Annotated in this window: 101 protein-coding genes and 2 pseudogenes (2 of these 103 cut by a window edge); 49 read left to right on the top strand and 54 right to left on the bottom strand. The window is 67.1% G+C overall.

Annotated elements, in window-relative coordinates; genetic code table 11:
• Together coaBC and dut are read left to right on the top strand one after the other, a co-directional pair.
• Positions 1-693 carry the 3' portion of a bifunctional phosphopantothenoylcysteine decarboxylase/phosphopantothenate--cysteine ligase CoaBC gene (gene coaBC, locus HWX36_RS03875; RefSeq protein WP_175950955.1) on the top strand. The gene continues 519 nt to the left of window position 1, outside the view, so only the last 693 of its 1,212 coding nucleotides appear in the window; its start codon lies off the left edge, out of view; it ends in the stop codon at positions 691-693.
• 54 nt (positions 694-747) lie between these two features.
• Positions 748-1,194: a dUTP diphosphatase gene (gene dut, locus HWX36_RS03870; RefSeq protein ID WP_175950954.1), complete on the top strand. Its 447-nt coding sequence runs from the start codon at positions 748-750 to the stop codon at positions 1,192-1,194.
• A gap of 46 nt (positions 1,195-1,240) precedes the next feature.
• Here the strand turns inward: dut and HWX36_RS03865 are convergent.
• From HWX36_RS03865 to clpS, 4 genes and pseudogenes are all read right to left on the bottom strand, one after another.
• Positions 1,241-1,420 (bottom strand): annotated as a pseudogene (locus tag HWX36_RS03865) (hypothetical protein); the annotation flags it as partial.
• Positions 1,421-1,511: 91 nt separating this feature from the next.
• Positions 1,512-2,891, bottom strand: a complete 1,380-nt coding sequence (locus HWX36_RS03860; protein WP_175950953.1) for an amino acid permease — start codon at positions 2,889-2,891, stop codon at positions 1,512-1,514.
• 104 nt (positions 2,892-2,995) lie between these two features.
• Positions 2,996-5,296, bottom strand: coding sequence for an ATP-dependent Clp protease ATP-binding subunit ClpA (gene clpA, locus HWX36_RS03855; RefSeq protein WP_175950952.1), 2,301 nt, complete (start codon positions 5,294-5,296; stop codon positions 2,996-2,998).
• The gene (gene clpS, locus HWX36_RS03850) at positions 5,293-5,607 is read right to left on the bottom strand and encodes an ATP-dependent Clp protease adapter ClpS (protein WP_006398529.1); all 315 of its coding nucleotides are present in this window, start codon (positions 5,605-5,607) and stop codon (positions 5,293-5,295) included. The genes clpA and clpS overlap by 4 nt, the downstream gene beginning before the upstream one ends.
• 545 nt (positions 5,608-6,152) lie before the next feature.
• On the opposite strand from clpS, the gene HWX36_RS03845 reads away from it, so the two are divergent.
• Positions 6,153-6,356 (top strand): cold-shock protein, encoded by a 204-nt coding sequence (locus HWX36_RS03845; RefSeq protein WP_006488945.1) that lies wholly within the window; start codon positions 6,153-6,155, stop codon positions 6,354-6,356.
• 182 nt (positions 6,357-6,538) lie between these two features.
• Here the strand turns inward: HWX36_RS03845 and HWX36_RS03840 are convergent, their stop codons facing one another.
• The gene (locus HWX36_RS03840; RefSeq protein WP_175950951.1) at positions 6,539-8,128 is read right to left on the bottom strand and encodes a multicopper oxidase family protein; all 1,590 of its coding nucleotides are present in this window, start codon (positions 8,126-8,128) and stop codon (positions 6,539-6,541) included.
• A 670-nt stretch (positions 8,129-8,798) separates the two neighbouring features.
• On the opposite strand from HWX36_RS03840, the gene HWX36_RS03835 reads away from it, so the two are divergent.
• Positions 8,799-9,023, top strand: coding sequence for a hypothetical protein (locus HWX36_RS03835; RefSeq protein ID WP_006490888.1), 225 nt, complete (start codon positions 8,799-8,801; stop codon positions 9,021-9,023).
• 123 nt (positions 9,024-9,146) lie between these two features.
• On the opposite strand, the gene HWX36_RS03830 is transcribed toward HWX36_RS03835, so the two are convergent.
• Positions 9,147-11,375: an NADP-dependent isocitrate dehydrogenase gene (locus tag HWX36_RS03830; protein ID WP_175950950.1), complete on the bottom strand. Its 2,229-nt coding sequence runs from the start codon at positions 11,373-11,375 to the stop codon at positions 9,147-9,149.
• Between the two features lie 281 nt (positions 11,376-11,656).
• Positions 11,657-12,913 carry an NADP-dependent isocitrate dehydrogenase gene (gene icd, locus HWX36_RS03825; protein WP_006754594.1) on the bottom strand — a complete coding sequence of 419 codons (1,257 nt, stop codon included), beginning with the start codon at positions 12,911-12,913 and terminating at the stop codon, positions 11,657-11,659.
• A gap of 277 nt (positions 12,914-13,190) precedes the next feature.
• Here icd and HWX36_RS03815 point away from each other — a divergent pair, with 277 nt between their 5' ends.
• The 6 genes from HWX36_RS03815 to HWX36_RS03790 all read left to right on the top strand — a co-directional run bounded on the left by HWX36_RS03815 (position 13,191) and on the right by HWX36_RS03790 (position 19,069).
• Positions 13,191-13,769 (top strand): pseudouridine synthase, encoded by a 579-nt coding sequence (locus HWX36_RS03815; RefSeq protein ID WP_175950948.1) that lies wholly within the window; start codon positions 13,191-13,193, stop codon positions 13,767-13,769.
• 280 nt (positions 13,770-14,049) lie between these two features.
• A complete protein-coding gene (locus HWX36_RS03810; RefSeq protein WP_175950947.1) occupies positions 14,050-14,265 on the top strand; it encodes a hypothetical protein in 216 nt (71 codons plus the stop codon).
• A gap of 159 nt (positions 14,266-14,424) precedes the next feature.
• Positions 14,425-14,925, top strand: coding sequence for a DUF192 domain-containing protein (locus HWX36_RS03805; protein WP_175950946.1), 501 nt, complete (start codon positions 14,425-14,427; stop codon positions 14,923-14,925).
• Positions 14,926-15,143: 218 nt separating this feature from the next.
• Positions 15,144-17,255: an elongation factor G gene (fusA, locus tag HWX36_RS03800; RefSeq protein WP_175950945.1), complete on the top strand. Its 2,112-nt coding sequence runs from the start codon at positions 15,144-15,146 to the stop codon at positions 17,253-17,255.
• A gap of 163 nt (positions 17,256-17,418) precedes the next feature.
• Positions 17,419-18,441, top strand: a complete 1,023-nt coding sequence (locus tag HWX36_RS03795) for a HoxN/HupN/NixA family nickel/cobalt transporter (RefSeq protein ID WP_175950944.1) — start codon at positions 17,419-17,421, stop codon at positions 18,439-18,441.
• Positions 18,442-18,721: 280 nt separating this feature from the next.
• The gene (locus HWX36_RS03790; protein WP_244136320.1) at positions 18,722-19,069 is read left to right on the top strand and encodes a hypothetical protein; all 348 of its coding nucleotides are present in this window, start codon (positions 18,722-18,724) and stop codon (positions 19,067-19,069) included.
• A 27-nt stretch (positions 19,070-19,096) separates the two neighbouring features.
• On the opposite strand, the gene HWX36_RS03785 is transcribed toward HWX36_RS03790, so the two are convergent.
• Complete coding sequence (locus HWX36_RS03785) at positions 19,097-19,942, bottom strand: aldo/keto reductase (protein WP_175950943.1); 846 nt, start codon at positions 19,940-19,942, stop codon at positions 19,097-19,099.
• 166 nt (positions 19,943-20,108) lie between these two features.
• On the opposite strand from HWX36_RS03785, the gene HWX36_RS03780 reads away from it, so the two are divergent.
• Positions 20,109-20,855, top strand: coding sequence for a GntR family transcriptional regulator (locus tag HWX36_RS03780; protein WP_175950942.1), 747 nt, complete (start codon positions 20,109-20,111; stop codon positions 20,853-20,855).
• 21 nt (positions 20,856-20,876) lie between these two features.
• On the opposite strand, the gene HWX36_RS03775 is transcribed toward HWX36_RS03780, so the two are convergent.
• Together HWX36_RS03775 and HWX36_RS03770 are read right to left on the bottom strand one after the other, a co-directional pair.
• Positions 20,877-22,268, bottom strand: a complete 1,392-nt coding sequence (locus tag HWX36_RS03775) for a CoA transferase (RefSeq protein ID WP_175950941.1) — start codon at positions 22,266-22,268, stop codon at positions 20,877-20,879.
• Between the two features lie 440 nt (positions 22,269-22,708).
• Positions 22,709-23,032, bottom strand: a complete 324-nt coding sequence (locus HWX36_RS03770; RefSeq protein ID WP_175950940.1) for a DUF2917 domain-containing protein — start codon at positions 23,030-23,032, stop codon at positions 22,709-22,711.
• Positions 23,033-23,239: 207 nt separating this feature from the next.
• Here HWX36_RS03770 and mdtD point away from each other — a divergent pair, with 207 nt between their 5' ends.
• On the top strand, positions 23,240-24,676 hold the full coding sequence (gene mdtD / locus HWX36_RS03765; protein WP_175951173.1) for a multidrug transporter subunit MdtD: 1,437 nt from the start codon (positions 23,240-23,242) through the stop codon (positions 24,674-24,676).
• 190 nt (positions 24,677-24,866) lie between these two features.
• Positions 24,867-26,141 carry an EAL domain-containing protein gene (locus tag HWX36_RS03760; RefSeq protein ID WP_175950939.1) on the top strand — a complete coding sequence of 425 codons (1,275 nt, stop codon included), beginning with the start codon at positions 24,867-24,869 and terminating at the stop codon, positions 26,139-26,141.
• A gap of 22 nt (positions 26,142-26,163) precedes the next feature.
• On the opposite strand, the gene HWX36_RS03755 is transcribed toward HWX36_RS03760, so the two are convergent.
• The 3 genes from HWX36_RS03755 to HWX36_RS03745 form a co-directional block, all read right to left on the bottom strand.
• The gene (locus HWX36_RS03755; protein ID WP_175950938.1) at positions 26,164-26,766 is read right to left on the bottom strand and encodes a methyltransferase domain-containing protein; all 603 of its coding nucleotides are present in this window, start codon (positions 26,764-26,766) and stop codon (positions 26,164-26,166) included.
• A gap of 93 nt (positions 26,767-26,859) precedes the next feature.
• Positions 26,860-27,906 carry a 2-dehydropantoate 2-reductase gene (locus HWX36_RS03750; protein WP_175950937.1) on the bottom strand — a complete coding sequence of 349 codons (1,047 nt, stop codon included), beginning with the start codon at positions 27,904-27,906 and terminating at the stop codon, positions 26,860-26,862.
• Positions 27,899-28,423 carry an Mpo1-like protein gene (locus tag HWX36_RS03745; protein ID WP_175950936.1) on the bottom strand — a complete coding sequence of 175 codons (525 nt, stop codon included), beginning with the start codon at positions 28,421-28,423 and terminating at the stop codon, positions 27,899-27,901. Before HWX36_RS03745 ends, HWX36_RS03750 begins: the two co-directional genes overlap by 8 nt.
• Before the next feature lie 81 nt (positions 28,424-28,504).
• On the opposite strand from HWX36_RS03745, the gene HWX36_RS03740 reads away from it, so the two are divergent.
• Together HWX36_RS03740 and chrA are read left to right on the top strand one after the other, a co-directional pair.
• A complete protein-coding gene (locus HWX36_RS03740) occupies positions 28,505-29,212 on the top strand; it encodes a Crp/Fnr family transcriptional regulator (RefSeq protein WP_027789289.1) in 708 nt (235 codons plus the stop codon).
• An 86-nt stretch (positions 29,213-29,298) separates the two neighbouring features.
• Positions 29,299-30,510 carry a chromate efflux transporter gene (gene chrA / locus HWX36_RS03735; RefSeq protein WP_175950935.1) on the top strand — a complete coding sequence of 404 codons (1,212 nt, stop codon included), beginning with the start codon at positions 29,299-29,301 and terminating at the stop codon, positions 30,508-30,510.
• A gap of 104 nt (positions 30,511-30,614) precedes the next feature.
• On the opposite strand, the gene sodB is transcribed toward chrA, so the two are convergent.
• Both sodB and xseA read right to left on the bottom strand, forming a co-directional pair.
• Positions 30,615-31,193, bottom strand: a complete 579-nt coding sequence (gene sodB, locus HWX36_RS03730; RefSeq protein WP_011352986.1) for a superoxide dismutase [Fe] — start codon at positions 31,191-31,193, stop codon at positions 30,615-30,617.
• A 216-nt stretch (positions 31,194-31,409) separates the two neighbouring features.
• The gene (xseA, locus tag HWX36_RS03725; protein WP_175950934.1) at positions 31,410-32,792 is read right to left on the bottom strand and encodes an exodeoxyribonuclease VII large subunit; all 1,383 of its coding nucleotides are present in this window, start codon (positions 32,790-32,792) and stop codon (positions 31,410-31,412) included.
• A 450-nt stretch (positions 32,793-33,242) separates the two neighbouring features.
• Between xseA and lpxK the strand changes: the two genes are divergently transcribed.
• From lpxK to HWX36_RS03700, 5 genes are all read left to right on the top strand, one after another.
• A complete protein-coding gene (gene lpxK / locus HWX36_RS03720; protein ID WP_175950933.1) occupies positions 33,243-34,271 on the top strand; it encodes a tetraacyldisaccharide 4'-kinase in 1,029 nt (342 codons plus the stop codon).
• Complete coding sequence (locus tag HWX36_RS03715; protein ID WP_010090898.1) at positions 34,252-34,446, top strand: Trm112 family protein; 195 nt, start codon at positions 34,252-34,254, stop codon at positions 34,444-34,446. The genes lpxK and HWX36_RS03715 overlap by 20 nt, the downstream gene beginning before the upstream one ends.
• 111 nt (positions 34,447-34,557) lie before the next feature.
• Positions 34,558-35,343, top strand: coding sequence for a 3-deoxy-manno-octulosonate cytidylyltransferase (gene kdsB / locus HWX36_RS03710; RefSeq protein ID WP_175950932.1), 786 nt, complete (start codon positions 34,558-34,560; stop codon positions 35,341-35,343).
• Between the two features lie 208 nt (positions 35,344-35,551).
• Positions 35,552-36,214, top strand: coding sequence for an adenylate kinase (adk, locus tag HWX36_RS03705; protein WP_175950931.1), 663 nt, complete (start codon positions 35,552-35,554; stop codon positions 36,212-36,214).
• A 285-nt stretch (positions 36,215-36,499) separates the two neighbouring features.
• Positions 36,500-37,258, top strand: a complete 759-nt coding sequence (locus HWX36_RS03700; RefSeq protein ID WP_175950930.1) for a 3-hydroxyacyl-CoA dehydrogenase — start codon at positions 36,500-36,502, stop codon at positions 37,256-37,258.
• 67 nt (positions 37,259-37,325) lie between these two features.
• On the opposite strand, the gene HWX36_RS03695 is transcribed toward HWX36_RS03700, so the two are convergent.
• Entirely contained in the window at positions 37,326-38,168 is an 843-nt protein-coding gene (locus HWX36_RS03695) for a SirB1 family protein (protein WP_175950929.1), read from the bottom strand.
• An 8-nt stretch (positions 38,169-38,176) separates the two neighbouring features.
• A complete protein-coding gene (gene murJ / locus HWX36_RS03690) occupies positions 38,177-39,727 on the bottom strand; it encodes a murein biosynthesis integral membrane protein MurJ (RefSeq protein WP_175950928.1) in 1,551 nt (516 codons plus the stop codon).
• A gap of 304 nt (positions 39,728-40,031) precedes the next feature.
• Between murJ and rpsT the strand changes: the two genes are divergently transcribed.
• A complete protein-coding gene (gene rpsT, locus HWX36_RS03685; protein WP_006482211.1) occupies positions 40,032-40,304 on the top strand; it encodes a 30S ribosomal protein S20 in 273 nt (90 codons plus the stop codon).
• A 156-nt stretch (positions 40,305-40,460) separates the two neighbouring features.
• Here rpsT and HWX36_RS03680 read toward each other — a convergent pair whose 3' ends face one another.
• Positions 40,461-40,781, bottom strand: a complete 321-nt coding sequence (locus tag HWX36_RS03680) for a DUF3579 domain-containing protein (protein ID WP_021162567.1) — start codon at positions 40,779-40,781, stop codon at positions 40,461-40,463.
• A gap of 413 nt (positions 40,782-41,194) precedes the next feature.
• Between HWX36_RS03680 and argF the strand changes: the two genes are divergently transcribed.
• The gene (gene argF, locus HWX36_RS03675; RefSeq protein WP_175950927.1) at positions 41,195-42,124 is read left to right on the top strand and encodes an ornithine carbamoyltransferase; all 930 of its coding nucleotides are present in this window, start codon (positions 41,195-41,197) and stop codon (positions 42,122-42,124) included.
• A gap of 105 nt (positions 42,125-42,229) precedes the next feature.
• On the opposite strand, the pseudogene HWX36_RS03670 reads toward argF, so the two are convergent.
• Positions 42,230-42,832, bottom strand: a pseudogene (locus tag HWX36_RS03670) (glutathione S-transferase family protein); the annotation flags it as partial.
• 15 nt (positions 42,833-42,847) lie between these two features.
• The gene (gene murB / locus HWX36_RS03665) at positions 42,848-43,897 is read right to left on the bottom strand and encodes a UDP-N-acetylmuramate dehydrogenase (RefSeq protein WP_175950926.1); all 1,050 of its coding nucleotides are present in this window, start codon (positions 43,895-43,897) and stop codon (positions 42,848-42,850) included.
• 137 nt (positions 43,898-44,034) lie between these two features.
• Between murB and HWX36_RS03660 the strand changes: the two genes are divergently transcribed.
• Complete coding sequence (locus tag HWX36_RS03660; protein ID WP_175950925.1) at positions 44,035-44,520, top strand: YajQ family cyclic di-GMP-binding protein; 486 nt, start codon at positions 44,035-44,037, stop codon at positions 44,518-44,520.
• Between the two features lie 79 nt (positions 44,521-44,599).
• On the opposite strand, the gene plsY is transcribed toward HWX36_RS03660, so the two are convergent.
• Together plsY and ybaK are read right to left on the bottom strand one after the other, a co-directional pair.
• Positions 44,600-45,238, bottom strand: a complete 639-nt coding sequence (gene plsY / locus HWX36_RS03655) for a glycerol-3-phosphate 1-O-acyltransferase PlsY (RefSeq protein WP_175950924.1) — start codon at positions 45,236-45,238, stop codon at positions 44,600-44,602.
• Between the two features lie 108 nt (positions 45,239-45,346).
• Positions 45,347-45,838 carry a Cys-tRNA(Pro) deacylase gene (ybaK, locus tag HWX36_RS03650; protein ID WP_175950923.1) on the bottom strand — a complete coding sequence of 164 codons (492 nt, stop codon included), beginning with the start codon at positions 45,836-45,838 and terminating at the stop codon, positions 45,347-45,349.
• Between the two features lie 251 nt (positions 45,839-46,089).
• On the opposite strand from ybaK, the gene HWX36_RS03645 reads away from it, so the two are divergent.
• Positions 46,090-47,652 carry an AMP-binding protein gene (locus HWX36_RS03645; RefSeq protein ID WP_175950922.1) on the top strand — a complete coding sequence of 521 codons (1,563 nt, stop codon included), beginning with the start codon at positions 46,090-46,092 and terminating at the stop codon, positions 47,650-47,652.
• Between the two features lie 48 nt (positions 47,653-47,700).
• On the opposite strand, the gene xerD is transcribed toward HWX36_RS03645, so the two are convergent.
• From xerD to queG, 3 genes are all read right to left on the bottom strand, one after another.
• Positions 47,701-48,651 (bottom strand): site-specific tyrosine recombinase XerD, encoded by a 951-nt coding sequence (gene xerD, locus HWX36_RS03640; protein ID WP_175950921.1) that lies wholly within the window; start codon positions 48,649-48,651, stop codon positions 47,701-47,703.
• Positions 48,651-49,118: a methylated-DNA--[protein]-cysteine S-methyltransferase gene (locus tag HWX36_RS03635; RefSeq protein WP_175950920.1), complete on the bottom strand. Its 468-nt coding sequence runs from the start codon at positions 49,116-49,118 to the stop codon at positions 48,651-48,653. The genes xerD and HWX36_RS03635 overlap by 1 nt, the downstream gene beginning before the upstream one ends.
• Before the next feature lie 64 nt (positions 49,119-49,182).
• A complete protein-coding gene (gene queG / locus HWX36_RS03630) occupies positions 49,183-50,418 on the bottom strand; it encodes a tRNA epoxyqueuosine(34) reductase QueG (RefSeq protein WP_175950919.1) in 1,236 nt (411 codons plus the stop codon).
• 17 nt (positions 50,419-50,435) lie between these two features.
• Between queG and tsaE the strand changes: the two genes are divergently transcribed.
• Positions 50,436-50,990 carry a tRNA (adenosine(37)-N6)-threonylcarbamoyltransferase complex ATPase subunit type 1 TsaE gene (tsaE, locus tag HWX36_RS03625; RefSeq protein WP_174951540.1) on the top strand — a complete coding sequence of 185 codons (555 nt, stop codon included), beginning with the start codon at positions 50,436-50,438 and terminating at the stop codon, positions 50,988-50,990.
• A complete protein-coding gene (locus HWX36_RS03620; protein ID WP_175950918.1) occupies positions 50,972-52,498 on the top strand; it encodes an N-acetylmuramoyl-L-alanine amidase in 1,527 nt (508 codons plus the stop codon). The genes tsaE and HWX36_RS03620 overlap by 19 nt, the downstream gene beginning before the upstream one ends.
• Before the next feature lie 45 nt (positions 52,499-52,543).
• Here HWX36_RS03620 and HWX36_RS03615 read toward each other — a convergent pair whose 3' ends face one another.
• Complete coding sequence (locus tag HWX36_RS03615; protein ID WP_175951172.1) at positions 52,544-53,422, bottom strand: EamA family transporter; 879 nt, start codon at positions 53,420-53,422, stop codon at positions 52,544-52,546.
• A gap of 262 nt (positions 53,423-53,684) precedes the next feature.
• Here HWX36_RS03615 and HWX36_RS03610 point away from each other — a divergent pair, with 262 nt between their 5' ends.
• Positions 53,685-54,566 (top strand): pirin family protein, encoded by an 882-nt coding sequence (locus HWX36_RS03610; RefSeq protein ID WP_175950917.1) that lies wholly within the window; start codon positions 53,685-53,687, stop codon positions 54,564-54,566.
• A gap of 52 nt (positions 54,567-54,618) precedes the next feature.
• Entirely contained in the window at positions 54,619-55,467 is an 849-nt protein-coding gene (gene trxA, locus HWX36_RS03605; RefSeq protein WP_175950916.1) for a thioredoxin, read from the top strand.
• A gap of 115 nt (positions 55,468-55,582) precedes the next feature.
• Here trxA and HWX36_RS03600 read toward each other — a convergent pair whose 3' ends face one another.
• Entirely contained in the window at positions 55,583-56,440 is an 858-nt protein-coding gene (locus HWX36_RS03600; RefSeq protein ID WP_175950915.1) for a tRNA threonylcarbamoyladenosine dehydratase, read from the bottom strand.
• Between the two features lie 128 nt (positions 56,441-56,568).
• Here HWX36_RS03600 and pdxH point away from each other — a divergent pair, with 128 nt between their 5' ends.
• The 3 genes from pdxH (at position 56,569) to HWX36_RS03585 (ending at position 59,874) form a co-directional block, all read left to right on the top strand.
• Positions 56,569-57,213 (top strand): pyridoxamine 5'-phosphate oxidase, encoded by a 645-nt coding sequence (pdxH, locus tag HWX36_RS03595; protein ID WP_175950914.1) that lies wholly within the window; start codon positions 56,569-56,571, stop codon positions 57,211-57,213.
• A gap of 121 nt (positions 57,214-57,334) precedes the next feature.
• The gene (locus HWX36_RS03590) at positions 57,335-58,555 is read left to right on the top strand and encodes a cyclopropane-fatty-acyl-phospholipid synthase family protein (protein WP_175950913.1); all 1,221 of its coding nucleotides are present in this window, start codon (positions 57,335-57,337) and stop codon (positions 58,553-58,555) included.
• Positions 58,556-58,578: 23 nt separating this feature from the next.
• The gene (locus HWX36_RS03585) at positions 58,579-59,874 is read left to right on the top strand and encodes a DUF72 domain-containing protein (protein WP_175950912.1); all 1,296 of its coding nucleotides are present in this window, start codon (positions 58,579-58,581) and stop codon (positions 59,872-59,874) included.
• A 33-nt stretch (positions 59,875-59,907) separates the two neighbouring features.
• On the opposite strand, the gene msrA is transcribed toward HWX36_RS03585, so the two are convergent.
• Positions 59,908-60,468: a peptide-methionine (S)-S-oxide reductase MsrA gene (gene msrA / locus HWX36_RS03580; RefSeq protein ID WP_175950911.1), complete on the bottom strand. Its 561-nt coding sequence runs from the start codon at positions 60,466-60,468 to the stop codon at positions 59,908-59,910.
• Between the two features lie 580 nt (positions 60,469-61,048).
• Between msrA and HWX36_RS03575 the strand changes: the two genes are divergently transcribed.
• The 3 genes from HWX36_RS03575 (at position 61,049) to HWX36_RS03565 (ending at position 63,923) form a co-directional block, all read left to right on the top strand.
• Complete coding sequence (locus HWX36_RS03575; RefSeq protein WP_175950910.1) at positions 61,049-62,455, top strand: selenium-binding family protein; 1,407 nt, start codon at positions 61,049-61,051, stop codon at positions 62,453-62,455.
• Positions 62,452-63,117, top strand: coding sequence for a hypothetical protein (locus tag HWX36_RS03570; protein WP_175950909.1), 666 nt, complete (start codon positions 62,452-62,454; stop codon positions 63,115-63,117). The genes HWX36_RS03575 and HWX36_RS03570 overlap by 4 nt, the downstream gene beginning before the upstream one ends.
• Before the next feature lie 296 nt (positions 63,118-63,413).
• Positions 63,414-63,923 carry a flavin reductase family protein gene (locus HWX36_RS03565; RefSeq protein WP_011353017.1) on the top strand — a complete coding sequence of 170 codons (510 nt, stop codon included), beginning with the start codon at positions 63,414-63,416 and terminating at the stop codon, positions 63,921-63,923.
• Here the strand turns inward: HWX36_RS03565 and HWX36_RS03560 are convergent.
• Complete coding sequence (locus HWX36_RS03560; RefSeq protein WP_006477992.1) at positions 63,910-64,410, bottom strand: Lrp/AsnC family transcriptional regulator; 501 nt, start codon at positions 64,408-64,410, stop codon at positions 63,910-63,912. The genes HWX36_RS03565 and HWX36_RS03560 overlap by 14 nt on opposite strands.
• Positions 64,411-64,540: 130 nt before the next feature.
• Between HWX36_RS03560 and kynB the strand changes: the two genes are divergently transcribed.
• The 3 genes from kynB (at position 64,541) to kynA (ending at position 67,473) form a co-directional block, all read left to right on the top strand.
• Positions 64,541-65,182 (top strand): arylformamidase, encoded by a 642-nt coding sequence (gene kynB, locus HWX36_RS03555; protein WP_175950908.1) that lies wholly within the window; start codon positions 64,541-64,543, stop codon positions 65,180-65,182.
• Between the two features lie 28 nt (positions 65,183-65,210).
• Positions 65,211-66,461 (top strand): kynureninase, encoded by a 1,251-nt coding sequence (gene kynU / locus HWX36_RS03550; RefSeq protein ID WP_175951171.1) that lies wholly within the window; start codon positions 65,211-65,213, stop codon positions 66,459-66,461.
• Between the two features lie 79 nt (positions 66,462-66,540).
• Positions 66,541-67,473 carry a tryptophan 2,3-dioxygenase gene (gene kynA / locus HWX36_RS03545; RefSeq protein WP_175951170.1) on the top strand — a complete coding sequence of 311 codons (933 nt, stop codon included), beginning with the start codon at positions 66,541-66,543 and terminating at the stop codon, positions 67,471-67,473.
• A 30-nt stretch (positions 67,474-67,503) separates the two neighbouring features.
• Here kynA and HWX36_RS03540 read toward each other — a convergent pair whose 3' ends face one another.
• The 4 genes from HWX36_RS03540 to mdlC form a co-directional block, all read right to left on the bottom strand.
• Positions 67,504-68,901: an MFS transporter gene (locus tag HWX36_RS03540; RefSeq protein ID WP_175950907.1), complete on the bottom strand. Its 1,398-nt coding sequence runs from the start codon at positions 68,899-68,901 to the stop codon at positions 67,504-67,506.
• A gap of 266 nt (positions 68,902-69,167) precedes the next feature.
• Positions 69,168-70,112: a 2-dehydropantoate 2-reductase gene (locus tag HWX36_RS03535; protein ID WP_175950906.1), complete on the bottom strand. Its 945-nt coding sequence runs from the start codon at positions 70,110-70,112 to the stop codon at positions 69,168-69,170.
• Between the two features lie 14 nt (positions 70,113-70,126).
• Positions 70,127-71,578, bottom strand: a complete 1,452-nt coding sequence (locus HWX36_RS03530; protein WP_175950905.1) for an aldehyde dehydrogenase — start codon at positions 71,576-71,578, stop codon at positions 70,127-70,129.
• Positions 71,579-71,616: 38 nt separating this feature from the next.
• Positions 71,617-73,224: a benzoylformate decarboxylase gene (gene mdlC / locus HWX36_RS03525; RefSeq protein WP_175950904.1), complete on the bottom strand. Its 1,608-nt coding sequence runs from the start codon at positions 73,222-73,224 to the stop codon at positions 71,617-71,619.
• A 97-nt stretch (positions 73,225-73,321) separates the two neighbouring features.
• Between mdlC and HWX36_RS03520 the strand changes: the two genes are divergently transcribed.
• The 4 genes from HWX36_RS03520 (at position 73,322) to HWX36_RS03505 (ending at position 78,471) form a co-directional block, all read left to right on the top strand.
• Positions 73,322-74,233, top strand: a complete 912-nt coding sequence (locus tag HWX36_RS03520) for a LysR family transcriptional regulator (RefSeq protein WP_175950903.1) — start codon at positions 73,322-73,324, stop codon at positions 74,231-74,233.
• A 198-nt stretch (positions 74,234-74,431) separates the two neighbouring features.
• Complete coding sequence (gene dalD / locus HWX36_RS03515) at positions 74,432-75,826, top strand: D-arabinitol 4-dehydrogenase (RefSeq protein ID WP_175950902.1); 1,395 nt, start codon at positions 74,432-74,434, stop codon at positions 75,824-75,826.
• An 83-nt stretch (positions 75,827-75,909) separates the two neighbouring features.
• A complete protein-coding gene (xylB, locus tag HWX36_RS03510) occupies positions 75,910-77,391 on the top strand; it encodes a xylulokinase (protein WP_175950901.1) in 1,482 nt (493 codons plus the stop codon).
• Positions 77,392-77,457: 66 nt separating this feature from the next.
• Complete coding sequence (locus HWX36_RS03505) at positions 77,458-78,471, top strand: sugar-binding transcriptional regulator (protein WP_175950900.1); 1,014 nt, start codon at positions 77,458-77,460, stop codon at positions 78,469-78,471.
• Between the two features lie 66 nt (positions 78,472-78,537).
• Here the strand turns inward: HWX36_RS03505 and ugpC are convergent, their stop codons facing one another.
• The 8 genes from ugpC to HWX36_RS03465 all read right to left on the bottom strand — a co-directional run bounded on the left by ugpC (position 78,538) and on the right by HWX36_RS03465 (position 86,850).
• The gene (gene ugpC / locus HWX36_RS03500) at positions 78,538-79,647 is read right to left on the bottom strand and encodes a sn-glycerol-3-phosphate ABC transporter ATP-binding protein UgpC (RefSeq protein WP_175950899.1); all 1,110 of its coding nucleotides are present in this window, start codon (positions 79,645-79,647) and stop codon (positions 78,538-78,540) included.
• 62 nt (positions 79,648-79,709) lie between these two features.
• Complete coding sequence (locus HWX36_RS03495) at positions 79,710-80,393, bottom strand: HAD family phosphatase (RefSeq protein ID WP_175950898.1); 684 nt, start codon at positions 80,391-80,393, stop codon at positions 79,710-79,712.
• Positions 80,390-81,241 (bottom strand): carbohydrate ABC transporter permease, encoded by an 852-nt coding sequence (locus tag HWX36_RS03490; protein WP_175950897.1) that lies wholly within the window; start codon positions 81,239-81,241, stop codon positions 80,390-80,392. The genes HWX36_RS03495 and HWX36_RS03490 overlap by 4 nt, the downstream gene beginning before the upstream one ends.
• Entirely contained in the window at positions 81,238-82,191 is a 954-nt protein-coding gene (locus tag HWX36_RS03485) for a sugar ABC transporter permease (protein ID WP_175950896.1), read from the bottom strand. The genes HWX36_RS03490 and HWX36_RS03485 overlap by 4 nt, the downstream gene beginning before the upstream one ends.
• A gap of 99 nt (positions 82,192-82,290) precedes the next feature.
• On the bottom strand, positions 82,291-83,616 hold the full coding sequence (locus tag HWX36_RS03480) for a sugar ABC transporter substrate-binding protein (RefSeq protein ID WP_175950895.1): 1,326 nt from the start codon (positions 83,614-83,616) through the stop codon (positions 82,291-82,293).
• A 58-nt stretch (positions 83,617-83,674) separates the two neighbouring features.
• A complete protein-coding gene (locus HWX36_RS03475) occupies positions 83,675-85,033 on the bottom strand; it encodes a D-tagatose-bisphosphate aldolase, class II, non-catalytic subunit (protein WP_175950894.1) in 1,359 nt (452 codons plus the stop codon).
• Positions 85,021-85,977: a sugar kinase gene (locus HWX36_RS03470; RefSeq protein ID WP_175950893.1), complete on the bottom strand. Its 957-nt coding sequence runs from the start codon at positions 85,975-85,977 to the stop codon at positions 85,021-85,023. Before HWX36_RS03470 ends, HWX36_RS03475 begins: the two co-directional genes overlap by 13 nt.
• Positions 85,978-86,073: 96 nt before the next feature.
• A complete protein-coding gene (locus HWX36_RS03465) occupies positions 86,074-86,850 on the bottom strand; it encodes an L-iditol 2-dehydrogenase (protein ID WP_175950892.1) in 777 nt (258 codons plus the stop codon).
• Between the two features lie 318 nt (positions 86,851-87,168).
• Between HWX36_RS03465 and HWX36_RS03460 the strand changes: the two genes are divergently transcribed.
• From HWX36_RS03460 to HWX36_RS03445, 4 genes are read left to right on the top strand one after another with little or no spacing between them, the layout of a single operon-like run.
• Entirely contained in the window at positions 87,169-87,630 is a 462-nt protein-coding gene (locus HWX36_RS03460; protein WP_175950891.1) for a Fur family transcriptional regulator, read from the top strand.
• Positions 87,631-87,676: 46 nt separating this feature from the next.
• Complete coding sequence (locus HWX36_RS03455) at positions 87,677-88,591, top strand: zinc ABC transporter substrate-binding protein (RefSeq protein WP_175950890.1); 915 nt, start codon at positions 87,677-87,679, stop codon at positions 88,589-88,591.
• A gap of 14 nt (positions 88,592-88,605) precedes the next feature.
• Positions 88,606-89,496 (top strand): ABC transporter ATP-binding protein, encoded by an 891-nt coding sequence (locus HWX36_RS03450; protein ID WP_175950889.1) that lies wholly within the window; start codon positions 88,606-88,608, stop codon positions 89,494-89,496.
• Entirely contained in the window at positions 89,489-90,271 is a 783-nt protein-coding gene (locus tag HWX36_RS03445; protein WP_175951169.1) for a metal ABC transporter permease, read from the top strand. Before HWX36_RS03450 ends, HWX36_RS03445 begins: the two co-directional genes overlap by 8 nt.
• 126 nt (positions 90,272-90,397) lie before the next feature.
• Here HWX36_RS03445 and fghA read toward each other — a convergent pair whose 3' ends face one another.
• Together fghA and HWX36_RS03435 are read right to left on the bottom strand one after the other, a co-directional pair.
• Positions 90,398-91,246 carry an S-formylglutathione hydrolase gene (gene fghA, locus HWX36_RS03440; RefSeq protein WP_175950888.1) on the bottom strand — a complete coding sequence of 283 codons (849 nt, stop codon included), beginning with the start codon at positions 91,244-91,246 and terminating at the stop codon, positions 90,398-90,400.
• Positions 91,247-91,262: 16 nt separating this feature from the next.
• Complete coding sequence (locus HWX36_RS03435; protein WP_006483756.1) at positions 91,263-92,369, bottom strand: S-(hydroxymethyl)glutathione dehydrogenase/class III alcohol dehydrogenase; 1,107 nt, start codon at positions 92,367-92,369, stop codon at positions 91,263-91,265.
• A gap of 118 nt (positions 92,370-92,487) precedes the next feature.
• Here HWX36_RS03435 and HWX36_RS03430 point away from each other — a divergent pair, with 118 nt between their 5' ends.
• The gene (locus HWX36_RS03430; protein ID WP_175950831.1) at positions 92,488-92,661 is read left to right on the top strand and encodes a hypothetical protein; all 174 of its coding nucleotides are present in this window, start codon (positions 92,488-92,490) and stop codon (positions 92,659-92,661) included.
• Here HWX36_RS03430 and HWX36_RS03425 read toward each other — a convergent pair.
• Complete coding sequence (locus HWX36_RS03425; protein ID WP_175950887.1) at positions 92,645-94,081, bottom strand: FGGY family carbohydrate kinase; 1,437 nt, start codon at positions 94,079-94,081, stop codon at positions 92,645-92,647. The two genes, HWX36_RS03430 and HWX36_RS03425, sit on opposite strands and share 17 nt — an antisense overlap.
• A 439-nt stretch (positions 94,082-94,520) precedes the next feature.
• Here HWX36_RS03425 and HWX36_RS03420 point away from each other — a divergent pair, with 439 nt between their 5' ends.
• Complete coding sequence (locus tag HWX36_RS03420) at positions 94,521-95,897, top strand: nucleobase:cation symporter-2 family protein (RefSeq protein WP_175950886.1); 1,377 nt, start codon at positions 94,521-94,523, stop codon at positions 95,895-95,897.
• A gap of 375 nt (positions 95,898-96,272) precedes the next feature.
• Here HWX36_RS03420 and HWX36_RS03415 read toward each other — a convergent pair whose 3' ends face one another.
• From HWX36_RS03415 to HWX36_RS03405, 3 genes are read right to left on the bottom strand one after another with little or no spacing between them, the layout of a single operon-like run.
• Entirely contained in the window at positions 96,273-97,796 is a 1,524-nt protein-coding gene (locus tag HWX36_RS03415; RefSeq protein WP_175950885.1) for an efflux transporter outer membrane subunit, read from the bottom strand.
• The gene (locus HWX36_RS03410; RefSeq protein WP_175950884.1) at positions 97,796-100,996 is read right to left on the bottom strand and encodes an efflux RND transporter permease subunit; all 3,201 of its coding nucleotides are present in this window, start codon (positions 100,994-100,996) and stop codon (positions 97,796-97,798) included. The genes HWX36_RS03415 and HWX36_RS03410 overlap by 1 nt, the downstream gene beginning before the upstream one ends.
• 15 nt (positions 100,997-101,011) lie before the next feature.
• Positions 101,012-102,211 (bottom strand): efflux RND transporter periplasmic adaptor subunit, encoded by a 1,200-nt coding sequence (locus HWX36_RS03405; protein WP_175950883.1) that lies wholly within the window; start codon positions 102,209-102,211, stop codon positions 101,012-101,014.
• A 347-nt stretch (positions 102,212-102,558) separates the two neighbouring features.
• Between HWX36_RS03405 and HWX36_RS03400 the strand changes: the two genes are divergently transcribed.
• Entirely contained in the window at positions 102,559-103,200 is a 642-nt protein-coding gene (locus HWX36_RS03400; RefSeq protein WP_175950882.1) for a TetR family transcriptional regulator, read from the top strand.
• Between the two features lie 95 nt (positions 103,201-103,295).
• Here the strand turns inward: HWX36_RS03400 and HWX36_RS03395 are convergent, their stop codons facing one another.
• From HWX36_RS03395 to HWX36_RS03370, 6 genes are all read right to left on the bottom strand, one after another.
• A complete protein-coding gene (locus tag HWX36_RS03395) occupies positions 103,296-104,588 on the bottom strand; it encodes a cytochrome c (RefSeq protein ID WP_175950881.1) in 1,293 nt (430 codons plus the stop codon).
• A 13-nt stretch (positions 104,589-104,601) separates the two neighbouring features.
• Entirely contained in the window at positions 104,602-106,860 is a 2,259-nt protein-coding gene (locus tag HWX36_RS03390; RefSeq protein ID WP_175950880.1) for a molybdopterin cofactor-binding domain-containing protein, read from the bottom strand.
• Position 106,861: 1 nt separating this feature from the next.
• Positions 106,862-107,317 (bottom strand): (2Fe-2S)-binding protein, encoded by a 456-nt coding sequence (locus HWX36_RS03385; RefSeq protein ID WP_175950879.1) that lies wholly within the window; start codon positions 107,315-107,317, stop codon positions 106,862-106,864.
• Between the two features lie 264 nt (positions 107,318-107,581).
• On the bottom strand, positions 107,582-108,472 hold the full coding sequence (locus HWX36_RS03380) for a pirin family protein (protein ID WP_175950878.1): 891 nt from the start codon (positions 108,470-108,472) through the stop codon (positions 107,582-107,584).
• Between the two features lie 512 nt (positions 108,473-108,984).
• Positions 108,985-109,896 carry an NmrA/HSCARG family protein gene (locus HWX36_RS03375; RefSeq protein ID WP_175950877.1) on the bottom strand — a complete coding sequence of 304 codons (912 nt, stop codon included), beginning with the start codon at positions 109,894-109,896 and terminating at the stop codon, positions 108,985-108,987.
• 150 nt (positions 109,897-110,046) lie between these two features.
• Positions 110,047-110,952, bottom strand: coding sequence for an alpha/beta hydrolase (locus HWX36_RS03370; RefSeq protein WP_175950876.1), 906 nt, complete (start codon positions 110,950-110,952; stop codon positions 110,047-110,049).
• A 104-nt stretch (positions 110,953-111,056) separates the two neighbouring features.
• Between HWX36_RS03370 and HWX36_RS03365 the strand changes: the two genes are divergently transcribed.
• Complete coding sequence (locus tag HWX36_RS03365; RefSeq protein WP_175950875.1) at positions 111,057-111,953, top strand: LysR family transcriptional regulator; 897 nt, start codon at positions 111,057-111,059, stop codon at positions 111,951-111,953.
• A gap of 64 nt (positions 111,954-112,017) precedes the next feature.
• Here the strand turns inward: HWX36_RS03365 and HWX36_RS03360 are convergent, their stop codons facing one another.
• A protein-coding gene (locus HWX36_RS03360) for an NADH:flavin oxidoreductase (protein WP_175950874.1) crosses the window boundary here: on the bottom strand, positions 112,018-113,021 show its 3' portion. Its footprint extends 115 nt past the window's final position; the window shows 1,004 of its 1,119 coding nt (coding positions 116-1,119); its start codon lies beyond the right edge, outside the window; the stop codon is at positions 112,018-112,020.

Here is a 113,021-nt window from a genome sequence, read left to right as displayed (position 1 = left end):
GCGATCTATGAAGCGATCGTCGCGCACTTCGCGCCGAAGGTGCTCGCGCACCGGCGCGTGCTGATCACGGCCGGCCCGACGTTCGAACCGCTCGACCCGGTGCGCGGCCTCACGAACCGCTCGAGCGGCAAGATGGGCTTCGCGCTCGCGCGGGCCGCACAGCAGGCCGGCGCCGACGTGCATCTCGTCGCGGGGCCGGTGGCGCTCGACACGCCGTGGGGCGTCTACCGCCAGGACGTGCAGACGGCCCAGCAGATGCATGACGCGGTCATGCATGCCGTCGCCGATGCCGACATCTTCATCGCGGTGGCCGCCGTGGCCGACTGGCGCGTCGCCCAGCCGGCCGAGCACAAGATGAAGAAGACGGCCGACCACAAGGTGCCCACGCTCGCGTTCGTCGAGAATCCCGACATCCTCGCGTCGGTCGCGGCACTGCCCGATCCGCCGTTCTGCGTCGGGTTCGCGGCCGAAAGCGGCGATCTCGACGTGCATGGCGACGAGAAGCGCAAACGCAAGAACGTGCCGCTGCTCGTCGGCAACCTCGGCCCGCTGACGTTCGGTCGCGACGACAACGAAGTCGTGCTGTTCGAGGCCGCCGGCCTCACGCGCCTGCCGCGTGCACCGAAGGACGAACTCGCGCACACGCTCGTCGCGGAAATCGCGAAGCGCCTGCCCGACAACCGCCTGATCTGATCTCCCGCGCGGCGGCGTTGCTGCCGCGCCCTTCCCGCCCCATCCGACGACCGCATGAAACTCGACCTGAAGATTCTCGACGCGCGCATGCGCGACTACCTGCCCGCCTACGCGACGACCGGCAGCGCGGGCCTCGACCTGCGTGCGTGCCTCGATGCGCCGCTGACGCTGAAGCCGGGCGAAACGACGCTCGTGCCGACCGGCCTCGCGATCCACCTCGCCGATCCCGGCTACGCGGCGCTGATCCTGCCGCGCTCGGGCCTCGGCCACAAGCACGGCATCGTGCTCGGCAACCTCGTCGGCCTGATCGATTCCGACTACCAGGGCCAGCTGATGATCTCGACGTGGAACCGCGGCCAGACCGAGTTCGTGCTGAATCCGTTCGAGCGGCTCGCCCAGCTCGTGATCGTGCCGGTCGTGCAGGCGCAGTTCAACATCGTCGACGATTTCGCGGAAAGCGATCGTGGCGAGGGTGGGTTCGGCAGCACTGGCCGCCACTGAACGACACAACGAAAAAAGGGCCTCGCGGCCCTTTTTTCTTCGCCCATCATTCCTCGACGGGTTGCGCGATCCGTGCGGGCGTCAGGTCGCGCTGCCGCGATTGAGTCGCGATCGCGTAGATCACCATCGCGACCAGCAGCACGGCCGACGAACCGATCGTGTCGAGCGCGAGGCCACCCTTCGCAACCAGCTTCGTCAGCAGGTCGCCGACCGTCGCACCGGGCCTGCCTTGCAGACAGGATCGAATGTAGTCGCCGCGGGGCTTAACAGCACCTTAGCGAGCGGGAAAACGCAGTGGGCAGCCGCCGCCGCGACCATCAACGCGCATGTTGGTGCCGGTAATGCAGTGCGTATGCGAGCGTCAGCAGCACGACGAACACGACGCCGACCACCATCGTCATCCGGAATTCGCGCGTGAACGCGGTCGTGAACAGGATCGCCGCGACGAGCCCCGCACCGAGCAGGCTGCCGAACGGGTGCCCCCACATCCGGAACGCAAGCGCGGGGCCGCGATACTGCGCACGAAAGCGCAGGTGCGTGACGAAGATCATCAGCCACGTGAACAGCGCGCCGAACATCGCGATCGCCATCATCACGGTGAACGCCGTGTCGGGCGCCAGCGCGACCAGCACGGCCGCGACGGCGACGCCGCTCGTCGAGATCCACAGCGCCGCGCGCGGCACGCCGTTCGACCCGAGCCGGCCGAACACCGCGGGCGCGAGCCGCGCGCGCGACAGGCTGAACATCATCCGCGTCGTCACGTAAAGCTGGCTGTTCATCGCCGATAGCGCCGCGATCAGCAGCACGAAGTTGATCACGCCCGCCGCGTACGGCACGTGGGTCGCGGCCATCACCTTCACGAACGGGCTTTCGTCGGTGCCGGCCTGCGTCCACGGCACGATCGCGAGCATCAGCGACAGCGTCAACAGATAGAACAGCACGAGCCGGAACACGGTCGAGCGGAACGCGCGCGTGACCGCGTGCTGCGGATCGCGCGCCTCGCCGGCCGCGATCGCGACGGCTTCGATGCTCATGTAGCTGAAGATCGCGACGATCACCGCGACCCACGTGCCCCACGGCCCCTTCGGCATGAAGCCGCCGTGCGCGGTGTAGTTCGCGAAACCGATACCCGATGCGGCCGGCGCCGACCACACGAGATATGCGCCGAGCACGATGAACACGACGATTGCCGCGATCTTCAGCAGCGAGAACGCGTATTCGACCGTGCCGTACAGCGTGACGCTCGCGAGGTTCACGGCGATCAGCAGCGCGGAGAAGCCGATCACCCAGTACCAGCCGGGCACGGCCGGGAACCAGTACTTCATGAACACGGCGATCGCGCTGATCTCGGTGCCGATCGCGAACACGACCGCGAACCAGTACGCATAGCGCACCAGGAAGCCCGCCAACGGGCCGACATAGTGCTCGGCATAGGCGCCGAACGAGCCGGCCGTCGGATGCGCGACCGTCATTTCCGCGAGCGCGCCCATCAGCAGCAGCGCGATCAGCGCGCCGATCGCATACGAGACCAGCACGCTCGGGCCGGCCAGCCCGATCGCGAACCCGCTGCCGAGGAACAGCCCCGTGCCGATCGCGCCGCCGATCGCGATCATCGCCATCTGCCCTGACGTCAGCGCATGGCGCAAACCCTGTTCGCGCGCGACGATGTCGTCGAACGTCCGTTGTTGTTGTGTCACTGCGTTGCCACTCCCCTGCACCACCATCGCGCCGCCGGCGCCAGATAAAACGAAACGGCGCGGAAAACATCCCGCGCCGTTCGCATGAACTACCCGATTATCGCTTACTCGACTTCGACAGCCTCTTCGTTCGGCTTGTGCGGCGGATTTGCCAGCTTGTCGAACGACAACTGCACCTTGTCGTTTTCGTCGACATCGACCGTCACGTGGCCGCCGTTGACGAGCTTGCCGAACAGCAGCTCGTCAGCCAGCGCGCGCCGGATCGTGTCCTGGATCAGCCGCTGCATCGGCCGCGCGCCCATCAGCGGGTCGAAGCCGTGCTTCGCGAGATGCTTGCGCAACGCGTCGGTGAAGAGCGCGTCGACCTTCTTCTCGTGCAGCTGTTCCTCGAGCTGGATCAGGAACTTGTCGACCACGCGCATGATGATTTCCTCATCGAGCGAGCGGAAGCTGATGATCGAATCCAGGCGGTTGCGGAACTCCGGCGTGAACAGGCGCTTGATGTCGGTCATCTCGTCGCCCGTCTCGCGGCGCGTCGTGAAGCCGATCGTCGCCTTCTGCATCGACTCGGCGCCCGCGTTCGTCGTCATGATGATGATGACGTTGCGGAAATCCGCCTTGCGGCCGTTATTGTCCGTCAGCGTGCCGTGGTCCATCACCTGCAGCAGCACGTTGAAGATGTCCGGATGCGCCTTCTCGATTTCGTCGAGCAGCAGCACGCAGTGCGGCTTCTTCGTGACGGCTTCGGTCAGCAGCCCGCCCTGGTCGAACCCGACGTAGCCCGGCGGCGCGCCGATCAGGCGGCTCACCGCGTGACGCTCCATGTATTCCGACATGTCGAAGCGGATCAGCTCGATGCCGAGCGTGAACGCGAGCTGGCGCGCCACTTCGGTCTTGCCGACGCCCGTCGGGCCCGAGAACAGGAACGCGCCGATCGGCTTGTCCATCTTGCCGAGGCCCGCACGCGCCATCTTGATCGAGGCGGCCAGCGCGTCGATCGCCGGATCCTGGCCGAACACGACGCTCTTCAGGTCGCGGTCGAGCGTCTGCAGCTTGCTGCGATCGTCCTGCGACACGCTCTGGGCCGGCACACGCGCGATCTTCGAGATGATTTCCTCGATCTCGCTCTTGCCGATCGTCTTCTTCTGCTTCGACTTCGGCAGGATGCGCTGGGCGGCGCCCGCTTCGTCGATCACGTCGATCGCCTTGTCCGGCAGGTGACGGTCGGTGATGAAACGCGCCGACAGTTCGGCCGCGGCCGACAGCGCACCCGACGAATACTTGACGCCGTGATGCTCCTCGAAGCGCGACTTCAGCCCGCGCAGGATCGCGACCGTCTGCTCGACGGTCGGCTCCGTCACGTCGACCTTCTGGAAGCGCCGCGACAGCGCCGCGTCCTTCTCGAAGATGCCGCGATACTCGGTGAACGTGGTCGCGCCGATGCACTTGAGCGTGCCCGACGACAACGCCGGCTTCAGCAGGTTCGATGCATCGAGCGTGCCGCCCGACGCGGCGCCCGCGCCGATCAGCGTGTGGATTTCGTCGATGAACAGGATCGCGTGCGGACGCTCCTTCAGCTCCTTCAGCACCGTCTTCAGACGTTGCTCGAAATCGCCGCGGTACTTGGTGCCCGCAAGCAGTGCGCCCATGTCGAGCGAGTAGACCTGCGCGTTCGCGAGGATGTCCGGCACTTCGCCACGCGTGATGCGATAGGCGAGCCCTTCCGCGATCGCGGTCTTGCCGACGCCGGCCTCGCCGACGAGCAGCGGATTGTTCTTGCGGCGACGGCACAGCACCTGGACCACGCGCTCGACCTCGGGCTCGCGACCGATCAGCGGATCGATGCGGCCGTCCTTCGCCATCTGGTTCAGGTTCTGCGTGAATTGCGCGAGCGGCGTTTCCTTCTGCGCATTCGCGTCTTCGCTTTCCGCGTTCGCGTCGGCCGACTTCGCGGCTTCGCCGTTGTTCGTCTTCGCGATGCCGTGCGAAATGAAGTTCACGACGTCGAGGCGCGTGACGCCCTGCTGCTGCAGGTAGTACACGGCATGCGAATCCTTCTCGCCGAAGATCGCGACCAGCACGTTCGCGCCGGTGACTTCCTTCTTGCCGTTCGACGTCGACTGGACGTGCATGATCGCGCGCTGGATCACGCGCTGGAAACCGAGCGTCGGCTGGGTATCGACATCGTCGGTACCCGGGACGGTAGGTGTGTTGTCGTGGATGAAATTGCGCAGGTTCTGACGCAAGTCCTCGATGTTCGCCGCGCACGCGCGCAACACCTCGGCTGCCGTCGGATTATCCAGCAGGGCCAGCAGCAAATGCTCGACCGTAATGAACTCATGGCGCGCCTGGCGTGCTTCCATGAACGCCATGTGCAGGCTGACTTCCAATTCCTGGGCAATCATGCTTCCTCCATCACGCACTGCAGCGGATGCCCGGCCTGCCGCGCATGGGTAACGACTTGCTCAACCTTGGTCGACGCGATGTCCCGCGTATAGACCCCACAAACTCCTCGCCCTTCGCGATGAACCTTCAGCATGATCTGCGTGGCCGTCTCGCGATCCTTCTTGAAATACTCCTGGACCACCATCACGACGAATTCCATCGGCGTGAAGTCGTCGTTCAGCAGCACCACCTTGTACATCGAAGGCGGCTTGAGCTTCTGCTGCTTGCGTTCCAGGACGGTGCTGTCCTGCTTGTCCGGGATAATCGCCATACACCCATTCTAAACAACTCGGACAGGCCCGCAATCCTGCCATTACCCGACCGACCGGCCGGCGCCCTCCCCGGAATCCCGGAACACGCGATCTTCTTCGCGCCATACGAAAGCCGGCTGCGGTGCCGGCTTTCACGCGTGGCGCGGAACACGAACCGTCTGGGGGAACAGCACCGGAACGTCGTGTCCGCATCCAGTATCCCACAAGCCGGGACGGCTCGAACGCGCGTCACTCGAGCCTGGTATATGAGCCGATTATGCGGCTTTTCAAGACCTCGCGCTTGGCCGCCTGCTGCTAAGCAAAGCCGGAAAAACCCTGAAAATGGGTTCTTTACAACGTCCCTCTAAACGTCTAAAAATTCCACTTGACACTCCAATAAAGAGCGCCAACAATCAAGCTGGCACTTTTTTCAATTTGCCGGTTGGCAAAATGAAAGAGGCCGAGGTGAGCTTGTGAGGGGGGAACGGCTGCATTTTCCGGTCGTTTAGCTTTTCGAGCGTGCTCGTGGTAAGTAGCAGCGACTGTGTGACAGGGGAAGTAGGAAATGGCAACTGGTATCGTTAAGTGGTTCAACGACGCGAAGGGCTTCGGTTTCATCACTCCCGACGAGGGCGGTGAGGATCTGTTTGCGCACTTCTCGGCTATCACCATGAATGGCTTCAAGACGCTGAAGGAAGGCCAGAAGGTGAGCTTTGACGTCGTCCAAGGGCCGAAGGGCAAGCAAGCGTCGAACATCCAGGCCGTATAAGGCACCGGATATCAGACGAAGAAACCCGGCGCATCGCGCCGGGTTTCTTTTTATTCGAGGCTGGCCAATCGATTATCGATTGGCCAGCCTTTTCGTTCAATCCCGATAATTGAACACACATTGTCTTGTCTCGCGTGCAAATCGGATACTCGTCCGGCACGTGAAACATAATCGCCACTTCGTTACACGACCTTCAGCGTGCCCATCATGCCGAGATCCTCGTGTTCGAGAATGTGGCAATGAAACATGCGCTCGCCGGACATGTCTTGCGTGACGAGAATCGTCACGGTTTCGCCGCTGCGCACGTTCACGGTATCGCGCCATGCGCGGAACGGTTCGCTTGTACGCGAGCCGCCCGACGCGCGCTCGATTACCTGGAACTGCGTGCCGTGCAGGTGGAACGGGTGATCCATGTCGGTGCCGTTGCGGATCGTCCAGCGTTCGACGTCGCCGCGACGGCTCGTCAGCGTCGCGCGATGCGGCGCGTAGGTGTCGCCGTTGATCGTGAAGCGCATGCCCGCCGGGCGGCCGTGCGCCGCGCCCTTCATCATCGCGTCCATGTCCATCTCTTCGCCGAACGCGACCTCCTTGTGCGCGACCGGCTCGCCCAGCGGCGGCACCGCGCGCAGGGTCTCCGGCAGCGCACGTGCGGCGGCCGGCGCGAATACGACGTCAGCCAGGGCCAGCGCCGGATCGGGCGGCAGGCTGCCATGTCCGTCATCGTGCGACATCGACATCTTGCGGCGGTCGTATTCGGCCGCCTGCAGCACTGCGCGCGACGCACGATCACCGGCGCGCACCAGCAGTTCCGCACGCTCGCCCGGCGCGATCAGCAGCGACGTGACGCGGCGCGGCGCATCGAACAGCCCGCCGTCGGTGCCCGCGTGCTCGAACGCGCGGCCGTCGTCGAACGCGACGCGCAGGTAGCGCGCGCTGCACGCGTTCCACACGCGCCAGCGCTCGTCGCCCGCGACGTCGATCCGCGGCCGGCGTGCGCCGTTGACCAGCACGAACTGGCCCTCGCGGCCGTTCATCCAGTCCATCATGTCGTTCGGTGCAATCGTGCCGTCGCGCGCAAGCTTCAGGTCCGACACGAACAGGTTGCGCTCGGGCCAGCCCGCCAGCGGATCGTCCGCGGCGCGCACGACGAACGGGCCGGCCAGCCCGCGGAAGACCTGCTCGGCCGTCATCATGTGCGGATGCGGGTGGTACCAGTAGGTGCCGGCACTCCCCTTCGGCAACGTGAAGCGGTACGTGCGCGACGCGCCGGGCGCGACGGGATCGGAAGGGTTGCCGTCCTGGTCAGGCGGCACGGGCAGGCCGTGCCAGTGGATCGTCGACGGCTGCGGCAGCTTGTTCACGAACCTGATCTCGACCGTGTCGCCCTCGCGCACGTCGATCAGCGGACCGACGACGGGGCCCTGCGTGCCCGCACCGAACTGCCAGAACGTGGTCGGCCGTGCGCCGTGCAGCATCGGGCGCGCCACCGGCTGCGCCACCAGCGTGGCCCGGAACGTGCCGGGCTCGCGGCTTTCGTTCGCAAGCGTGCGCAGCGCCACGAGCGGCGCGCCGGCCGGCAGCGCATCGGCGGCCGCGAGCCCGGCCGGTGCGGATTTGCCGTGCTGGCCGTGATCCGCCATCCCTGACATGCCAGGCATGTCGTCCATCGAATCCATGCCAGCGTGACCTGCATGCTGCGCCCACGCGGCGCGCGCGAACAGCGACGCGGCCACGCCACCGATGGCGCGCGACAGGAAGGTTCTCCGTATCATCAATCGTTCCTCGTTATCCATGCTGGGTCGCGCGGCCGCCACGACGCCCGTGCCAGCCCGCTGAAGCGCCGATGCGCGACGCAAATCCTGATGCCCGCGTCATCATAACCGTAGGCCCCAATCGAGAAATGCCGCGGCCGGCCGGGCGGCGATACGCCGCAGGACCCGACGACACCGCACCAGATTTGGCACGCACCGACCCGCATCGCCGATCGACGACGAGCGGCCCTCCACTCGCGGCCGAAGCGCCACTCAATCCTGCCCCAGGCAGTTCCGAAGCGGTCGCCTCGCGCCTGCGGTCCGGCCCCGCCACGGCGCCCGGCGCTTCACCGATCCGCAAACCCGTCAATATTTCACGATGCGGAACAAGTCTCTGCGTTGTAAAAATTCGTGGTGCAGGGCACAAAATCCCCGTTTCGCGATGCCAAAAAACGTTCCGCAATACAAAACAGAGAAAATAATTATTTGTTTTTAAAAGGAAATTTTTGTTTAGTGAAGCCGTTCTACATGCACCATCCGAGCGGGTCGCGGACGTAGACTTTGTCCCATGCACTGACGCTTCGCCACGACGTTCGATACGCAAGCCGGCGCAAGCAGCCAGTCGGGCCACAGCCGGCCGAACCGGCAGGGGCACAACAGAATCGCGTGTGATCAGAAAGGGAGAACGGAAATGAAGGGATTTCGCTTTGGTTCAGCGCTCGGGTCGTTCTACATCCTGCCGGGTAACGGCGGCTGGGAAGCGACGTTCGGCAACGCCCTGCTCGGCGCATTCTCGTGCCCCGAAGTGGCTGCCGACCACATCTCCCGCGGCGACTGCGAACAACTGTCCGAACTGGACACGGCAACGCTCGAAGTGCCACACGAAATCGCCGAATGGGAAATCGTTCACGTCTGAATGGCAAGCCCGCAACGAACAACGCCCCGGGCGTCCGGGGCGTTGTTCTTTTGTGGCCGGCGGCAGGTAGCATTGCCCGCCACGCCGGCACACGCATCGACCCGCGCGATCGCGCGGCCTGCGTCAGGCAACCGCGTCGACGATGGCGTTCAGCGTCGCGCTCGGGCGCATTGCCTGGCTCGTCAGCTCGACGTTCGGACGGTAGTAGCCGCCGATGGCTTGCGCCTTGCCCTGCGCAGCCGCCAGCTCTTCCAGAATGCGCGCTTCGCTGTCGGACAGCGCCTTCGCCACGCCTTCGAACTGCGCCTTCAGCGCCGCGTCGTCGGTCTGCTCGGCCAGCGCCTGCGCCCAGTACAGGCACAGGTAGAAATGGCTGCCGCGGTTGTCGAGGCCGCCGACCTTGCGCGCCGGCGACTTGTTCTCGTCCAGGAACTTGCCGGTCGCCTGATCGAGCGTCTTCGCAAGCACGATCGCCTTCGGGTTCTGGTATGCGTTGCCGAGGTGTTCGAGCGACGCAGCCAGCGCAAGGAATTCGCCGAGCGAATCCCAGCGCAGGAAACCTTCCTCGACGAACTGCTGCACGTGCTTCGGCGCGGAACCGCCCGCCCCCGTTTCGAACATCCCGCCGCCGGCCATCAACGGCACGATCGACAGCATCTTCGCGCTGGTGCCGAGCTCCATGATCGGGAACAGGTCGGTCAGGTAGTCGCGCAGCACGTTGCCGGTGACCGAGATCGTGTCCTTGCCTGCGCGGATGCGTTCGAGCGAGAAACGCGTCGCTTCGACCGGCGTCATGATGCGGATGTCGAGGCCGTTCGTGTCGTGATCCTTCAGGTAGCGTTCGACCTTCGCGATGATCTGCGCGTCGTGCGCGCGCGCCGGGTCGAGCCAGAACACGGCCGGCGCGCCGGTCGCGCGGGCGCGGTTCACCGCGAGCTTGACCCAATCCTGCACCGGCGCGTCCTTGGTCTGGCACATGCGCCAGATGTCGCCCGACTCGACCGCGTGCTCGAGCAGCACGTTGCCCGCTTCGTCGATCACGCGCACGACGCCGTCCGCCGGGATCTGGAACGTCTTGTCGTGCGAACCGTATTCTTCAGCCGCCTGCGCCATCAGGCCGACGTTCGGCACGCTGCCCATCGTGACCGGGTCGAACGCACCGTGCTGCTTGCAATCCTCGATCACGGCCTGGTAGACGCCCGCGTAGCAGCGGTCCGGAATCACGGCCTTCGCGTCGTACAGCTCACCGTCCGGGCCCCACATGCAGCCCGACTCGCGGATCATCGCCGGCATCGACGCGTCGACGATCACGTCGCTCGGCACGTGCAGGTTCGTGATGCCCTTGTCCGAGTTGACCATTGCAAGGCGCGGGCGCACCGCGTATTCGGCCTTGACGTCGGCTTCGATCGCTTCGCGCGTGTCGGCCGGCAGGTCCTTCAGGCGCGCGTACAGGTCGCCGATCCCGTTGTTCGGGTTGAAGCCGACCTGCGCCAGCACGTCCGCGTGCTTCGCGAGCGCGTCGCGGTAGAACACCGATACGAAATGGCCGAACAGGATCGGATCGGAGACCTTCATCATGGTCGCCTTCAGGTGCACCGAGAACAGCACGCCCTGCGCCTTCGCGTCGGCGATCTGCGCGTCGATGAAGCTGCGCAGCGCGTTGCGGCTCATCACCGATGCGTCGATCACTTCACCGGCCTTCACGGCCGTCTTTTCCTTCAGCACCTTCTTCGCGCCGTCGGTTGTCGTGAGCTCGATCTTCACGCTGCCGGCCTCGGCGATCAGCGCCGATTTCTCGCTGCCGTAGAAGTCGCCTTCGCTCATGTGCGCGACGTGCGCCTTCGACGTGGCCTGCCACGCGCCCATCTTGTGCGGATGCTTGCGTGCGTAATTCTTGACCGACAGCGGCGCGCGGCGGTCGGAGTTGCCTTCGCGCAGCACCGGGTTCACCGCGCTGCCCTTGATCTTGTCGTAGCGGGCCTTGACCGCCTTCTCTTCGTCCGTCGACGGATCTTCCGGGTAGGCCGGCAGCGTGTAGCCCTGCGCCTGCAGTTCGGCGATCGCGGCCTTCAGCTGCGGCACCGATGCGCTGATGTTCGGCAGCTTGATGATGTTCGCTTCCGGCTTCAGCGTGAGCTGGCCCAGTTCGGCCAGATCGTCGGAACCCTTCTGCTCGGGCGGCAGGGCGTCTGCGAATGCCGCGATGATGCGGCCGGCGAGCGAGATGTCGCGCGTCTCGACGGCGACGCCGGACGAGCGCGTGAAGGCCTTGACGATCGGCAGCAGCGAATAGGTCGCGAGCGCGGGCGCTTCGTCAGTGAGGGTGTAGATGATCTTGGGCGAAGTGGACATGGTGGTCAAAGCATTGCTACGTGATTGTTGGACTGGGAGCGCCGGCGGTAACCGGCGGGGAGCGACCGGGTCGGTCGCGAAAGGGGCGCGCCGGCTCAGCCGGGCGGTGGTGTTGCGAGGGCCGTCATGTTCTACCTTGCAGGGGCTCCGGGCCGCATCGCGGCGCCGCGGCCCGCATGCCGGACCGCCCTGCCAACAAACCTGCCATCCACGAAACGCTCCGGCGCCGGCAGTAGGCGCCGGGGCGGCCGGACACGCGCCGGCCCACCCCGGAAGGGGACTTACATGTTCTCGATCAGCACTTCACCGAAGCCCGAGCACGACACCTGCGTCGCACCTTCCATCAGGCGCGCGAAGTCGTACGTGACGCGCTTCTGCAGGATCGACTTCTCCATCGCGGCGATGATCGTGTCGGCGGCTTCCGTCCAGCCGAGGTGGCGCAGCATCATTTCCGCCGACAGGATCTCGGAACCGGGGTTCACGTAATCCTTGCCCGCGTACTTCGGCGCGGTGCCGTGCGTCGCTTCGAACATCGCGACCGAATCCGACAGGTTCGCACCCGGCGCGATCCCGATGCCGCCGACCTGCGCGGCCAGCGCGTCGGAGATGTAGTCGCCGTTCAGGTTCAGCGTGGCGATCACGTCGTATTCGGCCGGGCGCAGCAGGATCTGCTGCAGGAACGCATCGGCGATCGAATCCTTGATCACGATCTCGTTGCCCGTCTTCGGGTTCTTCACGCGCATCCACGGGCCGCCGTCGATCAGCTCGCCGCCGAATTCCTTCTGTGCAAGCGCGTAACCGGCATCACGGAACAGGCCTTCCGTGAACTTCATGATGTTGCCCTTGTGCACCAGCGTGACCGACTTGCGATCGTTGTCGATCGCGTACTGGATCGCCTTGCGCACGAGACGCTCGGTGCCTTCGGTCGACACGGGCTTCACGCCGATCCCCGAGGTTTCCGGGAAGCGGATCTTCTTCACGCCCATCTCGTCCTGCAGGAACTTGATCACCTTCTTCGCCTGCTCGGAGCCCGCGGCCCATTCGATGCCCGCGTAGATGTCTTCCGAGTTCTCGCGGAAGATCACCATGTCGATCTTTTGCGGCTCGCGCACCGGCGACGGCACGCCCTTGAAGTACTGCACCGGGCGCAGGCACACGTACAGGTCGAGTTCCTGGCGCAGCGCGACGTTCAGCGAACGGATGCCGCCGCCGACCGGGGTCGTGAGCGGCCCCTTGATCGACACCACGTATTCCTTGAGCACCTGCAGCGTTTCGTCCGGGAGCCACACGTCCGGACCGTACACCTTCGTCGCCTTCTCGCCCGCGAAAATCTCCATCCAGTGGATCTTGCGCTTGCCCTTGTAGGCATGCGCGACCGCCGCGTCGACGACCTTGATCATGACCGGGGTGATATCGAAGCCCGTACCGTCGCCTTCGATATAGGGAATGATCGGCTGATCGGAAACGTTGAGCGAGTAGTCCTTGTTGACGGTGATCTTGTCACCGCCTTCCGGAACCTTGATGTGCTGATACGGCATGATCGACTCCAGTGACGTGGCTGAGCAGGTGATGCTGGTCGAAGCTGCGCGCGCGGCGGGGGCGCGGCATGGCCACCCCGTGACGGCAACAGCGAGCCGCTATTCTAGCGCCCCAACCGGGCACTTCGGCACGAAGCGCGGCACCGCGTATCAAGACCCCACTTATATCTTATATAAGACAGAGGACTTGCCGTTCCGTATTATGCATTAAGATTCCGCCATTTGCCATAGACCGCCCGCCGCCGCTTCCCGCGGCGCGCCGGGCGGACGCCCCGCCATGAACCTGATCGCCCTCAACAAGCCGTTCGGCACGATTTGCCAGTTTTCCGCGCACGAGACGCGCCCATCGCTCGGCGACTGGGTAAAAACGCCCGGCGTCTACGCGGCCGGCCGGCTGGACGCGGACAGCGAGGGGCTGCTGCTGCTCACCGACGACGGCGCGCTGCAGGCGCGTATCGCCGAGCCCCGCCACAAGCTCGTCAAGCGCTACTGGGCGCAGGTCGAGGGCGCGCCCGGGCCGGCGGACCTGAAGGCGCTCGCGCGCGGCGTCGACCTCGGCGACTATGTGACGCGCCCGTGCCGCGCCGAATTCATCGAGCCGCCCGACACGCTGTGGCCGCGCAATCCGCCGATCCGCTACCGCGCCGCGATCCCGACGACGTGGATCGAGCTTGCGATCACCGAGGGCAAGAACCGGCAGGTGCGCAGAATGACGGCGGCCGTCGGCTTCCCGACGTTGCGCCTGGTGCGCGTCGGCGTCGGCGCACTGGATATATTCGCGCTCGGCATTGCACCGGGAGAAACAATCGCGCTGCCGCCGCGCGCGCCGTGGGACGGTTTCGCAACCGCCGGGTGACGAATTCGGGACGCGCGAATTTTCGTCATCTTTTTCGTCAACCGCCTGCGAAGATCGCGCGTTAAACCTCGCAGATGCCAACCTTAGCTATCCGGCATTGGCAGCCGAAGCCGTGTTTGCGTCACGAAAGCGACGTTTTTATCGAATACGATTCGGCGCCCGCAGCGCAATGAGAAATTTCTCGAAGCGTCTGTCAACCGAAAGGTGGATGGCACCGTTAGACGACATGACTCCTATTGCCGGGTCATTTGGTTAATTAACTAAAGCTGAGGAACACAACATGAACAAACTGATCGCCGCTCTGGTCGCTGGCCTCTTCGCAACGGCTGCTTTCGCACAAGCATCGGCTCCGGAAGCTGCTCCGGCTGCTGCTGAAGCTGCTTCGGCACCGGCTAAGCACGCTGCCAAGAAGCACCACGCAGCTAAGAAGCACCACAAGGCATCGAAGAAGGCTGCAGCAAGCGAAGCAGCAGCACCGGCAGCTGCTTCGAACTAAGCAAGCTTGCTGTAATAACGCAGTCAAGAACACGCAGTCTTGCCGTTCTTACGGCGTTGAAAGGCAGATCACCGCAAGGCGATCTGCCTTTTTCTTTTTGTGCCCGCCGGCGCGCATCGCGTACCATGCGGGTCTTGTTTTCCAGATAGGAGCCTTGCTGTGCAATTCTCCCTGCGTTCGTCGCTCGGCCGCCTTGCGCGCGCCGCCGTGTTTCCCGCCGCGCTCGCCGTCATGGCGCTCGGCATGCAGGCCGCCAGCGCGCAAATGCCGCCCGGCGCCAAGCAGCCGAGCGAATTCCCGCGCGTGAAGCTGCGCGCCGGCATGTACGTGATCGACGCGGCCGTCGCCGCAAACGACCCCGACCGCGAACAAGGGCTGATGTACCGTTCGCAACTCGCGCCGAACGAAGGCATGCTGTTCGTGTTCAACGAGAACGCGGTGCACTGCTTCTGGATGAAGAACACGCTGATCCCGCTGTCGATCGCGTTCATCCGCGCGGACGGCACGATCACCGACATCGACGAGATGAAGGCCGAGACGACCGACAACCACTGCCCGCGCAACAACGGCGTCTATGCGCTCGAAATGAGCAAGGGCTGGTTCGCGGCGAAGGGCATCAAGCCCGGCATGAAGCTCGAAGGCCTGCCGCAGGCCCAGTAACGGCCATCGCCGCGGCGTCGCGCCGCGCACCGACCGAAGCCGGCCGCCCGTTGCGCGCCGGCTTTTTTTTCGGCCGCCGGCGGCGGCACCCGGCTTGATTCCGCCATTGCCGGCCGCATCTGCAAAAGCCACGCGCAAGCGCTATGCTTTAAGTCTCGCTTGTCCAGCCCGGGCCGGCACCGCCGGCCCGCTTACGATCCGAACCCAAGGAGGTTCACGTGCCCCGCAAAACCCCCATCGAGCGCTATCGCAATATCGGGATCAGCGCTCACATCGATGCCGGCAAAACCACGACGACCGAGCGCATCCTGTTTTACACCGGCGTGAGCCACAAGATCGGTGAAGTGCACGACGGCGCGGCCACGATGGACTGGATGGAGCAAGAGCAGGAACGCGGCATCACGATCACGTCGGCGGCGACCACGGCTTTCTGGAAGGGCATGGCCGGCAACTATCCGGAGCACCGGATCAACATCATCGACACGCCCGGGCACGTCGACTTCACGATTGAAGTCGAGCGCTCGATGCGCGTGCTCGACGGCGCGTGCATGGTCTACGACTCGGTCGGCGGCGTGCAGCCGCAGTCCGAAACCGTCTGGCGCCAGGCCAACAAGTACAAGGTGCCGCGTATCGCGTTCGTCAACAAGATGGACCGCGTCGGCGCCGATTTCTTCCGCGTGCAGCGGCAGATCGGCGAGCGCCTGAAGGGCGTCGCCGTGCCGATCCAGATTCCGGTCGGCGCGGAAGATCATTTCCAGGGCGTCGTCGATCTCGTGAAGATGAAGGCGATCGTGTGGGACGACGAAAGCCAGGGTGTGAAGTTCTCGTACGAGGAGATTCCCGCGAATCTCGTCGAGCTCGCGCACGAATGGCGCGAGAAGATGGTCGAGGCCGCGGCGGAAGCGAGCGAGGAACTGCTCGAGAAGTACCTGCACGACCATGAATCGCTGACCGAGGACGAGATCAAGGCCGCGCTGCGCAAACGCACGATCGCGAACGAGATCGTGCCGATGCTGTGCGGCAGCGCGTTCAAGAACAAGGGCGTGCAGGCGATGCTCGACGCGGTGATCGACTACCTGCCGTCGCCCGTCGACGTGCCGGCCATCCTTGGCCACGACTTCGCCGATCCGGAGAAGCCGGCGGAACGCCATCCGAGCGATGACGAGCCGTTCTCGTCGCTCGCGTTCAAGATCATGACCGACCCGTTCGTCGGCCAGCTGATCTTCTTCCGCGTGTATTCGGGCGTCGTCGAATCGGGCGACACGGTGCTCAACGCGACCAAGGACAAGAAGGAACGGCTCGGCCGGATCCTGCAGATGCACGCGAACGAGCGCAAGGAAATCAAGGAAGTGCGCGCGGGCGACATCGCGGCGGCCGTCGGCCTGAAGGAGGCGACCACCGGCGATACACTGTGCGATCCGACCAAGCCGATCATCCTCGAGAAGATGGAATTCCCGGAGCCGGTGATCTCGCAGGCCGTCGAGCCGAAGACGAAGGCCGACCAGGAAAAGATGGGCCTCGCGCTGAACCGCCTCGCGCAGGAAGATCCGTCGTTCCGCGTACAGACCGACGAAGAATCCGGCCAGACGATCATTTCGGGGATGGGCGAGCTCCACCTCGAAATCCTGGTCGACCGGATGAAGCGCGAATTCGGCGTCGAAGCGACGGTCGGCAAGCCGCAGGTCGCGTACCGCGAGACGGTGCGCACGACGGCGTCCGACGTCGAGGGCAAGTTCGTCAAGCAGTCGGGCGGCCGCGGCCAGTACGGCCACGCGGTGATCACGCTCGAGCCGAACCCGGGCAAGGGCTACGAGTTCCTCGACGAGATCAAGGGCGGCGTGATTCCGCGCGAATTCATCCCGGCCGTCGACAAGGGCATCACCGAAACGCTGAAGAGCGGCGTGCTCGCGGGCTACCCGGTCGTCGACGTGAAGGTGCACCTGACGTTCGGCTCGTACCACGACGTCGACTCGAACGAAAACGCGTTCCGGATGGCCGGCTCGATGGCGTTCAAGGAAGCGATGCGCCGCGCGAAGCCCGTGCTGCTCGAGCCGATGATGGCCGTCGAGGTCGAGACGCCCGAGGACTTCATGGGCAACGTGATGGGCGACCTGTCGAGCCGGCGCGGCATCGTGCAGGGGATGGAGGATATCGCGGGCGGCGGCGGCAAGCTCGTGCGCGCCGAAGTGCCGCTCGCGGAAATGTTCGGCTATTCGACGTCGCTGCGTTCGGCCACGCAGGGCCGCGCGACCTACACGATGGAGTTCAAGCACTACGCGGAAACGCCGGCCAACGTATCGGAAGGCGTGATCAACGCGAAAGTGAAGTAAGCGCGGCGCGCTCGCGCTGCCGCATGCAGGCAAGGCCCGTCCGATCCCGGACGGGCCTTTTTTCATTCGCGCGCGCCGTGCACGCGGCTTTTTTGACCGGCACACCCTGCGTCTTTTTTCGCGTGCCACAATGCATCGCGATTCGTCAGATGGAACCATCCCGATGCCGCCCACCCCTGCCCTGCGCCGCCTGCTAATCCTCTATGCCGGCCTGATCGCCGCAAATGCCGCCGTCTGGCTGTGGGCGCTCGCCGTGTTGCGCGATCATCCGCTGCTGCTCGGCACCGCGGCGATCGCTTACGGTCTCGGGCTGCGTCACGCGGTCGACGCCGATCACATCGCCGCGATCGACGTGGCGACGCGCAAGCTGATGCAGGAAGGCCAGCGTCCGGTGAGCGTCGGCCTGTTCTTCTCGCTCGGCCATTCGACGATCGTGATCGCCGCGACGCTCGGCATCGCGCTGACCGCGTTCGCGCTGCGCGACCGGTTCGATGCATTCCGCGAGATCGGCGGCACGATCGGCACGGCGGTGTCGGCCACCTTCCTGCTCGTGCTCGCATGCGTGAACCTGGTGATCCTGCGCGACGTGTGGCGGCGCTATCGCGGCACGCACGGGCACGGGCACGGGCACGGGCGCGATGCCGCGCATGTGCACCGTCCTGCCGGGCTCGTGTCCCGGCTGCTGCGTCCGCTGTTCCGGTTCGTGTCGAAGAGCTGGCACATGTATCCGGTCGGCGTGCTGTTCGGGCTGGGTTTCGATACCGCAACCGAAATCGGCCTGCTCGCGATCGCCGCCGCGCAGGCGAGCCAGGGGCTGCCGGTCTATACGGTCATGCTGTTTCCCGCGCTTTTCACCGCCGGCATGACGCTGATCGACTCGACCGACAACGTGCTGATGATTCACGCGTACGGCTGGGCGATGGACGATCCGCAGCGCAAGCTGCTCTACAACGCGAGCATCACGTTCGTGTCGGCGGCCGTCGCGCTGGCGATCGGCGGGATCGAGGCAGCCGGCCTGCTGGCCGACAAGCTGTCGCTGACGGGCCCCGTGCGCGACGCGCTCGATGCGCTCGGCGAACGCTTCGGCTCGATCGGCTACGGCATCGTCGCGCTGTTCCTCGTCTGCTGGATCGCGTCGATCCTGTTCCACCGCTGGCAGCGCGCGGCCGATGCACCTGCGCGCTGAACTTGGCTCGGACGTTTCGTTCCGGGAACAAAGCTGACGGTGCATGCGGCGACGCGCACTTGTGTGCGCGTTGCCCGGCGGACGCCAGCGGCCGGCGGCACGGATCTCGCGGATAGGGATTCGCACGGCGGGCCCACATGCCGTTCCCCCCTCGCGGCTGGCGTCCGGCGCCCGCGCGAAGGCGAAACGGCTGCCGACAGGACTACGAATCTTTACCACTCCTCCTGCATCACACGTCGATGGCCGCGCGGCGACGAGGCATCACGCGCATGGGGAGGCCATGACGCTCAAGACGAAGCAACCGTTCCACACGACGGGACGGCGTTGTCGCGCAACCTTGCTCGCCGCAGCCGCGTTCGCGCGCTGCTGCTCGTATGCCGTCGCACGAGATGCGACACCGGACGCCGCAGCGGATGCAGTTGCCAGCGCGGCCCTCATCATGACGCTGGTCGACGACCTTTCGCCGTGCGCCGCCAATCCGGCTGCGCGCGCGGCGCACGTCTTCACCGGCAGGCACGTTGATGGCCAAGGCGCCGGTGCGAGCGGCAGTGGCAGCAGCAGCCCCGGTAGCGGAAATGGCAATGGCGGCGGTCACGGCAACGGCGGGCCGTCCGGAGGCAGCCGCTGAACTGCTGCGTTGCCCGGCCGGTTGCGGTCAGAGCATCTCGAGCGCACGCTTGCTGCGTGGCGGATGGAAGTACGCATCAAGCTGCGCGCGCTCGTCATCGCTGAACACGAAGTCGAGCGCGGCCCGGTTGTCGCGCACGTGTTCGAGCCGCGACGCTTTCGGGATCGCGAAAACCCCCGGCTGCGCGAGCACCCACGCGAGCGCGACGCGCATCACCGACACCCCGCGCTGCCGCGCGATCTCGTCGAGCGGCGAGCGCTTCGGCAGCCGCCCGTGATCGACCGGGCTGTACGCCATCGCCGGCATCCGGTGCTCGGCGAGCCACGGCAGCAGGTCGAATTCCGGGCCGCGCCGCGCGATGTTGTAGAGGATCTGGTTGGTCGCGCACGCGCCGCCACCGGCTTCATCGACGAGTTCGGCCATGTCGGCCGTATCGAAGTTACTGACGCCCCAGTGACGAATCTTGCCCGCGCGCTGCAGCGCTTCGAAGCCTTCGACCGTCTCCTCGAGCGGCACCGAGCCACGCCAATGCAGCAGATACAGGTCGAGGCGATCGGTACGCAGGCGCTTGAGGCTCGCCTCGCATGCGGCGACGACGTCGCGCCGGCTCGCATGGTGCGGATAGACCTTGCTGACGAGGAACACGTCGTCGCGCAGGCCCGCGAGCGCCTCGCCGACCAGTTCCTCGGTCGCGCCGTCGCCGTACATCTCGGCCGTATCGACCAGTGTCATCCCGAGCGCGACGCCTTCGCGCAGCGCGGCGATCTCGTCCGCGCGCCGGGCCGGCCGCTCGCCCATTTCCCACGTGCCCAGGCCAAGCTTGGGAATCGTCTCGCCGTCGGGCAGGACAACCGTGGCGATCGTGTCTGTCATGCGTTCCTCGTTGCGGATGCGTGGCCGCGCACCGCGGCCCAGGCATGGAATACGACGCATCAGTGTAGTCAATCCGCGCGCAATTCACCTACGGCACGGCAAAAACCGGCTATAACGGCGCCACGCGATGACTTAGAATGGCCGCAATCAGACCGATACCCACTCCATGAAGGCATCCACGGACGACCGCTGGCAGGACCTGCGCCCCGACCCCGACAACGACACGCCGCTCTACCTGCAGCTCGCCCGCAAGCTCGGCGACGTGATCCACGACAATCGCTGGACGGCCGGCGAGGCGTTGCCCTCCGAGCGCGTGCTGTCCGATGCGCTCGGCGTATCGCGCATCACCGCGCGCAAGGCAATCGCGCTGCTCGTCGAGCAAGGCCTGATTCGCCGCACGCAGGGCGCGGGCAACTTCATTCAGCCGCGTTACGAAGATCCGCTGTCGCGGCTGTCGAGTTTCAGCGAAATGCTCGAACGGCGCGGCTTCAAGCCGAGCTCGCAATGGCTCGCGCGCGAGATCCAGCCGGCGAACCGCGACGAAGTGATCCAGCTCGGGCTGTCGCCGGCCGCATCGGTCACGCGCCTGAAGCGCCTGCGCCTCGCCGACGGCATCGTGATGGCCGTCGAGAATTCGACGTTTCCCGCCACGCTGATCCCCGATCCGCAGGCGATCGGCGGTTCGCTGTACAGCTATCTCGAGGCACGCGGCACGCCGATCGTGCGCGCGCTGCAGCATTTCCGCGCGGTCAATGCGACCGACGAGATCGCCGAGCAGATGGGCATCGCACCGCACGACGCGCTGCTGCTGATCACACGAATCGGCTATACGTCGGACCAGCGTGCGATCGAACTGACCGACACCTACTGCCGCAACGACTACTACGACTTCGTCGTCGAGCTGCGCAAGTAGCGCCGGCCGCACCGCCGGCGCTCACAGCCAGCACGCATCGTCGGAGCCGAGCGGCACGGGCGGGCGCGCTAGCGACGGCGGTGTCGCCGACAACCGTTCGGCCGGCCGTACCGCGTAGAGCATGCCGAACGGCGACGCGATGCGCTCGAGCCGGTCGCGCACGTCGGTGCGCGCGAAATCGGGTGCCTGCAGGCCGTCCGGCACGATGCCGAACGACTGCAGCCAGCGTCCCGTCTGCGCGAGCGACAGCCGCACGTGCCAGCTTCCTCCTTCGCGCGCCCGGCGCGCGAGCGCGATCATCGCACCGAACGCCGCGAGATAACCGGTTGCGTGATCGAGCGCCTGGCACGGCAGGTGGCGCGGCCCGTCCGCGTGCGCAGCCTGCTGCTCCTGCCACGCGATCCCGCTCGCCGACTGCACGAGGCTGTCGAAGCCGCGCCGCTGCGCCCACGGCCCCGCGTGCCCGTACGCGGATATCGACACGTACACGATGCCGGGCCGCCGCGCCGCCAGCGCTTGCGGCCCGAAGCCGCGCGCCGCGAGCGCGCCGGGCCGGTACGACTGCAGGAACACATCCGCGCCGCGTGCGAGCGCGTGCAGCGCATCGACGCCCGCCGCATCGCGCAGGTCGATCCACGTCGAACGCTTGCCGCGCCCGTTGTCGATCACGAGCGGCGCGATGTTCGGCAGGTGCGGGCCGTTGACGAGCAGCGTCTGCGCGCCGTGCGACGCCAGCGTGCGGCCCGCGACCGGCCCCGCGATGATGCGCGTGAGATCGAGCACACGCACACCCGCGAGCGGCTGGCCCGCTTCGCCGCGGCCGATCGGCTCGGCCGGTGCGTCGCCGATCCGCTCGATCTCGAACAGCGGCAGCGATGCGATCGCGCGCGCCTGCTCGAGTGACGCCCACTCGTCAGGCGTTCTGATCAATGCGGCGCACAGCCCGGCCTCGGCCAGCACGGTATCGAGTGCGGCGCCGTCCCGCGCGCGGATCGCCGTGGCGACATCGTCCCGCTGCGCGCCGCAGCCGAGTACGTCGAGAATGCCGTTCAGGTGATGCGGAAAGTTCGCGTGCAGCTGGATCCAGCGTCCGTCGCCCGTCTCGAAGAAACCCGTCACCGGGTGACGCAACTCCGGCGGCGGGCCATCGTCCACGCGCAGGTAGCGTTCGCTGCGGAACGCGATGAGCGCGTCGCGAACCGACACGTCGACGGTTTGCGCGACGCCGGTGCGAAGTCGGTGGCATTCGGCCGCCGCGAGCCCGGCTGCCGCGATCGTCGCCACAGCCAGCGTGCCGACCCGGAAGGTCGACGGCAACGTCGGGTCCTGTCCGGTCACGGTCGCACGGGCCAGCGCGTCGGGGTCGCCGTGTGCCAGCTGCCACAGATGCGCCAACGCGAGTTCGGGTGTCATGGCGGAATGGGCGGTGAGGAAGACAAGATCGAGTCTAGGATTCGCGACAGTCGCGAGCAATCCTGATTGCGCGAATCGGCGCATCACGTATGGTCGTACCCCCTGCGCCCCGGCAGAAGCGGCCGACGTCATATCCGCCAGCGCGCAGGAACCCTGCCAGCATCCTCGGGGCCGGCGTGAGCCGCCGCACATGTGCACCGCGAGTTGCTGCCCTCACGACCGGGTCGCGCAAGCAGGCACCGCTGCCATCACGCGGACAAGGTGCGGCTGCTCGCACGCCGCCGTGCCGACGCGAAACGCTCGCGCGGCGGCGTCGAACGTTCGCTCGACCGCCACGTACCGAAGACGGACTCGCGGATCTCTGCACGACTGCACGGCCCGCTGGATCACGCATGCGCTCGAACAATGCATGGACGGAACGCTGATCCTGCCCCGGCGTGCTACGTCGGCAACGACGCGGGCGCATGACGCCGGCCGTCGCGCCGCGCGACGAGCGGCCTCCACCAGGCCTGCGCGGCGCGCCTCGCCGACACCTCGGGCGGACCGAACGCGAACGTCGCACGTTGCGACCCCGCGCTGACCCATACGCGCATGCCGGGCAAAAGCATCAGCGAATCCCCGGCGCCGAGCCAGTGATCGTCGGGCCGGCCCTCGATCGTCAGCCAGACCTCGCCGTCGGCCACCTCCAGTGCGGTGCGATCGACGATCCGCCACCGACCGGCCGGCTCGTCGCCATCGATCACATAAAGTCGCAGTTCGCGCATGGCGGCCTCCTGGTCGCACGGGTTCGATGGCACCAGTATTTCGGACAGCGGCAGCACACGGACAGGTACGGCTGCAGACACTTTCGGCTGAACTGTATTGGTCAATCGACGGGGACGGGCACCCGCCGGGCGGACTTCGCGCCGAACCTGCACGGCGCGATGGCTTTCCCTACAATGTCGGCTGTCCTGCGCCACCACCCGCCCCCTATGTTCCAGCGCCCGCCTGCCGCCGCTCCCGGCGAAAAGAACCTCACCGTGATGCTCTGGCTCGTCGCAACGGGCTTCTTCATGCAAACGCTCGACTCGACGATCGTCAACACGGCGCTGCCGTCGATGGCCGCGAGCCTCGGTGAATCGCCACTGCGCATGCAGTCGGTCGTGATCGCGTACTCGCTGACGATGGCGGTGATGATCCCCGTGTCGGGCTGGCTCGCCGACACGTTCGGCACGCGGCGGGTGTTCTTCAGCGCGATCCTGGTGTTCTCGCTCGGCTCGCTGCTGTGCGCAAACGCGCATACGCTGACGCAGTTGGTCGCGTTCCGCGTCGTGCAGGGGATCGGTGGCGCGATGCTGCTGCCGGTCGGGCGGCTCGCGGTGCTGCGCACGTTCCCGGCCGAACGCTACCTGCCCGCGCTGTCGTTCGTCGCGATTCCCGGCCTGATCGGCCCGCTGATCGGGCCGACGCTCGGCGGCTGGCTCGTGAAGATCGCGTCGTGGCACTGGATCTTCCTGATCAACGTGCCGGTCGGCGTCGCGGGCTGCATCGCGACCTTCTATTCGATGCCCGATTCGCGCAACCCGGCCGTCGGCCGCTTCGACCTGAAGGGCTACCTGCTGCTGACGATCGGCATGATCGCGATCTCGCTGTCGCTCGACGGGCTCGCCGATCTCGGGATGCAGCACGCGGCCGTGCTCGTGCTGCTGATCCTGAGCCTCGCGTGCTTCGTCGCGTACGGGCTGTACGCGGTGCGCGCGCCGCAACCGATCTTCTCGCTCGAACTGTTCCGGATCCACACGTTCAGCGTCGGGCTGCTCGGCAACCTGTTCGCGCGGATCGGCAGCGGCGCGATGCCATACCTGATTCCGCTGCTGTTGCAGGTGAGCCTCGGCTACTCGGCGTTCGAGGCCGGGCTGATGATGCTGCCGGTGGCGGCGGCCGGGATGTTCTCGAAGCGGATCATCACGCGCCTGATCACGCGGCACGGCTACCGCAAGGTGCTGCTCGCGAACACGATCATGGTCGGCGTGATGATGGCGAGCTTCGCGCTGATGCGCGACACGGTGCCCGTCTGGGTGAAAGTCGTGCATCTCGCGCTGTTCGGCGGCTTCAACTCGATGCAGTTCACCGCGATGAACACGCTGACGCTGAAGGATCTCGGCACGGGCGGCGCGAGCAGCGGCAACAGCCTGTTCTCGCTCGTGCAGATGCTGTCGATGAGCCTCGGCGTCACGGTGGCGGGCGCGCTGCTCGCGACGTTCACGGGCATGCTGCGCACCGTCACGCCGAGCAACACGCTGCCGGCGTTCCATGCGACCTTCATCTGCGTCGGGATCATCACGGCCGCGTCCGCGTGGATCTTCGCGCAGCTCGCGCCCGAGATCCGCAGCACCGCGCGCAAGACCGATCCGTCCGAGCGCGCATGACGCGTGGTGCGCGCCGAACCGGGTCGGCGCGCACCATCACGGTGCGGCGCGGCCTCGCGATGCGCATTTGAAACGCCTGCAATGCCCGGCAGCGCATCCGCGACGCGCCGCCGCACGGGGTACGATGCCGTGCACGCTTCTTGCTGGCCTATTCTCTAGGTAAACTCGCAGTCTTCCTTCGGCCGACATCATGAGCATGATCGAAATCGATCCCCCCGGCTTTCAGCCGCCCCGCCCCGTCGCCGGCGACGACGGGAACCGGCGCACCGTGCTGTACGGCGGCTACACCGTGTTCAGCGTGTTCCAGCCCGTTTTCTCGGTGTCGCACCGCCGCGCGATCGGCTATCACGCGTCGCTGCGTGCGCACGACGAGGAAAGCCGCCAGGTGGCGTCGCACGAGGTGTTCACGCAGGCGGCGCGGCGCGGCGACCTGCTCGAGCTCGGCCGGCTCGCCGAATCGCTGCATCTCGGCAACTTCCACGCATTCGACAGCCATGACGAATGGCTCTTCCTGAGCCTGCACCCGGCCGCGCTGATGGACACCGTCTACAGCGACGCGATGCTCGCGAACCTGAAGGCGCTCGGGCTGCCGCCGCATCGCGTGGTGCTTGAGGTGCCCGAGCAGGCGGGCGGCGAGACGCCGCGCTACGCGGCGATCGTCGACGGGCTGCGCAAGGCCGGCTTCCTGATCGCACTCGTCGGGTTCGGCGCGAAGCATTCGAACATCGATCGCGTGTGGCACCTGCATCCCGACATCGTCACGCTCGACCGCGGCATTCTCGCGCAGGCGAGCGAGCACTCACATCTCGAACGCGTGCTGCCGGGGCTCGTCTCGCTGCTGCACGAATCCGGGCAGCTCGTGCTGATGGGCGGGCTCGCGACCGAGCGCGACGCGCTGATCGCACTGGAGTGCGACGTCGATTTCGTGCAGGGCCAGTACTTCGCGGGGCCGAGCGTCGAACCGGTACAGCCGCAGGCTGCCGCGGGCTGCATGGATACGCTGTCGGCCGCCTTGCGGCTGCGCGTCGCGGAACGCGAGCGCACCCAGGCGGCGCGGCTCGCGCCGTACGTCACGGCGCTCGAGGAAGCGAGCCGCAAGCTCGTCGCCGGAGAATCGCTGACCGACGCGGCCGCGGCCGTACTCGGGCTGCCCGAGACCGCGCGCTGCTTCCTGCTCGACGCATCGGGGCGCCAGATCGGCGACAACGTGCTCGCGCGCGGCAGCGTATCGCAGCGCGCCAAGCGCTTCCGGCCGCTGCTGCATTCCGAAGGGGCAAGCTGGGAACGCCGCCCGTACTTCATCGGCGCGATGCGCGCACCGGGCCGCGTGCACCTGACGGCGCCCTACCTGTCGATCAACGAGGCGCACCTGTGCGTGACCGCGTCGATCGCCGCGCCGGTCGCGACCGGCATGCAGGTGCTCTGCGTCGACATCAACTGGGAAGCGGCTCTCAACCGCGAATGAGCGGGGAGCCGCCGCGTCGCGCTCACGCGGCGCCGGTCTTGCGCGCGATCAGCCGGTGCACGCGCTTGCCGGACGATGCGCTGACGACCTCGTGCTCGTCGATCACCTGCGTGCCGGCGCCGAGCGCCGCCCGCATCCGCGCCGAATCGAGCGACGTGTAGAGGCGGCCGCGCTCGTCGCGCAACGTGCCGTTTCCGGCCACCCGCCAGCTCATGTACAACGTGCCGCCCGGCATCAGGAGTTCGGCCAGCCGCGTGGCGGCGGCCGCCGCGTCCGCCTGTTCGAGATGCATGACGACCGTTTCGCACAGCACGTTGCGAAACGCGCCGGACGGCACGCCGGCCAGCGCCGGCAGCGTGGCCAGCTCGAAGATGAGATCCGGATAGCGCCGCCGCGCCTCGTCGAGCAGCGCGGCGCTTGCGTCGTAGCCGCGCACGTCGAAGCCGCGCGACGCGAGCCAGGCCGTATCGCGCCCGGCTCCGCAACCGACGTCCGCGGTCGGTCCCGGCGAAAAATGCTGCTCCAGCAGCGCGTACATGTCGTCGGGCGCGGCCTGGTCGAGCCAGTCCTGCGCGTACTGCGCGGCATGGGCGTCGTAGGCATCGAGAGTCGGGCGATCCACCATGGTAACGGCTCCGCATAGGCGTCGTATGACGCACCCCGCATCTTAGCCGTTGCGCCCCGTGTGGGCACCTCGCGCGACGGGTTGCGCAGTTCCCTACGCGGCCCGCACATCGCCCGCGCGCGGCGCCTGTGCGGTCAGGTCGGCCCACAGGTCGGCGGCGCGCCAGGCCGGGCGCGCCGCTGCGCGTTCCGCGTCGTGCACGAGCGCGCACAGTCGAGCATTGACGGGCGCCTGCCCGCCGAAGCGCGCGGCCAGCCGCACGACCTCGCCGTTGATCCACTCGACTTCCGTCGCCCGCCCCGCCGCGAGATCGTCGGACATCGACGAACGCGCGAGTGGATCGATCGCGAGCATCCGGCCACCGAGCACGCGAAACGCCGGATCGGGCAAGTCGAGCACGTCCGGGATCCACCCGGCCGGCAACGGCGTCAGCCGCGCGGGCCGGATCGCGGCCCGCGCCAGCCAGTGCAGGGCCTCGCGCTGCGCGAGCGCAACGCAGCGCCGGTACCCGCGTTGCGCGAGTTCGTCGCGCAGCGGCAGGTTCGCGAGCGCGTTGATCGCGTTGTTCAGGTTGAGCAGCAGCTTCGCCCATTGGACGGCCGGCATGTCGCGATGCAGCACGAGCGGCAGTCCGGCGCGCGAGAACGCACCAGCGAACGGCGCGAGCGCGGGGGACGCTTCGGCCGCCAGCGCACCGGCCGAGCCCTGGTGAAACGCACCCGGCTCGCGCTCGATCACGTTGAACGGCACCATGCCGGCGAGCACGGCGGCTTGCGGCAGCGATGCGCGCAGCACGTCGGCGTTGTGCAGGCCGTTCTGGAAGCTGATCACGACCGTGCCGGGCCGCAACACGCCGGCAAGCTGCGCCGCGGCCTCACGCGTCGCCGCCGATTTCACCGCCACGAGCACGAGCCGCGCGGCCGCCGCGGCCACCGGATCGGTCGCGAACGCGACATCGGCCGGCGCGAGCGTCGCGCGATAGCCTCGCTGGTCGGTCAGCGTCAGCCCGTGCCGATGAATCGCGTCGCCGATCCGCGCGCGGCCGACGAGCGTCACATTCGCGCCGGCCGCCGCGAGCCGTCCGCCGAGATAGCAGCCGACAGCGCCCGCGCCGAACACGCAGACCGGTGCGTCAGACATGCGAATGCGCGCCGCCGTGCACGGGGCCGGCCCGCCGCTCGATTTCGCGGCGCACGTCGCCGCGCAGCCCCGCGAAGAACGCGACCTCGGCGACGACGAACAGCGGCCCGACCATCAGGCCGACCAGATCGTCGACGAATGCGGGCTTGCGCCCTTCGAACCAGTGCCCGACGAACTGCACGATCCAGCCGACGACGAACGCGCCGATGCCGATCGCGAGCCATTGGGCGGTCGGCAGCACCGCAAGCGCCTGCGCGGCCCACAGGCCCAGCGCGAACAGCGCGGTCATCACGATCCCGAATCGCAGATCGAGGCGCAGGTAGAACACCGAGAACGCGACGGCCAGCAGCAGTGCCGGCGACAGCGCGATGCCGGCCAGCATCCCGATGGCCGGCCGCGACAGCAGCACCTCGACCGCGAACACGATCATCGGGATGCCGACCAGGTGCGTCGCGATATTGCGCGCGTCGCGATGGTAGGCCGCATACTGGGCAAGATGGTCTTCGAGCGTCTTCATCGCGTCTCCTGGTCGGTTGTCGAGCGCTATGATGCGCGTCACGCCCCAGAACCTCTGTCAGCTACCCGACATCGCGTGTCCATGCCCTCTTCGCTCGCTCCATACCTGCCGCAGATCGAAGCGAACCCGTGGTTCGCCGCGCTGCCGCCCGCGTTGCGTGCGGACCTGCTCGCCCGCGCGGCGCTGCGCCGGCTGCCGGCCGGTCATGCGCTGTTCCGGCGCGGCGACCCGCCGTGCGGGCTGTACGCGGTACTGGCCGGTTCACTCACGATAGGTGCGGTCGACCCGCAGGGCAAGGAAGCGCTGCTGACTGTCGCGGAGCCCGTCACCTGGTTCGGCGAAATCGCGCTGTTCGACGGCCAGCCGCGCACGCACGACGCGATCGCACTCGACGATGCGCTGCTTCTGCACGTCCCGCAGGCCGCGCTGCTCGCGATCCTCGACGCGACGCCGCAATACTGGCGACAATTCGCGCTGCTGATGGCGCAGAAGCTGCGCCTGAGCTTCCTGACCGTCGAATCGATGAGCGTGATGCCCGCCGCGCAGCGGCTCGCCGCCCGGCTGCTGATGATCGCCGACGGCTACGGCGGCATCAGCGCCGGCCGCACCCGTATCCGGCTGTCGCAGGAAAAGCTCGCGGCGATGCTGTCGCTGACGCGGCAGACCACCAACCAGTTGCTGAAGGCGCTACAGGCCGACGGCGTCGTGCGGCTGCACGTCGGCGAGATCGAGCTCGTCGACGTCGATGCGCTGCGGCGGGCGAGCGGGTTGCCCGACGGCATGCGCTGAGCCCCGGTACCGCTGTCGCGCAGCCTCCCCGCCGTCACCGCGTTGCGCTATCGTGGCGGCTCGTCCGTTCACCCGCTAGCACCGTCTTGAGCACGTCGACCGCCTCCGCTCCGTCCCGCCATCCCTGGCCGGTGTTCGTCGCATTTCTGCGGCTCGGCCTCACATCGTTCGGCGGCCCCGTCGCGCATCTCGGCTACTTCCGCACCGAGTTCGTCACGCGGCGCGGCTGGCTCACCGAGCGCACGTACGCGGATCTCGTCGGGCTGTGCCAGTTCCTACCGGGGCCGGCGAGCAGCCAGGTCGGGATGGCGATCGGCCTCGCGCGCGCCGGCTATGCGGGCATGTTCGCCGCGTGGCTCGGCTTCACGCTGCCGTCAGCGCTGCTGATGATGCTGTTCGCGCTCGGCGTGCACGCGACGGGCGCACCGATCGAAGCCGGCGCGCTGCACGGGCTGCGCATCGTGTCGGTCGCCGTGATCGCGCAAGCGGTGTGGGGCATGGCGCGCACGCTGTGCCCGGATGCGCGCCGCGCGACGCTGATGGCCGCGGCCGCCTGCGTCGCGCTGCTCGCGCCGGCCGCGTGGACGCAGGTCGCGGTGATCGTCGCGGCCGGTGCCGCCGGTCTCGTCCTGCTGCCGCAACCGGCGCGAGACGCCCACGAGCCGTTGCCGCTGCACGTATCGCACCGCGCGGGCGTGCTGTGGCTCGCGCTGTTCGCGGCGCTGCTCGTCGCGCTGCCGTTCGCGGCCCGCTTGCTCCGATCCGATACGCTGGCTGTCGTCGACGCATTCTTCCGCACCGGCGCACTCGTGTTCGGCGGCGGGCACGTGGTACTGCCGCTGCTGCAGGCGGCCGTGGTCGCGCCCGGCTGGGTCGGCGATGCGGCGTTCCTGGCCGGATATGGCGTCGCGCAGGCCGTGCCGGGGCCGCTGTTCACGTTCTCGGCATTCCTCGGCGCATCGCTGCGCAACGCGCCGAACGGCTGGCTCGGCGGCACGATCGCGCTGGTGTCGATCTTCGCGCCGTCGTTCCTGCTGGTGGCCGGCACCGCGCCGTTCTGGGAACGGCTGCGCCGCAGCACGCGGATGCAGGCCGCGCTCGCAGGCGTGAATGCGGCCGTCGTCGGGCTGCTGCTCGCCGCGCTCTATCACCCGGTCTGGACCGACACGATCGTGGCGCCGCGCGATCTGGCCGCCGCGCTCGTCGCGTTCGTCGCGCTGGTGTTCTGGCGCGTGCCGCCGTGGGCCGTCGTGATCGCAAGCGCGGCGCTCGGCTGGGCGCTCGGCGTGGTCGCCTGATCCGGCGCGCCACGCACGATCCTGCCGGACAAAAACAAAAAGCCCTCGTTTCGAGGGCTTTTGCGTGGATGCCGCGCGCCGTAGCGGCGCGCAGGCGCCGGACCTTACGCGAAGTTCTTCGCTGCGAAGTCCCAGTTCACGATGTTCCAGAACGCTTCGACGAACTTCGGACGTGCGTTGCGGTAGTCGATGTAGTACGCGTGTTCCCACACGTCGATCGTCAGCAGTGCCTTGTCGGCGGTCGTCAGCGGCGTTGCCGCGTTGCTCGTCGACACGATGTCGAGCGAACCGTCAGCCTTCTTCACGAGCCATGCCCAGCCCGAACCGAACGTGCCGACTGCGGCCTTCGTGAACGCTTCCTTGAATGCGTCGTACGAACCCCACTTCGCGTTGATCGCGTCGCCCAGCGCGCCCGTCGGTGCGCCGCCGCCGTTCGGCGACAGGCTGTTCCAGAAGAACGTGTGGTTCCAGATTTGCGCGGCGTTGTTGAAGATGCCGCCCGACGACTTCTTCACGATCTCTTCCAGCGACAGGTTTTCGAATTCCGTGCCCGGGATCAGATTGTTCAGGTTCGTCACATAAGCCTGATGGTGCTTGCCGTAGTGGTACTGGATCGTCTCGAGCGAGATGGTCGGCGCGAGTGCGTCTTCAGCGTACGGGAGCGGCGGGAGCGTATGAGCCATGGCGATTCCTTCGTTGAGTATGTAGGGGGGCTTGTGTTGAATGCTGCCGAGCGTCCGATTGTAGGCGAGGACGAATAACCCCGCAAACTCGCGGGCCATTTATCCGCGGTATGCGGAAAAGCGATGTTCACGCATCGTCCGGCAGGGTGAGCCGGCGATGCGCAACATCCGTTCCCGTCCTCGGTGCGTCCCCTCGCCGAGCACGCGCAGGTTACGTCAGATCGTATCGGTCAGCCGCGGCTGCACATCAGCGAGCGACACGTCGGCCGAACCTTCTGCGAGATGCACGGTCAGGCGGCGCTGCGGCTTCAGCGCGTTCGGCGTGCGCACCGCGCGGCCCGTCTGTGCATCGATCAGCGCCGCATAGCCGCGCTCGAGCGTGCGCTGCGGGCTCAGCACCTCGAGCCTTGCCGCACAGGCTGACACGCGAGCCGTGTCGCGTTCGTGACGGCGCTGCAAGGCCAGCGCAAGACGCTGCGACAGCCCCGCGAGCACCTGGCGCGCCTGCGACGAATCGGGCCGCGCACGCTGCCAGCGCAGCTGTGCGAGCGCGAAGCGCGCGCGCGCGTCGCGCACCGGCCGCGACGCCGCCGACGCCAGCCGCACCGCGAGCTGCTCGACGTGCGTGCGCTGCCGCTGCAGCCGCTCGGCCGGGCTCACCAGCCGACGCGCGAGCCAGTCGAGCTGCTGCGCGCGCTGTTCGAGCCGGCGTTCCATCCCGCGCGCGAGCGCACGCTGGCGCTCGCCGACCTCGCGCAGCAGCAGCGCGCGCTGCGGGCTGGCGAGTTCGGCGGCGCCGGTCGGCGTCGGCGCGCGCACGTCGGCCGCGAAGTCCGCGATCGTGAAATCGGTTTCGTGCCCGACGCCGCTGACGACCGGCAGTTCGCTCGCCGCGATCGCGCGCGCCAGCGCCTCGTCGTTGAACGACCACAGATCCTCGATCGAGCCGCCGCCGCGACAGACCAGCAGCACGTCGACCTCGCGGCGCGCATTCGCGGTCTCGACGGCCGCGACGAGCTTTTCGGCGGAACCGGCGCCCTGCACGGGCGCCGGATAGACGACTACCGGAATGTGCGGCGCGCGGCGGGCGAGCGTGGTCAGCACGTCGCGCAGCGCAGCCGCCTGCAGCGACGTGACGATGCCGATCGCGCGCGGATGGGCCGGCAGCGGCCGCTTGCGCTCGGGCGCGAACAGGCCCTCGCTCTCGAGCTGCGCCTTCAGCCGCAGGAACGCCTCGTACAGTCGCCCCTGCCCGGTGCGCCGCACGGCCTCGACGTTGAGCTGCACTTCGCCGCGCGGCTCGTACATCGTGACGACCGCGCGCACCTCGATCCGGTCGCCTTCGCGCGGCGTGAACTCCGCATATTGCGCGCGACCGCGGAACATCACGCAGCGCATCTGCGCCTGCTGGTCCTTGATCGAGAAATACCAGTGGCCGCTCGCGGCGCGCGTGAAGTTCGACACTTCGCCCGAAATCCACAGCAGCGGAAACGAGCGCTCGAGCATCGTCGAAATCGCGCGATTGAGCGCCGAAACGGGAATCACTTCGTCGCCGCCGCGGGTCGCGCCCGGTGCGGCAAATGGGGAGTCGGAAGGCATGGACGGTCGGATGAATGCTGGCGGCGACACGATAGTCCGACACACGCGCGACGTCCAGCGCCGGACGCATGCGCCGTGACGTTCGGCAGGTGTCCACACTTTGACAATCATCGGCCTAAAACGCGTGAAATCCGTTGAAAAACCCAGACGATTCGCCATAACACGTTGATTTTTATATATTTTTAAAAATTTCAAAATGATTCTCATCCGATTCGAGGGCCGCCCGGCGGGCGTTTGACGCCATCGAGCGGGGAGTTCTTCACAGAGTTATCCACAAGCCGCCGCGATCCGGCCCCGCAGACTGCGGCGGCCGGTCGCGCTTGCCGCGCCCGCCTGCGGCGCGCTAGAGTGCCGCCTTCCGCAGACCCCGCGGCATGCGCCGCCCAACGGAGAATCCGCCTTGACGAATCCGTCCCACGCCGCGGCGCACCCCATGCCGCGCCCGGCCCGATGAGCGCGCCCGACAGCCCGCTCGCCCGGCTCGAAGCCCGCCTGACGCGCGAATGGCAGCGCCGCGGCGCGCTCGCGTGGGCGCTCACGCCGTTCGCGTGCGTGTTCGGCCTGTGCGCGGCGCTGCGGCGCACCGTCTATGCACAGGGCTGGAAGAAGCCGGTCGACGTCGGCGTGCCCGTCGTCGTGGTCGGCAATGTGACCGTCGGCGGCACCGGCAAGACGCCGACCGTGATCGCACTCGTCGATGCGTTGCGGGCGGCCGGCTTCACGCCCGGCATCGTGTCGCGCGGCTACGGCGCGAACGTGAAGGCGCCGACCGCCGTCACGCCCGCGTCGCGCGCCAGCGTGGGCGGCGACGAACCGCTCCTGATCGCACGCCGCACCGGCGCGCCCGTCTGGGTCTGCCCCGATCGCGTCGCGGCCGCGCAGGCGCTGCGCGCCGCGCATCCGGACGTCGACGTGATCGTCAGCGACGACGGCCTGCAGCACTACCGCCTCGCGCGCACGGTCGAGCTCGTCGTGTTCGACCACCGGCTCGGCGGCAACGGCTTCCTGCTGCCGGCCGGGCCGTTGCGCGAGCCGCTGTCGCGGCACCGCGACGCCACGCTCGTCAACGATCCGTACAGCGGCGCGCTGCCGCCGTGGCCCGACACCTATTCGCTCGCGCTCACGCCGGGCGCCGCGTGGCACCTCGACCAGCCCGCGCTGCGCCGCCCGCTGTCGCAATTCGCGCACGAGCGCGTGCTCGCCGCGGCCGGCATCGGCGCGCCGGAACGCTTCTTCGCGACGCTGCGCGCGGCCGGCCTCGCGCCCGCAACGTGCGCGCTGCCCGACCACTACGCGTTCGCCGACAATCCGTTCGTCGACGATGCCGTCGATGCGATCCTGATCACCGAGAAGGATGCAGTAAAATTGGGCGCTTCCTGGCGCGACGCCCGACTGTGGGTTGTCCCTGTCGAAGCCGCGCTCGACCCTCGCCTCATTGCCCTCGTTGTGGAGAAACTCCGTGGACGCTCGCCTGCTTGAAATCCTTGTGTGCCCTATCTGCAAAGGCCCGCTCCACTATGATCGTGCCGCGCAGGAATTGATCTGCAACGCGGACAAGCTCGCGTACCCGATCCGCGACGGCATCCCCGTGATGCTGGTCGACGAGGCGCGCCAGACCGTCGAAGGCACGCCGGTCGACCCGGCCGGCCGCTAAGCCGCCCGACCCGGCCCTCGCCGCGGCCCGCCCGCCGCGAGGGCGCCGAACCCAGCCGGGTGACGCGCACCAGACGCGCCGCCCGCTCCGCTCTTCTCACCGCCCTCCCCGATGACTCACCCCTTCATCGCCGTCATTCCCGCCCGGCTCGCGTCGACGCGACTCCCGAACAAGCCGCTCGCCGATCTCGGCGGCAAGCCGATGGTCGTGCGCGTCGCCGAGCGCGCGCGCGAAGCAGGCGCGCAGCAGGTACTGGTCGCGTCCGACGCCCAGAGCGTGCTCGATGCGGCACGCGATCACGGCTTCGAAGCGGTGCTGACGCGTGCCGACCATCCGTCCGGCACCGACCGGCTCGCGGAAGTCGCGGCGACCTTCGGGTGGAGCGACGACACCGTCGTCGTCAACGTGCAGGGCGACGAGCCGCTGATCGACCCCGTGCTCGTGCGCGACGTAGCGTCGCACCTCGCCGCCCATCCGGCCTGCGCGATTGCGACGGCCGCCCACCCGATCCACGACGCGGCCGACGTGTTCAACCCGAACGTCGTGAAGGTCGCGCTCGACGCGCAGAGCGTCGCGCTGTACTTCTCGCGCGCGCCGATTCCGTGGAGCCGGGACGCGTACCAGCCGCACTGGCCCGACGTCGCGGCCATGCCTGCGCCTGCTTTCCCGGTCTACCGGCACATTGGCCTCTATGCATATCGTGCGCGTTTCCTGCGCACGTATCCGACGCTCGCGCAGGCGCCGATCGAACAGGCCGAGCAGCTCGAACAGCTGCGTGCGCTCTGGCACGGCGAGCGCATCGCCGTGCTGATCACCGAGTCCGCGCCCGAAGCCGGAATCGACACGCCGGCCGATCTCGCACGCGTGCAGGCCCTTTTTCAGCCGTCATCAAAATAACCCGTGGCATAATCAGGCGATTGTGCGAGCCGTCCGCGACCAGCGCGTCCTCGCTTGACCCCGCCCGCGGCCTTGCCGGCAGCCGCGCGTCGCCGAAGCCGACGCGCCGCCTCAGACCGGTCCGTCGCGCGCCAGGCAAGCCCCGCGCTCGCAGTCGCCGACGCCTTAGCGTCTCGCCACACGAATCTACATACTTGGAGATATCACCATGCGTTTGATCCTGTTGGGCGCGCCCGGCGCGGGAAAGGGCACCCAGGCAAACTTCATCAAGGAAAAGTTCGGCATCCCGCAAATCTCGACGGGCGACATGCTGCGTGCGGCCGTGAAGGCCGGCACGCCGCTCGGCGTCGAGGCGAAGGGCTACATGGACGCCGGCAAGCTCGTGCCGGACGCGCTGATCATCGGCCTCGTCAAGGAGCGCCTGAAGGAATCCGACTGCGCGAACGGCTATCTGTTCGACGGCTTCCCGCGCACGATCGCGCAGGCTGACGCAATGAAGGAAGCCGGCGTCGCGATCGACTACGTGCTCGAGATCGATGTTCCGTTCTCGGAAATCATCGAGCGCATGAGCGGGCGCCGCACGCACCCGGCATCGGGCCGCACGTACCACGTCAAGTTCAACCCGCCGAAGGTCGAAGGCCACGACGACGTGACGGGCGAGCCGCTGATCCAGCGCGACGACGACAAGGAAGAAACCGTCAAGAAGCGTCTCGAAGTGTACGAAGCGCAAACCAAGCCGCTGATCACGTACTACGGCGACTGGGCGCAGCGCGGCGAGGAAAACGGCCTGAAGGCTCCGCAGTATCGCAAGATCTCGGGCCTCGGCAGTGTCGAGGAAATCCGCGAGCGCGCGTTTGACGCACTGAAGTAAGCAGCGCGTCGCGCACCCGCAAAGCCGCCCTTTCCGGGCGGTTTTTTTTGCCCGGACGGGATTCGCACGGCCGTCCCGGTCTCGCCGCCGCGCGAGGGCGCCCCGTACAATCGGTCGGGTGCGGGCGACCTGTTACGGGGGCGCAGGCATTTCAACCGATCGCGCGGCATCGAACCGGGCATCCGCTTGGCGCGGCACCGCCACAGGCGCCGGAACATCAACGGCGGCCGCATGGGTCCGCCCTAAGCGCCAATGCGCCAAGAGCACTCAACAAAGGAGACAGTGATGGACATTCGCGGCAACGTGTTTCTGATCACGGGCGGTGCATCGGGCCTCGGCGCCGGCACGGCGCGGATGCTCGCGCAGGCAGGCGGCACCGTCGTGCTCGCCGACCTGAACGACGCGGCGGGCACGGCGCTCGCGACCGAACTGGGCGGCATCTTCGTGCACTGCGACGTGTCGAGCGAGGCCGATGCGCAGGCGACCGTCGGCGCCGCGCAGCGCGCCGGCACGCTGCGCGGCCTCGTGAACTGCGCGGGCATCGCGCCCGCCGCGAAGACCGTCGGCAAGGACGGCGCGCATCCGCTCGACGTGTTCGCGAAGACGATCAACGTGAATCTCGTCGGCACGTTCAACATGATCCGGCTCGCGGCCGCCGCGATGGCCGCCACCGCGCCGACCGCGGACGGCGAGCGCGGCGTGATCGTCAGCACCGCGTCGGTTGCCGCATTCGACGGACAGATCGGCCAGGCCGCTTACGCGGCGTCGAAAGCCGGCGTCGCGGGCATGACGCTGCCGATCGCACGCGACCTGTCGCGCCACGGCATCCGCGTGATGACGATCGCGCCCGGCCTGTTCGAGACGCCGATGCTGCTCGGCATGCCGCAGGACGTCCAGGACGCGCTCGGCGCGATGGTGCCGTTCCCGCCCCGGCTCGGCAAACCGGCCGAGTACGCGCTGCTGGTGCGCCAGATCGTCGAGAATCCGATGCTCAACGGCGAGGTGATCCGCCTCGACGGCGCGATCCGGATGCAACCGAAATAAGCACGAAAAACGCCCGCGGCGCGGGCGTTCTTTCATTCATTCAGGGTTCCCGCAGCGCCGCGCCGGCTCAATCGTCGCCGTCGCGCTGCATCCGCTGCCGCAATTCGGTCACCTGCGACTCGACGACGGTGGCGTCGTCCGCGTCCGGCCGCTCGCCGAGATACAGTTCGAGATCCTCGAGCGCGGGGCGCAGGTAATCGAGCCGTGCATACGCGAAACCACGGTCGCGGACCTCGTCGAGGTGCTCGGGCAGCAGGATCACGAGCCGCTGCTGCACCGCGAGCAGCCGCTGCCAGCGTTCCGTCTGAAGATAGATCGTCTTCAGGTTGCGCAGCATCCGCGCGATGACCTCGCGGCTCGTCGCCGGCTGCAGCAGCGCGCGCAACGCGCTGTCGACCGCACCGGCCGCACGCGCGACGTACGGCTCGAGCATCTCGACCATCTCGGCTTCGGACAGCGAATGGCCGTTGGCCGGATCGATGATCAGGTCGCCGTCCGGCAACGTGACGCGCAGCAGGAAATGGCCGGGGAACGACACGCCGCGCGCCGGCACGCCGATCTGCTCGGCGAGCTCCAGGTACAGCACCGACAGCGAGATCGGGATCCCGCGCCGCCGCTTCAGCACGGCGTTCAGGTGGCTGTTATCGGGGTCGTAGTAGTCGTTGTGATTGCACGCGAAGCCGAGTTCGCGGAAGAAAAAATCGTTCAGTGCGGCGACGCGGCCCTTCAGGTCCGCATCGTCCGTGAGCCGCCGGCGCAGCCGCGCGGCCAGCATGTCGAGTTCGGCCAGCGTGCCCTGCAGGTCGAGGTCGGGATACGCGTCCTGCGCCAGCGACAGCGCCGCTTCCGTGACAGGCAGGCTGTCGTCGTCTGCCACGAGCGTGCTGAAGTAGTCGAGGACGCGGGTCATTGCGGTCGTCACTTGGCGCGCCTTCTGAAATAAGCGTATTTGAAGCCCATCACCCACAACATACCGAAATATAGTGCAGCGAACAGCACGAGGCACGCGGCCATCAATGCAATGCGATCGAGCGGCTGCGCACGCATCCCGGTCCAGTCGAAGCTGACCGACAGCCAGTGCATCAGGCCCGCGAGCACCAGCACCGCGCCGATCAGCTGCACGAAGAAGCGCAGCCAGCCCGGCGACGGCTGGTAGATGCCGCGCTTGCGCAGCCCGATGAACAGCAGCAGCGAGTTCAGGCACGCGCCGACGCCGATGCTCAGCGTCAGGCCCGCGTGGCCGATCAGCGGCACGAACACGTAGTTCGAGATCTGCGTGACGATCAGCACGCCGATCGCGATCTTCACGGGCGTCTTGATGTCCTGCTTCGCATAGAAGCCCGGCGCGAGGATCTTGATCAGGATGATGCCGACGAGGCCGATCCCGTAGGTCGCGAGCGCGCGCGCGACCATCGTGACGGTATGCGCGTCGAACTTGCCGTAGTTGAAGAGCGTCGCGGTGAGCGGCGTCGCGAAGAAGAACAGCGCGAGCGCACTCGGCGCCGCGAGCAGAAACGTGACGCGCAGGCCCCAGTCGAGCAGCGCCGAATACTCGTGCGAATCGGCATCGACGTGCGCCTTCGACAGGCTCGGCAGCAGGATCGTGCCGAGCGCGACGCCGAGCAGCGCCGTCGGGAATTCCATCAGGCGGTCGGCGTAGTTGATCCACGACACGGCGCCCTGCCCGAGCCGCGACGCGATGTTGGTGTTGATGATCAGCGACAGTTGCGCGACCGACACGGCGAACGTCGCGGGCACCATCTTCGCGAGCACGCGCTTCACGCCCGGGTGGCGCAGCGCGCGCAGCGGGTTGAGGCCGATCAGCGGCACCATGTCGATCTTCTTCAGGCCCGGCAGCTGCACGAGGAACTGCAGCACGCCGCCGACGATGACCGCCCACGCGAGCGCGAACACCGGCACCTTCAGGTGCGGCGCGACGAACACGGCCGCGGCGATGAACGCGACGTTGAGCAGCACCGGCGCGAACGCGGGCAGCGAGAAGCTCTTGTACGTGTTCAGCACGCCGGAGGCGAGCGTCGTCAGCGAGATGAACACGATGTACGGGAACATGATCCGCGTCATCGTGACCGCGAGCGGGAACGCCTGCCCGTCGGTGTGCAGGCCGGACGCGACCGCGAACACGACCCACGACGCGCCGACGATCCCGAAGACCGACAGCACGGCAAGCGCCCACGCCAGCACGGTCGACATCGCGTCGACGAGCGCTTTCGTCGCGTCGTGCCCCTGCTGGTTCTTGAACTCGGCGAGGATCGGCACGAACGCCTGCGAGAACGCGCCTTCGGCAGACAGGCGGCGCAGCAGGTTCGGGATACGGAAGGCGACGTAGAACGCGTCGGTGTATTGACTGGCGCCGAACGCACGGGCGATCAGCGTCTCGCGGGCCAGTCCGGTCACGCGCGACAGCAGCGTGAAGCCGCTGACCGTCAGCAGGGCTCGGAATAGATTCATGGGGCGCTTATTATACGGACGTTGCGTGGCCCGGCCAGCGGCCGATGCCGAAAAGCGTGCATGCCTTCGGCGTCCCGCTCGGCGCATGTCACGTTGAACTTGCCACTCGCTTGATTTTGTTGCTATAATCGCCGGTTTCTGGGCTCGTACATGCACGGCAACTGCCGTTTTCATGTCCCGGCCTCGGTTAAAATCACCGTTTTTTTATGCGCCCCTGGGCAATCGTTCTCAGGGGACGGATCGAAAAGCAGCGCTTGGCCGTCAGGCTCCAAGCTCTGGAAACAGGACAGGATAAGGAACCGTCATGGCTAACTCCGCACAAGCACGCAAGCGCGCCCGCCAGGCCGCGAAGGCAAACTCGCACAACTCGGCGCTGCGCTCGAAATTCCGTACCGCGATCAAGTCGGTTCGCAAGGCTGTTGAAGCCGGCGACCAGGCAAAGGCTGCCGAGCTGTTCAAGGCTGCCGTGAAGACGATCGACACGATCGCCGACAAGAAGATCGTTCACAAGAACAAGGCCGCTCGCAGCAAGAGCCGCCTCGCCGCAGCCGTCAAGGGTCTGCAGGCAGCAGCGTAAATCCGGTGCGCCCGCTCACGCGGGCGTTCCTGTTTCCTGCGATCGCAAAAAAGCCCGCCTAGGCGGGCTTTTTTGTTGCCTGTCGCCGGCGCGCATCCCGCGAGCCAGCGACATTTGCCAGGCCGGACGCGGCAAGCGCCCTCGCCCTGGCCGACATCACTTCTTGGCGTCGTAGTCGGGCAGTTCGCACGCCTCGGTGACAACAAGGTTGTTGTCCTTCGCGAAATTCAGCACGAAATCGAAAGCCATCGGCTCGACATCGCGCAGCCGGGAATCGAGGATCACGCATTTCAGGTCGCCGAGCATCGTCGGACGCACGTAGAGCGAATACTTGAGGCGCGCGTTCGGTCCGCTCGCCCCCGGCCCGAAGCAGGCCATCACACCGGCCAGACGTTCCGACCAGTCGCTCGGGCGAAACTTTTTCCCGTCTTTCGTGATGCCCTGGATGAAGAATTCGGTCGGAGGGGTTTCAGCCATGTGGTTACCCAAGTGACGGCCCGGCGATGCCCAGGCAACGGCGCCTGGATACGCGAACACAAAGCTGAAACGGACGGCGGCACAAGCATTCCGATATCCCGAAAACGGGACGTCGGTGCGCGCCGCCGGTGGACTGCACCGGATTTGTGCAGCGCACGGCTTGTGTCCGGCAGAGCGCGAGGAGGCTTGCCTGCCGGGCTGGAGAAAACTTTCGGATTATACCGCAGCGCGCCATCGCGCGTCGCCCCGACACCCCTCCTCCCGCTCCGCCTGCAGCACCTTGCGATCATGCCCCGCTTTTTTCCGCGGCTCGTCAAAGCACAGAAAATCCTTTATGCTGCTTTGAGTTATCCACACCCGACGGCGGCGCCGTCCGGCCTTGCTGCCGGGTGCAACCCGCCGTATTTCGCTTCATGACCGCCAAAACCATTCGTCACTACCTGCAGTTCAAGGATTTCTCGCTGGAAGACTACGAGTACGTGCTCGAACGCACGGGTATCCTGAAGCGCAAGTTCAAGAACTACGAGACCTATCACCCGCTGCACGACCGCACGCTCGCGATGATCTTCGAGAAGAGCTCGACGCGCACGCGCCTGTCGTTCGAAGCCGGGATCTTCCAGCTCGGCGGCCACGCCGTCTTCATGAGCACGCGCGACACGCAGCTCGGCCGCGGCGAACCGGTCGAGGATTCCGCGCAGGTCATCTCGCGAATGGTCGACATCATCATGATTCGTACGTTCGAGCAGGAAGTCATCAAGCGTTTCGCGGACAATTCCCGCGTGCCGGTGATCAACGGCCTGACGAACGAGTACCACCCGTGCCAGGTGCTCGCCGACATCTTCACGTACTACGAGCACCGCGGCCCGATCGCCGGCAAGACCGTTGCATGGGTCGGCGATGCGAACAACATGCTCTACACGTGGATCGAAGCCGCGCAGATCCTCGGCTTCAAGCTGCGCCTGTCCACGCCGCCCGGCTATGCGCTCGACATGAAGCTCGTGTCGCCCGACAGCTCGCCGTTCTACGAAGTGTTCGACGATCCGAACGAAGCGTGCAAGGGCGCCGACCTCGTCACCACCGACGTGTGGACGAGCATGGGCTTCGAGGCCGAGAACGAGGCCCGCAAGCAGGCGTTCGCCGACTGGTGCGTCGACGAGGAGATGATGGGTCACGCCAACCCGGACGCCCTCTTCATGCACTGCCTGCCCGCGCACCGCGGCGAGGAAGTGACGGCCGGCGTGATCGACGGCCCGCAGAGCGTCGTGTGGGACGAGGCGGAAAACCGCCTGCACGTGCAGAAGGCGCTGATGGAGTTCCTGCTGCTCGGCCGGCTGAAGCACTGACGCACTGACGCGCGCGGCCTCGTCGCAAGCGATAAGCGCCGGCACAGCCCGGCGCTTTTTATTTTCCTGCCCCCGCCGGCATGCGTGCTCATGCCGATGCCTCCATCAGCCCGGCGCCGGCTGCGTCGCGGCGAAGCTCGGCCGCTCGCGCATCACCGCCTGCGCACGCGTGACGTTCGGATATTTCCGCAGCAATTCCGCCCCTTCGGGGAACATGCCCACGTAAGCCAGGATCGGCGCCAGGAACAGATCGCCATCGACAACCCGCGGCCGACCAGGTAGTCGCGCCCGCCATACGCCGCGTCGATCACCTGCAGATGCTGGTCGATTTCAGGCAGTGCCGCGTCGATCACCGCGCGATCGGGGCTGGCCGTTCTCGCCTTTCGGGAACACGTATTGCAGCACGTAGCGGCGCACCATCGCGTCGTACGCGTGGCAGTTGATCAGGCTGATCCATTGCTCGCCGCGCGCATAGGCGGTGGCGCCCCACTGAGCCAGCAGGCTCGGGCCGTCGAACGCTTCGTCGATATAGCCGAGGATCGCACGCGTTCCGTAGAACTCGATCGGACCATCGCAGAATGCCAGGATGCGTCCGAACGGGTTGTGCGCGAGCACTTCCGGCGAATGAGGCGGCAACGGCTTCAACGTATACGCGAAGCCCTTTTCAACGAGCGCCATGCGCACGGTCCGGCAATAGCTGCTGCGCGGGCGTCGTGGCCCGGCTCACAGGCAAACCGGCTCCGGCTCCAGCTCGACACCGAATTTCGCGAACACGTCGGCCTGGATCGCCCGCGCCAGCGCGAGCACGTCGGCGCCCGTCGCGCCGCCGCGATTGACGAGCACGAGCGCCTGGCGATCGTGTACGGCCGCCGCGCCGAGCGCACGCCCCTTCCAGCCGCAGCGGTCGATCAACCAGCCCGCCGCGAGCTTCACCTGCCCGTCCGGCTGCGGATACGACACGACATCGGGCGCGCGCGCACGCAACGCATCGAACTGCGCGGCGTCGATCACCGGATTCTTGAAGAAACTGCCCGCATTGCCGAGCACGAGCGGATCGGGCAGCTTCGCGCGGCGGATCGCGACGACCGCGTCGAACACGTCGCGCGGCGTCGCCGCATCGGGCGCGATGCCGCGCGTGTCGAGCTCGCGCGTGACGTCCGCGTAGCCGAGCCGCGGCGTCCATTGCCGGGGCAGCCGGAACGTCACCGACACGATCGCGTACCGGCCGCGCCCTTCCCGCTTGAAGAAGCTGTCGCGATAGCCGAATGCGCAGCGCGCGGCGTCGAAACGCTCGCTGCGCCCCGTCGCCAGTTCGACCGCGACCAGCGAGTCGAAATATGCCTTCATCTCGAGGCCATATGCGCCGATGTTCTGGATCGGCGCGGCGCCGACCGTGCCCGGAATCAGCGCGAGGTTCTCGAGGCCCGCCATCCCGTGCTCGAGCGTCCATGCGACGAATGCGTGCCAGTTCTCGCCGCCGCCGGCCTCGACGTACCACGCGTCGTCGTCTTCGCGCACGACGTGGCGGCCCGCGATCTCGTCGAGCAACACGACGCCGTCGAAATCGCGCGTGAACACGACGTTGCTGCCGCCGCCGAGCACGAGCTGCGGCAGGTTCGCGACGCGCGGGTCGCGATGGAGCGCCTCGAACTGCGACGCATGCGTGATGCGCGCGGCGAAGCGCGCGGTCGCGGCGATGCCGAACGTGTTGTGCGCGGCGAGCGGAAGGTCGTAAAGCAGCGACAGGGTGGAATCGTCAGGAGGCATCGGCATTCGCGGTCACGTCCGCCCGGGCGGCGCATGGCCGGCCTTGGGCAAACGGAGGGGCATCGGTAAAATGGCAGACAGTCCGCAATTATAGCGAGTGCCCGTGCGCGAGCCGGGTGCCCGCATCTCAAGGGAGGAATGCCATGCCATCGTTCGACGTCGTTTCCGAAGCGAACATGATCGAAGTGAAGAACGCCATCGAGCAGTCGAACAAGGAAATTTCGACGCGCTTCGACTTCAAGGGCTCCGACGCGCGCGTCGAGCAGAAGGAGCGCGAGTTGACGCTGTTCGCCGATGACGATTTCAAGCTCGGCCAGGTCAAGGACGTGCTGATCGGCAAGCTGGCCAAGCGCAACGTCGACGTGCGCTTTCTCGACTACGGCAAGGTCGAGAAGATCGGCGGCGACAAGGTCAAGCAGATCGTCACCGTGAAGAAAGGCGTGAGCGGCGATCTCGCGAAGAAGATCGTGCGCCTCGTGAAGGACAGCAAGATCAAGGTGCAGGCGAGCATCCAGGGCGATGCGGTGCGCGTGGCCGGTACGAAGCGCGACGACCTGCAGAGCGTGATCGCGATGCTGCGCAAGGACGTGACCGACACACCGCTCGACTTCAACAACTTCCGCGACTGATCGCCGGACGATCCGCCACGTCATCCTGCCGGGCCCCGCACACGCGGCGCGCCCGGCATGCGGCAAGCGCCGTACTTCCTCAGGCTTTCCCGCCGCCCTGCGCGCCGCCGTCCGCGGCCGCCTTCTTCTTGTCGCCGATCCGGCTCTCCTGCCCCGCCAGCAGCTTCGAAATGTTGCCGCGGTGACGCCACACGAGCAGCACGCTCATTGCCAGCACGGCCCACGCGACCGGGTTGTGGCCCGTGCCGAACAGGAACACGTCGAACACCGGCGCGAACACGGCCGCCACCAGCGCCGCGAGCGACGAATAGCGGAAGAAGAACGCGACGATCAGCCAGGTCAGCGCGGTCGCGAGCCCGAGCACCGGGTGCACGGCGAGCAGCACGCCGGCCGCGGTCGCGACGCCCTTGCCGCCCTGGAAGCGGAAGAACACCGGATACAGGTGGCCGAGGAACACGGCGATCGCGACCCATGCGACCGCGACGTCGGGCAGCCCGAAGTGCCGGGCGAGCCAGACGGCGATCCAGCCCTTGAACGCGTCGCCGACGAGCGTGAGGATCGCGGCCTTCTTGTTGCCGCTGCGCAGCACGTTGGTCGCGCCGGGATTCTTCGACCCGTACGAACGCGGGTCGGCCAGGCCCATCGCGCCACTGACGACGACGGCGAACGACACCGATCCGATCAGGTAGGCAACGAGGGCGGCGAGCAGGATCTGCATGCGGAGGACTCTTCTTTCAACGTATCGGTAAAGGGACGGCTGCGCGCGGCACGCCGAAACGGCGCCCATTCTACCGAACGCGCGCGGCCTGCCACGAAGGTGAAACCCTCAGTCGACACTTGCGCACTGCACGGGCTGCGCGCCGAGCAGCGACGTGAGCACCGCCGGCGCGAGGCTGACGAGGTAGCCGCGGCGGCCGCCGTTCAGGTAGATCGTCGGCAATTCGAGGATCGTCGCCTCGACGTAGACGGGCATCGCCTTGCGCGTGCCGAACGGCGACGTGCCGCCGACGAGATAGCCCGAATGGCGGTTCGCGACCTCGGGCTTGCACGGCTCGATGCGCTTCGCGCCGATCTGCCGCGCGAGGTTCTTCGTCGACACGGTGCGGTCGCCGTGCATCAGCACGATCAGCGGCTTCGCGTGTTCATCTTCCATCACGAGCGTCTTCACGACGCTGTGCTCGTCGACGCCGAGCTGGCGCGCCGATTCGCCGGTGCCGCCGTGCTCGACGTAGTCGTACGGGTGCTCGCCGAACGCGACGCCGTGCCGGCGCAACAACTGGGTCGCGGGGGTTTCGGACACATGCCTGGATTTGCTCATGACGGCATTTTAATGGTGAACGACCGGCGGGCGCGCATGGGTGCGCCCGCGCCGGCGTTATACTCCCGGCCCGTTTTCCGCGGGGCGGCCCTCCGCCGGGCGGCCTGCCGCGCCGCCGCAACGATTCCGTCCATCATCATTGCGGACAGCGCGAAGCGCTATTGCCCGAATGGCCGATTGTGGCGCGTGCGCCATCGTGGCACGATCGTTCGCCTAACTCGTCGGCCGCCCGCCCCTTTTCTGGAGACGCCATGTCCTCGTTCCGCCGTTCCTCCGAGCCGCTCGACGTCGAGGCCCTGCTCGCCGCGCTGCCTCGCCGCATCGCCGACGTGCCCGCGCGCTGGGCGGCGCGGGCACCCGCGCACCCGGCGCTGATCGAGGACGCGCGCCGCCTGTCGTACGGCGATCTGGCGCAGGCCGTCGATGCGGCGGCTGCGCGGCTCGCCAACCTCGGCGTGCAAGGCGGCGACCGCGTGATGATCGTCGCCGAAAACTGCGTCGCGCAGATCGTGCTGCTGTTCGCGGTCGCGCGCCTCGACGCGTGGGCGCTCGTGTCGAACGCGCGATTGTCCGCCAGCGAGCTCGACGCGATCGCCGCGCACGCGCGTCCGAAGCTGATCGCGTTCACCACCGACGCATCGCCCGACGCGCGCACGCATGCCGAACGGCATGGCGCAACACCTGCCGGCACGCTGCCGGTCGACGTCGGTGCGTGGTCGTATCGCATCGACGCGAGCGCGCCGGGCGAACCGGTCGCGACCGACGGCGCGGCGCAATGCGCGGCGCTGATCTACACGACCGGCACGACCGGCACGCCGAAAGGCGTGATGCTGTCGCATCGCAACCTGCTGTTCATCGCGGCGACGTCGAGCATGCTGCGCCGCGTGTCGCCCGACGACGTCGTCTACACCGTGCTGCCCGTGTCGCACGTGTACGGGCTCGCGTCGGTCTGCCTCGGCAGCCTGTACGCGGGCGCGACGCTGCGGCTCGCGCCGCGCTTCTCGCCGGAAGCCGTGCGCGTCGCGCTCGCCGACGAAGGCGTCACGATCTTCCAGGGCGTACCCGCGATGCACGCGAAACTGCTCGAACACCTGCACACGCATGGCCACGCATGGCGAGCGCCACGCCTGCGCTTCGCGTATTCGGGCGGCTCGCCGCTCGACGCGAACTTGAAGGCGCGCGTCGAGCGCCTGTACGGCGTGCCGCTGCACAACGGCTACGGCATGACCGAAAGCAGCCCGACGATCACGCAGACGCCGCTCGACGCGCCGCGCACCGACAGCTCGGTCGGCGTGCCGATTCCCGGCGTGGAGATGCGGATCGTCGCGCCGGACGGCACCGACGTGCCGCCGGGTGAAGTCGGCGAGATCCGCGTGCGCGGGCCGAACGTGATGCTCGGTTACTACCGCAACGCGGACGCGACACACGCGGCCGTGTCGCCGGACGGCTGGCTGAGCACCGGCGATCTCGCGCGGCAGGAGGCGGACGGCGCGGTGACGATCGCGGGCCGCAGCAAGGAGCTGATCATCCGGTCGGGCTTCAACGTCTATCCGGTCGAAGTCGAGCAGGTGCTGAACGCGCATCCGGACGTCGTGCAGGCGGCCGTCATCGGCCGCGCGGTCGAAGGCAACGAGGAAGTGCTCGCGTTCGTCGAGCTGGTGCCCGCCGCGACGGCGGACGAAGCGGCGTTGCACGCATGGTGTGCGGAGCGGCTCGCGCCTTACAAACGCCCCGCGCACATCCGTGCGCTCGACGCGCTGCCTGCCGCGTCGACGGGCAAGGTACTGAAGCACAAACTGCGCGAGCTGGTCTGACCCGAACGGGCCGTTGCGCGTGACCCAGCCCGCGCCGCACCGGATGTGCTAGCCGCGCGGATGGTGTTGCGCGTGCAGCGTCTTCAAGCGCTCGCGCGCGACGTGCGTATAGATCTGCGTGGTCGAGATGTCGCTGTGACCGAGCAGCAGCTGCACCACGCGCAGGTCGGCGCCATGGTTCAGCAGGTGCGTCGCGAACGCATGCCGCAGCGTGTGCGGCGACAGATGCGCGCGCACGTCGGCCTGCTGCGCGTGACGCTTGATGATGTTCCAGAACTGCTGGCGCGTCATCCCGTCGCCGCGCGCGGTCACGAACAGCGCGTCGGCCGCGCGCGCACCGAGCAGCACCGGCCGCGCGTCGCGCAGGTAGCGCTCGATCCAGCCATGCGCGACTTCGCCGAACGGCACGAGCCGCTCCTTCGAGCCCTTGCCCATCACGCGCACGACGCCCTCGTTGAGCCCGACCTCGACGGTCTTCAGCATCACGAGCTCGCTCACGCGCAACCCGCTCGCATACATCAGCTCGAGCATCGTGCGATCGCGCAGGCCAAGCGGCGTGCCGATGTCGGGCGCGCCGAGCAGCGCCTCGACCTGCGCCTCCGACAACGTCGACGGAAACCGGACGGCCTGTTTCGCGGACATGATCCGCAGTGTCGGGTCGGCGCTCGCGCGATGCTCGCGCACGGCCCAGCCGTAATAGCGCCGAAACACGGACAGCCGCCGGTTCGACGACGTCGCCTTGCCGTCGCTGCGCGCGGCGATGTAGCCGGTCACCATCGCTTCGTCAGCCGAATCGAGCGACGCGTCGTGCGTCTCTGCCAGCCATTGGGAAAACAGCACGAGATCGCGCCGGTACGCGTCGAGCGTATTGCGTGCGAGCCCGTGCTCGAGCCACAGCGCATCGCAAAACACGTCGATCGACGCGCGGCTCGCCAGCAGCGCGGGAGACGCTTCGGCGGCATCGCCGTCGGCGTCGGGGGAAATCAGCGATTCATTCATCAGTACGGCACGCCTTCGTGCGCCAGCAGCCAGCGCTTCACTTTCTGGTAGTAGCCATTGTCGTCGTGGTTCGCGAAGCCGCCGAGGCCGCCTGCCGCGACGACGCGATGGCACGGAATCACGAGCGGGAAGTAGTTCGCGCCGCACGCCTGGCCGACCGCGCGCGGCGCGCTGCCGATCCGTTTCGCGACCTGGCCGTAGGTCAGCACCGTGCCGGGCGGGATATCGCTGATCACGTCCCACACACGGTGCTGGAACGCGCTGCCGACCTCGGCGAGCGGCAGGTCGAAGCGCGCCGACGCGCGCTCGAAATAACGTTCGATCTGCTTGACCGCGCGCTTCGCGAGCGGCGAATCCGGATCGACCGACTTCACCGACTCGGGCAGATAGACGATCTCGCGCAACACCGCGGCGTCCGTGCGGATGCCGACCTTGCCGAACGGCGCGTCGATGACTGCATTGAACATGGCCCTCTCCTGACCGATGGATACGCGCGGCACGGCCGCGCGCCGACGACACTTTACGCCGCCTTCACGCGGCACGCAGCGCCCATTCGACATGCTCGCGCACGACCGGCGACGGATCGTCGGCCCGTGCGCGCAACGCGGCGACGATCGCATCGCGCGCCTGCGGCGCGAGCCGGCCCGCGTCCGCGCGCAGCGCATTGCCGAGCCCGACCGCGAGATTGCGCAGCCAGCTTTCGTAGCCGATGCGCCGGATCGCACTGCCCTGCATCCGCGTATCGAACGTGTCCGCATCCCACGCAAACAGCTCGACGAGCGTCGCGCGGTCGAGGCCTTGCCGCACGTCGAAATCGGCGACGGGCGCGGCCTGCGCGAACTTGTTCCACGGGCACACGAGCTGGCAGTCGTCGCAGCCGTACACGCGATTGCCGATCATCGGCCGCAGCGGCTCGGGGATGCTGCCTTTCAGTTCGATCGTCAGGTACGAGATGCAGCGGCGCGCATCGACGCGGTACGGCTCGACGATCGCGCCGGTCGGGCAGGCGTCGATGCAGCGCGTGCAGCTGCCACAGTGCGCGCCGGGCGTCTCGGGCGCGGTGTCGGGGGACGTGTGCGCGTCGGTCGGCAGCGGAACGTCGACGTAGATCTCGCCGAGGAAGAACAGCGAGCCCGCATCGCGCTGCAGCAGCAGCGTATGCTTGCCGCGCCAGCCGACGCCCGCCTTCTGCGCGAGCTCGACCTCGAGCACGGGCGCCGAATCGGTGAACACGCGGTAGCCGAACGTGCCGATCTCCTGCTCGATGCGCTCGGCGAGCGTCTGCAGCCGGTTGCGCAGCACCTTGTGATAGTCGCGGCCGCGTGCGTAGATCGACACGACAGCCGCCTGCGGATCGTCGAGCCGGGCCCGTTCGCGTGCGCGCCAGTCGTGCGGCGCGAGCGCGCCCGGCTCGCCGCCGGGGTGGGCGGCGGCGAGCGTTTCGGCCGGCAGATAGGCGAGCCGGGCGGAAATCACGCGTCGCGTACCGGCCACAAGTTCGGCCGGACGCGCGCGTTTCATCCCATGTTTCGCCATATAATCCATTTCGCCGTGGTATCCGGCTTCCAGCCAGGCAGCGAGGCCTGCTTCGGCATCCGAGAGATCGGTATCGCTGATGCCGATCGCCCCGAAACCCAATTCGCGCCCCCACGCCCTGATGCGCGCGGCGAGCGCGGTCAACGCCGCATCGTCGAGTGCGCACGGTGCCGCGCCTTCGGCACGAGTCGAAGGCCTGTCGGATGCGGCGAGTTCCGGTAATCGGTTCATCGCACTATTTTACGAGAATGCCAGCCACGCCCAGCCAACCGCCTCACGACGCCATGCTGCCCGCCCTGCTCGCGGAGCGCGTGATCGCGCTCGCCGACGAAGCGGCGACCGAGGCCTTCGGCACCCGCTTCGCGCACGCGCTCGACGCGGCGCGCACCGAGCTCGCCCGTGCGCATGCGTTCGACGGGCTGCAGATCCAGCTGGTCGGCGATCTCGGCGCGGGCAAGACGTCCCTCGTACGCGCGATCCTGCGTGGCCTCGGCCACACGGGGCGCGTGCGCAGCCCGACCTACACGCTCGTCGAGCCGTATGCGCTCGAACGCGACGATGGGGAACTCGAGGTCTATCACTTCGATCTGTATCGTTTCAACGATCCGGCCGAATGGTCCGACGCAGGCTTTCGCGAATATTTCAATTCCAGCGCGATTTGCCTCGTCGAATGGCCGCAACAGGCAGGCACGCTGCTCGGCGTACCCGATCTGGTTTTCTCGCTCGACGTGGATGGCGACGGCCGCGCCCTCACCGTCCGGGCGTACAGCGCTTCAGGAAAGGCATGTCTCGAAAGATGTTGATCAAACCGTTCCGCTCGATCGAATCGGCGGCCACCGCGACGCACAACTGGCGCCGCCGCCAGATCCTGTGCGCGGGCGCGTCGACGCTGGTGCTCGGTCTCGTCGCACCGCGGCTCGCACACGCGTCGTCGGTGCTCGGCGTGCGCGTGTGGCCCGCACGCGATTACACGCGCGTCACGATCGAATCCGACCAGCCGCTGCAGAATAGCCAACAGCTGCTTCAGGGGCCCGACCGTCTCGTGGTCGACCTGACCGGCCTCGACCTCGACCAGGCGCTGCGCGACCTCGTGTCGAAGATCGCGCCGAACGATCCGCAGATCCAGTCGGTGCGCGTCGGCCAGTATCAGCCGCACGTCGTGCGGATGGTGTTCGACCTGAAAGGCTCGGTGAAGCCGCAGGTGTTCACGCTGCCGCCGGTCGGCACCTACAAGTACCGGCTCGTGTTCGACCTGTATCCGGCCGTCGCGCCCGATCCGCTGTCCGACCTGATCGCGCAGACGGAACGCAAGGAGCAGGCGCTCAACGACACCGCGCGCGCGCAGCAGATGCAGCCGCCGACCACGCTGGCCGGTCCGGGTACCCCGCCGCCCGCCGCGGGCGACAACAGCGACGCGTTCTTCCAGCGCTTCGCGCAGAACACGCCGGGCACGCCGCACACGCCGCCCGCCGCGGCCACGCCTTCGACGCCCGCGAAGCCGGCCGTCAAGCCGCCGCCCGTCATCGCGCGCCGCGACGACAGCGACGACGACGGCGACACCTACAAGTTCACCGCGCCGAAATCCGGCAAGGGCGGCACCGTCCGCCTGCTGACGGTTGCGATCGATCCGGGCCACGGCGGCGAGGATCCGGGCGCGATCGGCGGCGGCGGCACGTACGAGAAGCACATCGCGCTCGACATCGCGAAGAAGCTGCGCGCGAAGATCGACGGCGCACCGAACATGCGCGCGATGATGACGCGCGACGCCGACTTCTTCGTGCCGCTGAACGTGCGCGTGCAGAAGGCGCGCCGCGTCGGCGCCGATCTCTTCGTGTCGATCCACGCGGACGCGTTCACGACGCCGTCCGCGCGCGGCTCGTCGGTGTTCGCGCTGTCCGATCACGGCGCGACGAGCGCCGCGGCGCGCTGGATGGCAAACAAGGAAAACTCGTCCGACCTGATCGGCGGCATCAACATCAAGACGACGGACGCGGCCGTGAGCCGCGCGCTGTTCGACATGTCGACGACCGCGCAGATCCGCGATTCGCTGCGCTACGGCAACTACGTGCTGAAGGAAGTCGGCGGCATCAACAAGCTGCACAAGGGCTCGGTCGAGCAGGCCGGCTTCGCGGTGCTGAAGGCGCCCGACATTCCGTCGATCCTCGTCGAGACCGCGTTCATCAGCAACCCGGACGAAGAGCGCAAGCTCAACGACGACAGCTATCGCGACGAGATGGCCGATGCGATCTTCCGCGGCATCAAGCGTTATTTCGCCGCGAATCCGCCGCTCGCGAAGAACCGGATGGCCTGAGCGCCGCCCCTTCCCCGCCGCCGGCACGCAGTGCGTGCCGGCGCGTCACGATGCCGCGAAGCGGCGCATCAGTTTCCCGCCGAACACGTTCACCGCGAGCCCGCCCATCACGAGCGCCGCGCCGATCACCTGCGTGCGCGTCGGATGCTCGTCGAGCAGCAGCGCCGCCGACGCAAGGCCGACGATCGGCACCAGCAGCGAGAACTGCGCGACCTGCGCGGCCGGATAGCGCGACAGCAGGCGGCTCCACAGCCCGTAGCCGAGCAGCGTCGCGACGAACGCGAGATAGACGACCGCGAAGATCGACGCGCCGTTGAGCCCGGCGAGTGCGGTCGCGATCCGCTGCGGCCCTTCGAACCACAGCGACAACAGGAAGAACGGCACGGGCGGCACGAGGCTGGCCCACACGACGAGCGACACGAGGTTCGCACGGCCGACCTTCTTCGTGACGATATTGCCGAACGCCCACATCGCCGCCGAGCCGATCGTCAGCAGGAAGCCCGCGAGCGTCATCGCGCGGCCGCCCTGCGCCGCGATCACGACGAGCCCGCCGGCGGCGATCGCGAGGCCAAGCAGGTTCTGCATGCGCAGCCGCTCGCCGAGGAACAGCATCGCGAACACGAGCGTGAAGAACGCCTGCGACTGCAGCACGAGCGACGCGAGGCCGGCCGGCATGCCGACGTACATGCCCGTGAACAGGAACACGAACTGGCCGAGCTGGATCGTCGCGCCGTACAGCACCAGCAGGCGCCACGGAATCTGCGGCCGCCGCACGAAGAACACCGCGGGCACGGCCGCGAGCGTGAAGCGCAGCGCGCCGAGCAGCATCGGCGGCATCCCGTGCAGGCCAACCTTGATCACGACGAAGTTCACGCCCCACGCCAGAATCACGACCAGCGCAAGCAGCAAGTCCTTCGGGGCCATCATCGGCGTCTCCTCGATTGTCGAATGGTCGGGCAAGGTGCTCTCAGGCCCTGTCGCCTTGCGCCGGGCGCCCCGAGGCGGCCAGCGCCGAGCGGGACTTCCTCCGGGGCGAAAAACCGGGGCGGCCCGGTGTTTTGCCGAGAAGCCGGTCAGTCTACCGGGTTTCAGCCGCCGGTCCGATACCCGCTCGGCGTACATGGAATCGGCGGCGGACGGCCAGTACAATGACCGACATCCCCCGCCGCCGCCCACAGGATCCGCCATGACCGCTCCGATCAAAGCCCTGTTGAAGCCGCACGTGCGCGACATCGGCAACCTGCAGGTGCGCCGCACGCTGCCCGCACTCGCCGCACGCCTCGTCGGCCCGTTCATCTTCTTCGATCACATGGGGCCCGCCACGCTGCCGCCCGGCACGGGGCTCGACGTGCGCCCGCATCCGCATATCGGCCTCGCCACCGTCACCTATCTGTTCGACGGCGCGATCCTTCACCGCGACAGCCTCGGCTCGCGGCAGGAGATCGTGCCGGGCGACGTGAACTGGATGACGGCCGGCCGCGGGATCGTCCATTCGGAACGCACGCCCGACGCGCAGCGCGAAAACGGCCACACCGTCCACGGGATCCAGACCTGGGTCGCGCTGCCGCGCGCGCACGAGACGACCGAGCCGTCGTTCGAGCATCATGCGGCCGACACGCTGCCGAAGCGCATCGAGGACGGCGTGTCGCTGACGGTGATCGCCGGCGACGCGTTCGGGCTGCGCTCGCCGGTCACGACGTTCTCGCGCACGCTGTACGTCGCGGCCGAATTCGCGGCCGGCGGCCGTCTCGAACTCGACGCGTCGCACGAGGAGCGCGCGGTCTACGTGGTCGACGGCGAACTCGCGATCGACGGCACGCCGGTGCCGGCCGAACAGATGGCCGTGCTCGCGCCCGGCGCCGCGGTCACGCTGACGAGCGGCAGCGGCGCGCGTGCGATGCTGCTCGGCGGCGACAGGATCGACGGCGAGCGCTTCATCGAATGGAATTTCGTCGCCAGCAGCCGCGAGGCGATCGAGCGCGCGAAAGCGGCCTGGACGCGCCAGGAAATGGGCAAGGTGCCGGGCGAGACCGAATGGATTCCGCTGCCCGAGTCGAAACCGCGTTGAAAAAGGGGCGCGCCGCCCCCATCCTGACGACATTCGAACGGAAGAGAACGACATGGACACCACGCTTGCCACATTCGAGAAAGACGTCATCGAGGCGTCGCTGGACGCCCCCGTGCTGGTCGACTTCTGGGCGCCCTGGTGCGGCCCCTGCAAGACGCTCGGCCCGCTGCTGGAAAAGCTCGAAGGCGACTACGAAGGCCGCTGGAAGCTCGTGAAGGTCAACGTCGACGAGAACCAGGAACTCGCCGCGCACTTCCAGACGCGCAGCATCCCGCACGTGATCGCGTTCGCCGACGGGCGTCCCGTCGACCAGTTCGTCGGCGTGCTGCCCGAAGGCCAGCTGCGCGCATTCCTCGACCGGCTGCTGCCGGCGCCCGAGGAAGCCGAACGGCGTGCCGCACAGAACGCGATGGCCGAGGCGCGCCACGACGACGCGCTCACGCACCTCGAGGCGGCGCTCGCGCTGAACCCCGGCTTCGACGACGCGCGCCTCGATCTGATCGAACTGCTGCTCGCGAGCAACCAGGTCGACGCCGCGCGCGCCGAGACCGAGCGCCTGTCGCCGCAGACCGTGCAGAACGGCGACCCGCGCTACCAGGCGATCAAGACCCGTTTCGACGCACTCGACGCCACGGCCGACCTGCCGCCGACCGATGCGCTCGAAGCGCGCATCGCGGCGAACCCGGCCGATCTCGACGCGCGTTTCGATCTCGCGCAGAGCCTGATCGCGCGGCGCGCGTATGAAGGCGCGCTGGAGCAGTTGCTGGAAATCGTGACGCGCGACCGCACGTACGGCGACGATCTCGGCCGCCGCACGATGATCTCGGTGTTCGAGCTGGCCGGCGATCGCCCGGACCTCGTCGCCGGGTGGCGGCGCAGGCTGAGCATGGCGCTCAACTGAACGGATGCGTGACCGGCCGGGCCGCAACGGCCCGGCTGCAAAATCGCCCCGCAGGACATGCGACGGCGCGCGTCACGCGCCGCAGCATGCGTCGACGACCGCGATTCACCGCGGCTCAGCCGGCGGCCTGCGCCGCGATCGCACGCAGCGCATGCGCGGCGGCCGCGAAGCCGAAGCTCGCAGTCACGCATACGCTCGAACCGAATCCCGCACAGTTGAGCCCCGCGACGTGCGCGGCCGCGGACGGCTCGGCGCCGTCCTCGAGGTCGCAGGCGGCCGCTTCCGGATAGATCAGCGGCTCGTCCGAATACACGGCGCTGACCTTGAAACGCGCCTTCGGCCCGCGCGGAAAGCCGTGCTGCTTGCGCAACTGCGCACGCACCTTCGACAGCAGCGGATCCTGGATCGTCAGCGCGAGATCGTCGATCCGGATGCGCGTCGGGTCGAGCTGGCCGCCCGCGCCGCCGACCACGACGAGCGGCTGGCGCTTCGCGACGCACCAGGCGATCAGCGCGACCTTCGTGCGCACGCTGTCGATCGCGTCGATCACGTAGTCGAAACCGCCGCCGAGCAGCGCATCGAAGTTGTCCGGCTCGACGAAATCCTCGATCCGGTTCACGCGGCACGCGGGATCGATCAGCGCGATCCGCTCGGCCATCGCGTCGACCTTCGGCTTGCCGTAATTGCCGTCGAGCGCGTGGATCTGCCGGTTCGTATTGCTTTCGGCGACGTTGTCGAGATCGATCAGCGTCAGCGTGCCGACCGCGTTGCGCGCGAGCGCCTCGGCCACCCACGACCCGACGCCGCCGATCCCGATCACCGCGACGTGCGCGCGCTCGAACGCGGCCGCGGCCGGCGCCCCGTACAACCGCGCAACGCCGCCGAAGCGCCGCGCGCGATCCACGTCAAGCTGGATTTCCGGGGTCGGGGTAAGATCAAAGAAACTGGGCGGGGCAGCGTCGGCGGCGGACATGGCAGCAAGGAAAACGTAAGTCGTGCGGCCCTCTATTCTGCCTGAACTCCCTGCTCGCACGCGCCACTGTGCACGCACGTTTCTCGCGCGTTGGCTACAATGGTTCCAGATTGAAGCGTTTGCATAACATGACGACTCTCGCCGATCTCCGCATCAATTACTCACGTGCTTCGCTCGACGAAGCCGATGTCGCCCACGACCCCTTCGCCCAGTTCGACCGCTGGTTCAAGGAGGCGCTCGCCGCCAAGCTGCCCGAGCCGAACACGATGACGCTCGCGACCGTCGGCGACGATGGCCGGCCGTCGGCACGCATCGTGCTCATCAAGGGCGTCGACGAACGCGGGTTCGTCTTCTTTACCAATTACGAAAGCCGCAAGGGGCGCGATCTTGCCGCGCATCCGCAGGCCGCGCTGCTGTTCTACTGGATCGAGCTCGAGCGCCAGGTCCGCATCGAAGGCCGGGTCGAGAAAACCAGCGCCGAGGAAAGCGACCGCTATTTCGCGTCGCGCCCGCTGGGCTCGCGCATCGGCGCCTGGGCATCCGAACAGAGCGCGGTGATCGACAGCCGCGCCACGCTCGAAGCGCAGGAAAAGGCCGTCAGCGAACGCTTCGGCGAGAACCCGCCACGGCCGCCGCACTGGGGCGGCTACCGCCTCGTGCCCGACTCGATCGAGTTCTGGCAGGGCCGCCCGTCGCGGCTGCACGACCGCCTGCTCTACACGCGCGACGCCGACACGTCGCCGGGCTGGTCGATCTCGCGCCTGTCGCCGTAAGCGCGGCGCCGGCACACGCCGGTCGTGTCTCGTGTTGCATCCGGGCGCCCGCCTCGCAAGCGGCCGGCGCCGGTCAAGATACTTGGCTGTATTCGATTCAACGAACAAACGGAGAATCCAAATGTTCTGGGAAAAGAAGCTGGCACAGTGGGCGGACGAGGTACGGGCGAAAGCGAACATACCGGCGCGCCTCGTGCTGTGGAACGGCGATCAACTCGATTTCGGCACCTTCAGCGCACCGCAGGTCACGTTGAAGGTGAACAGCGCGTCGGCCCTGCCGCTCCTGCTCGAACCGAGCCTCGACAACCTCGGCGAGGCGTACGTGAAGGGCAAGATCGACATCGAGGGCAAGGTGTCGGACATCATCAACATCGGCTACTCGCTCGCGCGCAGCACGGTGACGAGCGCGAGCAAGCTCGCGCGCGTGAAGCGCTACTTCAGCCACACGAAGAACACCGACAGGAAGGCGATCCAGTATCACTACGACGTCTCGAACGAGTTCTACCAGCTGTGGCTCGACGAGAACATGGTGTACTCGTGCGCGTACTTCGAGAACGGCGACGAGGATCTCGCCACCGCGCAGATCAAGAAGATCGACCACATCCTGACGAAGATCCGGCTCCAGCCCGGCCAGCGCCTGCTCGACATCGGCTGCGGCTGGGGTGCGCTCGTGCTGCGCGCCGCGCAGAAGTTCGGCGCGCAGTGCCTCGGCGTCACGCTGTCGCAGAACCAGTTCGACCTCGCGACCGCGCGCGTGAAGGCTGCCGGGCTGGAGGACAGGATCGAGATCCGGCTGCAGGACTACCGCGAGATCGACGGCCAGTTCGACCGCATCACGAGCGTCGGGATGTTCGAGCACGTCGGGCGCAAGAACCTGCCGCTCTATTTCTCGCGGGTCCATGACCTGCTCGCCGACGACGGCATCGCAATGAACCACGGGATCACGTCGACCGACGCGGAAAGCGGCGAGACGGCGCTCGGCGGCGGCGAGTTCATCGACCGCTATGTGTTCCCGGACGGCGAGCTGCCGCACATCAGCCTCGCGCTGGAAGCCGCGCAGCGCGGCGGGCTCGAAGCGATTGACGTCGAAAGCCTGCGACGGCACTATGCGCGCACGCTCGACATCTGGACGGAAAACTTCGAGGCGAAGGCAGAAGCCGCGCGACAACTCGTCGACGACGAAAAATTCCGCATCTGGCGCGTGTATCTTGCCGGCTGCGCGTATGCGTTCGAGCACGACGACGTGTCGATCTTCCAGATCGTGTGCCGCAAGGCCGGGCAGAGCGCAAAAACGCTGCCGTGGTCGCGGCGCTATATGTACGAACACTCGCTGCCGCGCTAGGCAGCGCTTCACGCTGGGCATGCATGGGTGACGGCAGGACGCGGCGCAAGGCGCCGCCGCAACGACATCAGCACGACGACGCCGACGCGCCGCACGCCGACGGGCAATTCGACCTGTTCGGCGTGCCGGCCGATGCTGCACGCGCGTCGCCCGACGACGATGGCCCGCGTGCCGACACCAGCGAACACGTGAGCCCGGGCGCGTCTGACGGCGCGCACCCGGCTCCGCGCTCCCGCACCCGCCCCATTCCTTCAGACGAAACGCTGCCTGCCGCTTCCGGCCTGCTGTGGGACGAGCCGTCGCCGCCCGCTGCGCCACCGAAGAAAGGCCGGCGCCGGCGCGGCGTGCTGCCCGCGCCGATCGCGCCGGATGTGGCCGCCGCAGCGGCCGGCCTGCCGCCGAACGTCCGGCTCGGCACGTCGTCGTGGTATTTCCCCGGCTGGGACGGCATCGTCTACGACGGGGATTTCGCGCAAACCAAGCTGTCGCGCGAAGGGCTCGAAGCGTACGGCGCGCATCCGCTGCTGAAAAGCGTGAGCCTCGACCGGTCGTTCTACGGCCCGCTGTCGGTGGCCGACTACCTGCGCTATGCGCAGCAGGTGCCCGACGATTTCCGCTTCGTCGTGAAGGCGCCGGCCTCCGTGACCGACGCGGTCATCCGCGGCCGGCGCGGCGAACCGTCGGGGCCGAACCCGACCTTCCTCGACGCGGATCTCGCCACCCGCGAATTCGTGCAGCCGTGCCTCGAAGGGCTCGGCCGGAAAGCCGGCGTGCTCGTGTTCCAGTTCTCGCCGCTGCCCGACCCGCTGCTCGCCCAGCCGGCCGCACTGATCGACCGGCTGGCCGCATTCTTCGCGGCGCTGCCGCCGCTGCCGCCCGAAGCCGACGGCACCCGCTATGCGATCGAGATTCGCGACGCGAGCCTGCTCACGCCGCGCTTCATCCGCGCACTCGCCGCGCTCGGCGTGCGCTACTGCGTCGGCCTGCACGCCCGGATGCCCGACCCGCTGCGCCAGGCCGCCGCGCTCGCCCTGCTCGACGGCGACGCGCCGGGCCCGCTGATCGTGCGCTGGAGCCTGCATGGCGGTTTCAAGTACGAACAAGCGAAGGCGAAGTACGAGCCGTTCGACAAGCTCGTCGACGAGGATCCGGCCACGCGCTCGGCGCTCGCCGAACTGGCCGCGCGCTATGCGCTGGCCGGGCAACCCGTGATCATCACGATCAACAACAAGGCGGAAGGCTCCGCGCCGCTGTCGTGCATCGCGCTTGCGCGCGAGATCGCCGCCGCATGCGCGCAGTGGCGCAACGAGGCGGCTTGATACAGGAGTGATACCGGCTTGCGCCGGCCGCGCTTACGCGCCGCGCAGCGACTTCAGGCGGTGCGAGAACTTCTGCCGGAATTTCGCGAGCTTCGGCCCGATCACGACCGAGCAGTAGCCCTGCCCCGGGTTACGCGCGTAATAGTTCTGGTGATAGTCCTCGGCCGGCCAGTAGTTGCCGTCGAGCGGCACGACCTGCGTGACGATCGGCTGCCCGAATACCTGCTCGCGCTCCAGTTCGCGGATGACGTCGAGCGCCGTCTCGCGCTGCGCGTCCGAATGGGTGAACACGACCGAACGGTATTGCGTGCCGACGTCGTTGCCCTGCCGGTTCAACTGGGTCGGATCGTGCGTCGCGAAGAAGATCTCGAGGATCTCGCGATAGCCGATGCGCGCCGGATCGAACGTCACGTTGACGACTTCCGCGTGGCCCGTATCGCCCTCGCAGATGTCGCGATAGCCGGGATTGCGCGTATGACCGCCGGCGTAACCCGACTGGACGGCCGTCACGCCATCGACGTCGAGAAACACCGCCTCCGTGCACCAGAAACACCCGCCTCCCAATGTCGCGGTTTCAAGCATCTCGTTCACCATGAAATCAGTCCCTCGTTGATGTCGGCAGCCGGCACGCATGCGCCGGCGCCACCGTTCCGTCTCGCCGCTGCCCACTCGCGTACGGGCCGCAGCGGCACTTCGCCAAGTATCTCACCCGCGCGCGAACCTGACAGAATGCACAGGTGTCGCGCGCGGCCGGACGCCCGTTTTCTCGTCTACACTTAGGCACGCGCGAGCGCGGCGGCCAACCCGCTGCCTCGCGCAAAGCACCCGATGCACGCCCGACCCTGATGCAAACATCATCTGCCGGAACATCGATATGCATGCCTTAACAGACATCACTCGCGTCACTCGCATGGCCGTTGCCGCGTCGCAGGCCACCGCTTCGACCACGCCACCCCGTTGGCGTGCATCCGTCCCGCCTCGCGGGCGGCGATCCGGCGCACAGTCTTTATCCGCTTTCACGATCTGATGCACGGCGTCGCATGCGCACCGACGCGTGCCTCCGCCTGCCGATCGCTCCCGCCGGCGTGTCATGCGCCGCGCGGCAACCCCGACCCGCACGCCCGCAACGAACGGCCGTGCGACCACGATCCGACACCATCGAGAGGGCATCACCATGAGCATGCGGCCTGACCCGACGTTTCACGCTTCGCCGGAACTGGCGATGCAGGCACCGCCGGAAGCGTTCGCCTATACGTTGTTGCTGAGCCCCGATTTTTCCAGACCCGACGCGCTCGCCGTGATCGACGTGAAGCCCGGCTCGTCGACCTACGGAAAGATCGTGCACACGGTGACGATGCCGAACACCGGCGACGAGTTTCACCACTTCGGCTGGAATGCGTGCTCGTCGTCGCTGTCGCCGCTGACCGGCCATGCGTTCCTCGAGCGTCGCTTCCTGATCATCCCCGGCCTGCGCTCGTCGCGCATCTACGTGATCGATACGAAGCCGCACCCGACGCAGGCGCGCATCCACAAGATCATCGAGCCCGACGAAATCTTCGCGAAGACCGGCTATTCGCGGCCGCACACCGTTCACTGCGGGCCCGAGGGCATCTACGTGAGCACGCTCGGCGGCGCGGGCAAGGACGGCACCGACGGCGCACCCGGCATCTTCATCATGGATTGCGAAACCTTCGACGTGCTCGGCCGCTGGGAGATCGATCGAGGCCCGCAGGACAAGCATTACGACTTCTGGTGGAACCTGCCGCGCGACTACATGGTGTCGAGCGAATGGGCGCTGCCGCCGCAATTCGAGAACGGGATCGTGCCCGAGGACCTGCTCGCAAACCGATACGGGCACCGGCTGCATTTCTGGGACCTGCGCGCGCGGCGCAACGTGCAGACGATCGATCTCGGCGCGCACCACCAGATGGCGCTCGAGGTGCGGCCCGCGCACGACCCGGCGCGCGAATACGGCTTCGTCGGCGTCGTGGTCGACACGACGAATCTCGAAGGCTCGATCTGGACCTGGTGGCGCGAAGGCGGCAAGTTCCATGTGAAGAAGACGGCGACGATCCCGGCCGAGCCGGCCGCGGCCGATGAATTGCCGCCGCTGCTGAAATCCTTCGGCGCGGTGCCGCCGCTCGTGACCGACATCGACCTGTCGCTCGACGACCGCTTCCTCTACGTGTCGTGCTGGGGCACCGGCGAGATGCGCCAGTACGACGTGTCGGACCCGCACCACCCGGTGCTCGCGGGGTCGGTCCGGATCGGCGGCATCGCGCGCCGTGCGCCGCACTCGAACGGCCGCAGGTTCGCGGGCGGACCGCAGATGGTCGAGATCAGCCGCGACGGGAAGCGCGTGTACTGGACCAACTCGCTGTATTCGACGTGGGACGACCAGTTCTATCCGGACGGCGTGCCGGGCGCGCAGGTGCTCGCGCATGTGGGACCGGAAGGCGGGCTGACGCTCGCCGACGATTACTGGGTCGAGTTCCCCGACGGCTATCGCGCGCACCAGATCCGGCTCGAAGGCGGCGACTGCTCGACCGATTCTTTCTGCTATCCGTCGGTCAAGCGTTGAACGCCGGCCTTCACGCCCAGCTCGCACTGTGGGCGGCCGTGCTCGCGAGCGGCATCTATCACGGCCTCAATCCCGCGATGGGCTGGCCGCTTGCGGTGTCGAACGCACTGATGACGCGCCGCGGCGGCGCGCTCGTCGCGGCGCTCGGCTATCTCGCGCTCGGCCATGCGCTCGCGGTCTTCGCGGTGATGCTGCCGTTCGGGCTGCTCGCCGCGCTGCTCGCGTGGCAGACGGCGATCCGGATCGGCGCGAGCGCGCTCGTGATCGGCTTCGGCGCCGTGCTGCTGATCCGGCGCCGGCATCCACGGGCGCTCGCGCGGATTCCGCCCGCGCGGCTCGGCCTGTGGTCGTTCGCGGTCGCGATCGCGCATGGCGCGGGGCTGATGCTGGTGCCGATCTACCTGGGGCTGTGCGGGCTCGACCAGGACGCCGGCCACCAGGCGGCGGCCACGCTCGTCGATGCGCATCTCGGGATGGCGCTCGTCGTCGCGGCCGTGCATGCCATCGCGATGATCGGCGCCGGCGGCGGGCTCGCCTGGCTCGTGTACCGCTATCTCGGGCTGAAGTTCGTGTCGCGGAGCTGGTTCAATCTCGATGCGGTGTGGGCGTCGAGCCTGATCGTGACGGGAGCGTTGTCGCTCGGGCTGGCGGCGGCGCGATAGCGCGGGCGTCGATGGCACGCGTGGCGGATCGGCGGGTGGGCCGACCGCACCACACAAAAACGCGGCAGAGCGGCCATGCCGCGCGCGCCATCGTGAACCCGGCATCGCCCCGCAGTGTTCGTTACATCACGCTATCCCCGCGATGCGCCGTCCGGCTGGGCCCGGCGGCCCCGATTCCGCTAAAATCGGGCCATGCGCACCCCTTCCCAACCGACCGCCTTGTCGCCTTTCGTCCGCCGTGCCCGCCCCACCCGCGTCGCGCCGCGCCCGCCCGTTTCGTTCCGGATGGTCGCCCGATGAGCCACGCCAACCCGCCGGATTTCGACGCCGCCGCCTTCCGCCAGGCACTCGGCCAGTTCGCAACGGGCGTGACGGTGATCACGACGCGCGCGCCGTCCGGGCAACTGATCGGCATCACCGCCAGCTCGTTCAACTCGGTCTCGCTCGATCCGCCGCTCGTGCTGTGGAGCCTCGCGCACAAATCGGCGTCGACGCCGGTATTCCGCGGCAACAGCCATTACGTGGTGAACGTGCTCGCGGCGTCGCAGCTCGACCTGTGCAAGCGCTTCTCGACCTACAAGGGCGACCGCTTCGAAGGCATCGCGCATGCGGCCGGCAACTCGGGGATGCCCGTGCTCGACGGCGCACTCGCCTGGTTCGAGTGCCACAATCGCAGCCGCTACGATGAAGGCGACCACGTGATCTTCGTCGGCGAAGTGGAGCGCTGCGGCGTGCGCGCGGTATCGGACACGGCACCGCCGCTCGTGTTCCACGGCGGCGGCTTCCACGGCCTTACACCGCTTTGATCGCCCCCGTGCGCGCCAGCCCGACCGGCGCGCCGGCTTCATCCTTCAGCGTCTGCAGCACGATGTTCGAACGGATGTCCATCACGCCCGGCGCCTTGTAGAGCCGGTTCAGCACGAAATCCGAATAGTGCTTGAGGTTGTGCGCGAGCACGCGCAGCAGATAGTGGCTCTCGCCCGTCACGACGAACGCGCCGACGACCTCCGGCCATTCGCGCAGCGCTTCCGCGAAGCGCTCGTGCCATTGATTTTCTTCGTTGCGCATCGACACCTGAACGAACGCCTCGAGCTCGAAGCCGAGCTTCTCGCGGCTCAGGCACGCGCGATAGTGCTCGATCACGCCCTGCTCCTCGAGCAGGCGCATGCGGCGCAGGCAAGCGGATGGCGAAAGCGAAATCCGTTCCGCCAGGTCGAGATTGCTGATTCTGCCCTCTTCCTGCAGTACCGCCAGAATCCGGCAGTCGGTGGCATCGAGCGTGATCGCGTGCATTTTTGGTCCCCGTTTTCCCTCTGAGTCGAATTATCTGCCAATCCGGCGGATTGTCCATGTTTATTTCGCAAGCACTTTCTGCGAGCGTCCACCTATCATTCGAAGCATCGATTCACCGATTCGTCATGCCATGGACACTCTCTGGGACATCTCGCCGCCTGTCAGCCCCGCCACCCCCGTGTGGCCGGGCGATACGCCGGTTTCCGTCGAACGCGTGTGGCGGATGGAAGCCGGTTCGCCGGTCAACGTCGCGCGCCTGACGCTGTCGCCGCACACGGGCGCGCACTGCGACGCGCCGCTGCACTACGACGCCGACGGCGCGCCGATCGGCGCCGTGCCGCTCGATACTTACCTCGGCCCGTGCCGCGTGATCCATTGCATCGGCGCATCGCCCGTCGTACAGCCGGCCGACGTTGCGGCCGCGCTCGACGGTGTGCCGCCGCGCGTGCTGCTGCGCACCTGTGCACGCGCCAGCGTCGAGCAGTGGGACAGCAACTTCTGCGCGGTCGCACCCGAGACCGTCGACCTGCTCGCCGCACACGGCGTGAAGCTGATCGGCATCGACACGCCGTCGCTCGACCCGCAGGAATCGAAGACGATGGATGCGCATCACCGCGTGCGCGCGCACCGGATGGCGATACTCGAAGGCATCGTGCTCGACGCGGTGCCGCCCGGCGACTACGAACTGATCGCACTGCCGCTGAAATTCACGACGCTCGACGCGAGCCCCGTGCGCGCGGTGCTGCGCGCGCTGCCCGCGCGTGCCGCCTGATTACCCCGACTGACGAACCCACATCATGATCAAGACCCGTGAAGACGCGCTCGCGCTCGACCGCGACGACCCGCTCGCCCCGCTGCGCGGCCAGTTCTCCCTGCCCGACGGCGTGATCTACCTCGACGGCAACTCGCTCGGCGCGCAACCGCGCGCCTCGGCCGCCCGCGCGCAGCAGGTAATCGGCGCCGAATGGGGCGAAGGCCTGATCCGCAGCTGGAACACGGCCGGCTGGTTCGCGCTGCCGCGCCGTCTCGGCGACAAGCTCGCCACGCTGATCGGCGGCGCGCCCGGCGAAACGGTCGTGACCGATACGATCTCGATCAACCTGTTCAAGCTGCTGTCGGCGATGGTGCGCCACCAGGCCGAGCGCGCGCCGGAGCGCCGCGTGATCGTGTCGGAACGCTCGAACTTCCCGACCGACCTGTATATCGCGCAGGGGCTGATCGAACAGCTCGGCGGCGACTACGAACTGCGCCTGATCGACGATCCGGCCGACCTGCCCGGCGCGCTCGGCGCGGACACGGCCGTCGCGATGATCACGCACGTGAACTACCGCACCGGCTACATGCACGACATGCCGGCGGTCACGCAACTCGTGCACGACGCGGGTGGGCTCATGCTGTGGGATCTCGCGCACTCGGCCGGCGCGGTGCCGGTCGACCTGAACGGCGCGCGCGCGGACGGCGCGGTCGGCTGCACGTACAAGTACCTGAACGGCGGCCCCGGCTCGCCCGCCTTCGTGTGGGTGCCGCAGCGCCATCACGCGCACTTCTCGCAGCCGCTGTCCGGCTGGTGGGGCCACCGCGCACCGTTCGCGATGCAGCCGGGCTTCGCGCCCGATCCGGGCATCGCGCGCTTCCTGTGCGGCACGCAGCCGATCGTGTCGATGTCGATGGTCGAATGCGGGCTCGACGTGTTCCTGCAGACCGACATGCAGGCGATCCGCCGCAAGTCGCTCGCGCTGACCGACGCGTTCATCGCGCTCGTCGAAGCGCGCTGCGCGGGCCTGTCGCTGAAGCTCGTCACGCCGCGCGCGCATCACCAGCGCGGCTCGCAGGCGAGCTTCGAGCATCCGCACGGCTACGAGGTGATGCAGGCGCTGATCGCGCGCGGCGTGATCGGCGACTACCGCGAGCCGTACGTGCTGCGCTTCGGCTTCACGCCGCTCTACACGCGCTTCGCCGACATGTGGGATGCCGTCGAGACGCTGCGCGACATCCTCGCCACCGGCGCGTGGAAGGCGCCCGAGTTCGCCGAACGCAGCGCCGTGACCTGACCCGCTTCGCGCGGCGCACGCATGACGCGCGCCGCGCCCCCGTCATTCAAATCTGGAGAGAGTCGTGAATTCTGGTCATATGCAGCCACCCGGCGACGACGCGCCGGCGGGCTGCCCGTTCTCGGGCGCACGCGCCGCGCATCCGGCACCCGCGGCCCAGGCCGCGCACGAAGCGTCGCACGTGCCGGGCGACGCCGGCTGGCACAACGCGCAGCTCGATTTCTCGAAGTCGATGAGCTACGGCGACTACCTGTCGCTGAATTCGATCCTCGACGCGCAGCACCCGCTGTCGCCCGATCACAACGAGATGCTGTTCATCATCCAGCATCAGACGAGCGAGCTGTGGATGAAGCTTGCGCTGTTCGAGCTGCGCGGCGCCCTCGACGCGGTACGCACCGACGCGCTGCCGCCCGCGTTCAAGATGCTCGCGCGCGTGTCGCGGATTCTCGAGCAGCTCGTGCAGGCGTGGAACGTGCTGTCGACGATGACGCCGTCCGAATATTCGGCGATGCGGCCCTATCTCGGGCAGTCGTCGGGCTTCCAGTCGTACCAGTACCGGCAGCTCGAATTCCTGCTCGGCAACAAGAACGTGCAGATGCTGCAACCGCATGCGCACCGGCCCGACCTCCTCGAACAAGTGCGTGCAACGCTCGAGGCGCCGTCGTTCTACGACGAAGTCGTGCGCCTGCTCGCGCGGCGCGGCTTCCCGATCGCGGCGGAGCGGCTCGAACGCGACTGGACCCAGCCGACCCGGCATGACGAAACGGTCGAGGCCGCGTGGCTCGAGGTGTACCGTCACCCGCAGCAGCACTGGGAGCTCTACGAGATGGCCGAGGAACTCGTCGATCTCGAGGATGCGTTCCGTCAGTGGCGCTTCCGTCACGTGACGACCGTCGAGCGCATCATCGGCTTCAAGCAGGGCACGGGCGGCACCAGCGGCGCGCCGTACCTGCGCAAGATGCTCGACGTCGTGCTGTTCCCGGAGCTCTGGCACGTGCGCACCACGCTGTAACGCACGACGCGCCCCCGGGCCCGCGCGTCGTCACGGCGACGTGCGGGCCAGCGCCTCCCCTTCGCGCGGCTGCACGGCCGCGCGCGACAGTCGCGGGATATGCCGTCGCACGACGAGCAGCGCGACGCAAACAATCCCCATCGCGACCGCCAGCATCGTCAGATAGGCCGCGGCTCCGCCCGTGGTGATCACGAGCGCGCCCGCGAACGCGCTGAGGATCGCGCCGAGCCGGCCGAACGCGAGCGCGCTGGCCGTCCCCGTCGCGCGCACGGCTGTCGGATAGATGTACGCACAAAGCGCATACATCGTCGACTGCACCGCATTGACGAACAAGCCGTGCAGGCCGAGCCCGACGATCAGCCAGCCCGTGTGGCGGCTGGCATCGACACCCATCAGCCACACCGCACTCGCCGCGCCGCCGATACTGCACAGCACGAGCGGCCAGCGCGACCCGGCATGCGCGATCGTCCACGCGCACAACAGCGCGCCGATCACGCCGCCGAGGTTGTACGCGGTGAGGCCCGTACCGGCGACCGACACGCTCAGCCCGCTCGCCGCCAGCATCGTCGGCAGCCAGCTGAACGCCGCATACACGGCGAGCAGGCACATGAAGAAGGCGCACCACAGCGCGATCGTGTCGCGCGCCTGACCGCTCGCGAACAGCGCACCGAAGCCGCCGCGCCCGCCTGCCGCGCGCGCGTCCCTCATGTCGGTAAAGGCGGTGCCCGGTGCGACCGGCCGCTCCATCCGCGCAAGCAGCGCGCCGAGCTCCGGCCAGCGCGCGGGGCGCCGCGCGAGATAGCGCGGCGATTCGGGCAACGCACGCACGAGCACGAACCCGAGCACGAGCGGCAATGCGCCGCCCGCGAAGAACAGCCCGCGCCAGCCGTAGCGCGGCAGCACCTCGTGCGCGAACAGGCCGGCCAGCATCCCGCCGAGCGGCACGCAGACGATCGTCGCGGTCACCATCATCGTGCGACGCCGCGCGGGCGTGTATTCGGCCGTCATCGTCGTGGCCGTCGGCAATGCACCGCCGATCCCGAGCCCCGCGACGAAGCGCAGCACCGCGATCGCCGTGACGTCCGGTGCGAAGCCGATCGCGCAGGTCGCGATGCCGAACAGGAACACGCTGCCGATCACGGCCTGGCGGCGGCCGAAGCGGTCCGCAACGATCCCCGCGCACGCGCTGCCGATGCCCATCCCGATCAGCCCCGCCGCGACGGCAGGCGCAAACGCGCCACGCGTGATGCCCCATTCGCGGATCAGCACCGGAATCGCGAAGCCGATCAGCTGGCCGTCGAAGCCGTCGAGCACGATCGCGAGCGCGGCGAGCAGCACCACGCCGCGCTGCATCGCCGTAAACGGCCCGTCGTCGAGCGTCGCGCCGATGTCGACGGAAGGCGGCTGAAATCCGTCGCGCGTGCTCATGCGACCTCCCGTTCGCCGCGCTGAAGCGGCAACGTGCGCGAACGGCGCGCGGCAAGACAACGGCATTCGATGGCTTTCATGGCGTCTCCAGTGGCCCGGGCTGGCGCGGTGGCGCGTGCCCGGATCCCGTGCTGCGCAGGCGGCCGGTGTCGACGCAGCGGCGCCGGCCCCGGGGTCTCGTCCAACCCGTCCCGATCCGGTGCCGTCGCCTGCGCGCGACGCACTCGTATCGTCGTGCGGCGCAAGCAGCGCCGCCGGCCTGATGCTCAGTTCATCCGCGCGTCGATCAGCCGGACCAGCGCGAGCAGCGTTTCCGCATGCGGCACCGCCACGCCCGCTTCGCGCGCGGCCGCGACAACCTTGCCGCTGATCGCGTCGATTTCCGTGCGGCGGCCCGCGAGCACGTCCTGCAGCATCGACGGGCGATGACCGCGATGCGCGCGGATCGCATGCTCGACGTTGCGCGCGATGCGTTCGCCGTCGACCGCGATGCCCTTCGCGCGGGCGACGGCGGCCACCTCGGCCGCAATCGCGAGCGCGAGCCGCGGCCCGTCGTGATGATTGCCGAGCTGGTCGACCATGCAGCCCGTCACCGCGCACAGCGTGTTGAGCGCCGCGTTGAACGCGACCTTCTCCCAGATCGCGGCCCACACATCGGCATCCAGCATGCACGCGAGCCCCGCGCGCGACAGCGTATCGGCCACGGCCGTCGCGAACGGTCGCGCCGCGCCGTCGGCCGTCATCATGCGGATCGCGCCCGCACCGTGCGAGCGTACGTGTGCAGGCCCCGCTGCGTCGGCCGGCCATGTCGTCACGCCAACCAGGATGCGTTCGAGCGGCATGAACGCATTCAGCGTCTCCACGTTGCCGAGCCCGTTCTGCAACGTGAGCACGTGCGTGTGCGGCGTCAGCAGCGCGCGCACGCCGTCGAGCGCGGTGCGCGTATGCAGCGACTTCGTGAAAACGATCAGCAGGTCGAATGGCGTATCGGACGATGCGGCCGCATCCGCTTGCGCGGTTTCCGGCCGCACGGCCTGCAACGTACGGACGCGTCGTTCACCACGATCGTCGTCGATGCGCAGCCCGTCGCGGCGAATCGCATCGAGGTGCGCGTCGTTCACGTCGATCAGCGTGACGGCCTCACCGCTTTCGGCCAGCAGCCCGCCGAACAGCGAGCCCATCGCGCCGGCGCCCAGAATCGCAATCCTCATGGTCGGCGGCCTCGTCAGAACGGATAGTGGCGCGGTGCGGTCTGCACGGTGATCCAGCGCAGGTCCGTGAACGCCGCGATGCCGGCCTTGCCGCCGAAGTGGCCGAAGCCGCTGTCCTTCACGCCGCCGAACGGCATCTGCGCCTCGTCGTGCACGGTCGGACCGTTCACGTGGCAGATGCCCGACTCGATGCGTCCCGCGACGCGCAGCGCACGCGCGACGTCGCGGCTGAAGACGGCCGACGACAGCCCGAACGCGTTGTCGTTCGCGCAACGGATCGCCGCCTCCTCGCCATCGACGCGCACGATGCCCTTCACCGGGCCGAACGATTCTTCCGCATAGAGGCGCATCGCCGGCGTCACATGGTCGAGCAGCGTGGCCGGGTACAGCGTGCTGTCGGCCTTGCCGCCGCACACGAGCGTCGCGCCGTGCGCGAGCGCATCGTCGATCAGCGCATTGCAGCGCTCGACCGCCTTCATGTCGATCAGCGAACCGAGCACGACGGGCCCTTGTCGCGGATCGCCGAGCGGCAGCGACGCGGCCTTGTCGGCGAGCTTCGCGACGAACGCATCGGCGATCGATGCGTCGACGACGATGCGTTCGGTCGACATGCAGATCTGCCCGGAATTCGCGAACGCGCCGAACGCGGCGGCCGCGACCGCCGCATCGAGATCGGCATCGTCGAGCACGACGAACGGCGCCTTGCCGCCGAGTTCCAGCACCGACGGTTTCAGGTGACGTGCGCAGGCTTCGGCGACGATCCTGCCGACACGCGTCGAGCCCGTGAAATTCACGCGGCGCACGGCCGGATGCGCGATCAACGCATCGACGATGGCGCCCGCGTCCTCGGGCGCGTTCGTCACGAAATTGACGACGCCCGGCGGCAGCCCGGCTTCCTGCAGCGCCTCGACGATCAGCCCGTGCGTGACGGGGCACAGCTCCGAACCCTTCAGGACGACCGTGTTGCCGCACGCGAGCGGCAGCGCGAGCGCGCGCGTCGCGAGGATCACCGGCGCGTTCCACGGCGCGATGCCGAGCACGACGCCTGCCGGCTGCCGCACGCCCATCGCGAGCGAGCCCGGCACGTCGGACGGAATCAGCTCGCCGCCGACCTGCGTGGTCAGCGACGCGGCCTCGACGAGCCCGCTCGCGGCAAGATGCACGTTGAAGCCGGCCCACAGCGCGGAGGCGCCCGTCTCGGCCGCCATCGCGGCGACGAACTGCTCGTGCTTCGCTTCGAGTGCGGCGGCCGCCTTCAGCAGCAGCGCGCGGCGTGCGCCGGGACCGAGCACAGCCCAGTCGGGAAACGCGCGGGCGGCCGCGTCGGCCGCCGCACGCGCATCGTCGACGGTGCAGGCGGGCGCTTCGGACGCGACTGCGCCATCAAGCGGGTTGCGGCGCACGAAGGTCGCGCCGCCGGACGAGTGACGGCGTTCGCCGCCGATCAGCATCGATACGGTTTGCATGGAGTCTCCGGAAGGACGCGCGTTGCGCATCACGTAATTCAGGCAATCTCGACTTCGACGACGACCGGCGTCGCCGCACGCAGCGCATCGGTCAGCGTGTCGCGCAGATGCGCGGCATCGGTCACGCGCACCCCGCGGCAGCCCATCCCTTGCGCGAGCGCGACGAAATCCAGGTTCGGCAGATCGGTGCCCTGCACAGGGTCATCGGGGCCGAAGCCGAACACCGGCGCGAAATCCTGCAGCGCCGCGTAGCGCCGGTTGTTCAGGATCACGAACGTGATCGGCAGCTTCAGTTGCGCGGCGCTCCACAAGGCCTGGATCGAATACAGGCTCGACCCGTCGCCGATCAGCCCGATCACGCGCCGGCCCGGCTGCGCGAGCGCGACGCCGACAGCGGCCGGCATCCCGTAGCCGAGGCCGCCGCTGTCCATCGTGTAAAACGTGCCGCTGCGCGTGAACGGCAGGTGTTCCTGCATCACGGGCCGTGCGCTCGGCGCTTCCTCGACGACGATGTCGTGCGCGTCGCGCACGTCGGCGAGCGTCTGCAGCGCGAACGCGACCGGCATGCGCTCGCCGGCGGCCGGCGCTTCGACACGCGCACGCGGCGGCCGCGGTGCGGGCATCGGCCGCTCGGGCGGCGCCGGGCGCGCGAGCAGGTCGCGCGCGGCGAGCCGCAGGTTGCCGACGACCGCATCGCCCGACGGCGTCCACGCGGCGACGCCCGGATCGTCGACCAGCTGCACGAGCGTCGCGCCCGGCGGCACGTGCGGGCCGAAACCCTCGATGTGATAGGTGAACGCGGGCGCACCGAACGCGAACACGAGGTCGTGCCCGTCGAGCCGCGCGACGATCTTCTCGCGGATCGCGGGCAGGAAGCCGGCGAACAGCGGATGGTCCTCGGGGAAACTGCAGCGCCCCGACATCGGCGCGGCGTACACGCGCGCACGGTGCCGCTCGGCGAGCCGCACGGCCTCATCCCACGCACCGGCGCGATCGACGGCCGCACCGACCACGAACGCGGGACGCCGCGCGGCGTCGAGCGCGTGGCCGAGCCGCGCAAGCGCATCGGGATCGGGCCGCACGACACTGCTGACGTCGCGGCGCGGCAGCAGTTCGGCCGGCTGGTCCCAGTCGTCGACCGGGATCGACACGAACACCGGGCCGCGCGGTTCCTGCATCGCGATGCGGTACGCCCGCGCGATCGCGGCCGGCACGTCCTGCGCGCGCGCGGGCTCGATGCTCCACTTCACGTACGGCTTCGGCAGCTCGGCGGCCTGCGTCGCGCCGAGGAACGGGTCGAACGGCAGGATCGCGCGCGCCTGCTGGCCCGCGGTGACGATCAGCGGCGTGCGGTTCTTGAATGCGGTGAAGAGGTTGCCCATCGCGTTGCCGACGCCCGCCGCCGAATGCAGGTTGACGACCGCCGCGTTGCCGGTGGCCTGCGCATGGCCGTCGGCCATCCCGACCACGACGGCTTCATGCAAACCGAGCACGTAGCGGAAATCGTCCGGGAAGTCGCGGAACATCGGCAGCTCGGTCGAGCCGGGATTGCCGAACACGCGGTCGATGCCGAACTGGCGAAGCAGGTCGATCACCGCATCGCGAACGGTGATCGATGCGGCGGAAGGGGACGGATGTCCGGACATGCTCGGCGCTCCTCGATGGCTTGGCGGTTTCCACAGTATCGAAGCGCAAGCCATTCTCGGATACTGTATTTTTTGCGATAAGCCATACCATTGCGTCATGACTTTCGATCTCCGACAATTGCGCGCCTTCACGACGATCGTCGCGTGCGGCAGCCTCGGCCGCGCCGCCGACGCGCTGCACGTGACCCAGCCAGCGCTGAGCCGGATCCTGAAGCGGCTCGAGGACCAGGTCGGTGCGCCGTTGTTCGAGCGTCACTCGAAGGGCGTGCAGCTCACCGCGTTCGGCGAGGCGCTGCTGCCGCACGCGACGCTGCTGCAGCACGAGGCCGAGCACGCGCGCGAAGAGCTCGACGCGATGCGCGGGTTCGCGAAGGGCACGATCAAGGTCGGCACGGTGGGCAGCATCGCGAGCCTCGTGCTGCCGGTCGCGGTGGGCCGCGTGCTCGACCGCTGGCCGAACCTGCGCGTCGAGATCATCGAAGGCGTGTGGGACCGGCTCGCGGAAGGGCTGAACAAGCACGAGATCGATCTCGCGCTGTCCGCGCACGGGCCCGATACCGACGAGATCGTCGCGATTCCCGAGTGCCGCTGGGAAGATCGCAGCCATATCGTTGCGGCGCCGCACCATCCGCTGCGCGCGCTCGGCCGCGCGCCGACGCTCGCCGATACGCTGCACGCGCGCTGGGCGATTCCGCCGCGCGGCACCGCGCCGTTCGACCACATGCGGGCGACCTTCGACGCGCACGGGCTCGCGCTGCCCGACATCGCGGTCGAGACGCGCTCGGTCACGACATTGAAGAGCCTCGTCGCGCATGCGGGCTTCCTGAGCTGGATGGCCGAGCCGATGTACGGCGCCGAGCAGCGCGCCGGCACGATCGACACGCTGCCCGTGCACGAGGTCGTCGCGGTACGCACGCTCACCGCGTTCCGGCGCCGCCACGGCATCCTGCCGGGGCCGGCCGGCAAGCTGCTCGACGAACTCGTCGCGCTGACGCGCGAAGGACGCTGACGGCACCTCGCGCACCGGCCGCCCGTTCGCGCGCTCCCCGCCCTGCCCGCGCCGCCACCGCAGCGCACCATCGAAATGCGGTTTCCCCACCTTGACTTTCGCTCGCCCGAATACGATCATTCGCTCACACAAAGAGCAAATGATCGTATTCGTCGGTCGCATTCGACAGGACAGTCAGGCACGAACAGGAGACACCGGATGAGCGCATCGCCCTCCGCCCGCACGCCCGTGCTGCTGCACATCGGCGCGGGCTCGTTTCACCGCGCGCACCAGGCGTGGTATCTGCATCGCGTGAACGCGGCCGTACCGGCCGACGAGCGCTGGTCGCTGACCGTCGGCAACATCCGCGACGACATGCACGCGACGATGGACGCACTCGCCGCGCAGCACGGCGCCTACACGCTCGAAACCGTCACGCCGCAAGGCGAACGCGCGTACGAGACGATCCGGGCGATCACGCGCGTGCTGCCGTGGTCGATCGACCTCGCCGCGCTGATCGACGCCGGCGCCGATCCGGCCTGCCGGATCGTATCGTTCACCGTCACCGAAGGCGGCTACTACCTCGACGAACACAACCGGCTCGACATCGCGAACGCCGATCTCGCGGCCGACCTGCAAGGCGCGCGCACGACGCTGTACGGCGCGCTCGCCGCGCTGCTCGCCGAACGCGTGAAGCGCGGCGCGGGCCCGCTCACGCTGCAGAGCTGCGACAACCTGCGCAACAACGGCGCGCGCTTTCGCGCGGGGATGCGCGAATTCCTCGACCGGCGCGGGCAGGCCGACCTGCTCGCGTGGTTCGATGCGAACGTCGCCACGCCGAGCGCGATGGTCGACCGCATTACGCCGCGCCCGACCGCCGACGTGCGCGAACGCGTGCTGGCCGCCACCGGCATCGACGACGCTTGCCCGGTGATGGGCGAATCGTTCATCCAGTGGGTGATCGAGGACCGCTTCGCGGCCGGCCGGCCGCGCTGGGAGCTGGCCGGCGCCGAACTCGTCGATGACGTGCACCCGTACGAGGAAGCGAAGATCCGCATCCTCAACGCGACGCACAGCTGCATCGCGTGGGCCGGCACGCTCGCGGGCTACACCTACATTCACGAAGGCACGCACGACGCGGCGATCCGGCGCTTCGCGCACGACTACGTGACGCAGGACGTGATCCCGTGCCTCACGCCGAGCCCGCTCGATCTCGCGCGCTACCGCGACGTCGTGCTCGAGCGCTTCGGCAACCCGTACGTGCTCGACACGAACCAGCGCGTCGCGGCCGACGGCTTCTCGAAGATCCCCGGCTTCATCGCGCCGACGCTCGTCGAATCGTTCGCACGCGGCGCGGCGCCGGTCGCCACCACCGTGCTGCCCGCGCTGTTCCTGCGCTTTCTCGAACGCTGGGCGCGCGGCACCTTGCCGTACGCATACCAGGACGGCGTGATGGACGAAGGCGCCGCGCGGGCGATCGTCGCGGCCGACGACCCGGTCGTCGCGCTGTGCGCGAGCCGCCCGCTGTGGGGCTCGCTCGCCGGCAACGCGGCGCTGTTCGAGGCGCTGCGCGCCGGACTCGCGCGGGTCGACGCATGGCTCGCGGCACGCTGACCCGCATCCGGGCGAACCTGCCTTGGCACGGGCGCGGCCGCGCGGCTAAAGTAGCGACTCCCCACTGACGGAACGGATCGCACATGTATCTCGGCATCGACCTCGGCACCTCGGAAGTGAAGGTGCTGCTGCTCGCCCCGGACGGCACGGTCGTCGGCACCGCCGGCTCGCCGTTCACCGTGTCGCGGCCGCATCCGCGCTGGGCCGAACAGCATCCGGAGGACTGGTGGCAAGGCACGCTCGCCGCGCTCGCGGCCCTGCGCGAACGGCACCGCCAGGCGTTCGCGGCCGTGCGCGGCATCGGGCTGTCGGGCCAGATGCACGGCGCCGTGCTGCTCGGGCGCGACGACCGTGTGCTGCGCCCCGCGATCCTGTGGAACGACATGCGCAGCGCCGACGAATGCGCGCTGCTCACCGAACGCGCGCCCGATCTCCACGCACTGGCCGGCAATCTCGCGATGCCGGGCTTCACCGCGCCGAAACTGCTGTGGGTCGCGAAGCACGAACCCGACGTGTTCGCGGCGACCGCCTGCGTGCTGATGCCGAAGGACTACCTGCGGTTCCGGCTGACCGGCGCGAAGGTGTCCGATCCGTCGGACGCGGCCGGCACGCTGTGGCTCGACGTCGCGCGCCGCGACTGGTCCGATGCGCTGCTCGCCGCGTGCGGGATGTCGCGTGACCAGATGCCGCGCATCGTCGAAGGCAATGCGCCGTCCGGCACGCTGCGCGCGGACATCGCCCGCGAACTCGGGCTCTCGGAAGCCGTCGTGGTCGCCGGCGGCGGCGGCGACAACGCGACGAGCGCGCTCGGCATCGGCGCGATCCATGCCGGCGACGGCTTCGTATCGCTCGGCACGTCGGGCGTGCTGAGCGTGGTCGGCGATCGTTTCATGCCGAATCCCGCGTCGGCCGTGCATGCGTTCTGCCATGCGATTCCCGATCGCTGGCAATTGATGAGCGTCGTGCTGTCGGCCGCGAGCTGCCTGCGCTGGGTCTGCAAGCTGACCGGCACCGACGAGCCCGCGCTGCTCGCCGAAGTCGAGGCGCTCGACGCCGACGCGCTCGCGACGGCGCCGCTGTTCCTGCCCTACCTGTCCGGCGAGCGTACGCCACACAACGATCCGTACGCGCAGGGCGTGTTCTTCGGGATGACGCATGCGACCGAACGCGCGCATCTCGGCTACGCGGTACTCGAAGGCGTGACGCTCGGCCTCGCCGACGGTCTCGACGCGCTGCATGCGGCCGGCGTCGAAACCGACCGGCTGTCGCTGATCGGCGGCGGTGCACGCAGCGCGTTCTGGGCGCAACTGATCGCGGATGCGCTGAACGTGCGCACGCGCCAGCACGGCGGCGGCGAAACGGGCGCGGCGCTCGGCGCGGCGCGGCTCGGCTGGCTGGCCGTCGGCGGCGATCCGCATGCGGTGCTGACCAAGCCGCCGGTGCGCGCCGAATACACGCCGGACGCCGCCCGCCATGCGCGGCTGCGCGAACGCCTCGATGCGTTCCGCGCGCTGTACCGCCACGTGCGGCCGCTGTACGAACCGTCGCGCGCGCGGCTCGCGTAAGCACCACCGCCGCGCGCCGATCGGCCGTCGGTCGTGCGCAAGACATGCGGTACAGTGGATGCCGTCATGCGGCCCATCGGCCGGCCCGCGGGGCGGCCCCCAGATCCGAATCGAATCGCTATCGTGTCCAAGTCCTCAGAAAAACTCGATCTCGCCACGCGTGCCGCGTGGCTCTACTACGTCGCGGGCGACACGCAGAACGAAATCGCGGAAAAGCTGCAGGTGTCGCGCCCGGTCGCGCAGCGCCTGGTCGCGTTCGCGGTCGAAAAGAACCTGATCCGCGTGCGCGTCGATCATCAACTCGCCGGCTGCCTCGATCTCGGCGCGCAACTGTCGAAGCGCTACGGCCTCGCAATGTGCGAAGTCGTGCCCGTCGATGCCGACGCGCCCGACGCGATCGACCGCAAGCTCGCGGTCGCCGGCGCGCAGGTGATGGAGCGCTACCTGAACGAAACGCGGCCGATGGTGATTGCCGTCAGCAGCGGCCGGACGCTGAAGGCCGCGGTCGCGCAGATCGCGCAGATCGACCGCCCGCAGCACCGGCTCGTGTCGATGGTCGGCGCGATCGCGGCCGACGGATCGTCGAACCGCTACGACGTCGCGCAGTACATCTCCGAGAAAACCAGCAGCAAGCACTTCCTGCTGCCCGCGCCGCTGTTCGCCGACAGCGCCGCCGAGCGCGCGCAGTGGTGCAATCACCGGCTGTACCGGATCGTCGAGGCGCTGTCGGGCAAGGCCGATGTCGCGTTCGTCGGGATCGGCAACATCGGCCCGCACTGCCCGCTCTACGAAGACGGCTTCATCACCGAACAGGAGCGCGACGAGATGACCTCGCTGGGAGCGGTGGCCGAACTGCTCGGCATGCCCATCGACGCGCACGGCAAGATGATCGACGTGTCGACCAGCGCGCGCGTGACGAGCGTCGCGCTCGCCACGCCGCCGAAGCGCCCGACGATCGCATTCGCCGGCGGCCCGAAGAAACGCGACGCGGTGATCGCCGCGCTGCGCGGCGGCTGGCTGTCGGGGCTCGTCACCGACGAAACCTGCGCGCGGGCCGCGCTCGACGCGAAGGCGGCCTGACGCCGAAGCCGCGCGCGGCAGTCGGTTACATGGCCGCGCACCCGCCGCTGTGAGCGCGGCCGGCCGTCATGCGGCCTTCGCGTGCACGCCCAGCCGGCGCAACGCCTGCCCGTGCTCGTCGAACAGGTGGCAGTGCTCGGCTTCCGCGCTCACGTGCAGCGCCTCGCCGGTGCGGTACGTGTCGAGCGGCGGAATCCGCGCGATCAGCCCGTCCGGCGCGACGGCCGACTCCGCATACAGGTACGCGGCATCGCCGAGCGACTCCACGGCCATCGTCTTCGCAGCGACGCCGGCAGCCGCCGCTTCGACTTTCAGGTGCTCGGGCCGCACGCCGACCGTCACCGCCGCCCCGCGCTGCAGCCCCGCCGCCTCGACCGCGACGCGCTGCGTCTCGCCGCTGTCGAAGCGCACGAGCACGCCGCCCGCATCGACCGATTCGACGGCACCCTTCAGGAAGTTCATCTTCGGCGAACCGATGAAGCCCGCGACGAACAGGTTCGCCGGCGCGTGATACAGCGCGTTCGGCGTGCCGACCTGCTGCACCGCGCCGCCCGACAGCACGACGATCTTGTCCGCGAGCGTCATCGCCTCGACCTGGTCGTGCGTCACATAGATCATCGTCGTCTTCAGCTCGTCGTGCAGCCGCGCGAACTCCAGCCGCATCTTCACGCGCAGCGCCGCGTCGAGGTTCGACAGCGGCTCGTCGAACAGGAACACCTTCGGCTTGCGCGTGATCGCACGGCCGATCGCGACGCGCTGCCGCTGGCCGCCCGACAACTGCTTCGGCTTGCGGTCGAGCAGATGGTCGATGTGCAGGATCTTCGCGGCCTGCTTCACGGCCTGGTCGATCTCCGGCTTCTTCGCGCCCGCGAGCTTCAGGCCGAACGCCATGTTGTCGTACAGCGTCATGTGCGGGTACAGCGCATACGACTGGAACACCATCGCAATGCCGCGCTTCGCGCTCGGCACGTCGTTGACCTTCGCGCCGTCGATCAGCAGGTCGCCGCTCGAAATATCCTCGAGGCCGGCGATCATCCGCATCAGCGTGGATTTGCCGCAGCCGCTCGGGCCGACGAACACGACGAATTCGCCGTCGGCGATGTCGAGGTTCACGTTGCGCAGCACTTCGGTGTCGTCGTAGCGCTTCGCGATGTTGCGCAGGAGCACGCTTGCCATGATCTGTCTCCGTTCGTTCGTGATGCGCCGCGTCGAACGCGGCGCGCAGTCGTTCGTGGTTGCTAGTTCGGCAGCACCGCGCCGGTCGCCTGCCAGCGCGCGACGTAACCGGGCAGCTCGTGCATGTCGTCGAATACGTGACGCGCGCCGATCCCGCGCAGCGCGTCGATCTGCGCGGCCGACGCATGCCCGCCGCCGACGAAGCCGAGCACGGTCATGCCGGCCGCGGCGGCCGCGGTGATGCCGGTCACGCTGTCCTCGACCACGAGGCACTGGGCGGGCGCGACGCCGAGCGTGCGCGCCGCCGCGAGATACACGTCGGGCGCCGGCTTCGGCCGCGCGACGGCATCCGCGCAGAACAGCCGGTCGCCGAAGAAACGCGCGAGGCCCGTGCGTGCCAGTGCCGCCTCGACGTACGCGCGGTAGCTGTTGCTCGCGCAGGCGGTCGTCAGTTGAATCGCGCCCAGCGCCGCATCGATGCCGTCGACCATCGGCGCATTGACGGCCGCCGCCTCGACCGCGGCACGGATTTCGACGACGTCGTCGTTCGACAGCCTGCGCCCGACGGCCTCGCTCGCGCCGGCCAGCACGCGCTCGATGCGCAGCCCGAGCAACGGCATCACGGCCGGCCGCGCATCGACGCCCGGCCAGCGCGCATCGAGCTCGCGCACGAGCACGTCGGCAGCCACCGCCTCGCTGTCGATCAGCACGCCGTCGCAATCGCAGATCAGTACGCTCGTCGTCATTTGACCGCTCCGAACGTGAGCCCGCGCACCAGCTGCTTCTGCGACAGCCAGCCGACGATCAGGATCGGCGCGACCGCGAGCAGCGAAGCCGCCGACAGCTTCGCCCAGAACAACCCTTCGGGGCTCGAGTACGACGCGATGAACACGGTCAGCGGCGCCGCGTTCGAGCTCGACAGGTTGATGCTCCAGAACGCCTCGTTCCACGACAGGATCACGAGCAGCAGCGCGGTGGACGCGAGCCCCGGCAGCGCCATCGGCATCAGCAGGTAGACGATCTCCTGCCACGTCGATGCGCCGTCGATGCGCCCGGCTTCGAGGATGTCCTTCGGGATCTCGTTGAAGTACGTGAAGGTCATCCACACCGCGATCGGCAGGTTGATCAGCGTGTAGACGATCACGAGGCCCGACACCGTATCGAGCAGCCCCGCGTTCTTCCACAGCAGGTAGATCGGCACGAGCACGCCGACCGACGGCATCATCTTCGTCGACAGCATCCACAGCAGCACCTTCTGCGTGCGGTGGTTCGGGAAGAACGCCATCGCGTACGCGGCCGGCACCGCGAACAAAAGCGAGATCACCGTGACACCCGCCGAGATCAGCACCGAATTCCACGCGAACGCGAAATAGTTGCTGCGCGCGAACACCTCGCGGAAGCTGTCGAGCGTCGGCATGAAGAACAGCGTCGATGCATACGCCTGCTGCTCGGTCTTGAACGCGGTAATCGCCATCCAGAAGATCGGAAAGAACAGCAACAGCGCGATCAGCCACGCGAGCGCGCCGGGCAGCGCGCGCCGCACGAGGTCGAACACGGCCGGCACGCGCCGGCCTTCGAAGGTCAGGTCGCTCATTTCTCGTACTCTCCCTTCAGGTTGCGCGCGAGCATCCGCACGAGGAAGAACGACACGACGTTCGCGACCACCACGGCGATGATCCCGCCCGCGGACGCGAGGCCGACGTCGAACTGCTGCAGGCCGAGCGCGTAGATCAGGTACGACAGGTTGGTCGTCGCGTCGCCGGGGCCACCGCCGGTCGTCGTGTAGATCTCCGCGAAGATCGACAGCAGGAAGATGGTCTCCATCATCACGACCACGGCGATCGCGCGCTTCAGGTGCGGCAGCGTGATGTAGAAGAACATCGCGATCGGGCCCGCGCCGTCGATGCGCGCGGCTTCCTTCTGCTCCTGGTCGAGCGACTGGATCGCGGTGAACAGGATCAGGAACGCGAACGGCAGCCATTGCCACGCGACGATGATGATCACGGCGGTGAGCGGGTAATCCGCGAACCAGTCGATCGGCGTCATCCCGAGCGCGCGCATCGCGGTCGCGACAAGCCCGTACACCGGGTGCAGGATCATGTTCTTCCAGATCAGCGCGGATACCGTCGGCATCACGAAGAACGGCGCGATCGCGAGCAGGCGTGCCACGCCCTGCCCGTAGAACTTGCGGTCGAACAGCACGGACATCAGCACGCCGCCGATCACCGTGATCGCGAGCACCGCGCCGATCAGCACGAGCGTGTGCCAGATCGCGGGCAGGAACGACGGATCGGTCGCGAGGAAGCGGTAGTTGTCGAGCCCGGCGAAACCCTTCACGTCCGGGTTCAGCAGGTTGTAGCGCGAGAACGAATACCAGATCGTCATCGCGAGCGGAATCGACATCCACAGCAGCAGCACCGCGACGGACGGCGAGACGAGCCAGCTCGCGCCGCCGCGCGCACGGCGCGGCGCGCCGGGCGGCGACGACGCGTCGCCCGCCGACGGCGCGTGGGCATGGCTCAGGGGAAGACGCAGGTGTCGCATGATCGGAGTCCCTCCGGTTGAGGCGCGGGCGCGAAGGCCAGCCCGCCTTTCGGCTTCGACGACGCGCACCGTGCGCCACCGCGCACGGTGCGGGCCGCATTACTTCTTGTAGCCGGCCTGCCGCACCGCTCGGTCGGCGGCGGCCTGCCCGGCGGCGAGCGCCTGGTCGACCGTCATCTGGCCCGCCACCGCACCCGCGATCGACTGGCCGACCACCGTGCCGAACGACTGGAATTCAGGAATCCCGACGTACTGCACGCCCGTGTACGGCACTTTCTTCAGCGACGGATCGTTCGGATCGGCCGTCTCGATCGCCTTCAGCACGAAGTCCGAGAACGGCGCGGCGGCCTTGTACTCGGGGCGCTGATACGTCGACGTACGCGTGCCCGGCGGCACCGACGCCCAGCCTTCGTCCTTGCCGACCATCTCGACGTACTGCTTCGACGTCGCCCATGTGATGAACTTGCGCGCGGCGTCCTGCTGCTTCGACGTCTTCGGGATCGCGAGCGCCCACGCCCACAGCCAGTGCGAACCCTTCGGCGTGACCGCGACCGGCGCGGCCGCGAAGCCGATCCTGTCGGCGACCTGCGACTGCTGCTTGTTGTAGAGCATCCCGGCCGCGACCGTCGCGTCGATCCACATCGCGCACTTGCCGGACGACATCAGCGTCAGGTTCTCGTTGAAGCCGTTCGAGCTCGCTCCCGGCGGGCCGTCTTTCCTCAGCAGGTTCACGTAGAACGTGATCGCCTTCTTCCATTCCGGCGACGTGAGCTGCGCGTTCCAGTTCTCGTCGAACCAGCGGCCGCCGAACGTGTTCACGACCGTCGACACGTACGCCATGTTCTCGCCCCACCCGGCCTTGCCGCGCAGGCAGATCCCGTAGGTGCCCTTCGCCTTGTCGGTGAGCTTGTCCGCGAATTCGGCGATCTGGTCGTAGGTCGGCTGGTCGGGCATCTTCAGCCCCTTCGCCGCGAACAGGTCCTTGCGGTAGAACGTCATCGAGCTTTCGACGTAGAACGGCAGCGCGTACAGCTGGCCGTTGTACGACAGGCTGTCGCGCGCGGTCTTCACGATGTCGTTCAGGTCGTAGTCGGCGGGCAGGCCGGTGATCGGCGCGAGCCAGCCGCGCTTGCCCCACTGCGGCGTCTCGTAGGTCCCGATCGCCATCACGTCGAACTGGCCGCTGCCGGTCGTGATGTCGGTCGTCGCGCGCTGGCGCAGCACGTTTTCCTCGAGGATCACCCAGTTCAGCTTGATGTCCGGGTTCGCCTTCTCGAATGCCGGCGACAGCTTCTTCAGCTCGATCATGTCGGGATTGTTCAGCGTCGCGATCGTCAGCGTGCCGGCGGACGCGGCGCAGGCCGCCGTCGCGAGCGCGGCTCCGGCGAAGCAGCGTGCGGCGGCGTCGAGCATCTTTCGTTGCATGGCATGTCTCCTGTGTTTTTTCGAAGTGTCGTCGGTACTGCGTTTCGCTCGCGGCCCGTCATGCCGGCCGCTGCATTCCGCACGCGCGCGCATAGTGCGCGATCACGTCGCGTATCCGGTGGCGCACCCATGCGCGCGGCTCTTTCTCGAGGCCGCCCGCGCGGCATGCCGCGTACACGTCCGGCAACCACTGCGCGACGAGCGTTTCCGGCACCGGCTGGCGCGCCAGGTTGTCGAACAGTTGCTCGACCGCGGCCGCGACGGCCGGCTGCAGCCAGTAGTAGCGGATCCGGTCGCTGTAGCTGAACTGGCGCGCGAGCCGCTGCTCGGCTTCGTCGCCGCGGTAGTACGGCGCCCAGTGCTCGGGCTGCGCGCGCATCGCGGCGTCGACGACGTCGCGCAACCGCGAGCGCTGTGCGGGCTCATCGATCAATGCGTCCTCGATGAAGGTCAGCGCGAACAGCGCCTCGCGCAGCGCGAACGTCAGCGCGGGGCCGACCTTCAGCACCGCGAAGTGGTCGCGCACGAGCGCGGCGAGTGCGCCCTCGGTCTGGTAGTCGGTCGAATGCGCCTCGAACACGAGGCGCGGTATCTGCAGGATACTCGCGCCGAGCGAGGCGGCCTTTGTGCTGTCATAGTCGAGCACGTGGCGATCGTCGAAGTCGACGCCCGGTTGCGCGACGATCGCGACGACACGCGTCCATGCATCGTCGAGACCGGCAGCCGCGAACGCGTGGCGGTGCGCGTCGAGCGTGGCCGCGATGCTGTCGCTGCGCGTGACCGCAATGTGTGCGATCGCTGCGTCGCCGCCGCTGCCGCTGCCGCCGACTTCGCCGCCCGGCGTCGGCACCTCGGTGCCGATCACGTAGACGGGCGCGATGCCGGCGCGCGCCGCCGCGTCTTCCGCCGCGCGGCACAGCTCGGCCGCGCGCGCGGCGATCGTGCGATCGTCGAGCCGCACCGGATCGCCGGCGCAAGCCATGCTCGCATCGAGATGGATCTTCTCGAAACCGGCTTCGACGTACGCGGCGACCATCGCGCACGCTTCGCGCATCGCGTCGGCCGCGCGGCGATGCCGCCACGGGTTCGGGCCGAGATGGTCGCCGCCGAGCACGAGCGCCGACGGGGCCAGCCCGCAACGCTGCGCGATCGCGTCGACGTCACGGCGGAAATCGGCCGGCGTCATGCCCGTATAACCGCCGAGATGGTTGACCTGGTTGCAGGTCGCTTCGATCAGCAGCGGCGAACCGTCCGCGCGCGCCGCTTCGCACGCGGCCTCCAGCACGAGCCGGTGGGCACTGCAGATCGCGTAAATGCCGCGCTGCGCGTCCGCGCGGTTCGCGTCGAAGATCATCCGCAGCACGGCGTCCGCATGCGCGGTGCGCGAACGCTCGACGAAGGTCGTCAGGCCGGACATGCAATCCCTCGTTCGGTCAGGAAACGGTCGATTTCGACTGCACTGCTGTTGCCTTCCATCGGGCCGCGCCGCGTGACCGCGATCGCACCGGCCGCGTTCGCGCGGCGCAGCGCGATCTCGATCGGCACGCCCGCGACGAGGCTCGCGACCAGCGTGCCGCCGAAGCAGTCGCCGGCGCCGGTCGGATCGACTTCGTCGACCTGGAACGCGGGCGCTTCCACGCGGTTCGCCCGGTCGAACGCGACGCTGCCTTGCGCGCCGCGTTTCAGCACGACACGCTCGAGCAGCGGATGCGTCGCGAGCAGGCCCGCGATCGCGCGCTCGGCCGGCTGCGGCCCGCAGAAAAACGGCAGGTCGGCTTCGCTCGGCAGGAACAGGTGGCAGGCCGCGAGCATCGCGTCGAGCGCCGCGCGCATTGGCCGAAAACCCAGCATTTCGTGCCGCACGTTCGGATCGAACGACACCTTCGCGCCGGCGCGCGCCGCCTCGATCACGCCGCGCTGCACCGCGGCGATCGCCGATTCGCTCGTCAGCGACGAGCCCATCACGTGGAAATAACGGCAGCCGTCGAACATCGCGGTGTCGACGTCGGACGCATCGACGCACGCGGCCGCGCTGGTGGACAGGCTGTAGACGAAGCTGCGCGAGCCGTCGTCGCGATACGCGACGAACGCGGTGCCGGTCGGACGCGCGACGCGGCGAATGCGCGCGACGTCGACCCCGTCGCGTTCGAGCCGCGCGACGATCGCGTCACCAAACGCGTCGCGGCCGACGCAGCCCGCATACGCGACGCGCGCACCGAGCCGCGCGGCCTGGTCGGCAAAGATCGCCGGCGCGCCGCTCGGGAACGGCCCCTCGAACAGCCCCGGCGCATCGAAACCCTGGCCGCGCCCGGCGGCGACGAATTCGGCGAGCAGTTCGCCGGCGACGACGATCTCGGCCATCAGGCGTGCCCTCCTCGTTCGACGGCGGCCTCGGCGTGCGGCCATGCCGCTGCGTCGCAGGCCGGCAGGCAAGTGGCGCGTGCGAGCGGCACCATGTCAGCTCATCCAGTTGCCGCCGTCGACGTTCAGCGTCTGGGCGGTGATGTAGTCGGCGTCGGACGACGCGAGGAACAATGCGGCGCCGGTCAGGTCGCCCGGCACGCCCATGCGGCCGAGCGGCACGGCTTCGCCGACCAGCCGCTTCTTCTCGCCGAGCGGCCGGTTCTCGTAGCGCGCGAACAGCGCATCGACCTGTTCCCACATCGGCGTGTCGACGACGCCCGGCGCGATGCCGTTCACGTTGATCCGGTGCGGCGCGAGCGCGAGCGCGGCCGACTGCGTATAGCTGATCACCGCGGCCTTGGTCGCGCAGTAGTGCGAAACGAGCGCCTCGCCGCGACGCCCGGCCTGCGACGACATGTTGACGATCTTGCCGCCGCGCCCCTGCTCGACCATCCGCTGTGCGACGGCCTGCATCAGGAAGAACAGCCCTTTCACGTTGACCGCGAACAGCCGGTCGAACACGTCCCACGATTCGTCGAGTATCGGGCGCATGTCGAACAGCGCCGCGTTGTTGAACAGGATGTCGACGCCGCCGAAGCGTTCGACCGTCGTGGTGACGATCCGCTCGATGTCGTCGCGACGCGTGACGTCCGCGGTGACGGCCACCGCGCGGCCGGGGTTCGCCTCGATGAGCCGCGCGAGCGAGCCGCCTGCCGGCTTCACGTCGACGAGCACGCAGCGTGCGCCCTCGTCCAGATAGCGTTGCGCGACCGCCTCGCCGATGCCGCTTGCGGCGCCCGTCAGGATCGCGACCTTGTCTTCCAGTCTCACTGGCTGTCTCCGGTTCGTTCTGCTTTACGACGGCTGCGAGGTGAGCGAACGCTCGCCAACCGATCAATTGCTCTAGTAGTGATCGAATGATCGGATACGCGATTCGCGCTGTCAAGGCGGCGTGACGGCTTTCTATGATGCGCTGCGGCACACCGGCGCAGCGTGGCGGCCTGCCGCGCACGCCCGGCAAGGCGCGGCGCGCGCGGTGCGGCGCGGTCGGAATCGCGATGAAGGGGACGGAAAGGGGAATTCGCGCTGCACGGCGCGGCGATACGTTATATCATCGCCGTACTTTGTTTCATCGCCCTGCTTCACGCCATGGCTACCTCATCGTCCATTGACGCCCGGCTGACCCGGGCCGACGCATTCGCCGCCGAGCACGGGCTCGCGTGGACGCCGCTGCGCCGCCAGGTCTACGAGCACGTGCTGGCCGCGCAGCGCCCGATCGGCGCGTACGACCTGCTCGCCGAACTCGAGCCGCAGCGCGGCCGCGTGCCGCCCACGACCGTCTACCGCGCGCTGGATTTCCTCGTCGAGCACGGCTTCATCCACCGGATCGAATCGAAGAACGCGTTCTTCGCGTGCTGCGAGATCGGCGTGCCGCACGAAGGCCAGTTCCTGATCTGCGATTCGTGCGGCGACACCGTCGAGATTCCCGGCGGCGACCTCGCCAAGCAGTTGTCCGCGAGCGAGCCCGCGCACGGTTTCGAAGTCCACCACCAGGTCGTCGAGCTGAGCGGCCTGTGCGGGCACTGCAAGCACAAGCCCGCGCAACGCTGACGCGTATCGTGCGGCGCAAGCGCCGCCCCTTCCAACGAGGAGTTCCATGTCCATTGCCCTGAAGCGCGCGCCGCGGCGTGCCCTGTCGCCTGTCCGCTGGCTCGCCAGCACCGTTGCCGTCCTGTCGCTCGCGGCGCCCGCGTTCGCGCAGGCCGCGACCGTCAACGTCGTGGCCGCCGAGAATTTCTACGGCGACGTCGCGACGCAGATCGGCGGCAGCCATGTCGCGGTGACGAACATCCTCAGCAACCCGGACCAGGATCCGCACCTGTTCGAAGCGAGCCCGAAGACGGCCCGCGCGCTCCAGCACGCGCAGGTCGTGATCTACAACGGCGCCAACTACGATCCGTGGATGAGCAAGCTGCTCGGCGCGTCGAAGCAGGCGAAGCGCGCGACGATCGTCGTCGCCGATCTGGTCGGCAAGAAGGCCGGCGACAACCCGCACCTGTGGTACGACCCGGCGACGATGCCGGCCGCCGCGCGCGCGATCGCGGCCGAGCTTGGCCGCGCCGACCCGGCGAACAAGGCCGAGTACGACGCGAACCTGCAGAAGTTCGTCGCGTCGCTGAAGCCCGTCGACGACAAGGTTGCCGCGCTGCGCGCGCAGTACAAGGGCGTGCCGGTCACGGCCACCGAGCCCGTGTTCGGCTACATGTCCGACGCGATCGGCCTCGACATGCGCAACCAGCGCTTCCAGCTCGCGACGATGAACGACACCGAGGCGAGCGCGCAGGACGTCGCCGCGTTCGAGAGCGACCTGCGCAAGAAGCAGGTGCGCGTGCTGATCTACAACAGCCAGGCTGAAGAACCGATGACCAAGCGCATGCTGAAGATCGCGCGCGACGGCGGCGTGCCGACCGTCAGCGTCACCGAGACGCAGCCGGCCGGCAAGTCCTTCCAGCAATGGATGGCCAGCCAGCTCGACGCGCTCTCGGCCGCGCTGGCCGCCGGCAAGCAATAAGCAACCGCAACGAAATGACCGTCACACCTCACGCACTCGCCGTCAATCGCGTCACGCTCGAACTGGGCGGACGCACGATCCTGCGCGACGTCAGCTTCTCGATCGAACCCGGCGAATTCGTCGGCGTGCTCGGGCCGAACGGTGCGGGCAAGACGACGCTGATGCGCGCGGTCCTCGGCCTCGTGCCCGTGTCGGCCGGCACGCTGTCCGTCGGCGGCGTGCCGGTCGTGCGCGGCAACGCGTCGATCGGCTACATGCCGCAGATCAGGAGCGGCCTCGCGAACCGCAGGATGCGCGGCTACGACTTCGTCGCGATGGCCGCCGACGGCCATCGCTGGGGGCTGCCGCACACGAATGCGGCGACGCGCCGCGACGTCGACCGCGTGCTCGATCTCGTCGGCGGCCAGGCGCTCGCGCGCCGGCCGCTGTCGGAACTGTCCGGCGGCGAGCGGCAGCGCCTGCTGCTCGCGCAATGCCTGCTCGGCAGCCCGAAGCTGCTGCTGCTCGACGAGCCGCTGATCAGCCTCGACCCGAACCACCAGCGCGGCGTGGTCGAGCTCGTGCGCAACGTGCAGCGCGAGCTTGGCATCACCGTGCTGTTCTCCGCGCACGAACTGAATCCGCTGTTGAACGCGCTCGACCGCGTGCTGTATCTCGGCAACGGCGTTGCCGCGCTCGGCACCGTCGACGAGGTGATCACGAAGCCCGTGCTGTCGCGGCTCTACGGTTCGCCGATCGACGTGATGCGCGTGAACGGCAAGATCTTCGTGATGTCGGGCGACGTCGAGATCGAGAAGCACGATCACGAACACGAGGACGACGACAGCCACTCGCACCGCGGTGGCGGCGGCCACGGCCATCACCACCACGGACACGCTCATCCCGGGCATGCTCACGATGTTTGAATACGACTTCATGATCAACGCCTTCGCGGCGTCGGGGATCGTCGCGGTGCTCGCAGGCATCGTCGGCTACTTCCTGGTGCTGCGCGGGCAGACCTTCGCGGGCCACGCGCTGTCGCACGTCGGCTTCACCGGCGCGACGGGCGCGGTGCTGCTCGGCATCTCGCCGATCTGGGGGATGGTCGGTTTCACGCTCGCCGCCGGGATCGGGATGGGCGCGCTCGGCGAACGGCTCGCGGGCCGCGACGTCGCGATCGGCGTGATCCTGTCGGGCGCGCTCGGCTTCGGCCTGCTGTTCCTGCATTTCTACACGTCGTTCGCGACGCAGGTCACCGCGCTCTTGTTCGGCAACGTGCTCGCGGTGAGCCACGATACGCTCGCGGTGCTCGCCGGCATCGGCGCCGTGAGCCTGCTCGCGCTCGCGCTGATCGCGCGGCCGCTGCTGTTCGCGTCGCTGCAGCCCGAACTGGCTGAAGCCAAGGGCGTGTCGCTGCGCACCGTGTCGATGCTGTTCCTCGCGGTGTGCGCGCTCGCGGTGGCGGCCGCGACGCAGATCGTCGGCGTGCTGCTGGTGTTCACGCTGCTGGTCGGGCCGGCTGCCGCCGCGCAGAACGTGACGACGCGGCTGTCGACCGGCGTGCTGCTCGCCGCGCTGTTCGCTTTGTTCGAAGCGTGGCTCGGCATCGTGCTCGCGTATCACACCGACTGGCCGACGAGCTTCTGGATCACCGCGCTGTCGGCGCTCGTGTACGGCGCAAGCCTGTTGCGGCGTCACTGATCGCCGCCTGGCGGATCATCGCCCGACGAAATGAAAAACGCCGGCGTGCCCGAGGGCAGCGCCGGCGTTTTTCATGCGGCCGCGATCGTGCGGCGCGCCGTGTGCGTCAGCTGCTTCCCTTCCCGCTCATCGTGCAAGCACGCGCGCGTGATGCGCGATGTGATCGGCGATGAACGTCGAGATGAAGTAGTACCCGTGGTCGTAGCCCGGATGGCGGCGTAGCGTCAGCGGCTGGCCGGCCTTCGCACACGCAGCCTCGAATACGTCGGGGTTCAGCTGGTTCGCGAGGAACTGATCGGCGAGGCCCTGATCGACGAGGATGCCGTCCGCGAACTTCGGCGCGTCGGCGCGCGCGACGAGTTCGCTCGCGTCGTGCGCCTTCCATGCTTCACGATCGGCGCCGAGATAGCCCGAGAACGCCTTCTCGCCCCACGGGCAGCGTGTCGGCGCGGCGATCGGCGCGAACGCCGACACCGACCGGTACAGGCCCGGATGGCGCAACGCGAGCGTCAGCGCACCGTGCCCGCCCATCGAATGCCCGAAGATCCCGAGCCGCGCGCCGTCGATCGGCAGCTCGGCCGTGACGAGCGCGCGCAACTCGCCCGTCACGTACGACTCCATCCGGTAGTGCGCGGACCACGGCGCTTCGGTCGCATCGACGTAGAAGCCCGCGCCGACGCCGAAATCCCACGCATCGGTCTCGCCCGGCACGCCCGCGCCGCGCGGGCTGGTGTCGGGCATCACGAGCGCGAGGCCGTGCTGCGCCGCGTATTGCTGCGCGCCGGCCTTGATCGCGAACGTCTCGTCGGTGCACGTGAGCCCCGCGAGATAGAACAGCGCCGGCACGCGGCCGTGCGCGGCCTGCGGCGGCAAGTACACCGAGAACTTCATCGGCAGGCCGATGGCCGCCGAATCGTGACGGTAGAAACGCTGTTCGCCGCCGTGGCACGCGTGCGAGGAAACGAGTTCGAGCATCGCGGTGCGCTCCCGGTCAGTACAGCACGACCGAGCGGATCGACTCGCCGGCCTTCATCAGGTCGAAGCCTTCGTTGATCCGCTCGAGCGGCAGCGTGTGCGTGATCAGGTCGTCGATGTTGATCTTGCCTTCCATGTACCAGTCGACGATCTTCGGCACGTCGGTGCGGCCGCGCGCGCCGCCGAACGCCGAACCCTTCCATTCGCGGCCCGTCACGAGCTGGAACGGACGCGTGCTGATTTCCTCGCCGGCTGCCGCCACGCCGATGATGAACGACTGGCCCCAGCCCTTGTGCGTGCACTCGAGCGCCTGGCGCATCAGCTTCACGTTGCCCACGCATTCGAACGAGTAGTCGGCGCCGCCGTCGGTCAGCTGCACGATGTGGTCGACCACGTTCTCGACTTCGTTCGGGTTGATGAAGTGCGTCATCCCGAACTTCTTCGCGAGCTCGACGCGCTTCGGGTTGATGTCGACGCCGATGATCTTGTCCGCGCCGACCATCTTCGCGCCCTGGATCACGTTCAGGCCGATGCCGCCGAGGCCGAACACGACGACGTTCGCGCCCGCCTCGACCTTCGCCGAGTACACGACCGCGCCGACGCCGGTCGTCACGCCGCAGCCGATGTAGCAGATCTTGTCGAACGGCGCGTCCTCGCGCACCTTCGCGACCGCGATCTCCGGCACGACGATGTAGTTCGAGAACGTCGACGTGCCCATGTAGTGGAACAGCGGCTTGCCGTCGAGCGAGAAGCGCGACGTCGCGTCGGGCATCAGCCCCTTGCCCTGCGTCGCGCGGATCTTCTGGCACAGGTTGGTCTTGCGCGACAGGCAGAACTTGCATTCGCGGCATTCGGGCGTGTAAAGCGGAATCACGTGGTCGCCCTTCCTCACGGTGCCGACGCCGGGGCCGACGTCGACCACGACGCCTGCGCCTTCATGGCCGAGGATCGCCGGGAAGATCCCTTCCGGATCGGCGCCCGACAGCGTGTAGTAGTCGGTGTGACAGATGCCCGTCGCCTTCACCTCGATCAGCACTTCGCCGGCGCGCGGCCCTTCCAGATCGACTTCCTCGATCGTCAGCGGCGCGCCCGCCTTCCATGCAATCGCTGCTTTCGTCTTCATCGTGTGACTCCTGTCCGTGTGTGAGGTCGGCCCGGGTTGGCGCGTCAGCGCTCATGTCGACCGGCATGGGTGCGTCGGCACCCACGCTGGCCCCATGCTTCGCACCGGGGTCCATGCAATGCTGTCGAAACCGCGCCGCGCGGCATCGCGCACGGCACGGCGAAAGAATCTCGTGCTCGCCATGATGGCCGGTTCGGCCGCGCGTCGCGTGCGGGAAACGGTCGCCGGCTTGCCACGATGCGTCATGGCTGACGCAAAAGAACAAGTGTTCGAGTTTAAACGCCCGTCGTGAACCATGCATCCGTGCGCGCATACAGATCGATGAAGCGTGCGTGGCGCGCGGCCAGCGCGCGATCGTCGCGCGGCTCGGCAACCGGCGACGCGGCCGGCGCCAGCGCGTGCAACGCGTCTTCCCGCCAGTGCCCGATCGCGACGCCCGCGAGCAGCGCGGCGCCGCGCGTCGCGGCGTTCGGGCATTCGATCGCGTGGAGCGACGCGCCCAGCGCGTCGGCCAGCAGCTGGCGCCAGCGCGGATCGACCGAGCCGCCGCCCGCGAGACGCAGCGTCGCGACCGGATCGCCGCGATCGGCATCGCGGATCGCATCGAGCCCGGCGCGCAACGCGAACGCGACGCCTTCGAACGCGGCGCGCATCATCGCGCCGCGCGTGTCGCCGAGCCCAAGGCCGAGCCAGCCGCCGCGTGCATCGGGGTTCATCCACGGCGAACGCTCGCCCGTCAGGTACGGCAGGAAGCACAGGCGCTCCGACGCGGCGTGGGCGAACGCATCGTCATACGCATCGGCCCACCGCGCGTAACCGAGCCAGCCGCGCACGGCTTCGAGTGCAAGCCCGACGTTCTGCATCGCGGCCATCGTGTAATAGCCGCCGCCGGCCGCCGCGCGATACCGATGCAGCCCGCGTCGCGCGGGCGGCAGCGCATCCGCGAGCACGACGATCTGGCCGCCGCTGCCCGTCGTCAGCAGCGCGTCGCCGGCGGCGGCGAGCCCGCTGCCGAGCGCCGCGCATGCGGTGTCGGCCGCGCCCGTCGCCAGCGGCACGCCGGCAGGCAGGCCAAGCGCAGCCGCAGCCTGCGCGCCGAGCGTGCCGCAGTGCGCGGTCGACGAACGGACCGGCGCAAACCGGTCGACCGGCAGGCCGAGCGCGTCGATCAATGCGAGATCCCATGCGCCGTCGGGTGTCGCGAGCGCGGTCGCGCACGCATCGCTCGGATCGGCCGCGACGTCGCCGCCCAACGCGATGCGCAACCAGTCCTTTGGCTGCACGGCCCAGCGCGCGTCGCGCAGCGCATCGGGTTCGTGCGCGGCCAGCCAGCGCAACAGCGGGCCGGCCATGCCCGGCGCGACGGGATTCGGTGCAGCGGGCCAATCGGCCGCATCCGCTTCGCGCACCGCCCGCGTGTCGGGCCACAGCAGCGCGGGCCGCACCGGCTGCCCCACCGTGTCGATCAGCACGACGCCGTGCATCTGCCCCGAGAACCCGATCGCCGCCACCTGCGCACGCTCGCCGGCCGGCAGCCGCGCGGCCGCGCGCACGAGCGCCTGCCACCACGTGTGCGGCGCGATCTCCGCCCAGCCGGGCTGCGGCGACGACAGCGCATAAGGTTCGCTCGCGACCGCGCGCTCGACGCCGTCGGCATCGAGCGTGACGAGTTTGACGGAGCCGGTGCCGAGGTCGATTCCGAGCAGGCGCATGACGTGGGGGCGAATTCGAATGAACGGATGTCGATGATAACGGGATCGCGATGCGCGCCCCGTTTTTTGCCACCACGGCGGCAGGCCGAAAACGCGGTTGCCGGCCGGGTTCAACCCGGCTGCGCCTTGCGGGCAAAAGCGGCCGTTCGCGGGTTAACCCGCCACGATTTTTCCCAGGCACTTTTTGCCACTATGCACCCCGCCCGATACACACCATAAAGCGGCCGATATTTGACACGGGGGCCAGCGCTATTTTGAAGGGCTATAAAACCGGGAAACCTCACTCCTGCGGCTGTTTCCCGATGATCGACACCCTGTTTCATGCCGAATTGGCATATCGAACCCGCAAAGAACGGAATAGTACCCAGCGCTCTTGTTGCGTGGATTCATTCCGCATAACTTCGTATCACCCCGAAAACAAGATCATGGAGTGAGACAGATGCAATCGAACACGGTCCATCCGTGCGATGAGGTGCTGCCGACCGGCAAGCTGGTAACGCTTGGCCTGCAACACGTCCTCGTCATGTACGCCGGCGCTGTCGCCGTGCCGCTTATCGTCGGCGCCGCGCTCAAGCTGCCGAAAGACCAGATCGCGTTCCTGATCAGCGCCGATCTGTTTTCGTGCGGCATCGCCACGCTGATCCAGACGCTCGGCCTGTGGATCTTCGGGATCCGCCTGCCCGTCATCATGGGCTGCACGTTCGCGGCAGTCGGCCCGATGATCGCGATCGGCACCAACCCCGGCCTCGGCATCCTCGACATCTTCGGCTCGACCATCGCGGCCGGCATCATCGGCATCGTGCTCGCGCCGATGATCGGCAAGCTGCTGCGATTCTTCCCGCCCGTGGTCGTCGGCACCGTGATCGCGGTGATCGGGCTGTCGCTGATGGAAGTGGGCATCAACTGGGCGGCCGGCGGCGTCGGCAACCCCGAATACGGCAGCCCCGTCTATCTCGGCCTGTCGCTGCTCGTGCTGACACTGATTCTGCTGATCAACAAATACGGCCGCGGCTTCATCGCGAACATCTCGGTGCTGCTCGGCATCGTCGCCGGCTTCGCGATCGCCTTCGCGATCGGCCGCGTGAATACCGACGGCGTCGCGCACGCACCGTGGGTCGGCTTCGTGATGCCGTTCCACTTCGGCCTGCCGCATTTCGACCCGCTGTCGATCGTGACGATGGTCACGGTGATGTTCGTCACGTTCATCGAATCGACCGGCATGTTCCTCGCGGTCGGCGACATGGTCGATCGCCCGGTCAACCAGGAGCGCCTCGTGCGCGGCCTGCGCGTCGACGGCCTCGGCACGCTGATCGGCGGCATCTTCAACTCGTTCCCGCATACGTCGTTCTCGCAGAACGTCGGCCTGATCGGCGTGACGGGCGTGAAAAGCCGTTTCGTGTGCGCCACCGGCGGCGTGATCCTCGTGCTGCTCGGCCTGTTCCCGAAGATGGCGCAGGTCGTCGCGTCGGTGCCGCCGTTCGTGCTCGGCGGCGCAGGCATCGTGATGTTCGGGATGGTGGCCGCGAACGGCATCAAGGTGCTGTCGAAGGTCGACTTCGTGAACAACACGCACAACCTGTTCATCGTCGCGGTGAGCGTCGGCATGGGCCTCGTGCCGGTCGTGTCGCCGCACTTCTTCTCGAAGCTGCCGCCCGCGCTCGCCCCGATCCTGCACAGCGGCATCCTGCTGGCATCGGCGACAGCCGTGATCCTGAACGTCGTGTTCAACGGCGTGAAAGGCGAAAAGGATGCGCGCTGCGACATCCGCCGCGCCGGACACGACTTCGACGGCCGTCCCGCCGACGTGCACCACTGATCGCCACGCACCGGACGACGGCGCAAAGCGGTAACGAAAGACGCCACGGCATGCCGTGGCGTTTTTGCTTTGCGGGGGCTGGACTGTGCGCGGGAATTGGACGACCGGACAGTCGGACGACCGGTCATGGCGCGTGAAAGCCGGTCGCCCACGGGCGCGGCACGGGATGCCGGTTGGCTACGCGGGACGACGAGTCCGGCGCGATAAGCCGCACTGGAATCCGGTGCGCGCATCGTCCCCCAACCGTCTTCGCGCCGCACGATTCGGGGACACAAAGGAAAACGCCACGGACGAAAGTCCGTGGCGTTTTCGATTCCGCATGCAGCCGGTTCGAAGGACAAGCGCGATCAAAACCGCGCCTGCCCCTCCTTGCGCTTACCCGTTCGTCGCCGCTGCCGACGCGGGCGCCGGAGCGGCCGCCTTGCCGTAGTCGACCGGCGCATCCGGCGCGCGCGGCGTCTCGCCGGCCCGCTCGATCCACCCGCCGCCCAGCGCACGGTACAGGTTGACCAGGTTGGTCCAGCGTGCCAGACGCGCATTGATCAGCGTCTGCTGCGCGTTGTACAGGTCCGTCTGCGCGGTCAGCACCGACAGGTAGCTGTCGACACCGTTCTTGTAACGCAGGTCCGACAGGTCGAAACGTCGCTGCTGCGCGTGCTCGTTGCGCTCGAGCGCCGCGATCTGCTGGTCGTACGTGCCGCGTGCGGCCAGCCCGTCAGCCACGTCGCGGAACGCCGACTGGATCGCCTTCTCGTAGTTGGCGATCTCGATGCGCTTCTGCACGTGCGCGAGATCGAGGTTCGCGATGTTCTGCCCGCCTTCGAAGATCGGCAGCGCGATATTCGGCGCGAACGACCATGCCGCCGTGCCGGCCTTGAACAGGCCGCCCAACGTCGGGCTCGCCGTGCCGAATGCGGCCGTCAGCGAGATCCTCGGGAAGAACGCCGCGCGCGCCGCACCGATGTTCGCATTCGCGGCCAGCAGCGACTGCTCGGCCTGCATCACGTCCGGGCGACGCGTCAGCAGGTCCGACGGAAGGCCCGCCGGCACGTCCGTCAGCAGGTTCTGCGCGTCGAGCGGCAGGCCCGGCGGCAGATCGTCCGGCAGCGGCTCGCCGATCAGCAGCACCAGATAGTTCAGCGCCTGCGCACGCGCACGCGCCTGCTGCTGCTGGTTCGCGAGCGCCGTTTCGACGACCGTCTGCGCCTGGCGCAGGTCGAGCTCGGTGCCCGTGCCGTTGTCGAACTGCAGCTTTGTCAGGTTGTACGAGTCCTGCGCCGTCTTCAGCGTGTTCTCCGTGACCTTCAGCAGATCGTCGGTCGACAGCAGCGTCAGGTATTGATCGGCCACCTGCGACACCAGCGAGATTTCCGACGCCTGCCGTGCATACGCGGTCGACAGGTACTGCGCGAGCGCCTGGTCCTTCAGGCTCTGCACGCGGCCGAACAGGTCGAGCTCCCACGACGCCGACAGGCCGACGTTATAGGTGCGCGAGATGGTGGCCTGCCCGGTCGGCGAAACACCCTGCGGATAGCGCTGGATCGTGCCCGTACCGGTGCCGTCGAGCGTCGGGAACAGCCCCGCGCGCGTGATCTGGTACTGCGCGCGCGCCGCCTCGATGTTCAGCACCGACACGCGCAGGTCGCGGTTGTTCTTCAGCGCGATCTCGATCAGCCGCTGCAGGCGCGGATCGACGAAGAACTCGCGCCAGCCGATGGCGGTCGCCGCCTGGCCGTTCGCGCTGCGCGCGCCGGCCGCACCCGGCTGCGTCGCGTAGACGCCGCCGGCAGGGTACGCCTGCGCAACGGGCGCGTCGGGCCGCTTGTAATGCGGCGCCATCGTGCAGCCCGCGGCAAAGAGCGCGACCGCGATTGCAGTCAAAGCGTGTTTTTGCATCATCACTGTCCCTTGTTGCCTTCGTCGCCGTTGCCCGGCTTCTCTTCGTGGTGCGAGTGCTCCTGAGCCAGGCGCAGCGCCTCGTCGACGTCTTCCTTCTCGCCGCTGAAGATCGCGCGGATCTTCACGAAGAACATCGGGATCATGAAGATCGCGAGGAACGTCGCCGTGATCATCCCGCCGATCACGCCCGTACCGATTGCGTGCTGGCTGGCCGAACCCGCGCCGTTGCTGATCGCGAGCGGCATCACGCCGAGAATGAACGCGAGCGACGTCATCAGGATCGGACGCAGCCGCAGGCGCGCCGCTTCCAGCGCGGCCTCGATCGGCCCCATCTTCTCCGTCACCTGCAGTTCGCGCGCGAACTCCACGATCAGGATCGCGTTCTTCGCGGACAAGCCCACGGTAGTCAGCAGGCCGACCTGGAAGAACACGTCGTTCTCGAGGCCGCGCATCGTGGCCGCAAGCAGTGCGCCGATCACGCCGAGCGGCACCACCATGATCACCGAGAACGGAATCGACCAGCTTTCATACAGCGCCGCCAGACACAGGAACACGACGAGGATCGAGATCGCGTACAGGATCGGCGCCTGCGAGCCGGACTGGATTTCCTGGAACGACAGGCCGGTCCACGAGTAGCCGATACCGACCGGCAGCTTCTTCGCGAGCCCTTCCATCGCAGCCATCGCCTGGCCGGTCGACTTGCCCGGTGCGGCCTGACCCTGGATTTCCATCGCCGACACACCGTTGTAGCGCTCGAGTTTCGGCGAACCGTACGTCCAGTGACCGGTCGCGAACGCGCTGAACGGCACCATCCCGCCCGACCCGTTGCGCACGTACCAGATGTTCAGGTCTTCCGGCGTCATCCGGAACGGTGCGTCCGCCTGTACGTACACGCGCTTGATCCGGCCGTCGGTATCCAGGAAGTTGTTCACGTACTGCGACGCCCATGCGATCGAGAACGTCTGGTCGATCGCCGATGCCGTCACGCCGAGCGCGTTCGCCTTCTCGCGATCGATGTCGACCTTGTACTGCGGCGTATCGTTCAGGCCGTTCGGACGCACGCCCTGCAGCGTCGGATCCTTCGAGGCCAACCCGAGCAGCTGGTTACGCGCCGCCATCAGCGCATCGTGGCCGAGACCCGCGTTGTCCGTCAGCTCGAAGTCGAAGCCGGCAGCCGTACCGAGCTCAGGAATCGACGGCGGGTTGAACGGGATCACGATCGCGTCCTTGTAGCCCGCGTAGCGCCCGAACATCCGGCCGATCAGCGCCTGCACCTTCTGGTTCGCATGCTGACGCTGCGAGTAGTCCTTCAGGCGCACGAACACGAGACCGGAGTTCTGGCCGCGGCCGGCGAAGCTGAAGCCGTTGACCGTGAACGCCGATTCGACGATGTCCTTCTCGTCCTTCAGCAGGTAGTCGGAAATGTTCGCGAGCGTCTTCGCGGTCGTTTCCTGCGTCGAACCCGACGGCGTCTGCACGATCACGAACATCAGGCCCTGGTCTTCATCGGGCAGGAACGACTTCGGCAGGCGCACGAACAGCAGGCCGACCGCGACGATCACGACCAGGTAGATGATGAGCCAGCGGCCCGAGCGCTTGATCACGTGGTGCACGCCGACGTGGTACTTGTCGCGGCTGTTGTTGAACGTGCGGTTGAACCAGCCGAAGAAGCCCTTCTTCTCTTCGTGATGCCCTTGCGGGATCGGCTTGAGGATCGTCGCGCACAGTGCCGGCGTCAGAATCAACGCGACGAGCACCGACAGCACCATCGCCGACACGATCGTCAGCGAGAACTGGCGATAGATCGCGCCGACCGAGCCACCCGAGAACGCCACCGGCACGAACACCGCCGACAGCACGAGCGCCACGCCGACGAGTGCGCCGGTGATCTGGTCCATCGCCTTGCGGGTCGCCTCCTTCGGTGACAGGCCCTCTTCCGCCATCACCCGCTCAACGTTCTCCACGACCACGATCGCATCGTCCACCAGCAGGCCGATGGCGAGCACGAGGCCGAACATCGACAGCGTGTTGATCGAGAAGCCGACCATCGACATGATCGCGAATGTGCCGAGCAGCACGACCGGCACCGCGATCGTCGGGATGATCGTCGCCCGCAGGTTCTGCAGGAACAGATACATCACGAGGAACACCAGCACGATACCTTCGAGCAGTGTCTTGACCACTTCCTCGATCGACAGCTTCACGAACGGCGTCGTGTCGTACGGGTACTTCACGACGAGGCCGTGCGGGAAGAACGGCGCCAGTTCGTCGATCTTCGCGCGCACGGCCTTCGCGGTCGCGAGCGCGTTCGCGTTGGTCGCGAGCTGAATGCCGAGGCCAGCCGTTGGCTGCCCGTTGTACTTCGTGTCGAAGTTGTAGTTTTCGCCGCCGAGTTCGATCTTCGCGACGTCCTTCAGGCGAACCTGCGAGCCGTCCTGGTTGACCTTCAGCAGGATGTTGCCGAACTGCGCGGGCGTCTGCAGCAGCGTCGATTCGGTAATCGTCGCCTGCAGCACGGTGCCCGGCGTGGACGGCGTGCCACCAATCTGGCCGCCTGCGATCTGCACGTTCTGTGCGGAGATCGCGCTCGACACATCGACCGGCGTGAGGCCGTAGTTCGTCAGGCGGTTCGGGTCGAGCCAGATCCGCATCGCGTACTGCGTGCCGAACAGCGTGACGGTACCGACGCCGTTCAACCGGCTGATCGGATCCTTCACGTGCGACGCCACGAAATTCGCAAGATCCTCTCTCGACATACTGCCGTCTTCGGAGTTGAAGGCGAGCACCAGCAGGAAGCTGCTGCTCGATTTCGTCACCGAGAGGCCGAGCTGCTGCACGACCTGCGGCAGGATCGGCGTCGCGAGCGACAGCTTGTTCTGCACCTGAACCTGTGCGATGTCGGCGTTGGTGCCCGGCGCGAAGGTCAGCGTGATCGTCGCGTTGCCCGAGTCATCGCTGGTCGACGACATGTACAGGAAGTTGTCGAGACCGCTCATCTGCTGCTCGATCACCTGCGTCACCGTATCTTCCACCGTCTTCGCGGAAGCGCCCGGGTAGTTCGCGGTGACCTGGATCGATGGCGGCGCGATCGTCGGATACTGCGAGATCGGCAGCGTGAAGATCGACGCAACCCCGGCCAGCATCAGGATGATGGCGATCACCCACGCGAAGATCGGGCGATCGATAAAAAACTTTGCCATGAAACAGGCTCCCTGTTATTGCGCGCTCGAAGCAGCGGCAGCACTCGCCGGCGCGGCAGTGGCGGGGGCGCCCGCCGGTGCGAGCTGTGCCGGTACCGACTTCACGGTCGCACCCGGATGTACCATGCCGGCGCCCTGCACGATCACGTGATCGCCCGCTTCCAGACCGCCTTCGACGATCCAGTCCTGGCCGTACGTGCCGGCCGTCGTCAACGGACGTGTCTCGACCTTGTTGGCCGCGTTCACGATCAGTGCGATCGCCTGCCCCTTCTGGTCATGCGTGACGCCGATCTGCGGCACCAGGAACGCGTTCTCGTTCACGCCTTCCTCGATCCGAGCGCGCACGAACATGCCCGGCAGCAGCACGCGGCCCGGGTTCGGGAAGATCGCGCGAATCGTCACCGAGCCGGTGGTCTGGTCGACCGTCACGTCCGAGAACTGTAGCCTGCCCGGCTCCGAATAGGTCTTGCCGTCTTCGAGGATCAGCGACACCTTCGCGGCGCCCGGGCCGCTCGTCTTCAGGCGGCCGCTCTGCACGTCCTGGCGCAGCTTCAGCCCGTCGAGGCTCGACTGCGTGAGGTCCACGTACACCGGATCGAGCTGCTGCACCGTCGACATCAGCGTCGCCTGGCTCGCCTGCACGTAGGCGCCCGGCGTCACCTGCGAGATGCCGACGCGGCCGGTGATCGGCGACACGACATCGGTATAGCCGAGGTTGATCTGCGCAGTGTCGACCGCTGCCTTGCCGGCCGCGACGTCCGCCGCGGCCTGGCCTTGCGTGGCCACCGCGTTGTCGTAATCCTGCTTGCTGACCGCGTTGGCGGCCACCAGCACCTTGTAGCGCGCGACCAGCGCATTCTGCGTGACGAGGTTCGCCTGCGCCCTCGCAAGGGTCGCCTTTGCACTATTCAGCGCGGCGATGTAAGGCGCCGGGTCGATCTTGTAGAGACGCTGGCCAGCCTTGACGTCGGTGCCTTCGGTAAATTCACGGCGCAGCACGATGCCGTCGACCCGTGCGCGCACCTGCGCGACGAGGAACGCGCTGGTGCGGCCCGGCAGTTCGGTGACCGCCGGCACGGCCTGCGGCTGGACGGTGACGACGCCGACTTCCGGCGTTTGCGGCGGCGGTGCCGATTCTTTTTTCCCGCACGCGGCCAGGAAGACGGCGGCCGTCGCGACAGTGAGTAAGCGGTATGGAACCCGTTCGACGCGCATGGAGCGACCTCTGTGTATAACCAATGGAATAAGTGCCGCACCCGACCGAAGGGAGCGCAACACGGATGCGCCTCGCGACGCAGATCGAACAGCTGAATTTCTGGACGGCAAATGCAATAGGCACGATCTCGACATACGGTATGTCAAGAGAACACCGGGGATGACGTTACAAGTTCAAGCACAAAATTCTTGCCACAGATCAAACCCGCAATTACCATTCAATTAAAGATAAGCAATCCAATTTACACTGCATTCCTAACAAAAAATTATTTAAAACAATATTTGTTTTACATTTGACATTTCAAGTTACTGTATTTTACATACAACACATTAACAGGCTCACCACTATGACTCGACGCACCAAAGAAGGCATGCTTACTACCCGGAACAAGATTCTTGACGCTGCCGAAATGGTCTTTTTTGAAAAAGGTGTTTCGCATACTGCCCTCGCGGATATCGCTCAACGTGCGGAACTCACGCGTGGGGCGATCTATTGGCACTTTAAGCACAAAAGTAACTTATTCGACGCAATACTGGAGCGCGCCCAACCCCCAATCAATGGACTCAAATCGATACCGAAACGCGCAAGGCCCAATCCACTCCGTAGCTTGAGAATAATTTTAGTTAGATACCTGCTTGATATCATACGCGACCCCCAACTAAACAGAGTTTTCAGCATCCTCTTCCTGAAGTGCGAATACACGGGAGAAATGGACCCCGCTTTATTGCGCACCAAATATTTCACGATCGAGATATTGGAGCAATTTCATCAAATATTGACTTCAGCCGTAGAAAAACAACAATTACCAGAAAATCTTGACACCAGGCGATCGGCACTCATACTTCATACATTTGTCTTCGGCTTCATTCGAGATATGCTAATGCTTCCCGACATAATTGACGCAGAGAAGCATGCAATGAAACTGGTTGACGGATGCATTGACATGCTACGACACAGCCGAGCGATGCGAAAAAGTGGGTTTGTCTGAGAAAAATTGACAGCGGCAATCACACGAATCTATGGTTACCCGCTGTCTCGCTCGACTTATTTCAAACGTATGCCGACCGACTGGACTACATTGCGTTATCGGACCACCAGCGTCGACCTTCTCAACATCGCCACCTCATCCACGCTCACCGCTGACGCACCGTTGTTCCAGCCTGCGCGAACGAACGTCAGCACGTCGGAAATCTGCCTGTCATTGAGGACTAGCGCATACTTCTGCATCGGATACGGCGACGGAATGCCTTGAATCACAAGGTCACCCGTGCCGTTCAGCGTCACGTTGATGAGCGATGACGCATCGCGCTCCATGACATTCGGATTGCCCGCCAATGGTGCCATCATCAACGCAACTCCCCGGCCATCCACTCCGTGACAATGCAAGCAGTACTCGGCATAGACTCGCGCACCGGCGTCATTCGCCGGACGCGTCAGCAACGCCCTGATGGCCTGTCCGTCAAATGAATATCGCCACGCGCTTGGGCCTCCCACTGCGGGAAGCGACTTCAGGTAGGTTGTCATCGCGATGATGTCGATATCGGTCATGGCCTGCGTGCTGTTGTTAATCACACTGGTCATCGGGCCGAACGCGAATGCGTGCGCATTCGCACCTGTCTTGAGAAATGCTACGAGCTCCAACTCCGACCAGCGTCCCAGTCCGGTGTTATACGCGCCGGTCAGGTTGGCCGCAAACCAGCCGTCCAGCGCGGCACCCGTCAGATACGCAACGCCGCGCTCATCCAACGCCTTTTCCTGGAACGCAATGCCGCGCGGCGTATGACACGAACCACAATGACCTAGCCCCTGAACCAGGTACGCTCCACGATTCCATGCGACGTCCTCACCTGGTTTGTACTGATAGACATCCCTGTTGAGAAACACCGCGTTCCACAGCCTTAACGGCCAACGCATGTTGAGCGGCCACGGAATGTCGGATTCGCGATTGGCCTGCTGCACTGGCGCCACGCCCTCCATGAAAAACGCATAGAGTGCCCTAATGTCGTCGTCGTTGACCTTCGCGTACGACGGATATGGCATCGCCGGATACAAGTTGCGTCCGTCCCTGGTCACACCTTCGCGCAATGCTCGAACGAAGTCTTCTTCAGTGTAACTGCCGATACCGGCGCTTCGATCGGGCGTGATATTGGTACTGTAGATCTTGCCAATGGGCGTATTCATCGGCAGACCGCCAGCGAACGGTTTGCCGTGAGGTGCCGAATGGCAGGCCGCGCAATCGCCAAGCTTCGCCAGATAGGCGCCGCGCTGAACCAGCGCGTCACCTGCAGCGCGAGCGCCCGACTGTAATGCCAACGACAGCGCGAAGCTCAACGTGACAACCCGCACCGCGCTGAGTAACTTCGATGTCTTGCTCATGATCGGCCCCTACTCAGGCGCCTCGCAACTGATCGCCAACCGGCAATCGCCGCAATCGCTTGCCAGTGGCCGCGTAGATGGCATTGGCCAAGGCAGGCGCCAAGGCCGCCGTGCCAGGCTCGCCGATCCCGCCGGGCGCCTCGATGCTCTTCACGATATGCACTTCGATGCTGGGTGTCTGGTCGATGCGCAGCATCCGGTAATCGGTGAAGTTGCTCTGCTCGACACGACCTTCCTTGATCGTGACCTCGTTATACAGTGCCGCCGTGATGCCAAAGATGATGCCACCCTGCACCTGCGCTTCAACAGTGTTCGGATTGACGACCATGCCGCAATCGACCGCGCACACCACACGGCTCACCGTTACCTCACCTTGATAGACACTCACGTCCACGATCATCGAAAAGAAGCTGCCAAACGCATGCATGACCGACACGCCGCGCCCTTGCCCATGCGGAAGGCTGGTGGTGCCCCAGCCGGCTGCGCGGGCAGCCGTATCGAGAACGCCCAAGACACGTGGTGACTTACCGAGCAGATCCCGCCGGTATTTCACGGGATCAATTTTGGCCTGCGCAGCTAGTTCGTCGATGAAGCTTTCCACCACGAACGTGCCGCGGGTTGCCCCGACGCCGCGCCAAAATGCGGTCGGAACCGTGCGCGGCTCCTGACGCACATAGTCGATAAACTGGTTCGGCAAATCGTATGGAAGGTCCGCGGAGACCTCTACCGCGTCGGGATCGAGACCATGCTGGACCACCGGCGGCGCATAGCGCGCCATGATCGACGACCCGACGATCCGGTGCTGCCACGCAATCGGCCTGCCATTCGCGTCGAGCCCCGCCGAGATCTTGTCGTAGTAATACGGGCGGTACATGTCATGCTGGATGTCTTCCTCGCGTGTCCAGACTACCTTGACTGGCCTCCCAACCTGCTTGCCGATCTTCAGCGCCTGGATGGCCATGTCGACCTCGAGGCGGCGCCCGAAGGCGCCACCGAGCAGATGGTTGTGCACGGCGATTTTTCCTGCCGGCAGGCCGGTTATTTGCACTGCTGCGTCGACAATCCGCGTCGGCACCTGCGTGCCCAACCAGATATCGCAGCCGTCGGCGCGCACGTGCACAGTGCAGTTGACGGGCTCCATCGTGGCGTGTGCCAGGAACGGTTGCTGATAGACCGAGTCGATGCGAGTCTTCGCGTCCAAGAACCCCTTTGCCACATCACCGTCCTTGCGAGCCACGGCCCCCGCAGCATCGTCCGCTGCGCTAGCAAGGTCGCCGACGATCTGTGTCATCGAGAGCTGCGCGCCCGCCCCTTCGTTCCACTTGATATCGAGCGTGGCAAGGCCACGCTTTGCCGCCCACGTGTGGTCACCGACTACGGCCACCGCATTGTCTATCTTGACGACATGGCGCACGCCGGCAATTTTCTTCGCCTTGCTGTCGTCGACGCTGGCGAGTGTGCCGCCGAACACCGGGCACGTAGCGATCACCGCATAAACCATATTCGGTACCCGTACGTCGAGGCCGAACATAGCGGTGCCGTCCACCTTCTCCGACGAATCCAGACGCTTGACCGCCGTGCCGATAATCCTGAAGTCCTTCGGATCTTTCAGCGGCACATTCTGCGGTGCCGGCAGTTTTGCTGCGGTACTGACCAGTTGACCGTAATGGATGCTGCGCCGGCTGGCGGTATGAATCACATGCCCAGCGTGGGCATGACAGCTAGCTGGATCGACCTGCCATTGGCTAGCTGCCGCGTTGATGAGCAATACCCGCGCAGTTGCGCCTGCCTTGCGCATGGGATCCCAGGCGTATCGAATCGACGTCGAGCCACCGGTCGCCTGGGCGCCGAGCAACGGATCCATGAAGCGCTTCGCATCGGGCGGTGCGTGATTGAGCGTGACGCTCTCGAGCGGCACTTCCAGTTCTTCGGCGATCAGCATCGGAATCGACGTATAGACGCCCTGCCCCATCTCGACCTTCGGGATCACCAGCGTGACCTTGCCCGAATTGTCGATCTGGATGAAGGCATTCGGCGCGAACACCCCGGCCGGCGCCGGTTCGCTTGCGTCCCCGCCAATCACCGATTTACCGGCCCGGCTCGGCCCCTGGCTTAACGCCGGCACGCTGAAACCGAGCAGCAGGCCACCGCCCGCAGCCACACCTACCGTGGCACTAAATTTCAGAAAGGTACGGCGCGAGAAGTGAGGGCCGTTCTCGTCCGGCGTACCGGCAGGAGCACCGTTCTTCGCATCAAACAGTCCTTGCGACATGTCATGCCTCCTTTGCCGCTTGCTTGATGGCCGCACGGATGCGGTTGTAGGTACCGCAACGACAGATGTTGCCGGCCATGGCAGCGTCGATGTCCGCATCGGTCGGATTGGGGTTCTGTGCAAGTAGCGAAGCGGCGGACATCACTTGCCCCGATTGGCAGTAGCCGCACTGCACCACGTCGATTTGACGCCAGGCCTGCTGTACCTTCTTGCCAGCAGGCGTTTCGCCGACCGCTTCGATCGTGGTCACCTTCTTGTTGCCGACTGCGGCCACCGGCAACACGCACGAGCGCACCGCTACGCCGTCCAGATGCACAGTGCAGGCCCCGCACTGAGCGATCCCGCAGCCGAACTTCGTGCCGGTCAAGCCGACGAGATCGCGTAAGACCCACAGCAAAGGCATATCGGGCGGAGCCGCGACGGTATGTGTCTGTCCGTTGATGTTGAGCGATGTCATGGAGAACTCCGATTGCAGATTATTGTTTGGTCTGTTTATACGACAGCATCGAACTAAGCACGCTCTCGCGCCCGATCCATTTTTCGGCTACGACCAGGGTTGAGCGATGCAAAGCACCCCTCAAGTAGACTTGCCGCAGAAGCGCCCCCCTGGTACCGGAGGTATTCGAGGGGCGAAGAGCCACCTGTGACTTGCACTCGGGCATACCTTCGACGCGGTGTCGAAAGAGTTTCTGCTCTTCTTTCCGCATCGCGCGCCCCGACGTCAGATTGACCGAAGCGCGTAGCTCTGATTGCCTTCGGTGCGAAGTTGATGTCCGATGCGGCGGATCTCGGCCTCGCCTCGGCTCAGCGCCTCCGCGCTTGTGTGAACGGAGTAGTAGCCGAGCACGAGTTCGTGCGGATGCAGCGTGGCCGACCCCATCACGAACCGTGTGTCGCCCTCGGCTACCAACTCGATGGCTGTCTCCGCGCGCTCAAAAATCGCGACTTCTCCGTGCGTGATACGCGATGCCGCACTCAACACGCCATCCATTACCGAGACCCACGCGACGTCTTGCCCCGACGGGGGATGAAATGTCCAGCGCTCGCCGTCCTTCAGCGTGACCGCAAGGTACGTCATCGGTGGCGACGCGATTGGGCTCGTCATGCCATCGTACGTGCCAAGGATCACGCGTACCGGACCGGCACTTGGGATCTGCTCTGGCAACACGTACTGGCTTCTGCTCGGCGCGTTCTCGAGTTCGGGTGGCAAAGCCACCCAGAGCTGGAAACCTCTCACGAGCGCCGAGTCCACGCCACCCGTATGCCAAACACCGCCACCTGCCTGCATCCACTCCACGCCGCCCGCCGGCAGTACGCCAGCGTTGCCAGTCGTCTCAGCGTATTTGATCGAGCCGTCGAGGATGACCGTTACCGTGGCAATGCCCGAGTGCGGGTGCCAGCCGAGTTCAACAGGCGAAGCATGCCTGCCGTCCGACTCGAAGCGATCAAGGAACACGAACGGCTTGATGACACCACCCAGGTCTGAGGGGCTCACGAGCCGCGTAATCGAACCATTGCTCTTCCCGCGCGTGCGGTGAACAATTCCGCGCGGACGCTGATCTTGGCCGAGGCCGGGCGGGACGTTTTCGCGTTCCGTCGTGTGTGTCGTCATGGCATTCATCCTTGATTTGCACCCGCGACGCAATCTACCGTCAGTGCGATGGCGAGTGAGGTTCCACCGGGACGGAGCGCGTCTCAGCGGTTGAAACTCGCTCCTCGTGTCCGGAATCGACGGCGTCGCTATGTCATCCCGGGACCGAGCAGCTTGGCAACGCACCCCACCGCTCGAGATGATCCGAACAGCGGCGTACCGCGACACAACCTGCGCCAGCGACGAAATCACGGCTCAGTTTCGCTCCGTCCGCTGCAGCACGACGTCGTTTCCCCGCCTTCGTGAAAGAGCCCATCGCAATGCCCCGATATCAGCGGCTCTGAACCAATCTGGTCACATCGTCGAACACTTACGGTCCTTCCTGGCCAAACGTTAAGCCAAATCAGAACCGCAACCCCAGCGGGGGATCATTGCCGACAGATCCGCCGGCATGCCATCTCCCGCTCGGACGGCCGCAGATCATCCACTCCAACATGTAAATAAATCGGTATCCTAACTTCGTTGCTGACGATTCAAGCAGGCATATTGACCTTGACCCACTCCGCGAAGTTAGTGAGTTTCCCTTCGACAAGCGCATCAGCGCGCGCCCTCTTAGCGTCCGCCTCCGGGCCGAAGTAACTGAATTCCTCGAAATAGCTCATCATCTCGCGGACCTCATCGGCGCCGGGATAGAAGGTATCGTAGACATTGCCCGGCACCTGGTTCACTACCACGTTGTGACCCAGTGCGTTCAGCGCATCCGCGAACCCCTGCCAGCTGTAAGCATCGGCACACAAGGACAACACTTGACCCTGACCGGCCGTCTCCGGGTGATCAAAGACCTGTCTAACCAACTTGCCCAGTTCATGGATGTCGCCGGCATGGATGTTTTTGCTGGCGATATCCATCGGAACCGCCAGGACCTTTTGGTTCCCGTTTCCAGTGGGCTGCGGTGCCATCTGGGCAAGAAAATTCTGGAAGAAAAACGGCGCCTCAACAAAGCTATAGTAAGGAAAGCCCGCGCTTGCGATCATCGAGTTGGCTCGAGCCTTGTTGGTGAAGTGGGAAACCTCATACCGGCCGCCAGAAATTTCGTGAACGTTGGGCAGAGTCGACCAAACAACGTGAGAAACACCGGCGGATTTGGCCGCGTCGACTACATTCCTTACCTGGTCGTACTCGCTGGTCCCGGTTGCGGGATCCCAGAAATTGGTGACCAAGAACACACCATATGCTCCGCTAAGCGCCGATGCCAGAGTGTCCGCTACATTCAGATCTGCGGCGACCACTTCGACTCCGCGAGCAGCCAGTCTCCTGGCCTGATCCGAGCCGGTATCTCGACTGATTGCCCGAACGGTATAGCCACCCTGGTCGAGCAGCGCGTTCACCACGCCACGCCCCTGTCGCCCCGTCGCACCGAACACCACAATGGTTTTTCCTGCCATGACTATTCTCCCGCGCTTTCTACTGCGTGCTATTGATACATACGAGCCAAGATACGCCGCTTTATGCAAGCACACCCCCGGCTGGCGTCCTTACACGGCCGCCAGGGATGATGCGAAACGCTCACATAGCGCGCTTAAGGTGAAATGGGTTCAGCTGATGTGCTTGTTGAACCATTCGATCATCTGCTCCGGGTGTTCGGAGAAGTAGTTGTAGCCATCCCAGCGCCGGGCGCTGCCTTCGATCCAGAACAGCTTCTTGTCCGCGACCGGGATGTTGTCGAAGATCGCCTGCACGTCGGTGGACTTGGTCAAAGCGTCGTCGCGCACCTGGAGGAGGAAGGCAGGCGCTTGCCAGTTATTGGCGTATTCCAGCGGCGACACCTGGTCGATCGTAAAGCTGGTAATCAACTGTACCGCGCTGTCAACGGCGGCGAACTGGTCCGCAAGCCCCATGTACTCGAGGTTACGCTCGACCATGGCGCGCATCGAGATTGGTTGCACGGCAACCAATGCCTGTACGTCAGCAAAAAGCTCCGGATACCGGGTCTTTGCGACGAAGGTCGCGTTGGCGCCCATGCAGCGGCCCAGGATGCCAAGCTTCATGCCGCGGGTGTCGGGGCGAGACTTAACGTACTGCAGCGAACCGGCAACGTCGCGGGATTCGAACAGCCCCCAGGTGAAGATGTTGCCGTTGGCCACGCTGCTTTGGCCATGGTTACGCGAGTCGTAGGTCAACACGTTGTAGCCGGCTTCATGCAGGTGCTGGTAATCCCGCATGTAGTTGACCTCGATGTCGTTACCGGGAACGAACTGCCACTGGGGTAGATGCGAGGGGAAGCCATAACGATTCATGGGCATCGGGTGATTGGCGATGACCAACTTGTCCGATCCCGCGCAGGGGATCCACCACGCCTCCAGCGGGGTGCCGTCCAGGGACGGGAACGTGATGTCCTCGTACGCCATCCCGTACTCATCCGGCGTGTGCAGAATCGGAGCACGAACCGGGGTACTAAGCCCCCTGGCCAGGTCCTGGAGCATATTCGACGTATCTGCCATGACAACTTCTCCTTCTCTTTCCGGTTAATGGTGACTTTCGAGACTTACAAGATACGTCTGGGCCGTTCGTTGAACAAGCCAGGAAATTTGAGTATGATCGTTCCATGAATGGAACGACCGATCTCAACCAATTCTTGATCTTCATACGGGTTGTTCAGGCGGGGAGCCTGAGCGAAGCGGCGCGACGCTTGAACCTGCCGAAGTCCACGGTAAGCAGAAAGATTTCCGAGCTCGAGGAGCGGGTTGGCGAGCGGCTTATCCAGCGCACGACGCGCAAGCTGAGCCTCACCGAGGTGGGGCGCGTCCTATTCGAGCGCGTCGGCCCCGCCATGAGCGATATCGAAGAAGCCGAGAGCGCAGTGGCGGGAATGCGTGGTGCACCGCGCGGCCTACTGCGGGTAGCGACCCCCATGTCGTCCAGTATGCTTGGACCGATCGTTGCAGAGTATCTCGTTCGCTATCCGGACGTAGCAGTCGAGATGGAGTGCTCGGATCGTCGCGTCGATCTCGTGGAGGAGCGCTTTGACGTGGCTATTCGAGCTGGGGTACTTGTCGATTCGACGCTCGTCGCGCGCAGTCTCGGAAAAGCGAAATCGGTACTCGTCGTAGCGCCCGAGTACAGCAAACACCACGGAGTCCCTAAAACGCCTGCTGAACTACCAAGCCACGCATGTGTCGCGTTCAGCGGCGGAGTGGCGCCGCACGTCTGGACTATGGAATCAAGCGGGAAACATGTCGAGGTTCGCATCAGCCCACGACTGACGGTCAACGATATGGAAATAGCCCAAGAGGCCGCCCGCGCGGGCGTGGGGATCGCATGCCTACCCGAGCTCTTCTGTGCGGATGACCTGCGCAGCAAGCGCTTGCTGCCCGTGCTCGTCGACTGGTCCTTCCCGGAAATCCCCGTGCATGCGCTCTATCCAACGAGACGTCATCTTTCACCTAAGGTGGTCGCCTTCGTCGATCTGCTCGCCGAGCGGATCCGATTGCACAATGACTAACATGCGGCTTTTGGAGCCGCCCTCATAATCACGCCGCCCAAAGAGCGCAAGCGGATCGCTTCAGTCAGACGAATGTTGCAAGTGCGGACGTATCAAACCCTTTCAGACGTGCCGCATCACCTGCGCGAATCTTCGCTACCCACTGGGGGTCACTCAAGAGCGCTCGGCCCACTGCAATCAGATCGAACTCGTCGCGTTCCATCCGCTCGATCAGTTGGTCCAGACCGACGCTGGCAGCGCCTTCTCCAGCAAATGCAGCTCTAAATTCATTCGACAGCCCCACCGATCCGACGCTAACAGTTGCAGCGCCAGTCAATTTCTTGGCCCATCCGGCGAAATTCAGGCCAGAGGCGCCATCGATCTCAGGAAACTCCGGTTCCCAAAAACGCCGCTGAGAGCAATGCAGCACATCCACACCAGCGTCGACGAGCGGTTGCAGCCAGTCCGCCATCTGATCCGGCGCCTGCGCGATTCTTGCGTTGTAGTCCTGCGGCTTCCACTGGCTAAGACGCATTAGGATTGGAAAATCCGGTCCGACCGCCGCGCGAACCGCCTCCACAATTTCAGCGGCGAAACGAGATCGTTCGCGGATGGTTGCGCCGCCGTAATGGTCGGTACGCAAATTTGTGCCGGCCCAGAAGAACTGATCAATCAAATAGCCGTGCGCGCCGTGAATCTCGACGGTATCGAAGCCGAGGCGCTTTGCATCGGCGGCCGCTTTTGCGTAGGCGGCAATGGTGTCGGCGATCGCTTCATCATTCATCGCCTCGCCGCGAGGCTCATCGGGCGCACAAAGGCCGGAAGGGCTCTCGACCGCAGCTGCGGGCTGCCATTCTACCCGGACATTCTTGACGGAGCCGGTGTGCCACAGCTGCGGCCCCATTCGTCCGCCTGCACCGTGGACAGCGTCGATGACGCCTTTCCAGCCTCGCAGCGCCGGCTCGCCATGAAAGAACGGCAGCCCGGGACCGTTGTGAGACGCCGGGCGATCAATCACCGCGCCTTCGGACAGGATGAGGCCGACCCCGCCCTCGGCTCGGCGCCGATAGTAATTGGCGTGGGGCTCCC

The sequence above is a fragment of the Burkholderia sp. BCC0405 genome, assembly GCF_902833075.1.
In the GTDB taxonomy this organism is placed as follows: Bacteria; Pseudomonadota; Gammaproteobacteria; order Burkholderiales; family Burkholderiaceae; genus Burkholderia.
The sequence above is the reverse complement of the archived record's forward strand: the minus strand, read 5'-3'. Positions and strand labels throughout refer to the sequence as shown.

What these genes read in the sequence shown, in the direction of transcription:
- dut (WP_175950954.1), top strand. Translation starts at nt 748, where the DNA reads ATGAAACTCGACCTGAAGATTCTCGACGCGCGCATGCGCGACTACCTG.
- clpA (WP_175950952.1), bottom strand. Translation starts at nt 5,296, where the DNA reads ATGATTGCCCAGGAATTGGAAGTCAGCCTGCACATGGCGTTCATGGAA.
- clpS (WP_006398529.1), bottom strand. Translation starts at nt 5,607, where the DNA reads ATGGCGATTATCCCGGACAAGCAGGACAGCACCGTCCTGGAACGCAAG.
- HWX36_RS03845 (WP_006488945.1), top strand. Translation starts at nt 6,153, where the DNA reads ATGGCAACTGGTATCGTTAAGTGGTTCAACGACGCGAAGGGCTTCGGT.
- HWX36_RS03840 (WP_175950951.1), bottom strand. Translation starts at nt 8,128, where the DNA reads ATGATACGGAGAACCTTCCTGTCGCGCGCCATCGGTGGCGTGGCCGCG.
- HWX36_RS03835 (WP_006490888.1), top strand. Translation starts at nt 8,799, where the DNA reads ATGAAGGGATTTCGCTTTGGTTCAGCGCTCGGGTCGTTCTACATCCTG.
- HWX36_RS03830 (WP_175950950.1), bottom strand. Translation starts at nt 11,375, where the DNA reads ATGTCCACTTCGCCCAAGATCATCTACACCCTCACTGACGAAGCGCCC.
- icd (WP_006754594.1), bottom strand. Translation starts at nt 12,913, where the DNA reads ATGCCGTATCAGCACATCAAGGTTCCGGAAGGCGGTGACAAGATCACC.
- HWX36_RS03815 (WP_175950948.1), top strand. Translation starts at nt 13,191, where the DNA reads ATGAACCTGATCGCCCTCAACAAGCCGTTCGGCACGATTTGCCAGTTT.
- HWX36_RS03810 (WP_175950947.1), top strand. Translation starts at nt 14,050, where the DNA reads ATGAACAAACTGATCGCCGCTCTGGTCGCTGGCCTCTTCGCAACGGCT.
- HWX36_RS03795 (WP_175950944.1), top strand. Translation starts at nt 17,419, where the DNA reads ATGCCGCCCACCCCTGCCCTGCGCCGCCTGCTAATCCTCTATGCCGGC.
- HWX36_RS03790 (WP_244136320.1), top strand. Translation starts at nt 18,722, where the DNA reads ATGACGCTCAAGACGAAGCAACCGTTCCACACGACGGGACGGCGTTGT.
- HWX36_RS03785 (WP_175950943.1), bottom strand. Translation starts at nt 19,942, where the DNA reads ATGACAGACACGATCGCCACGGTTGTCCTGCCCGACGGCGAGACGATT.
- HWX36_RS03780 (WP_175950942.1), top strand. Translation starts at nt 20,109, where the DNA reads ATGAAGGCATCCACGGACGACCGCTGGCAGGACCTGCGCCCCGACCCC.
- HWX36_RS03775 (WP_175950941.1), bottom strand. Translation starts at nt 22,268, where the DNA reads ATGACACCCGAACTCGCGTTGGCGCATCTGTGGCAGCTGGCACACGGC.
- HWX36_RS03770 (WP_175950940.1), bottom strand. Translation starts at nt 23,032, where the DNA reads ATGCGCGAACTGCGACTTTATGTGATCGATGGCGACGAGCCGGCCGGT.
- mdtD (WP_175951173.1), top strand. Translation starts at nt 23,240, where the DNA reads ATGTTCCAGCGCCCGCCTGCCGCCGCTCCCGGCGAAAAGAACCTCACC.
- HWX36_RS03760 (WP_175950939.1), top strand. Translation starts at nt 24,867, where the DNA reads ATGAGCATGATCGAAATCGATCCCCCCGGCTTTCAGCCGCCCCGCCCC.
- HWX36_RS03755 (WP_175950938.1), bottom strand. Translation starts at nt 26,766, where the DNA reads ATGGTGGATCGCCCGACTCTCGATGCCTACGACGCCCATGCCGCGCAG.
- HWX36_RS03750 (WP_175950937.1), bottom strand. Translation starts at nt 27,906, where the DNA reads ATGTCTGACGCACCGGTCTGCGTGTTCGGCGCGGGCGCTGTCGGCTGC.
- HWX36_RS03745 (WP_175950936.1), bottom strand. Translation starts at nt 28,423, where the DNA reads ATGAAGACGCTCGAAGACCATCTTGCCCAGTATGCGGCCTACCATCGC.
- HWX36_RS03740 (WP_027789289.1), top strand. Translation starts at nt 28,505, where the DNA reads ATGCCCTCTTCGCTCGCTCCATACCTGCCGCAGATCGAAGCGAACCCG.
- sodB (WP_011352986.1), bottom strand. Translation starts at nt 31,193, where the DNA reads ATGGCTCATACGCTCCCGCCGCTCCCGTACGCTGAAGACGCACTCGCG.
- xseA (WP_175950934.1), bottom strand. Translation starts at nt 32,792, where the DNA reads ATGCCTTCCGACTCCCCATTTGCCGCACCGGGCGCGACCCGCGGCGGC.
- lpxK (WP_175950933.1), top strand. Translation starts at nt 33,243, where the DNA reads ATGAGCGCGCCCGACAGCCCGCTCGCCCGGCTCGAAGCCCGCCTGACG.
- kdsB (WP_175950932.1), top strand. Translation starts at nt 34,558, where the DNA reads ATGACTCACCCCTTCATCGCCGTCATTCCCGCCCGGCTCGCGTCGACG.
- adk (WP_175950931.1), top strand. Translation starts at nt 35,552, where the DNA reads ATGCGTTTGATCCTGTTGGGCGCGCCCGGCGCGGGAAAGGGCACCCAG.
- HWX36_RS03700 (WP_175950930.1), top strand. Translation starts at nt 36,500, where the DNA reads ATGGACATTCGCGGCAACGTGTTTCTGATCACGGGCGGTGCATCGGGC.
- HWX36_RS03695 (WP_175950929.1), bottom strand. Translation starts at nt 38,168, where the DNA reads ATGACCCGCGTCCTCGACTACTTCAGCACGCTCGTGGCAGACGACGAC.
- murJ (WP_175950928.1), bottom strand. Translation starts at nt 39,727, where the DNA reads ATGAATCTATTCCGAGCCCTGCTGACGGTCAGCGGCTTCACGCTGCTG.
- rpsT (WP_006482211.1), top strand. Translation starts at nt 40,032, where the DNA reads ATGGCTAACTCCGCACAAGCACGCAAGCGCGCCCGCCAGGCCGCGAAG.
- HWX36_RS03680 (WP_021162567.1), bottom strand. Translation starts at nt 40,781, where the DNA reads ATGGCTGAAACCCCTCCGACCGAATTCTTCATCCAGGGCATCACGAAA.
- argF (WP_175950927.1), top strand. Translation starts at nt 41,195, where the DNA reads ATGACCGCCAAAACCATTCGTCACTACCTGCAGTTCAAGGATTTCTCG.
- murB (WP_175950926.1), bottom strand. Translation starts at nt 43,897, where the DNA reads ATGCCGATGCCTCCTGACGATTCCACCCTGTCGCTGCTTTACGACCTT.
- HWX36_RS03660 (WP_175950925.1), top strand. Translation starts at nt 44,035, where the DNA reads ATGCCATCGTTCGACGTCGTTTCCGAAGCGAACATGATCGAAGTGAAG.
- plsY (WP_175950924.1), bottom strand. Translation starts at nt 45,238, where the DNA reads ATGCAGATCCTGCTCGCCGCCCTCGTTGCCTACCTGATCGGATCGGTG.
- ybaK (WP_175950923.1), bottom strand. Translation starts at nt 45,838, where the DNA reads ATGAGCAAATCCAGGCATGTGTCCGAAACCCCCGCGACCCAGTTGTTG.
- HWX36_RS03645 (WP_175950922.1), top strand. Translation starts at nt 46,090, where the DNA reads ATGTCCTCGTTCCGCCGTTCCTCCGAGCCGCTCGACGTCGAGGCCCTG.
- xerD (WP_175950921.1), bottom strand. Translation starts at nt 48,651, where the DNA reads ATGAATGAATCGCTGATTTCCCCCGACGCCGACGGCGATGCCGCCGAA.
- HWX36_RS03635 (WP_175950920.1), bottom strand. Translation starts at nt 49,118, where the DNA reads ATGTTCAATGCAGTCATCGACGCGCCGTTCGGCAAGGTCGGCATCCGC.
- queG (WP_175950919.1), bottom strand. Translation starts at nt 50,418, where the DNA reads ATGAACCGATTACCGGAACTCGCCGCATCCGACAGGCCTTCGACTCGT.
- tsaE (WP_174951540.1), top strand. Translation starts at nt 50,436, where the DNA reads ATGCCAGCCACGCCCAGCCAACCGCCTCACGACGCCATGCTGCCCGCC.
- HWX36_RS03620 (WP_175950918.1), top strand. Translation starts at nt 50,972, where the DNA reads ATGTCTCGAAAGATGTTGATCAAACCGTTCCGCTCGATCGAATCGGCG.
- HWX36_RS03615 (WP_175951172.1), bottom strand. Translation starts at nt 53,422, where the DNA reads ATGGCCCCGAAGGACTTGCTGCTTGCGCTGGTCGTGATTCTGGCGTGG.
- HWX36_RS03610 (WP_175950917.1), top strand. Translation starts at nt 53,685, where the DNA reads ATGACCGCTCCGATCAAAGCCCTGTTGAAGCCGCACGTGCGCGACATC.
- trxA (WP_175950916.1), top strand. Translation starts at nt 54,619, where the DNA reads ATGGACACCACGCTTGCCACATTCGAGAAAGACGTCATCGAGGCGTCG.
- HWX36_RS03600 (WP_175950915.1), bottom strand. Translation starts at nt 56,440, where the DNA reads ATGTCCGCCGCCGACGCTGCCCCGCCCAGTTTCTTTGATCTTACCCCG.
- pdxH (WP_175950914.1), top strand. Translation starts at nt 56,569, where the DNA reads ATGACGACTCTCGCCGATCTCCGCATCAATTACTCACGTGCTTCGCTC.
- HWX36_RS03590 (WP_175950913.1), top strand. Translation starts at nt 57,335, where the DNA reads ATGTTCTGGGAAAAGAAGCTGGCACAGTGGGCGGACGAGGTACGGGCG.
- HWX36_RS03585 (WP_175950912.1), top strand. Translation starts at nt 58,579, where the DNA reads ATGGGTGACGGCAGGACGCGGCGCAAGGCGCCGCCGCAACGACATCAG.
- msrA (WP_175950911.1), bottom strand. Translation starts at nt 60,468, where the DNA reads ATGGTGAACGAGATGCTTGAAACCGCGACATTGGGAGGCGGGTGTTTC.
- HWX36_RS03575 (WP_175950910.1), top strand. Translation starts at nt 61,049, where the DNA reads ATGAGCATGCGGCCTGACCCGACGTTTCACGCTTCGCCGGAACTGGCG.
- HWX36_RS03565 (WP_011353017.1), top strand. Translation starts at nt 63,414, where the DNA reads ATGAGCCACGCCAACCCGCCGGATTTCGACGCCGCCGCCTTCCGCCAG.
- HWX36_RS03560 (WP_006477992.1), bottom strand. Translation starts at nt 64,410, where the DNA reads ATGCACGCGATCACGCTCGATGCCACCGACTGCCGGATTCTGGCGGTA.
- kynB (WP_175950908.1), top strand. Translation starts at nt 64,541, where the DNA reads ATGGACACTCTCTGGGACATCTCGCCGCCTGTCAGCCCCGCCACCCCC.
- kynA (WP_175951170.1), top strand. Translation starts at nt 66,541, where the DNA reads ATGCAGCCACCCGGCGACGACGCGCCGGCGGGCTGCCCGTTCTCGGGC.
- HWX36_RS03540 (WP_175950907.1), bottom strand. Translation starts at nt 68,901, where the DNA reads ATGAGCACGCGCGACGGATTTCAGCCGCCTTCCGTCGACATCGGCGCG.
- HWX36_RS03535 (WP_175950906.1), bottom strand. Translation starts at nt 70,112, where the DNA reads ATGAGGATTGCGATTCTGGGCGCCGGCGCGATGGGCTCGCTGTTCGGC.
- HWX36_RS03530 (WP_175950905.1), bottom strand. Translation starts at nt 71,578, where the DNA reads ATGCAAACCGTATCGATGCTGATCGGCGGCGAACGCCGTCACTCGTCC.
- mdlC (WP_175950904.1), bottom strand. Translation starts at nt 73,224, where the DNA reads ATGTCCGGACATCCGTCCCCTTCCGCCGCATCGATCACCGTTCGCGAT.
- HWX36_RS03520 (WP_175950903.1), top strand. Translation starts at nt 73,322, where the DNA reads ATGACTTTCGATCTCCGACAATTGCGCGCCTTCACGACGATCGTCGCG.
- dalD (WP_175950902.1), top strand. Translation starts at nt 74,432, where the DNA reads ATGAGCGCATCGCCCTCCGCCCGCACGCCCGTGCTGCTGCACATCGGC.
- xylB (WP_175950901.1), top strand. Translation starts at nt 75,910, where the DNA reads ATGTATCTCGGCATCGACCTCGGCACCTCGGAAGTGAAGGTGCTGCTG.
- HWX36_RS03505 (WP_175950900.1), top strand. Translation starts at nt 77,458, where the DNA reads ATGCGGCCCATCGGCCGGCCCGCGGGGCGGCCCCCAGATCCGAATCGA.
- ugpC (WP_175950899.1), bottom strand. Translation starts at nt 79,647, where the DNA reads ATGGCAAGCGTGCTCCTGCGCAACATCGCGAAGCGCTACGACGACACC.
- HWX36_RS03495 (WP_175950898.1), bottom strand. Translation starts at nt 80,393, where the DNA reads ATGACGACGAGCGTACTGATCTGCGATTGCGACGGCGTGCTGATCGAC.
- HWX36_RS03490 (WP_175950897.1), bottom strand. Translation starts at nt 81,241, where the DNA reads ATGAGCGACCTGACCTTCGAAGGCCGGCGCGTGCCGGCCGTGTTCGAC.
- HWX36_RS03485 (WP_175950896.1), bottom strand. Translation starts at nt 82,191, where the DNA reads ATGCGACACCTGCGTCTTCCCCTGAGCCATGCCCACGCGCCGTCGGCG.
- HWX36_RS03480 (WP_175950895.1), bottom strand. Translation starts at nt 83,616, where the DNA reads ATGCAACGAAAGATGCTCGACGCCGCCGCACGCTGCTTCGCCGGAGCC.
- HWX36_RS03475 (WP_175950894.1), bottom strand. Translation starts at nt 85,033, where the DNA reads ATGTCCGGCCTGACGACCTTCGTCGAGCGTTCGCGCACCGCGCATGCG.
- HWX36_RS03470 (WP_175950893.1), bottom strand. Translation starts at nt 85,977, where the DNA reads ATGGCCGAGATCGTCGTCGCCGGCGAACTGCTCGCCGAATTCGTCGCC.
- HWX36_RS03460 (WP_175950891.1), top strand. Translation starts at nt 87,169, where the DNA reads ATGGCTACCTCATCGTCCATTGACGCCCGGCTGACCCGGGCCGACGCA.
- HWX36_RS03455 (WP_175950890.1), top strand. Translation starts at nt 87,677, where the DNA reads ATGTCCATTGCCCTGAAGCGCGCGCCGCGGCGTGCCCTGTCGCCTGTC.
- HWX36_RS03450 (WP_175950889.1), top strand. Translation starts at nt 88,606, where the DNA reads ATGACCGTCACACCTCACGCACTCGCCGTCAATCGCGTCACGCTCGAA.
- HWX36_RS03445 (WP_175951169.1), top strand. Translation starts at nt 89,489, where the DNA reads ATGTTTGAATACGACTTCATGATCAACGCCTTCGCGGCGTCGGGGATC.
- fghA (WP_175950888.1), bottom strand. Translation starts at nt 91,246, where the DNA reads ATGCTCGAACTCGTTTCCTCGCACGCGTGCCACGGCGGCGAACAGCGT.
- HWX36_RS03435 (WP_006483756.1), bottom strand. Translation starts at nt 92,369, where the DNA reads ATGAAGACGAAAGCAGCGATTGCATGGAAGGCGGGCGCGCCGCTGACG.
- HWX36_RS03430 (WP_175950831.1), top strand. Translation starts at nt 92,488, where the DNA reads ATGCTGTCGAAACCGCGCCGCGCGGCATCGCGCACGGCACGGCGAAAG.
- HWX36_RS03425 (WP_175950887.1), bottom strand. Translation starts at nt 94,081, where the DNA reads ATGCGCCTGCTCGGAATCGACCTCGGCACCGGCTCCGTCAAACTCGTC.
- HWX36_RS03420 (WP_175950886.1), top strand. Translation starts at nt 94,521, where the DNA reads ATGCAATCGAACACGGTCCATCCGTGCGATGAGGTGCTGCCGACCGGC.
- HWX36_RS03415 (WP_175950885.1), bottom strand. Translation starts at nt 97,796, where the DNA reads ATGATGCAAAAACACGCTTTGACTGCAATCGCGGTCGCGCTCTTTGCC.
- HWX36_RS03410 (WP_175950884.1), bottom strand. Translation starts at nt 100,996, where the DNA reads ATGGCAAAGTTTTTTATCGATCGCCCGATCTTCGCGTGGGTGATCGCC.
- HWX36_RS03405 (WP_175950883.1), bottom strand. Translation starts at nt 102,211, where the DNA reads ATGCGCGTCGAACGGGTTCCATACCGCTTACTCACTGTCGCGACGGCC.
- HWX36_RS03400 (WP_175950882.1), top strand. Translation starts at nt 102,559, where the DNA reads ATGACTCGACGCACCAAAGAAGGCATGCTTACTACCCGGAACAAGATT.
- HWX36_RS03395 (WP_175950881.1), bottom strand. Translation starts at nt 104,588, where the DNA reads ATGAGCAAGACATCGAAGTTACTCAGCGCGGTGCGGGTTGTCACGTTG.
- HWX36_RS03390 (WP_175950880.1), bottom strand. Translation starts at nt 106,860, where the DNA reads ATGTCGCAAGGACTGTTTGATGCGAAGAACGGTGCTCCTGCCGGTACG.
- HWX36_RS03385 (WP_175950879.1), bottom strand. Translation starts at nt 107,317, where the DNA reads ATGACATCGCTCAACATCAACGGACAGACACATACCGTCGCGGCTCCG.
- HWX36_RS03380 (WP_175950878.1), bottom strand. Translation starts at nt 108,472, where the DNA reads ATGACGACACACACGACGGAACGCGAAAACGTCCCGCCCGGCCTCGGC.
- HWX36_RS03375 (WP_175950877.1), bottom strand. Translation starts at nt 109,896, where the DNA reads ATGGCAGGAAAAACCATTGTGGTGTTCGGTGCGACGGGGCGACAGGGG.
- HWX36_RS03370 (WP_175950876.1), bottom strand. Translation starts at nt 110,952, where the DNA reads ATGGCAGATACGTCGAATATGCTCCAGGACCTGGCCAGGGGGCTTAGT.
- HWX36_RS03365 (WP_175950875.1), top strand. Translation starts at nt 111,057, where the DNA reads ATGAATGGAACGACCGATCTCAACCAATTCTTGATCTTCATACGGGTT.